Source organism: Bacillus cereus group sp. MYBK227-1 (genome assembly GCF_051916325.1).
GTDB lineage: Bacteria > Bacillota > Bacilli > Bacillales > Bacillaceae_G > Bacillus_A > Bacillus_A cereus.
This window is the reverse complement of record NZ_JBQAGK010000002.1, coordinates 692,059-807,401: the sequence shown is the minus strand read 5'-3', so window position 1 is coordinate 807,401 and position 115,343 is coordinate 692,059. Positions and strand designations below refer to the sequence as shown.

Sequence of the window (115,343 nt, the reverse complement as noted above, 5' to 3'; positions counted from 1 at the left end):
ATGGTTGCTCTTCAAATTTCAGCAGCATTTTATTTCCCTGCATTACAATCTGTAATTCCACTCATCGTACGTGAGCATGAGTTATTACAAATGAACGGTGTACATATGAATGTTGGTACAATTGCTCGTATTGCAGGTACTTCACTAGGTGGAATTCTTTTAGTTGTGATGAGTTTACAGTACATGTATGCCTTCTCAATGGTAGCATACGCCTTATTATTCCTCTCGACTTTCTTCCTACAATTCGAAGACAAGAAATCAACAACACCAAGTAAACAAGCTGCAAAAGATAATAGCTTTATGGAAGTATTTCGTATTTTAAAAGGAATTCCTATTGCTTTTACAGCACTTATATTAAGTATCATCCCTCTATTATTTATAGCTGGGTTTAATTTAATGGTTATTAACATTAGCGAAATGCAACATGATCCTACGATTAAAGGGTTCATATATACAATTGAAGGTGTCGCATTTATGATAGGTGCCTTCGTAATTAAACGTCTATCTGATCATTTCAAACCTGAAAAATTACTATATTTCTTCGCAGTTTGTACTGCTTTTGCACATCTGTCATTGTTCTTTAGCGATATAAAATGGATGGCTCTTACATCATTTGGGTTGTTTGGGTTTAGTGTTGGCTGCTTCTTCCCTATTATGTCGACGATTTTCCAAACGAAAGTGGAAAAAAGTTATCACGGTCGCCTCTTCTCATTCCGTAATATGTTTGAGAGGGTTATGTTCCAAATCGTCTTACTTGGCACAGGCTTCTTCTTAGATACAATTGGGTTACAATATATGGTTCTCATCTTCGGAGTCGTTTCATTATTGATTATTTCTATTTCCCTCTCTAAGCAGAAACATTATGAAAAACAGCATTCGCAATCTGCGAATTTATAAAATAAACAAAGAAGTATGGATCTAATATTGAATCCATACTTCTTTGTTTTATAATACGCCTATTTATTACGTTTATTGAAATTACCTAAAGGAGTATCCTCCTTTAATTTCGAATAGATTATAAAAAGTACTCTTTATAAAAGGAGTGGTAAAATGTCTGATAGCATCCAAGTATTTATTGTCCTGCTCTTTGCAATTGCGCTGTTTAGCATCCTAAACTTTTTAGCCATTTCCTTATCTGGACATAGTTTTAAAAAAAGAATCGTGGCAGGTTTCATATTTTTACTACTGACTCCCATTATCTTTTTGACTATGGCAACATTTGCTTCTATATTCGATAAAGCAGGATTTGGCGCAGGTACGTTAGCCTTTATGATCGCAAGCGTATATATATTAAATGGAATAGTGATTCTGCTTTCCTCTTTATTTATCCTCAAAAAAGACATAACATAGGCTATGGTACTAGCATGAATCTGACTTTACACTAGATTCATGCTTATTTAATTTCTCCTAAATTTTTATATGAAATTAAATAATTCTTTAAAAAAATTTAAACTTTATTTATTATAATATCCCTATCGTATTCGCACGTTTATTCAAATTTAAAAGAAAGGAGCACAAAATGAAAAAGGTTCTACTTACAATTCCTATACTAATCATCCTACTTAGTGGATGCAGCAATAACGATATATACGGTTCTTGGGAAGTCGTTGACAATAAAAATGGTGAATGCCCTGTATATTATAAATTTGAAACAGTTGTCAAAAAAGAAAATAAAGAGGAAATTGTGCAAAATTTAGTAGAAATGCAAACAACAAAGAATAAAGACGATTTATATAAAGGCTCATTTGTCAAAAATTCTAATGTATATCACATTGATTATGGTAATTCATTTACATCAGAGCAAACTTTAAAAGTTGCCGACGATACATTAAATGTATACTTTTTGACAGCTGAAAAATTATGCACGTATAAAAAGAAATGATTACATTTCAGAGGAAACGCAGAAAATATTTTCTGCGTTATTTCACTTTAGAAATCTTCCACAAATACTTAATAAAAACTATAAAATAACTTAAGTTATATAAAATGAATCCTATAATAGACATTTCAATTAACACGTCTACGCTATTTACATCGATACTTTTTCAAAATAGGCTAATCCTTCCTCTAAATTTATCAATCGTTTTAATTTTCATAAAAAAATGATAAAATATAAACATGTGTTTTCAGAATAATTAAAAATGCAGAATGAAAGCACTGTTTTAGGAGGGGTTTTGATGACTTACACGTTAGCAACTAGAATGAAAGCATTCCAATCTTCTATATTTAGTGAATTAGGAGCCTATAAAAAAGAAAAAATTGCAGCAGGTCATAACATGATTGATTTGAGCATCGGAAATCCTGATATGCCGCCCGCTGATTTTGTAAGAGAAACAATGGTACATACAGCGAGTGAGAAAGAGAGCTACGGGTATACATTATCAGGTATTCAAGAATTTCACGAAGCTGTAACTGAATATTACAACAATACTCATAACGTTTTATTAAATGCGGATAAAGAAGTTTTATTATTAATGGGTTCACAAGACGGGCTCGTTCATTTACCTATGGTTTATGCAAATCCAGGTGATATTATATTAGTTCCTGATCCAGGATATACAGCTTATGAAACAGGTATTCAAATGGCTGGTGCAACATCTTACTATATGCCTTTAAAGAAAGAGAATGGTTTCTTACCAGACTTAGAAGTCATCCCTGAAGAAATTGCCGATCAAGCGAAGATGATGATTTTAAACTTCCCAGGGAATCCCGTTCCAGCAATGGCTCATGAAGATTTCTTTAAAGAAGTAATCGCATTCGCGAAAAAGCATAATATTATCGTTGTCCATGATTTTGCTTATGCTGAATTTTATTTCGATGGTAATAAGCCAATTAGCTTCCTCTCTGTACCTGGTGCTAAAGAAGTTGGTGTAGAAATCAATTCTTTGTCAAAAAGTTATAGTTTAGCAGGTAGCCGTATTGGATATATGATTGGAAACGAAGAAATTGTTCGTGCACTTACTCAATTTAAATCTAATACCGATTACGGTGTATTTTTACCAATTCAAAAAGCGGCATCTGCAGCACTAAGAAATGGCGCTGCATTTTGTGAGAAAAACCGCAATATTTATCAAGAACGGAGAGATACTTTAGTCGATGGATTCCGAACATTTGGCTGGAATGTCGATAAGCCAGCTGGTAGTATGTTTGTCTGGGCAGAAATTCCACAAGGATGGACTTCTCTAGACTTCGCTTATGCATTAATGGATCGTGCGAATGTCGTTGTTACACCTGGTCATGCATTTGGACCTCACGGAGAAGGCTTCGTACGTATTGCACTCGTTCAAGATAAAGAAGTGTTGCAACAAGTTGTTGAAAACATTAGAAATAGCGGCATTTTCGTCCTTGAAAAAGTAAATGAATTAGTTAAAAATTAATTCCGGCTCCCCTGCTTAACTTTAGCAGGGGTATTATTAATTGGAGGTACTTTCATATGCATATTAAAGACACACTTCCCCATCGTTATCCATTTTTAATGATTGATAAAGTAACAAATGTAAAACAAGATGAATTCGTTACAGGATATAAACTCATTACAAATAACGAATGGTTTATAAATGATAGTCACAAACATATGCCTCATATGTTAATTGTAGAAGCACTTGCTCAGCTTAGTGCATTTGTACATACAAGTGATTCTGAAGGACTAGGATTCCTCTCCTCTTTAGATGGAGTTGAATTCCACGGAAAAGCATATCCCGGTGATAAACTTGATTTACATTATGAGCTAACGCGCAATCGCCGAGGTTTTGTTCTTGGTAAAGGTATTGCAACTGTAAACGACCAGCCTATTGTAACTATAGAAAAACTATTAATATATCAAGCAGATTAAAGTGTTCCTTATATCAGTTGGAAATATCTATTCTCAACCGATTAAGTAAATAGGAAAACATATTACGTAGTTAGGAGCAGGAAAATGGAACGTACTATCGGTATCGATGCTGGAGGCACATTAACGAAAATAGCTTATTTTAACAAAAAAAAGCTATTAACTTTTGAAAAATTTTATTCGCATGAACAACATAAAATAATAGATTGGATTAAAAACAACAATGGCATAAAACAAATATGTATTACGGGTGGTAAATCGAAACTATTACAGCAACTGCTTACAGGTTCATATAAAATAATAGAGCTAAGCGAATTTGAAGCTACTCTTGCAGGTGTCCAATTCATATTAAAAGAAGAACAACATACTATAAACAATTTTATTTTAACCAATATCGGTACAGGTACTTCTATCCATTATGTTTATAATGAACAATATATTCGCGCTGGTGGAACCGGAGTTGGCGGTGGGACTATTATGGGACTCTCAAAATTGTTAACAAATATAGATCATTTTGAAGATATAATACCTCTAACAAAAGTAGGATCTAGAAAAGAGCTAGATATTACGGTTGGAGATATTTATGGTGGTATTCTTTCCCCTATCGATAATAACTTAACTGCTAGTAACTTCGGAAAAGCAGCCATTACAGAATCAAATAATAGTAGCTCCGATATACTAGCTACTGTACAAGGACTTGTCGGTGAAGTCGTTACTGCATTAAGCCTTCAATTCGCTGAAACAAAAAACATTGAACATATTATTTATATTGGTTCGACTTTATGTAATAACGTACAACTTCAACATATTATTAGTAGCTACACCGAATATCAAAATAAAACACCAATCTTTTTGCAAGATGGTGGTAATAGCGGTGCAATTGGTGCATTACTTCATGCTACGAAATAAAAAGCTGACTTTTGTCAGCTTTTTAGAAATGGCACTTCAAATTCAATAATTGATTCCCCGTTCTCTCCAATTCGCTCCACGCTTATTCTATCAATCACACAATTTAACTTCCCATGAAAACTAGGAATCTCCTTCACTACTTCAGCAGCTAATTCGGCACTTTCTTTTCTTCCGACTGTTACATGCGGGATGTACGGAATGTCTTCTTTCAAAAATTGTAATAAAGGTCCTGTATATAGAATATTATGTAGTTCCTCTATTTGTTCTTTCCCCTTTTCAACTCGTAAAAACAAATATTCTCTTTCACTTGTAATTTGATTCGTAAATTCAATTTCTATATTCTGTATCGGTTTTGATACATTTATAATATGTAATTTCAGCTCATCATTTGAAATCGAACTTTCAAATGGGAATACAATTGTAATATGCGGTGAAATTAATCCAAATAAAGGATCATGTTTTTGCCTAATGTCCTCGATTTCGCTAATGAACATGTCGTTTAGAAAAAGTAAAATTGTACGCATTTTTATCCCCTCAACTTTTCCTCATTATAATATGTATCATATTCTATGACAGCCTGCCCTTCAACAACTTGTTTTGCTTACCTGTAAAAATAAAAAAACTTCTCAAATGAGAAGTTTTCATATAGCATGATTATTATTTTCCCGCCAAACTTTTCTAAACTTATACTTTGAACTGTTCCACCACCAGGTAAATGATTAATAATTGCAACCACATCTGAATTATTACCAACGTATGTCCCAGTATATTTCTTAAAATCATCTGACCTAACATCATATATATCTTTTATTCTTTCTCCGTTAGAACAAGCCGCAATGAATAAAAAAATTGTTAGCATAACGATCATGTTATGATGCATATATTTCATTTAGCATCCCCCATTTTTATCGATATTTCGTTAATTACAATATTTACTTTCAAATCCCTTTTTAAATATACGCATTTTAATCAAAATTAAAAATTTTCATTTTTTATGTTTACAATTATCCATTAATTGTATATACTTACTAACGTAAGAAAAAAATTCTAAAAGGAGGTCGAAGGAAATGATGAAATTACAATTACATGCATTAACTTTAGCGTTAACTGCACCTGTGTTTTCTGGACAATTAAATATGAATTCGACCACCCTAATGGAGAATTGAAAATCGTACTTTATTTCATTTAATTCATAAATTCGCCACAGGAGGTCGTATACTTTCCTGTGGCTTTTTCACGCCCAGCCATAGGAGAACTGTATCTTCCTGTGGTTTTTTTGCGCGATTTTTTAGTCTCTTACATTATTTTTCTAAGAAAGGAGCAACATTCAATGACTATTAGCGTATTGTTTTTAAGTATTACGATTCAAAGAAATACAATTTCTAAAGATGAAATTCTTCATAATGAGCAAATTGAAAAAGCTATGAATGATGTTAAGGAGCGCCAAGCACTTTACTGTGATCACCTGTAATTCCTTTTCGAAAGGAGGAATTCATTTATGACTTTTCATATTTTCTTTTTTACGACTGTACTTCAAAAACATACTTTATCTGAAACTGAAATCAATCGTAAACAACAGTTAAAACAACTGACTGATAAAATAACTGACATTAAAAGTTCATACTACACTCAAATGTATTAAAAATATATTTTAAAGGGGTAATATATTCATGAAATTTAAAGCATTCTTTTTAACAATCACCATTCAAAAACGTAAGCTTTCACAGAAAGAGATTTTACGTGAACAACACATTCAAAACATTATGGACGAAGTAAAAGAGCGCCAATCTTCTTATTACACTCGTCTTTTCTAAATCACTTATAAAGGGGTAATTATTTTATGAAATTTAAAGTATTCTTTTTAACCATTACCATTCAAAAAAATAAATTTTCCGAGTCTGAAATGCTTCATGAGCGACAAATTAATCAGGCTATGGATTCTGTAAAAGAAAGACAAAGTCATTACTGTAGTCACCTGTAATTTCTTATTACACTCGTTTTTTCTAAATCACTTATAAAGGGGCAATTATTTTATGAAATTTAAAGTATTCTTTTTAACCATTACCATTCAAAAAAATAAATTTTCTGAGTCTGAAATGCTTCATGAACGTCAAATTAATCAGGCTATGAATTCTGTAAAAGAAAGACAAAGTCATTACTGTAGTCATCTGTAATTCCAATTCGAAAGGAGGAATTCACATATGAAGTTTCACCTTTTCTTTTTAACGATTACGATTCAAAAAGAAACAATATCTCAAAATGAATTAAAACAAGAAAGACAATATAAACAAGTTATTAATGAAATTCGAGATCGTAGAAGCAAATACTACACTCACCTTTAATCGTTTAACTATATGGAATTGAAAGGAGTCGATTATGATGTTGATAGCACGCTGTAAGGAAATGATTTGGATAGTTCAGAGGGATTCCACATAGTTTTATAGAGCTTATACCACACAAGTTTATCACTGAATTTGATGTATAAAAAATATATAATAAAATCAAATCAACCCACTTTTAATTATTTATAAACAAAAGAGATACACCACTTAAAAAGCGGTGTATCTTCCTCAGTTTTTACTATTTTCGGTTACTTCTCTTCGTCTTAAACAATCTCACTAAGTTCGAAACAACTGTTTTTGTTACTGCATAAACTGGTACTGCTAAAATCATTCCGATAATTCCCGCAAAGTTACCTACCCCTAAAATTAAAATAATAATTGTTAGTGGATGAATATTTAATTTCGAGCTCATAATACGTGGTGAAATAATATTACTTTCAAACTGTTGTACAATTGTTACGATAATAATTACGTATAAGGCTTGCATCGGAGATACGAACAGTCCTACAATAACAGCTGGTGCTGCCCCGATAAATGGACCTAAGTTAGGAATGATGTTTGTAAATGCTGCGATAATTCCTAAAACGAAAGCGTACGGTAAATCAATAATTAAATAACCGATAAAAGTAAACGCACCTACAAATATACAAACGAGCGCTTGCCCTTGAATATATGCAGATAATGTTTCGTTCGTTTCCTTAATGATACGAAGCCCCTCTTCACGGTAAGATTCTGGTAATAAACTTACCGCTTTTCCTGGAAAGGCATGTCCATCTTTAAACATGTAAAATAAAATGAACGGTACAGTAAATACAACTAATGCAACGTTCGTGATAATACCAAATAAAGCCGTTGCACTCGACGTAATTGTATTTGGTATATCTTTTAAGTATTCAATCGCATTTTTTTCAATTGTTTCAATGGAAACGTAGTTTTGTGTAGATAACCATTCAAACAACCTATGATGTGATAATTCTTGTATGTATACTTTTCCCTCTTTTATGTAGCCTGGCATATTTTTTACTAAGTCCATTAGCTGTTGTGAAATCGTAGGAACAACTACTCCAACGCCAACCGCAGTTAATGTTATGATAAAAAGATATAACAGCAATATCGCTAAATTTCTAGGTACTTTTTTATTCTCCAAAAAGATTAATACAGGATTAAATATGAAGTATAAAAAAAGCGCGATTAAGATTGGGAAAAATAATGTTGATATGAAGATACCAATCGGTTGAAATAAAAATGATATTTTTGTGCAAATAAATATGATTCCTACAACCATTAGCACTTCTAATGTCCAAAAGTGCACTTTTGATTTCAAAAAAATGGCCTCCTTTAAACTAGCACTTCTCTTCATTGTACCAAAATAAGTATGAATTTCACATAATATTTTCCTTTACAATATTCCAAAATACCAATAAATACACTACAATGAGATTACATACAAATTTGCAGGTAAAGGTGATAAAAATGACACAATGCATCATTTGCAGAAAAGATACGAAAGAACTTAGTGAACAATATGTCATTCCAGAAATATTATGTGGATATTATTTCACAAACTCAATTTGTGATACTTGTCATGAACAAATGACAACAAATATTGATCGTCCTTTAATTAGGCATAAATTGAGTCAATTTAAGATTGAACAAATGAAAAGACAAATTGATTCCCCACTCTATACGAATGAGCACGGTGAGGAACTTGCGGCTGCTGAGACTGATGTTGTCGAAGTAAGCGACGAAATTCTTTATTCTAATGCATTAATTATGAAACTATGTAAAAAGCACGATATTTCCTTACATAATGAAATTTGGAAAGAGGAACGTGTAACGAAAGTAGCGAGTTCTATTCAACGTGAATTACTATTAGATAACCGTAAATATAAAATGAGTATATTAAAAATGGCTTATACATTCGCTGTACAAGCAGTTGATGGCTACTTTGAAGATCAAGATGCAATTGATATTTCTACCATTCTCTCAAATGCAGATTTCGTGGAACTAAAAGAAAAAAGCATTGTACGTGATTTAAGCAAAAGTTCTTTATGGAATACGCTAAATACAAGTAGTGAAAATCATTACTTTATTTTACTTAGCGATAAAGACGGTCTGTTTTGCTTCATTCGCTTGTTTGACATCTTTGATGTTGTCGTTCATTTATCAGAAAAAAGATTTGACCTTCCATCACCCATTGTCGGTGTAAATAATGTGAATACACAGAAATTTTATGTCCAAAGTTTAAAACAGTATATGGATGGGCTGTTCAAAGAAAAAGCACCTACTATATAATAGATACCAGAACATACGGTCTCCTTTCTTGATGAAAAGACACTGTGTTATAATGAGTATGAAAAGAACAATACAATCACATAAACCAATTATAAATTGTATATAAATAAAAAAGACTAGTGTGCGGCTACACACTAGTCCACGTAACTTAGCAGATTGGATTGTTCATTTATCCTATTTGTTTCTTACAAACAAAACAACCCACATTCTATAGGCATAGGTGGGTTGTTATTTTTTGAGCTTGTCTATTAAAACGACGACGAACGTTAACAATGCAACGAGAAACAGTCCACCCTGCAGTAGCAACGCTATTTCACTCACGTATTATCACCCCCCTCCTACTCGGAGAAGTGATAATTGAACAACCAACCGCACCTTAAGTTACCCTTTGATTTTACCATATTTTCTAATAATTTACGATGAAAACCCGCAAGCGAATAACTTGCGGATTTTTTATACCCTATTAACAGGCAGTAAACAAAATGAAGCAATAAATAAGTGAAACTTTATTTCTCACTATTTTTTTAATGCATATGCATATGCATCAGCAATCATTTCACCAACAATTTTATTTTCTTCTTTCTTCTTGTCTTTCAATAATGGGAATAACAATTCTGCCACTTCATACGCTTCTTCTAAATGCGGATATCCTGATAAAACAAACGTATCAATTCCTAACGATTCATATTCTTTTATCCTTTCTGCTACTGTATGCGGATCGCCTACAAGTGCAGTACCTGCCCCACCTCTTACAAGTCCGATTCCAGCCCATAAATTAGGGCTTATCTCTAACGACTCTCTCGTACCTTTATTTAAATGTGTCATCCGTTTTTGACCAACCGAATCATATCTTGCAAATGTCTTTTGAGCAAGCTCAATTGTTTCATTATCCACATATTGAATTAAACGTTCGGCCTCTTCCCATGCTTCTTCTTCTGTCTCTCTTACAATTACGTGTAATCTAATGCCAAATCGGACTGTACGCCCCTTCTCTTCTGCAAGTTTTCTTACTTCTTCTACTTTTTCTTTTACTTGCTCTGGCGGCTCTCCCCACGTTAAATATACATCACTATGTTCAGCTGCTACTTCTTTTCCAACAGCTGATGATCCTCCGAAATATATAGGAGGATATGGCGTTTGAACTGGTGGGAATACAACTTTACTATCTGTAACTTGAATATGTTTTCCTTCTAAAGAGATCGTTTCACCTTGCAATGTCGATTTCCAAACTTTTAAAAATTCATCCGCTGCTTCATACCTTTCATCATGATCAAGATATAATCCATCTCCTTGTAGTTCAACTGGATCTCCTCCAGCTACTACATTAATAAGCAGTCTCCCATCTGAAATTCTATCAAATGTAGATGCCATCCTCGCTGCAACTGTAGGGGACATTAGTCCTGGTCTTACTGCTACTAAAAATTTTAGTTTTTCTGTTTCAGCAGCAAGAGCTGAAGCTAACACCCAAGGGTCTTCACATCCTTGACCAGTTGGAAGTAAAACACCCGTATATCCTAAATAATCAGCTGCCGCAGCAACTTGCTTATAATAACCATATTCAGCTGCTCTTCCTCGTTTTGTCGTTCCTAAATATCGACCATCTCCATAAGCCGGAATAAACCATAATAATTCCATGCCTTTACACACCCCTTATTTATTTTGAATCGTATACTAACACATTCTATATAAATTACCCCTAATAATTTATATGTTAATTCCCAGTCTCACCTTTAAAATTATCTCGCCATCTTAAAAACTTCGCTTCTAGTAAACGTACTAGAGAGTCAGAAAACTTCCCAACAAATGCAAAGATAATTATGCCGACAAATACAATATCTGTATTTGAAAATTGCCTTGCATCCATAATCATATAACCAATACCTTCTGTAGATCCCATAAGTTCTGCTACTACTAAACTCACCCATGCAACACCTAACGATAACCTTGCTCCTAGTAAAAGGTTAGGCAATGCAGATGGTAAAATGAGTTTCGTAATTAGTTTTCTTTTGCTAAACTCTAACACTCTCGCAACATCAAATAACTTTGAATCCACACCTCTAATACCTAAAAATGCGTTTACGTATAAAGGAAAAAATGCACCATCTGCAATTAATAACACTTTCGATGTTTCACCAAAACCGAACCATAATACGAAAAGTGGCGCAACAGCTAGATGAGGTACAGTTCTTAACATTTGCACAGATGGATCTAAATATTGCTCACTTCTCGTTGAAAATCCAACAATCGTTCCTAAAATGATTCCTAAGCCCCCACCAATAAAGAAACCAGCCGCAGCCCTGAATACACTAATACTTAAATGGCCGAATAACTCTCCTGTTTTAATAAGCTCTTGGAAAGCTAAAAAAATATCTAATGGTGTTGGTAAAACTGTTTTAGAAACAAGACCGAATACGCCAGCTAGCTGCCAAATTATTAATATAATAACCGGTATAGTAATCGCCCTTACTAAAACTTTTACATTTAACTTTCGCACATTCTTAACTCTGTTTTTCTCAATCGTTATACTCGCTGGTTTCATAACAGCTTTCGTATTTTCCACTTTACAAAACCTCTTTTCACTTCGCTTTCAATGCTTTTTCTACGAAAGAATTATCTACAACTTTTTCCGCCTTAATTTCTTTCTTTATAGAACCGAGCTTATATTGAAAATCCGCTGTCTTTTGTTGTTCTGCTATTATTTCCTTCGTTACCGGAACTAAAATTGGTTTGTCGTGATTAAACACTTCTTTTACGATCTCCGCATCTATCTTTTTTACAGAAGTATATACTTTTATTGCTTCATCTAAGTTAGCATCTTGCCATACACATGCTTTCTCATAAACTTTGAGGAATTTCTCAACTAATTCTGGATGTTCTTTCGCAAATTTTGTTCTCGTAATTAAAAATTCTGGTGAAGAGACATTTAATGTTTCACCGTCTGCAATCACCTTCGCACCTTTATTTAACGTATGTAATGATATGAAAGGGTCCCAAATCGCCCATGCATCTACTGATCCTGATTCAAATGCAGGCTGCGCTTCATCTGGTTGTAATTGAATGACATTTACCTCTTTTGCATCAATCCCTTCTTTATCAAGTGCTCGATACAATAAATTAAAGGCACTACTTCCTTTTGCTACTGCAATTTTTTTACCTTTTAACTCTTTTACACTCGCAATCTTGCTATCTTTTTGAACGAGAATTCCAGTTCCTTTTCTCGCATAACTTGTATTGGCGATTTCGGTAAATCCAATACCTGCTGCTTGCGCTGAAATGACTGGAGAATTCCCTACTTCACCAAAGTCTAATCGGTTTGATGCGATTGCTTCAAAATAAGGAGGTCCACTTTGGAACTCTGTCCATTTCACTTTAACTCCTTCTTTTTTAAACTCCTCTTCAAACCACCCCTTTTTCTTTGCTAGTAATAGCGGGCTTAACCCTTGCTGTATACCAATTTGTATTGTTACATCTTCTTTCTTACTACTTGCTGTACTTTTTTCACATCCTAATAAACATACTGATATAGCTAAAGCAAAAGAAAGAATTTTAAATTTTTTATACATATAAAATCACCCTTTTCCTATATACTTGTTTGAATCAACCCTCCATATTCAAACTGCTGTAATACTTTCGTTCGAAGTTGTTGGAACGATTGAGAAGTTTTATTTCGCGGATAAGGCAAATTATTTTCAATCACTTTATGTATTTTCCCTGGTTTTGCACTCATAATGATGATTCGGTTTGAAAGATATATCGCTTCGTCTATATCATGTGTAACGAATATCATTGTTGTTTTCTTCTGCTCCCAAATATTTAGCAATACTTCTTGTAAATGACTTCGAGTAAAAGCATCCAGCGCTCCAAAAGGTTCATCAAGTAATAATACATTTGGATCTCTTAATAACGCTCTCGCTATCGCAACACGTTGTGACATCCCGCCTGAAATTTCTTTCGGATACGATTTTTCAAAGCCATCTAACCGAACGATTTCAACCCATTCTCTCACCTTATCTTTCACATACTTATCTTTTAACGACAAATCTGCCGCTATATTTTCTTCAACTGTTAACCATGGAAAAAGCCTATGTTCTTGAAAAATAAAACCTTGTTTCTTGCTCGTTTTTAAGATAGGCTCCCCGTCAATAACAACTTCACCTTCAAAATCATTATCTAGACCTGCAACAATTTTTAGTAATGTACTTTTTCCGCACCCACTCGGACCAATTACTGTAACAAAATCCCCTTCCTCTAATTGAAAATTAATATTCTCTAGCACTTGAACCGTACCAGTTTGTTTCAAAAAATATTTTGATACCCCATCAATTGAAACAGTCATTTCTTCCCCCCCTTAAAATGATTCATATAAATGAACAGATTCAGTATTTGTGCAATAAAAAAACCAAAGGCATTTTATCTGTTGATAAAATACCTTTGGTTTCTCCAATCAGCAATACGTTATGGAATTAAGTATATATTATACAAATATTTCCGATAAGTCAACTAGGTTTTATTAAAACATACATATGATTTGTTTGAACATTTTACTTTTGTTTATTTTAACGATATCGTTTACTTACTATTTTTTCTGATCTTTAATCCACTGTAACCAATAAGAAAACTCACACGCTAAATGCATTTGATGGGATTTAATTAGACTATTAGGACAAAGGGCTGGGAACTCAACAACTAGACTTACTTCTATCCCTGTATCAGTATCTTTAAATTGATGTCGAACTCCACCAATAGTAGTACCATCTTTCATACGTGCAACACCTGTTGATTGATATTGATAAGATTTATCTCTTGGTGTTTTCAATCCAGTTTCGTCACCAAAAACAATGAAAAATTGTACTGGAAACGGAGAATTACCAGTAGTTTCGATAACCTCTAATTCATTTTCCCCAAAGGGCCTTAGTACATAGTGATCAGGACAAGCAGATAAATTCACTTTGTTATTTTCACGTGATTGTTCAAGCATCAAACTATCAATTCCATGTATGGCTTCTTCTGCTGTAATCCCGTCTAAATAAATACTAGTTTTTGAAAATTTTCGTCTATCGCCAGATAAAAGAGTACAGATACGCATACCTATTGCACTTAATCTAAGTTTTGATTTCAACTTTTCGTACATTTCATTGTATGTATATCGCAACTTTATTTCCGTTAGCTGTTTTATCATGACGTCTGTATCATTTATTTCAGACTCTTTATGTCCTAATATATATAATACTTTTTTTATCCGTTCTCTTTTCCATTTTATAAGTTGCTCTTGTGAGATATTATTTCCATCGATAATAATCTTCATATACTCTCTCCTTCCTTTTGATTGTATCGTAGTGTAGTTAATACTAAATTAACCATTTCTTGTTTTGTATCTAGATTCAACTTTACTTCTGAATGAGCAATACTGCTAAGACCGTATAAAATAAACCCAGAAGCTAATAATGAGTTATCAGTATAAAAAATCCCTGTTTTCACTCCCTCTTCAATTACTTGTCTAATTAACGGTTGCATACGTGCGAATAATTTCTGTTCCAGTTGAAAATGTTGTTCCGTCTGAAACGAACTCACATTTTTATAGGGTGCTAACTTTTCAATAAATGTCCAAAATATATCTAGTGAATCTTTCATCTTTTGCATGACAGACCGTTCATTTGAAACAAGTATTTCTTCAATTAACTCCATATTTTTCACAATACAGTCATTTAAAAATTCATCAACAAAATTCTCTTTAGACTTGAAGTAATAATAAAATAAGCCCGTTGCTACACCTGCATGATTCACAACATCTTTTATGCCAAATCCTTTCATACCATTTTTCATATATAGTTCAAAACCAATATCCATTAACTCTTGGCGTCTTACATCTGGTTCTTTTGATATTCTTTTCATACGTCATCTCCTACAATGTTTTCACCACGACTGAATCTGATTCAATCATAAACGACTGAACTTGATTCAGTCAATATTATTTCATAAATTTAAAATCGATTTAATAACTAAGCGACGAAATTTCTACAAAAAAAGAGTAATCTCAAGAGATATGCTACTAACCTTAGATTGATCAAAAAAGTTAGATCATATAACTTGAGACTACTCATTTCCATTCAAAATATTTATGTAATTAAATTTTATTTCCTCCGCACCCTGGCTGTCTCCAAAACTATTGGTGGAAGCTCTTTTTGAATGATTTCTTTTAATTCATAAAGAGCTTTCTTCACATAACCACCTTCGAAATTTCCTAATGGTTCTGGTAATTCATCCTCATCCAATATGAAATATTCTCCATTTGGAAGTACCATAATATCGATGATTAAATCTTCAAAGGAAACCACTTCATCTTTTATTTGTGTGTTTTTTACGATATTAAAATAGGAACCTAAATACTTTCCTTTTATATCTCTCCATACGTATAAATTGTACGGACGATCTCTCCAGTAATATGCGATTGTATAACTCCCTTTTGGGATTGTTAACTTAGTATCATTTGCAGTCATTGTAAATGAATACTGCACCTCGTGAAATAAAACGATACTTTGTGATTGCTTTCAAGTAATAAGCAATTGTGATCTACTATTGTTGAGTTATACCGGATTTTTCTTTCTATAATTTCAATTTTCGATGTAAGTAACTTATTCATTATTTTGTTTCCCCTTATGCTAGTTCTATCCTCAATTATATCTATTTATGTAGTGATAAAGAAGTGTATAGTTTTTTATATAATGATTTATACAAGTACATAATAAAAACTCCTTCTTATTTAGAAAGAGTTTTTCACTATCCATGTTTCATATTTTTTCACTTCTAACGGAAACTCATTTGTTTTCATGCAACTAACAGTACTATTACTCATGTTTTAACTTTTCCTTAACCGCATCATAAAATTTTCGTTCTTCATCAACATTTAAGTAAACACGACTTACTGTTTTAGAAAAGCCGTATAACAACTGCGCTTTCACTGGCTCTTTTAATGTTATTTCAAAAGTAGCAGGTTCTTTTATGAACTCCATAACAGTTGCATCCAATACCTGCTTCCCTTCTTTTGCCGTTAGCAATTCACCCTTGTAGAACGCAATATTATCAATTTGTGTAAATGGCATAACAATTTTCTTTCCTAATCCGATTTGAATGATTACTTGTTCTTCTGTTACGACAAGTGGATTTTTGCGCATCGCTTGTATTTCAGCTATAAAATAAATCATCGCGTATACATTTAAAATAAGTAAAATCCATGCTATTACTGGATTCCACTGATGTAGTAAATAATGAAAACCAATGCTTTCAATTGCTGTTGCGTGAATAATCATGATATACACACCTATAGCACCAGTCTTTTTATGATATGAGTATACAGATTTACCTGTTGGTACTTTTTCACGCCACGATAAAAACGCATAATAGATTAACTTACACTCTGTTAGAATGACATCTATTAACTTACCTCTTTTCATAGTAGCGTCAAACGCTGCATCAATTGCATAAGAAAAGGAATAATTTTCTCTTCTATATTCTTTATATTTTTTTATTATTTTAGGAAGCACTCTAACAATTTTATAGAGAAGGAATAATTCTAGACCTACAAATGCAATTTCAGCCGCAACAATAATATAAGAGATGAATGAAAAAGCTTGTAAATAATCACTTGGAATAATAAATCTTGCAAAAATATAACCAGCTATTACAACAGGAACTATATATGTTAACGAGTATCTTTTTCGAATAATGAAGAAATATGTGATGATTGGAATGACAAACAAGCAATCTAATAATGACCCAAGCACAACTTCTTTCGGCGCAACTGGTACAATTGGAAGGGCATACAATAAATAGTTTGATAGCATAATTAAAGAGACGAGTCCAATCCAAATACCTTTTCGCCTTCGTGATAGTGTAACCTTCATACGTTCACTCCTTTATTTAAAAACCTCATTTAAATGGTCTTTATAAAATGAAATGGCACGTTCAAATTCTTTTACTTCCTCTACTTTCACGACAGTTTCAAGTAATAATTTCATCGCTGATTCGTGATCGTTTACGTTATATTTTGCTAATGATAAAAATACTTTCATCGGAGCGTTCTCTGGAAATTTTTTCACCCCAGCTTCTAATACTGTAATTGCCTTTTCATATTCCCCTATACAACGATATGTACTTCCTAAACCAATATAAGCACCGCAAAGCGATTCGCCATCAAGTCCATTTGCGATTGCCTGCTCATAATACGGAACTGCTTCTGTTTCTAGCCCCATTACATCATGTATCCACGCACACTGATACAGTACTTCTGCATCCTTTGTAAAGTTTGTTAATCCTATAAGCATCTCTTTAGACTGCGCATATTTCTTTTCATTTCTAAGTTTAATAGCTTGCTTTAATAAATGTTCCATAGAATCCACTCCTCACCAATTATTCTGTGTATAGCTCTTGATTGGTATACGCTTCACATTCGTGTAAAAGTAAAATTCCCACCAATTAAAGTTTCGCTTACTTATTACTATGCGGATTCATTCTCATCTAAAAACTTAATTTTAAAAAGCAGTGACACGATTACATAATACCTCTAAGCTTTTGACAATTTCTTTCGCTGTTTCATCTTTCCCATTACACAACTTCCCTTTACCATCCTGTCCAATTACATAATGCACAGCCCCGCGCGAATATAAAGAATGTGGTGAATTCGCAATCATTACATTCGCCCTTGCTTCTTTCATTCTATTTTTTGCTCTTTCAAACAGTTCTTCTTCATTTAAATCACTTTCAAGTTTAAAACCAACAAGTACTGTTTCTGGGTCCCATTCTTTTATTTGTTTTAATACCTTTGGAGCCTTTTGAAAGTGAATAATCGGTGCTATATCACTTGAAATTTTTCCGTTCATATTAAGAACATTACCATCTTGATCACAAATTTTCTCTACAATCCAATCTGATCCAGCCGCTGCCATAATGACTGCATCAACCTTTTCATGTGATATGATACTTTTCATTTTATCTTGTAAATCAACGATTCCTTCAAATGGATGTAATTCTAACCCTCTATGTACATCACTCGGTTTCTCCGCAAAATAACCGTGTAAATATATAACATGTGCCCCTTTAGCTAGAAGTTCTTCTGCGATTATCCTTCCGATTGTACCTTTGGCCATATTCGTATGCCCGCGTACTTGATCCCATTTTTCTAGACAACCACCGCTCGTAATTAATACCTTTTTCCCCTTCATTGTAACCATCCCTTACTAATTTTTCTTACGAAACCATTCTGTTCCAAAGTCAACTATATCACGCTGTTTCATTAGACGACACGTTGCATTCCCTATCTTCCCATTTTTTACAGTTCCTTTTCGCTCAAACTCCACACCAATTTCTACAAACTTCTCAGATTCGTAATCCATTTCAACAAACTCTTTCCACACTCTTTCACCGTTTTCTATAATAGGTGCTCCTACTTGTATTAACTCACATGCACCAGAACGCACCTCGGATAAATGAACAGACGTATTGGAATCATATCCAACACCAATTAATAATACGTACCCGTCTAAATCATATATTTTTCTTAATGGAGATTCTTCTCCAAAGCTCATTGATAACGAATGGTTCATTGTTATTTCTACTGCATGTTTTCCCCATGCAGCAAAACTTCCTAACGGATGATTACTACGTACTACATTCGGATATGTACGAAAACATTCAACTATTTCACCCATTCCCCTTGTTGGGGTTATACGTGAATCAAATGCTGGGACGTTATCTCGGATAATTTGCCACCAGTCTTCCGGTACAGGTGGTCTTGACCAATGTTTCGGATCGGACAAATCCGAAGATTGCGTTGGCATTATTATCGTTCCTTCTTCCGTAACAACTTTCATTAATGCTTCTACTACAGCAACGGCACCACCAGATATCCACCCGATAGAACTTAGTGATGAATGAACGATAATTGTCATTCCTTTTTCGACTCCTAATGCTTTTAAATCTTTTGTTATTGTTTCGATTGTATTTGGAAATTGTGTACTTGCTACTATTTCATTCATTTTCATATTGGTTCCCCCACTAGCCACGTAAATTTAAACTTTTATATAAATATATTATCATATTTTTCTTAATTTTTAACTTAATCATATTCATTACTACAAAAATATGTATATTATTATACTGAAGCCTCAAAACTCTATTAAAATCGTAGATAATGATGAGCGAGAGTTTTTTTGAAATGAAGAAAAATGTAAATCCTATTTTTTCAAACTATACTCCATATGCATATTTTATACTATTTTTCCATGTAACAATGAAGTCTTTCTATCCCTGGATATTTTTCTCCTAAACTTTTAACTTGAAAACCAATTCTTTTATAAAATTCTACCGCCCCATCGTCTGTCTCCGCTTCTATATAAGTCAATTGATATATCCTTACCACTTCTTTAATCATTTGCAGTGCAATTCCTTTTTGACGATAATCTGGAGCCACTGCTATATGACATATGCGTGCTTTAGTTTCTCCGATTATTTCAATACCTAGACAAGCTTTTTCTTCATATTTGTACAAAGTCCCTTTATTACTTTGATAAAATATTACTGCCTTCTTTAAGCTTATTTCATTTGGACCGACGGCATATTGTAGCACATTTAATATTGAATCTTTCTCAATTTGTTTAACACACTGTAAATTCATACTTTCATCCCTTTCTATGAAAAAAGACTAGCTCTTAATAAAAAGAGCTAATCTCATTACGCCGTTATTTTTTCTTCTTTTTTTACAACGACAGCCACATAACTATGAAGTATCATTCCAATAATAACGAGACTCATACCAATCCAAGATAATGATGATGGGATTGGTGCAGATAACCAGATCAACTCTCCTACTAGCGCAAATAAAACTTCACCAGACTGCGTCGCTTCCACTGTTGCTAATTTTTGCGGATCATCTTTCACAAGATCTGTTGCAAAGAAAAATAATACTGTCGCGATTAACCCAGAGCTAACTGCTACAATAAAACATTGAAAAACTTGGCTACTTGACGGTAATCCGCCTGTTGATACTTCGTAACCAGATAATAAAAACCAAAATGGTAAACTTGCTAATGTCATACCGAGTACTCGCTGAAATACATCTAATTCCCCTTTACAAACTTGCATCATTTTTCTATTTCCAAGAGGATACGCAAATGCTGCAATAAGTACAGGAACTACACATAAAACGGTTTCACGAATACCTAATGAAGAAGCATGTTCTACTTGCATGAGAACGACACCGAATAAAATAATGCCCGACATTACTAATTCCTTCATCGGAAGTTTTTTATGTAGTGGATCCACCGCAAAAAATGGTGTTAACAAAATCCCTGCAACGATTGTAATTTGCCATGTTGATGCAACGAGCCAACCTGGTCCGAACGCTCCAGCAAAACTAAGCGGTGCATAAAAGAGACCAAATCCAACGATACTCCACACTAACCATTCTTTCGGATTGTTTTTCATATATTGAAAGAGTTGCTTTAAGTTCCCTCTATACATAACAATAAGTAATAGCATTGGAACCATAAAATAATACCGTAATGATGCACTCCAAATCCAGCTTCCACCTTCTAAGTCCATTGCCCTGTTCAAAACAAAAGTAAAGGCAAAGAAAAATGATGCCAGTATTCCTATAACAATTGCTTTCATTGTAAAACCCCTTGTATTTAATTTTTTATCTCTATGACCTATATTTTAGTATACGCGATGAAAAATCTACATTCAAACTTACATTTCACTTTAGGATGATGAAGGAATTGTAGTAGATTTACATGGGAATAAAGTGCATTGGTATGAAATCGAAGCCATTACATATCAAAATTTTCAAGGGTCAAAATCTACTTTAATCTCGACCCACTATACTCACCATGAAAATATACGCATCCGCTATAAAAGATGGCTACCAACTATTGCACATTCAATTTACTGGTTTTCTATTGAGAAACCAAAAGATTATCATAAAAATTTAATGATAGCTTGGGAAGAAAAGCGAACGAATAAAAACAAACGCCTCCTTTAATTATTATTTAGGGGCGTTCGTTCATTAAAAAATTAAAGAATATGTAGTTTATATTCTCTGTATAATTTCCTCAATCGACTTATATGAGCTTGATGATACCGATTATGATCTGCTATATGCCATATTCCCCATCTTATTGTCGCAGTTTCGCCTTTTTCATACAAAACTTCCTCTCTTAAAAGAACAACACCATATGTTCATCATCACTATACACACCATTCATTTTTATAGCCCTTTTTTCAATTCCGTATGTTTTAAATCCCATTGATTCATATAATCGTTTGGCTGGTTCGTTCGTTGACACAACCCCTAAATTCAATTGCTCTAGCTTCATCTCTTTTGCCCTTTCAATTGCTTTACGTATTAAATCACGTGCAAGACCACTTCTTCGATTTTCAGTATCTACATACATTGCAACGATATGTCCTTTATGCTTATATGCGTCTTTTTCTTCTGTTAATAAAGTAACAACCCCAACTAAACGATTTTCATTATTAAAAGCACCAAATGTAAAACTACTGTTGGATGAAAGATTACTAGCAACTCGTTCAAGAGGGTTTTCTTGACGTACTGCTTCTTCATAAGTCGTTATAAATGCTTCTGGATTTACTTGTAGTGCTTGTAAACGCAACTCCCAATATTTTTTTGCATCCGCTTTTGTAAGTAATCGAATCATTTTATTTTCCCCTTTTTAATTTACATAATATTTTTATAGGTTATTAATTTTTGATTCATACTCTTCTTTTAATATACTGTAACGATAGCGATGAATGAACTTTCCCTGTCTCAATCGATCATTTCTCATTAACCCTTCGCATACAAATCCGGCACTTTCATAACTCTTTTTAGCTTTTGTATTATCTTCATCTACACGTAACCAAATTTTCTCCAATTCAAACTGAGAAAAACCTATTTGTAACATGCTGTTTAGAGCTGCCATTCCAAATCCTTTACCCCAATAGTCTTTATTTCCAATCGCAATTCCTAGTTCAGCATTTTTATTTGTTTTATCAAAATTTTTAAGGTCTACCCATCCAATATGTATACCTGTCTCAGTAACGATTGCCCTTTGTTCATAACCATTTTTTCGGCTTATACAAGCTTCAATCCAGTTTCTCGTATCTCCACGAGTGAACGGAGGATATTGATCTGGTAAAACTAAATGCTTTGTTACATCTCTATCTAATGACCATTGATAGCGATCTTCTACATCATCTAGTGTCAATTCTCTTAATTGAACATATGGTACATTCATTTTTTCTCCTCTCTTTATTTACCAATAGAAAATCCTTCGAACACTCTTCCACCATACTGTTCTAACGTCTTTTCTATAAAATGAATTAATTCATTTTTCCCTCCCGTTTTATAAAAATGATCAAAAGCGGCTACAAATTTGTTTGCATATTGCTCATCATATCTTTTTAGCACTCTAATAAACCATTTTGAACTCCCAAGCCACTTACCATTTACTCTTAATACATATTCATGTACTAAATCGGCTAATAAATTAGCGATAAACAATTCTTCTTCTCTTTTTGTTGCACCAATAAAGTCATCTAAAGTATCCGTAATAAAATATCGCTTCTGCTTAATCGTTTCTTCGGTCCATTTAGCTGGTCCTTTATGTAGTAAATCATTCGCTTCTTTTTTTAATTTCTCAACAATTTCCTGTTCCCCTTTTAAGGCAATCCCTTCTGAAACTAATTGTGGTAACGACGGCCTCCCTCGATCACAATCCATTTTGAAAAAGGTTTTATATGTTTCGAAATTATGAACAAACACCTCAACAGGCCATCCATTACTATAGAAAGATTCTCTATAGCAAGAAGTTAAACTTTGATCGACTATTACAATGTCAAGGTCAGATGTTTTCGTCGCTTCTCCTCGTGCAACGCTTCCGCCGAGTAAAGCTACATCACAATTCGGAAATTGTAATGTAATTATGTTTTGTGCTGCTTCAATTGGTTTCATAACCGATCCTCTTTTCTTATTTCACTTTCTTTTTTTCAGCTCTTTCTCTCGCTTTTTTTATATAGCTTTCTGCATCTGGTGTTTTACATGATGTTGCACCATGATCAACCTCTATTTTTCCAATTTCACTTGCAATTTCAATCGCTTGTCGCTCTAAGTCTTCATTACGAATTCCTATTGCGATTAAAGCACTATTCATCGCTTCTTTTTTTCTATTTTTTTCATTATGTATATTTTCTTTAATCTCTTCTAAGTACGGAGAGAAGAAATCATCATGTAACGTTTTATTTTTAATCGCTATATTTGCTAATAAAGACCAGCCAGCTCTTCCAATCCATTCATCATTAGACTTTGTCCACTCTTCCATTCTTTCTATTGCAATTGGCGAAGTACATATAGATGTCATAAGAACATCCATTAAACAGTAATAATCAACATCCTGAATCCAACTATTAAGCTGTTCTGTCGTTATTTTTTTCGGGTCTAAAATATAAGTTGCTAATGTCATTGCGTCCATATTTTTCGTTTCCCACAATTCAACTGCTAAATCGTGATCTTTTTTTATCTTCTTTTTTAACAATTTTAAATTTGCAAAACTAACTCCAAATAACGGCTCTTTCGCTCCGTGGTTTTTATACGTTTTTCGATTTTGTTCTGTTCCATATTCCTCTAGTTGCCGCATTACTTCCTCAAGTAACATATACCCACCTCTTTATCTTTTATGTTGACTGTATATATGTATGTACGATATATTCTACATTACTTTTTGGTTTTCCTATATTTATTTTTAAAATACGGTATGTGAAATTTTCAAACATTGCACAGCTATACCATCAAAAAACTGTACATGTTAAACATACAGTTTTCTGATGGTATCAATTTTGCGTAGAATAAGATATAAACTACGAAAGAACTTTTAATAAGATGTGTATTTCCAACATGTTTAGAAAACGCTTCAAAATGGTTTACTATCATACTTTTATACCTCCTTCATAAATTATGTTTACTACATTTGTTCTTAGCCAAAATACTTTCTACATTTTAATAACTCTCTCAATAAAAATTTCTTATATAAAAATCCCTACAAACACTGTAGGGATTTATGTCTAAATCATTTTGTTACACTCTATTTCATATAAAAATAGTTTTCTTATTCAGATGCATTCATAAGCACAATTCTCCAACCGTCTGGATCCTCTATTGTGGTTCCTTTCTCTATCCAATACGGGTTTTCAGGTTCTACCTCATGATAGCCCATATTACTTAATCGATTCACTATCTTTTCAATTTCATCTTTAATAGGCATATAAAAAACTAGTAAATTATCTTTTGTCGGTGCCGGACATGGACTTCCATTAACATGTGTAGTAAACTCCAAATGATACTCTTCATCTGGCAAGCCAAACATAACCCCATCATATCCTTCATGATTGTGAAATTCCCCTATACGTTTTAAACCTAATCCTGTTTCATAAAAACTTATCACTTCTTCAAATTTATCTGTTGGTCTTGCAATTCTAAATTGAACCCAATTCTTCATGCAAATCTCCTCCTTTTCATTTTCCAAAGCTTTATAGTAATTAGTATAGGTTACATATATTCCCTTTAACATCCCTCATTAGTGTGAACTTCCTAAGTTGAAAGACCTATTAGTTAATAAACAATAGGACTTTAGTATAAAATTCATATAAAATTAGTTATATAAATATAGAGATGAATTACAAGCTATTACGTATGAAATAGTTCTCCTTGCAGGGCCTTTATATACCGATCAGCAGATCTTTGTACAGCTTTATTCGCATCTTCCACCACACCATGAAATGCATTATATAGTCGACTAAATTGGATATCTTTTACCTTCTCTGCCATATCTCTAACTTTATTCGCTGGTAATGGAATGAGATTGGGATAACTATACATAAAACTTACCCATTTCCGATCCGAAACTACTTGTATAATATCACCTGATAACAAAATACCTTTCCCTTCATTACCGTCTTTCCAATGTATAACAGTTCCACCCTTAAAATGGCCTCCTAAGCGATGCAATGTAAGTTCTTCCGATAATATCAGATGCTCCCCAGACCAAAATTTAATTTGCTTACTCGGACGAACCACCCACTCTTTATCATCTTCATGAATATAAATAGGTACATTGAATGTTTCCGCCCATTTAACTTGTGTAGAGTAATAATGTGGATGAGAAAGTGCTATTGCTTGAATACCACCTAAATCATATATACGTTGTATCGTTTTATCATCTAAATAACTAATGCAATCCCACATAACATTTAGAGTTTTACTTTGTATTAAAAATGCTGTTTGTCCAATCGCAAATTTAGGTTTAGTAGTAATGCTATACAAACCGCTTTCTTCTTTTATTATTTCGTTTTTGTATAAATTGCTATTTTGCATCGTTTCTAATGTTGTCCATGACTGCCCAATTGGATTAACATATTGTCTTTCCTCATTACAAATTTTACAGCGAGAAGGTGCTTCTTCATTTTCGGGATACTGTACTCCACATGTAGTGCAAATATAATTATCCATATTCCCACTCCTTTTTTCATGTAATTGTTTCTTTACCAATATTTTAATAAAAAACAAAAATATTCGAATCAATAATTGGAACGAAAATGAAATGATACGAAAGTATGATTTGGTGATTGAAAGTTTAAATAATAAAGTTTAAATTCATCCTATTTTTCAAAACTGCAATTGATATAAAATCTTGCATACTTTTGAGTAAACTTTTTTACACTTGTAAAAAAGTTTTTTTGCATTTCCCTACCTATAATTGCTAATATAGTAGAGTAGAACTTTTATAGAGAGAAGGAAAATTATGCACAATGGAATTCGAATGACAACTTTAGTAAAAAGGGCTATGTTAGTTTGTGCGGGGGTATTATTCACATACGAAGTGGCTTTTGGATCAGTACATACTGCTCTAGCTAGTACAGAGGATGAAGCAAAATCTGTTCAACTTGTAAGTGAGATTCAAACATCTCTTGCTCCGAAAGAAGCTCCAAAACATTATAACGGGCAAGTTAGAAAAGTCGCTTATTTAACATTTGATGACGGTCCTGGAAAATACACAGCTGAGCTTTTAGATATGTTAAAGAAAGAAAATGCAAAAGCAACATTCTTCCTAATTGGTTCAAACGTAAAAGCTTTCCCTGATCTTGTAAAACGCGAAGATGCTGAAGGTCACTACGTTGGGATGCACAGTATGACTCATAACTACAAGAAACTTTACACTGAAGGTCATTACGTAGATGAAATGAAGGAAGACCAAGGCTTAATCGCTGGTGTTTTAGGTAAATCACCAGTATTAACTCGTCCATCTTACGGCTCTATGCCAGGATTAAACGAAGCTCTTCGCAACAAAGTTGTAGAAAATGGCTTAAAAGTTTGGGATTGGACAATTGATTCTTTAGACTGGAAATATAACAAAATGCAAGTTGATGCTGCATCTGCTAAAATTGTAGAAAACGTGTTACATGGTGCTACAAATCCAACAGAAGTTATCCTTATGCATGATATTCATCCACAATCAGTAAAAGCAGTTCCTGGAATTATTAAAGGACTGAAAGAAAAAGGATATGAATTAGAAGCATATAATGAGAACGAACACTTCCCATTAAACTTCTGGCATGATAATCGTATGTAATGAAAAGACCTGATTTCCTTTAGCTGGGAATCAAGTCTTTTTATCATTTTGGGAATTACTCCTCGTATATTCGACTCAAACTCCCCCTTCTCTAATATCAATAAAAATTCAAAATCACATGTTATACTATAATTTAGTTTAAATAAGTAGGTGCCATATGATCGTATATACAGTACAAACTGAAGAAGCATGGAAACAATTTAAGAAACTTGGTTATTTAGAAGGTAATAAAGAATTCATCGATCCAGACGATGTATATTCATATGACTGGATGGTGCGCGTCGCTAAAACAAGATTTCCTCATTACGAAGGTAACTATCCTATTTGGGTCTGGGAAGCAAATAATTACCCAAATCGAAATCATAAAGCTTGGGGTAGAACAAATTCAAAAATGGTAATTTTAACACTAGATGTACCGAAAGAATGGGTACTATGGAGCTATTTTGACTATTGGTGCTGTGCTATGACTGATGGATCAACATATTTACATACAAAAAATAAGTGTACTTTAGATGAATGGTATACATATATGGATAAAGAATACGGGATAATATTTGATTTCGACTATTTATTATCTCATCCTGATTGGTGTCTAGGTAAAGAGGATTCGTTAGAAAAACAAGGTGTTATCGGCAAAATACCCCTTTCCTTCGTGAAAAAAGTAAGACGTTTTCGTGCTAAGACAGATAAGTCTATTAGTAAAATCCGAAGTGATAACTGGGATAATAGAAAAGAAAACCGCATTAAAAAGATGAATCGAAAATTAAGAAAGCGAAACGATAAACAAAAAAGAATACAAAAGCGACTTATACGAAATTAAAACATATATCAAAATACAGTAAGAAATTATGGATTGAATATACAAATTCAATCCTATTTTTTATATTATCAACACTTTAGCACATATTACTCTTAAGGAGTGATGTGTATATGGATTTTCTTTCAGCCGAATATTTGTCCGCCCTACTTGCCATCATTGTAATTGATTTAGTGTTAGCCGGTGATAATGCCATTGTAATTGGATTAGCAGCAAGAAGATTACCGAAAGATCAGCAAAAGAAAGTTATTATATGGGGAACTATCGGGGCAATCGCGATTAGAGCCCTCGCTACCTTAGTTGTTGTTTGGTTGTTAAAAATACCAGGGCTACTTCTAATTGGTGGTGTACTCCTTATATGGATTGCTTATAAATTAATTGCTGAAGGCAAAGATCATGATATTAAGGCCGAAGAAGGATTTTGGTCTGCTATTAAAACCATTATTATCGCTGATGCGTTAATGGGCATCGATAATGTACTCGCTGTTGCAGGAGCTGCCCATGGTAACTTTTCTTTAGTAATCATCGGATTATTAGTGTCTATTCCAGTAGTCGTATGGGGCAGTACATTGATTTTAAAATGGGTAGATCGTTTTCCTGTCATCATTACGATTGGAGCAGCCGTTTTAGCTTATACTGCTGCGAAAATGATTGTAGATGAGAAATGGTTCGCTGGATTTTTCGAAAGTAACCCTTTCGTTAAATGGGCATTTATCATTATTATCATCATCGGTGTAGTTTTCTTCGGAAAGGCTAAACAAAAAGCAACAGCTGGTTCTGTCTCATAATGATGGTATATTTACAAATAAAAGGCGCTATTCATATGAATAGCGCCTTTTATTATTTATTTAGCTTCCCCTTCCGGAGTCGTTTTTACCTTCGTTTTGTTTTTATCGCGGTTGTTATAGTTATACTTCGAACGATCTACTGGAGTGAATCCTTCCGGTGTGTAGAATCGTAATAAGTCACCATTTACGACTTGGTCAGAGTATTTTAGTGAGTTTTGAACCATTTGTTCATTTTTCTTTATTTCATCTGTAAATTCTACAGGTTTTCCAGTAGTTGTATCATAGTATTTGCCGTTTAGTGCAGTAACTGTTGGGCTTACGTAGTTACCGTTACGGAACGCAACGACTTGTTTATGATCTGGTGATAATAAATCAGAACCGAATTGAACATAATTCTTTGTATCTGTACCTAGTAAGTGTAATAGCGTTGGAAGAACGTCAATTTCACCACCGTATTGATGTTGTACGCCACCTTTCACTCCTGGTACACGAACGATTAATGGTACACGTTGTAACTGTGCATTTTCAAATGAGTTCATTTCTTTACCCATTACTTTTGACATTGCTGCGTTATGATTATCTGAAATACCGTAATGGTCTCCGTACATAACAATAATTGAGTTATCATATAAACCAGATTGTTTCAAGTAATCGATGAAGCCTTTTACAGATTCATCTAAATAGCGTGCTGTTTGGAAGTACGTATCTACTGATGAATCACCTGTTGTTGCTGGTTCAATCGTTGCTTCTGCCTTATCGATTGGATAAGGGAAATGGTTCGATAACGTAATAAACTTCGTATAGAACGGTTGTTTCAACGTTTGTAATAACGGAATAGATTCATTAAAGAACGGTTTATCTTTTAACCCGTAGTTTACTACGTCTTTTTCATTCATATCGTAGTATGACGCATCAAAGAATTTATTAAAACCAAATGATTTATAAATATCGTCACGGTTCCAGAATGTTTTGTAGTTACCGTGGAATACTGCTGATGTGTATCCTTGTTGTCCTAAAATAGCTGGTGCTGATTGATACGTATTATGAGATTTCGTTGTAAAGACAGAACCTTGCGGTAAACCAAACATTGAATTCTCTAACATAAACTCCGCATCAGATGTTTTCCCTTGTCCTGTTTGATGGAAGAAGTTATCAAAATAAAGTGTATTCGCATCTTTTGTAAATGAGTTTAAGAACGGTGTAACTTCTTGACCATTTAATTTGTAATCAATTAAGAAGTTTTGGAATGACTCTAAATGAATGTAAATTACGTTCATTCCCTTTCCTTTACCGAAATACTCAGGATTTGGACTTGCATAAGTTGATGTTAAATAATTTCGTACTTCTGTCATATTATCGCCATCAGCTAATGCTCGTTCTGTCGATGCTTTCGCACTTTGAATTCCATCATAAATTGTGTAGTTGTATGCACCTAAATATTTCACAATATAATTACGGTCAAACGTTCTTGTTAATAATTCAGGACGGTCAGACTCTGCAAGACCTAAGTTAACACTGAATAATAAAATACCTGCTACAAATACTAGAGATAATTTATGCTTCGCAACACGAATTGGTTTTGGATTTGCAAATTTTGTTGCGACTAACACAATTAATATAATCGTGTCTAAGAAGTATAATGGATCATAAAGATGTAGCAACGCAAGAATACTACCACCTAAATCTCCAAAGTTATTCGTTTGTGTTAATGTCGGGAACGTAATAAAGTCACTGAAAAAGCGATAGTATACTACGTTTGCGTATAAAAGAATCGACAATAACAAATTAATGATAATTAACCAAATATAAGATCGTTTCCCTTTTGCAAATAATGCAAGTCCTAAAAATAGAACTGCTGAACTAAGCGGGTTAAAAAACAGCAAGAATTTTTGAATTGTGTTTGAAATTCCTAAATTGAATTCCGTTACATAAGCTGCATATGTTTTGAGCCACAATAAAATAACGGCAAACAGAAAGAATCCAAAATGATTGCTTAACACACTTTTGCTCTTTAATAAGAACTGTTTCATTTCTCCACCTCTTTTGATCATCCAAGGCTTATTTTTTTATAAGTCTGTCTCTCTATTCAAATTTTCTTCTTCAAATAGATTATCTTTATTTAACTATATGAAGAATATTAGTAATTATAATTTGAAGCTAGTATTTATTCAACTATTTCTTTCTAGACATTTTGACCTTGGTTTCTATTTAACAAAATAAATTTGTAACATTTCCTGTTTTCTCCCAAGATTCATCCACTAATTATGACACCCCATACTATATACCTTTATAAACTCATTCGCAAACTATTCTATCTCCAAATTTGGTACATATTTCACATGACAAAATAATACGATTTGATTATATTACTCCACTTACATTTCCCTTCTTCAACTAACTCTTTAAATCTTAAAGTCATTACATCCCTTCATACATGAAAAAATTCTCCTGTTCATTAATATTATATTTGAATAATTATTCATTTGACCGACCAGCGATGTTACGTTTTCTCGACAAAAAAACTCGCTCTAAAAAGAGCGAGTTTTTTCATTATATATTATTGACCTTTGTACATTGCATCTACTTGTTTTTGAAGTTCCTCATTTTCTAAGAACTCATCATAAGTAGCCTCTTTATCGATTACACCGTTTGGTGTTACTTCGATAATGCGGTTTGCAATTGTTTGCACGAACTGATGGTCATGAGATGTGAATAAGATTGTACCTTTGAATGCAATTAAACCGTTATTTAATGCTGTGATTGACTCAAGGTCTAAGTGGTTCGTTGGATCGTCAAGTGTGATTACGTTCGCACCACTTAACATCATTTTAGATAACATACAACGAACTTTTTCGCCTCCAGATAATACAGAAACGTTCTTCTTAACTTCTTCACCTGAGAATAACATACGGCCTAAGAAACCACGTAAGAAACTTTCAGACTCATCTTGTGGAGAGAATTGACGTAACCATTCAACTAAGTTGTAATCACTGTTCTCAAAGTACTTAGAGTTATCTCTTGGGAAGTAAGATTGAGAGGTTGTAACACCCCATTTGAATGAACCGCTATCCGGCTCCATTTCACCCATAAGAATTTTAAATAATGTTGTCATCGCAATATCGTTACGGCCGATAAATGCAACTTTATCACCTTTATTTAAAGTGAAGTACACATTATCTAACACTTTTTCACCATCAATTGTTTTAGAAAGACCTTCAACAGTTAATAAGTCATTTCCTACTTCACGCTCAGGTGTGAAGCCAACGAATGGGTAACGACGTGATGACGGTCTAATATCATCTAATGTAATTTTGTCTAATAATTTTTTACGAGAAGTTGCTTGTTTCGCTTTAGAAGCGTTTGAACTAAAGCGTGCAATGAAGTTTTGTAACTCTTTTACTTTCTCTTCTTTTTTCTTATTAGCATCTTGTGTTAATTTTAAAGCTAATTGGCTTGACTCATACCAGAAGTCATAGTTACCAACATAAAGTTGAATTTTACCGAAATCAAGGTCAGCCATGTGCGTACATACTTTATTTAAGAAGTGACGGTCATGGGATACTACGATAACTGTGTTTTCAAAGTTCATTAAGAAGTTTTCTAACCATTGAATCGCTTTTAAGTCCAAGTGGTTGGTAGGCTCATCTAATAATAGAATGTCAGGTTGACCGAATAAAGCTTGAGCAAGTAATACTTTTACTTTCTCTGCCCCAGTTAATTCTGACAATTTCTTATCATGAAGGTCTTCACCAATACCTAAACCTTTAAGAAGAATTGCAGCTTCTGACTCAGCTTCCCAACCGTTAAGCTCAGCGAACTCACCTTCAAGTTCAGCAGCGCGCATTCCATCTTCATCACTAAAGTCTTCTTTCATGTAAATAGCATTTTTCTCTTGCATTACTTTGTAAAGTTGCGTGTGACCCATAATTACTGTTTCTAATACTGGGAACTCTTCATATTCGAAGTGGTTCTGTTTTAATACTGCTAGACGCTCACCTGGCGTAATATGTATGTCACCTGTTGATGGTTCAATTTCTCCAGATAAAATCTTTAGGAATGTAGATTTACCAGCACCGTTTGCTCCGATTAAACCGTAGCAGTTACCTGGCGTGAATTTTATGTTAACATCTTCAAATAATTTGCGATCCGCGAAACGCAAACTAACGTTACTTACTGTAATCATTTGTGTCCTCCTACTAATACCGCTTATTTCAGCGTTTTCTCACCGATTGTCTTAAAAAATCGCATATTACGACTCAATTATTGTAGACTATAGCTATTATATAGTAGAAGCTGGATGAATAGCAACGGTTGATTGCTATTCCTTTCTTTCCAAACTCGAATAAAACCTTTGTTTTTAATTAGATTAAAGTTACATACACGTTTTAAAGAGGATTCATTTTGAAAAAACATTTATAATTGGAGCATTATGTTTATCAATTGAAATAACACAATAATTTGTATGCATTTCGCATTATAAATAGCAAACTAAAACGCTCAGAAAATATTCTGAGCGTTTTCATTTCCTTCTCCAACTAAAGCACCAGGTAGTGTAAAAAGCTATTTCACCATTTGTATTGTTAACTTATCTTTTAACATTGACCTATATGAGTCAATTTCATATTTTGTATTATTGATTTTTTCTTTTTTCATTTTTAACATATCGAATATTTCTAACTCTAAATTCCTTCTAGCTTCAAGAACTTTTATCGCTCCTTCTACCCCTGAATGGTTATGTTCTTTCCCATAGCCTTGGTTCGTGTAATAGTCGACAATTCCTGTGGACCATTCTGGATTTCTTTCTTTTAATGCCTTCCTAAATGAAAATTCAAGATCATCTTGTTCTACATAAAATAACATTAGATTTAAATTCTCTATGATTTTTGCAACTTTCATTACATAATTTATTATTTTTTCTTTTTGTTCACCGTATTTAATCATCCCAATTGTTAATGGATTTTGTATGAAACAACATTCAAAAATATAAACCTTATTATCTTCTAGAGCAATTTCAGCAAAGTCATTCCATTTGTCAGCAATTAATTCAACATTTTTATCGAATGGCAATTCATATATATCGTTTTTAAAAATATCATTACATAATTCGTCCGAAAACTGGTCACCAAACTCATTTTTTATCTTTCTGTATGGTAATAAATAATTGCTTCCTTTTTTTAAAACTCTTTTAAGAAGCACTTCTTTAAAATCTCCACTGTTAGATACTAATCTATCGAATTCAAATTTATTAAAACAAGATACACCATCATAGTCGGCGGGGTGATTCAAATTCCCCTCTAAAAATAGTTCAACTTCAATTTTATTTTGGCTTAGAATTTCATTTATTAGCTTTGCAGTGGTCGATTTTCCAAATCCAGGTAAACCTTCTACTATTATTAGTTTTGTATTCATATTTATAAATCCCTTCCTTCAAAGTATTTAACCAAGATTTAAAAAATTACTTACTCCACTGCAATCACTCCTTCAAAATACGATATTCAACATTTCCTTTGAAAAATCCTTCTTAAAGTAACCTGACCGTTAGTTTAAGAACATTTTTTCACAATCTCTATCATTATTTTAACATAAATTTCCATTTACCTTTAAAAAAAGATAGTCCACCATTATTTGAGTGAACTATCTAAAGTAAATTATATTTTTTAAATCAAATACTTTGTCAGTAATCCCCAATCGTTGCGCTGGTGTTTTTACTGTTTTCTTTTTCTCTTCCTTTGCAATTTAACTATATAAAAGTACTTAAACAATGCAATAACAATTAAAAAAGGGATGCTAAATCATATGTGATTTACATCCCTAATTTGTGTGTTATTTTATATGTTCTCTCCCATAACTGAAACAGTTACTTTTAAAAGGGGATTCTTTTATTTTCTTTCACTTAATTTCTTTGCATAATTCTTCATTTTACTCGTTAACCCTATTAACGCCGGTAATAATATCGGCATCACAATTAAAGCTAATAGAAGAAGTGCAACGCCAACTACGGATGCTACTTGTATAAGCGTTAATACACCTGAAGGGATTAATGCAGCAAATGTACCACCTAAAATAAGTGCCGCTGATAATACGACTCCTCCGATATGACGAGAAGCAGTTACAATTTTCGTCGCTGGGTCCCCTTCTAACTCATTGTATCTCATCATTACAAAAATACTATAATCCACTCCTAAAGCGACAATCATTATGAAACTAAAGAATGGAACATTCCAGCTTAATGAATCTACATGTAAAATATGCGTACTAATTTGTTCACTTATCCCTAATGATGCAAAGTAAGCTAATAGTAACGATCCAATAATAAAGATGGTGTTTAATAATGAACGTGTAATCACAATTAATACAATCGCGATTCCAATTAACATAATTGTAGCTGTACGTAAGAAATCTTGCCCAGTTACTTCTTTTAAATCAACGTTTCTAGCTGTCGTTCCTCCGATTGCTGTTTTCGCATGATTTAATTCCGACCCCTTCAAAGTACCATCTATTGTATTATTGATTTCTTGAATAATTGGCATCGCTTCTTTTGAATACGGATTTACGTCTAAAATGATTGTCATTTTAGCAGTCTTTCTATCATGTGACATGTACGTATTCAAAGCTTTTTGGAAATCTTCTCCCTCCAAAACTTCTTTTGGAATATAGAATTTCTCAGAGCTTTTTGATTCGTTCAGTTCTCCTAAATATTTCTGAGCATCCCCTAGGCCATTACTTACCTTTTCAAGGCCTTCTGTACTTTTAGTTAGTCCGGATTGTAATTGACCCATCTGTTCTTGCAAGTCTTTCAGTCCGGTTAATAGCTGACCTTGCCCATCGTTTATTTTCGTTAATCCGGTTTGTAACTCAGATGACTTGTTCGCAATTTGTTTTGAACCTGAAGCACCTTCATTTAATCCATTTTTAAGATCAGCTGCTCCTTTTTGTAACTTAGTAACTCCATTGTTCATTTCTTTTAAGCCATTATCCACTTTCAATAACGATTGATTCGCTTCTTTAAATGATCCCATCGCCGCATTATGCTGCGCTTTCAATTTATTTAATTCATTTGAAAGCCCACCTAATTGCTTTTGAGCCTCTTTAGCAATTCCTAACGTCTGCAAAATGTTAGGATCATTTGCTAATTCTGGTTTCGTTTGAATGAAATTGGTCATTAACATTTCAATTTGTTCATAACCTTTCTTCGCACCGTCAATCGCTTGAGAAATACTTCCGAAGTATTGATCGTAAGAACTTAAACCTTTTTCTAACTGTGTATAGCCAGCATGAAGTTGTGAAGTTGCTTGAGATAATACACTTATATTTTCATTTACTGAAGTTAACCCACTCTCAATTTGCCGCGCACCTTGTGCTCCGTCATTTATGCCATTGGATAGTTGATTTAAAGCTGTTCCTAATGCTGATACACCACTTTTCGCTTCATTTGTTCCATCAATTAACTTTTGAACGTTCGCAAGACTATTTGAGTCCTTATTACCCATCTTATCTTTCGCAGTAGTTAATCCATCATTAATTTCCTTTATACCACCATTGGCATCTCCTAAACCTGTATTTAGTTCACCCGCTTGTTTATTTATATATAGTTCTTTAATCCTATCACCAGTTGGACGTGTCGGTGAATATACTTCTGAAACACCTTTTACTTTCAAAATCTTATCAGTTAGTTCATCTAAAGTTTGAAGCGAACTCGCCTCATCTAACTTGTTATTCGATTGAATGACTAACGTACTTGGTGAAGAAAAACCAGGTGGAAAATGTTCTTCTATTACGTTAATCCCCATTTTCGACTCATATTTATTGTCTACTTCAAATAAATCGTTGTAATTAAGTGTATTAGAATACTTTGATATGAAAGGAATTGATATCACGAATACAATAATTAAAGCTACAAATGGTCTCACTACTGAGTTATTCGCAAAGAATCCCCATAGACGACTGTCTTCATGACCTTTAAATGTTTTAACGGGATAAAACATCCCTTTTCCTAAAAGCACCATAAAAAACGGATTTAACGTAGTTAATACTAGTAATAAAACTGCGACACCAATTGCTACCGCTGAAGTAGATTGATATAGTTTAAAACTCGCTAAAGCAAGAGATGCAAAACCAATTAGTACTGCTATCCCGCTATATAAAACGGTTTTCCCTGCCGATTTAAATGTTTCTTTCGTAGCCAAAAATGCGTTTTCTTGTTTACTTAATTCTTCTTTAAATCTCGTAAATAATAAAATGTTATAGTCTGTTCCAACCCCAAACAGGACAACAACGACAAATACTTGTGTAAAGTTAGAAAATGGAAAATTAAATTGATCTACTAAATGAGCAATAATCCCCATTGAAACTAAATATGATACCCCAACAGTAAGAAGAGAAACAATTGGAACAATAGGTGAACGGAATACAATGATTAATATTACAAGAATGAAAATGATTGAAATAACTTCAGTCTTTTTCACTCCCTCTTGAGAAGATGTAAGGAAATCTCCTGCTATTAAATCACTTCCTGTTAAGTACGTTGTTACCCCTTTCGTTTTCACTTTATTATGAAGGTTATTTGTAACTTTCGATATTTCACCATGCTTTTTATCTATCGATATTTGCGTTAAAATAGTCGTATTATCTTTAGAAACTAATTGTTTCTCTAATTCTTTATTATCTAAATGTGAAACAACTTCTTTAATTCCTAATTGTTCTTTTTCATTTTGCAAAGCGTTGATTGTTTTTATTATTTCCTCTTTTTGCTCAGTCGTTAAAGCTGTTTTACTGTCACTATTAAAAACAACTATAATGTCATACTTTTCTGTCCCGTCTTTATCCATTTCTTTTATCATTTTGTCAGCAATACTACTTTGTTCTGTATTAGGAATCGTAATGTGCCCTTTTTCTTTCACTAATTTATCCATATTAGGCATCGTTACGATCATTGTAATGGTAATAACTATCCATAATAGAAAAGATAAACTTCTCCAATTTTTCAGCTTGCTCATTTGCATCATCTCCCGCGATTAAAATTTACGTTAGTTACGGAATGAATATTCATTCCTATTATTCTATTACATTATTTTGTAAACTCTATTAAACTAGTCTTTCCGGAATGAATATTCATTCCTTTAGTTGCACAAATACCCTCTCCTACTCTCATTTTTTAATTCTATTTAGGAATGAATATTCATTCCTGTCCTTATAAAGCTATAGAATCAAATGATTCTAATAGCGTTCCAAGAGCTTTCTTCCAATTCTTTTACTAACTCTTTCGAGTATTCTAATTGCCCTGTTGCAATTACTTTCGTTAATTTTTCTAACGGTTGATATACAATAATAATTAAAGCAACTGGAGGCAATGGACGAAGTAAACCTTTTGCGATTCCATCTTCAATAATATTCATAAAGAAGCCTATAAAATCGTCAAATATTTTCTTACTCTGCTCATCAAGAAAATAACTATCACAGTGAGAATTTGTAAATAAAAAAGCATCCACATTGTTTCTCGCAAATTCAAATAAACGTTTATACGTATGACTAAACTGTTCACGAATATTTGCTTCAACAGGAAAATCCGTTTTTATCATTTCAGAAAGCTGTAACATACTTTTTGAAAATAATGAGTTAACAAGCGCCTCTTTATTTTCAAAATAGCGATAAATAGTACCCGCACCGACATTTGCTTTTTCAGCGATCATTGGAATTGTCGTACCATCGTAACCACGCTCTGCAAAAAGTTGCATCGCAGCATCAAAAATATCCTCTTGTTTGTTTTTAGCCATTTTTTCCACCTCTATTTTCAGGAATGAAAATTCATTCCGTTTTTAATTATAAATTACAGGGAATAAAAGTCAAGTGCGTGACAACGTATAGTTGCGATTCTATTCTCTTGTATGTGAATAAAATTATATCAGCGATTTTCAGGATATATCAACTTACCGACAAAAATTAATACAATGAGATGGAGCTATCCCAAAATTTTGTTCGAAACAACTCCATCTTATATGCAAATTAAAAGAAATCATAAATAAACGGCTTGCGCACTGGTACTACATTCTCAAATGCCCGTATTTCCTCTTCGCTTCCGCTAATTAATTCTAATTCATTTAGTTCTAATGGGCGTTTGTATCCAAGCAGTATTGTAGATAGTGCATTTATATCTAGCTTGATCCCTTTATCCATTGGTTCTTCTATAATTGCTATTTCATAATTTGCAAGTCTCACCGATACATTATTCCACGGTGCAAATGAATCTGTAATATGTAAAATGACTTCTTGTTGTACATTGTTCCAGTTTAACTCATACTGTTTTAAGAACTGCTCTACATCTACAATTCTTCCCATAAAATATGGTTTTATTTCTGTTTTCACACGTGGTTCTTGCAATGTATATAACAACTGTTCGTTTTCACTTACTGTCATTTCAAGCTCTTTAATCATAGAATCATGCTGGCAAATAAAATTCCATAGACCATTTCGTACTTCATTATGCAGTGGTACAAATTCTTCTACTGTCATTTTATAGTTTTCTATTTTGTATAACATGTAACCTGCTGCCTTTTTATTTTCATCATAGTAAATCGCTAATGTTAAATCATCATAAACCGCTTGTAACCACCAGTTCTTCTCTCGAACTAACATACATGAAAAACGTTCTGCAAATGCTTCATAGAGCTTCTCGACTTCTTTTGGATGATTTTCTTTATTAAAACGTTTCACAGTACCATTTACTTGTTTTTTCATCACTAAATCGCTCTTACTTATATGACATTTGAGTAGATTCGCACAAAGTTCCCAGCCGTATTTACGGTAAAATGAAACAGCAAATGGGTGTAACATAGAGACTGTATAGCCATCTTTTTTCATTCTTTGAAGTGAATGTTGAAGTAGCTCTTTTACATACCCACTTCTTCTGTACTCTGGATACGTCGCTACTCCTGCAACGCCACCCATTTTAAATTTTTCTTTACCTATGTAAATATGAAACGGGATGAGGTGTAGTTTTGCAGCTAAGTCTTTCCCTTCCATAATGCCGTATATTTCATGACTTTCCTTCATTTTTGTAAGTTGCTGCTGTAATCGTTCCTCATCTACTTTATATTGAAAAGCGTATTCTGATAAACGTAATGCTTCTCTGAATTTATCTTCTTTTAATTGTATGACATTCATATAATTCTCCTCCATTCCCTTTTTGAATTGTATCATAATTCTCACTATTATAGTTCGGTAAGTGAAATTACAAGGACGTTTTAACAAAAAAGCAGATACATCACGTATCTGCTTTCCACCCTTTTTATTTAGCTAACTTTTGAAGTTCGTCAAAGAATGTAGGATATGATACACCTACTGCTTCTGCATCTTCAATAATTGTTTTTCCTTCTGCTAGGCAGCCAGCAATTGCAAGCATCATTCCGATACGGTGATCACCATAACTATTTACTGTATTGCCTTTTAGAGCTGATTTTCCGTAAATGATCATACCGTCATCAGTTGCTTCTATTCGAGCTCCTAGTTTCGTTAACTCAGCAACTACTGTATCAATACGGTTTGTTTCTTTTACTTTTAATTCGTGTGCATCTTTAATTACTGTAATTCCTTCTGCTTGCGTTGCCGCTAATGCGATTACAGGAATCTCATCGATTAATCTAGGGATAATATCTCCGCCAATTTCAATTCCTTTTAATGAAGATGTTTCGATTGTAATATTTGCAGCTGGTTCTGATGCCCCTTCGTTAATTAGGTCTACAGTGAACGTAGCACCCATTTTTTCTAAAACATCAATAATACCTGTACGGGTTGGATTCATTCCTACATTTTGTAATACTAGTTTACTATTTGGGATGATTGCACCTGCTACTAAGAAAAATGCTGCTGATGATACGTCACCGGGCACTTGAATATCTGTTGCTGTTAATTTTTGTCCACCTGACAGCTTCACTGTTTTCCCTTCGCGAGTTACTTTAACACCAAATGCTTCGAGCATTCTTTCCGTATGGTCGCGTGAAATATGTGGTTCTGTAACAGCTGTTACACCTTCTGCACGAAGACCTGCAAGTAAAATAGCTGACTTTACTTGTGCACTTGCAACAGGAGAAATATATTCAATTGCTTTTAAATCTCCGCCACGTATTGTTAACGGTGTAAATGTTCCTTCTTCTCGGCCGTCTATGTTTGCGCCCATTTGTTTTAATGGGTTTGTTACACGCTTCATCGGTCTTTTTGCGATAGATTCATCACCTTGTACGCAAGAGAAAAATGGTGTGTTAGCTAATATACCTGACATTAATCGGATTGTTGTACCAGAATTACCAACATCTAATACAGCTTTTGGTTCTTGTAAACCTTCTAATCCTTTACCAACTACAGTAACCTCATCACCGTTTTGCGTAATTTCTACTCCCATTTCTTTAAAACATGAAATCGTACTTAAACAGTCTGCACCGGGCAAGAAACCTTTAATTGTTGTTTTCCCTTCTGCAATAGAACCGAACATAACAGCACGGTGTGAAATGGATTTATCACCTGGGATTGTAATATTGCCATTCAATCCGTTATTAACAGGTTGTATTGTTCTTTCTTTCACGTTTTTCACCTTCTCATTTAAATTGTTTCATAAGTTTGGTATTCTTCTTCTCCAAGCGCTAGTTTTGCTTTCATACGATCTTCTTCCCTTTGGAAGCTAATACGTAATACCCCAAGCAGTCCTTCACGCGCTTCTAATATTTGCAAGTTCGTAATACTAATTTCCTCGCGCGCCAAAATACTCGTAATATGAGCCAATGCCCCCACCTTATCTAATACATCGACGTATAAGTCGTGATAGGCAGGAATTGCCCCTCTCTTTCTTACTGGTAAAGAATCACGGTATTCTTTCGCATCTGCAAAATAGTTTTGAATCTCGCATGCATCTCCGGTAGAAACTGTTTTATATAAATCTTCCATTTCAGAGATCCACTCTTTTAATAATACCATTAAATGCTCACGATTTTGCTTTACAATATCACTCCACATTTTCGGACTACTAGATGCGATACGTGTAATGTCTTTAAACCCTCCAGCAGCTAGCTGATGAATGAGCGGATTATCTCCTGCATGTTTCTCTACTTGCTTCACTAAACCTGCAGCGATAAGGTGCGGGAAATGACTAACGATCCCTGTTACATAATCATGTTCTTCTGTATTTAAAACAAGGAAATGTGACCCTGTTCCTTTTAACCAATCTTTTAACTCTTCCACTTGTTCATTTGGCACATGATGCATCGGTGTTAAAATGTAAAATGCATTTTCAAATAAATGCGCTTTTGCACTTTCAACTCCCGTTTTATGAGAACCTGCCATTGGATGTCCACCAATGAAAGATACTTCCTTTGAAAATAAAGTTTCTGCTTCATTCATAATCGTGCCTTTTGTACTACCAACATCAGTCACTATAACATCTTCTCGTAAACGGAATGACGCAAGTTTGTGTAATAGCTTCTTCGTTTCTTCAACTGGAGAAGCAAAAACAATTAAATGTGCCTCTTCACATGCATGCTGTAAATCAACTGCTATTTCATCTACTACGTGTAATTCTTTTGCACGCTCTACTTGTTCTTGAAATATATCATAACCTGTTATCGTTACATCGTGCTCTTTCTTAATTGCTAATGCGAGAGAGCCTCCGATTAAACCAGTTCCAATTAATACTACCTTTTTACGCATTTTCCTCATCTCGAGACTTTCTTTTTTTATTTTCAAAGTGTTGTTGTAACACTGAAATCACCCCTTCATTTTGCTCCCTTGTTCCGACTGTAATACGGATACCATTCGGGAACGGACGAATAATAAATCCTGCATGTGCACAAGCTTCATAAATCTCTCCAGCATTCTCAACTGGCAAGAAGATGAAATTTGTTTGCGATGGATAAAATGGAATATCATTTTCCCTACAAAAGCTCTCGTATTGTTGTAATCCTTCTGTATTCACACGAACTATTTCTTCAATAAACTCGTCATCACCAAAAGCAATCGTCGCTGCTTTTTGCGCTAATGAAGATACGTTAAATGGCAAACGAACGACATTTAATTTTTCGATTAACTCTTCCTGTCCAACCGCATATCCAACGCGGAAAGAAGCTAATCCGTACGCTTTAGAAAATGTTCTAAGTACAAGAATATTTTTATGTTTTTCTAAAAGCGGTAATGTCTCTGGGAAATCTTTTGCTGTTACGTATTCATAGTACGCTTCATCAATGACAATTAACGTATTTTCACTAATACCTTCAATGAATTGAGTCAATTTTCGGTCATTCACATATGTGCCTGTTGGATTGTTCGGGTTACAAATCCATACAATTTTTGTATCGTTATCTACTACTGAAGAAATTTCTTCTAAGTCGTATACACCGTTATTTAACGCAATTTCCTTCACTTCGCAACCTTCTATAATGGCATGATGACGATACTGTGGGAATGTTGCACCTGCTGTTACAATGTTATCTCCCGCTCGTAATACGGCGCGGCTTATTATTTGAATGATTTCATCTAAACCACTACCACAAAGTACTTGTTCCATTTTCACATGTAACTTATCTGCGATTGTTTGACGGAGCGTTGTAGCACCTCCGTCAGGATATAAAGCATGTTCCAACCACGATTTTTGCAACTCATCTAAAACACGTGACGAACAGCCGAATGGATTTTCATTCGATGCTAATTTCACAAACGAATGATCTCCGTACACTTCTTTCATTTGTTCTGGTGATTTACCTGGTTTATATGGTTGTAATGATGATAGTTGATCTTTTACTTGCACGTTAAACCCACCTTTTTATTAAAATTCTTTTGCGTAGTTATTGTGTTGCATAATGTTTTGTTTTAATAATTCCATACGATCTTTTCCGAATTGTTCGACTAGTGCATCTGCAAGTTCCCATGCCACAACAGATTCAGCTACTACACCCGCCGCTGGTACTGCGCAACTATCAGATCTTTCAATACTCGCTTGGAATGCTTCTTTCGTATCAATATCAACGCTTGCTAACGGTTTGTATAAAGTAGGAATTGGCTTCATCACGCCTCTTACGATAATTGGCATACCTGTTGTCATACCGCCTTCTAAACCGCCGGCATTATTCGTTCTTCTCGTGTATCCTTTTTCTTCATCCCACAGAATTTCATCATGCACTTTGCTTCCTGGTTGTCGTGCCGCTTCAAAACCTACGCCGATTTCAGCACCTTTAAATGCATTTATACTCATAATTGCACCAGCAAGTTTTGCATCTAATTTACGATCGTAATGGACGTAACTACCGACGCCAATCGGCATACCTTCTGCAATGACTTCCACAATACCACCGATTGAATCTCCACTACTTTTTGCGTTGTCAATCGCATTCATCATTTCTTGCTCTACTTCTTTATCTAAACATCGAACTGGTGAGTTTTCAGTAATTGTTTGAATTTCTTCAATTGATAAGTTTGAAATATGTTTTGCTTTTACTCCACCAATTTCAAGAACATGTCCTGCAATTTCCACGCCTAATTCGCTTAAAATTTGTTTTGCAACTGCACCAGCAGCTACACGAACTGTCGTTTCTCTTGCAGATGACCGCTCTAATACGTTTCTTATATCACGATGACCATATTTAATTGCTCCATTTAAATCTGCATGTCCGGGACGTGGTTTTGTAATTGTACGTTTCATGTCTTTACTTTCTTTTTCCGAAATTGGCTCTGCACCCATTACTTTCGTCCAATGTTTGAAATCATCATTTTTTACAATTAACGTAATCGGTGATCCAAGTGTCATCCCGTGACGAACACCACTTACAATTTCAACTGTATCTGTTTCAATTTGCATACGTCTTCCGCGTCCATGACCTTTTTGTCTTCTTAATAATTCTTTATTAATATTTTCCGCCGTAAGTGTCAAACCTGCTGGTACACCTTCTAAAATAACTGTTAACTGCGGTCCATGTGATTCTCCAGCTGTAATGTATCTCATTTCTCTTGCCCCTTTACTATTTTTTTGTACAAAAAAGTCCCTACTGAGCGCTCAGTAGGGACGATGTTTATCGCGGTACCACCCTAGTTGTAGACTTCTTTCGTCTACCTCTCTTCTTCTTTAACGATCGTTTGACCGTCTTCCCCTCCAAAAGTTGTCGGGAAAGATGCTCCAAGGCTGTAATTCATGCTTACCTTTGTACTGATTCACACCGACCATCAGCTCTCTTTAACAGTGAGATAAGCACTACTGTTTCCTCTTCAACGCATATATGATATGGAATTAAGATAATTTATTTTTGAAACCTTTTAACTCATCCATGAATCTATGGAATTCTGGAATGTCCATTTGTTGTGCAGAATCTGATAATGCAACTGCTGGATCTGGATGAACTTCAGCCATTACTGCATCTGCGCCAATTGCAAGTGCCGCTTTCGCTGTTGGTAATAATAAATCTCTGCGTCCAGTTGAATGTGTTACATCAACGATAACTGGTAAATGTGTTTCTTTCTTTAAAATTGGTACTGCAGAAATGTCTAATGTGTTACGTGTTGCTCTTTCGTATGTGCGGATACCGCGCTCACAAAGAATAATTTGATCGTTACCTTGCGCAATAATGTATTCCGCTGCGTTAATGAACTCATCAATTGTTGCTGCTAATCCACGTTTTAATAATACTGGTTTGTTAACTTTACCTACAGCTCGTAATAAATCGAAGTTTTGCATGTTACGTGCGCCAACTTGAATTACATCAACGTAGTCTAATGCCATTTCAACATCGTTCGGATTTAAAATTTCACTAATAATTGCTAAGTCAAACTCGTCTGCTACTTGACGTAAAATTTGAAGTCCTTCTACTCCTAAACCTTGGAAATCATATGGAGAAGTTCTCGGTTTGAATGCACCACCGCGCATTAATTTTAAGCCTTGGTCTTTCATCGCTTGCCCTACTTGACGAACTTGTTCTAAACTTTCTACTGCACAAGGTCCCATGATGAACGTTTGTGTTCCGTTTCCAATCAATTCACCTTTTACATCAACGATTGTATTTTCTTGTTTCTTTTTACGTGATACTAGTAACGCTTTACGGTTATCATCTTCTTGTAACTCTAAGCTTGCTTTGAAAATCGTTTTGAAAATATGTTGAACTGTTGATGTTTCGAATGGTCCTTCGTTATGCTCTGCGATCATATCAAGTACTTCACGCTCACGTACTGGATCAAAGCGTTTCGTGCCTTGTACTTGCTTTTGCTCTCCAATTTTTTGAACAATTTCACCACGTTTGTTTAAAAGGTGTAATAGTTGTAAATTAATTTCATCTACCTGTTTACGTAATTGATCTAATTCATGATTTGCCATTTGGAAATCCTCCTCTAATGTTTTAAAAGTATAGTAAGAGAATAAAAATTCTCTATTTTCTGAACTGACTAATTATACAAATTTATAGTGGAATCGATACCTCTTCTTATTTTAAACTAATAATTCGTACACAGACATAAACTACTAGTTAAAAATCCACTTTTTTGTACAAAAAAGCCCTACTGATCCAATCAGTAGGGACGATATTTATCGCGGTACCACCCTAGTTGTAGACTTCTTTCGTCTACCTCTCTTCATTGTTAACGATCATCTGACCGTCTTTCCCTTCATAAAGACAATACTATCTTTACTACGAAAAAGATGCTCTAGGACTGTAATTCGCTCTTGTTTATGTACTGGTTCGCACCAACCACCAGCTCTCTGTTACAGGGAAACAACAACTACTGCTTTTCCTTTCAATGCATGACTATTTAATTTTCAAGTTGGACCACTAAAATACAAAAAGTCCCTACTGAATAAATCAGTAGGGACGATATTTATCGCGGTACCACCCTAGTTGTAGACTAACTTTCCGTCTACCTCTCTTCACTGTTAACGATCAATTGACCGCTTTTTCCTCATAAAGAAAAACTATCTTTATTACGAAAAAGATGCTCCAAGACTGTAATTCATGATTATCCCTGTACTGGTTCACACCAACCACCAGCTCTCTGTTACAGTAAGACTAACCACTACTGTGATCTCTTCATTGCACTTTGTTTATTCAAATGTTTTTGAAATTGAATAAGTATGATTCGTATTATAGAACGCTTTTCAAAACACTGTCAACAACTTTTTATATATTTTTTAAAATTCCACTTTCGTCCTATAATTCTTTTTGTAAATCACCCATTACAATTCCTATGCGAATTATTTCATTTTCTAGTAAATGTAAAACATATTCCTCTACTTTATACTGAACTAATAATTCTTTTATTTGTATGATTTCTTTTTCGAATAACACGGCTTCGTGACATGTTTGTAGTAAAATAAAAAACACATTTGCAAACATTTCTTTATGCGCTTTCATACTTTCTTTTTTATGAAGCATTTCAATCAATAACCGCTTCATTTCCTCACCTGTACATTTACCATGTACACTTGAAAATGTACGAGACATAATACATAATCCTTTTTCTAATATTTCATCCATGTATAAAATAATACGTAAAAGCATTACATATTCTCTCGCAGTTATCTCACCCATTTTTGGTCGTTCTCGCAAAAATACACTGAGCCAAGCTGTCCAAAATTTTTGTTGTTCTTTTACGCTTAATGTTTTGACGTAATAGCATAAAAACTGCATAAACTTAATTTTATTTTCTTCATTTTCTAGTATGAGTAACGGGTATAACCAATCTGTTTTTTGCTCCCAATATAGTACACATTTAATAAATACAAAGCTAAGCCACTTCAAGAAAGCTTCTCTCGTATGCGGATGTAATACTTCCAAATGTTCTACCGCATACTTAATAAATCGCTTCATTTCTGTAAATAAAGGTAAATTTATTTGCGTGTAACATAAGCCGGCCCATGCATATTCCGTAATCTCATTTTGTTTTTTTAAATCTAAGTATGGTAACAAATATTTTCGGCACCATTGTTTTTCAATATGATATAGAAATGTAATATCTGCTATTAAACGAGCAAACATAAAGTTTGTTCGTTCCGAATTAACTCTTACTTGTTCTTCAAATAAAAATAAATATTCATATACATTACGATCGTATAAATGATCATATGATAACAACTTTAATAATACAGCTGTCATTTTTCCAACTGGATGCTGAATTGATTCATTGTAAAAATCTTGTTTCCCAAGCTTAAAGTCTGTATCACTCTTCATAACTTGAGGAAACACTGAAAAAGCAAATCGTTTTACAACACGTATACTATTCTCTTCTAACTCTTCTAGTCGATTACTAATTTCATATAGAAAACTACTAATTAACCAATGAAAAGCAGTATTTCTAACAAATTTCTGCAATAGCGGAATAATTTTTTGGATTTGATCATTTGTCAATCCTCGATTATTTCGCCATTCTCTAATACAAACAAACCATACTTCATTACTTATTTCTTGCACTCCTACTAATTGGTATGCAAATGAAATACTCCACTCTGTGTTTAATTTACATGCTTTTGATAACATCTCTAAAAAATGGCGTTGTTCCAAAACACGATCTTGCGAAAATTGCTGAACTTGCTTCATAATTTCAACATCTTTCAGTTGCAATAATCCGTCAGCAGTTACATTACAAGTAATACTTTGCTCTGTATCCTCTTTCTTTTGTACACTGTATCGTTCGGAATGAAAATGAGGATGCTTTTGCTTCATTAACTCATACCCATTTGCCGTAGATGGACTATTTGAATCACACTTGAATAATAAGTCTAATACGAGACATGCATCAAATACCCTCTCTTCTGTAAGATGCTTTATTACAGTTCGAGTGACTTCTTCTTTTGTTTTTTCTAAACAATGTGCATAATGCCTTTTTAAAAGTTGAAAAACTTCGTGTTTATAAGTGAAATCTAAAAGAAGTCCTTCATGTAACAACCATTTCATTTTGTCATCTACACGAACAAAAATATTTTTATTCATCGCATCAATTGCAATTTGCTTTTGAAGTACACTATTTGCTTCTATCATTTCTGTAATATAATAATCCGCTTTTTTCTCATTGTTTTCGCATAAATAAGTTAGACACTCTTTTACAATTCGTATTAAAAATACAAGATCATTTTGATGAAACTCTTTCTCTATATTTTCCTTATTTCTTTTTTTCAGTGCCGTTTGTCTTAACGACAACATTCTCAATTTTTCTAATCCAATCATCATAATTGGAACAGCATAATAAGCGATATAAGGCCTCATCTTTTCGTTCCAAATTTGCTCCACATGAGAGAATGTAGATACTGGTAAGCGACTCGATTCCTCGAGTTCTATTGATTCTTGCGTATCATTTCCCCATTTTCTTACACGTTTTAACTTCAGTTTTCCGTCTAAAATAAAAGTTAGTATCAATAAGGCAATTTCCTTATGCTCAGGAAAAGAACATTTTTGCAGTAACTTAGAAATCTTTTCTATAGAGCTACTATCTTTTTCAGCTGTTTCTAATAAAAGGAGTGTCCACCTTGCAAACAACAACGGGTCCATCTTACTCTTCGTTTCGGTTAAGTAGTTACAAATTGTTCTCCATAATAACGGTGATATTTTAGAATAGTTTTTATAAATTAATTGAAATAATTCTTTCTGATGACTAAAAAGAAATTGTTCGACTAACCATTCTGCAAGTAATTCATCTACTTCATTATAGTTTGGCGTAAGCATAAACAAATTTTGTAATTTACCTTCTACTTCTAACCATTCGACCCATTCATAATCATGAGCAAATTCCACAAAGTAACGAACTGTTTCAATTTTTTTAATTGATTGCTTTATGTATGATAATTGTTCCTGTTCTACTGACGGGGGAACCGTTACAATATCCCGAATACGCATTCTTTTCGTAATATAATTATCACCCATTAATTCCGCCCAGCGTTTTACCGCTTTTACGAGAGATTGATGATTATTTACTTTATTCGGATACACAATTGGTCTTATCCCTAAATGTTCCCAGTGGTACGTATTTTCTCCTTGTGCGACAAAAGCAAATCGTCTTGTACTTGGTGGTAAACCAGTTGCTAAATATTTCATTACTGGGTCATTATGACTATATCCAACGAATAAAACGGTGTAATTTGAGAATAGATCAACTAAAAATCTTCTTGCCCACCCTTCTGTTAAGTAAGCCCTTCCAAAATCACCGTCTGTTAAAATTAAAGCCTCTTTCTCCTGTTCTACATTACCATGTATGTAAGCAAGACCTTTAAAAGCTCTCCCAGTCGGTAAAGCTGGAGCGTAATAAACATTGATATCTCTATTTATTTCTTTAATTGCAGTTGTAAAATGTTGATCAAAATTTGTTGTTACAATGCGGATATCTGTATCTAAAGGAAATAACCTTGGAATTGCATAATGCAATGGATTCGGTTTTGATTTCTCTATATGAACGAGATCTCTTGCGACTTGATGTACATCTTTTGTTTTCGCAATTTTACCAAGATAATAATCATGTGGCTCTGTTATTTCACGTTTTTCGACATATAACGTTTTTGCAATTTCATCAACTAAATCATCAAAATTCGGTAAGTTTGATTTCCCTTTCATAGAAACTCCCGCTCCAACAAATAACACTAACTTTCCTTGCTCAAGGTGATCAATTAACTCATCTGGAATTTCTACTTCTGAAGTAATCCACATTTTGGATTCCCCCTTACCTAAAAATGTCATACACTCAAATTTTACTATAACATTTTTTCATTGTTTTTATAATATTTAGACTAAATTCCGAACATGAAAAAGTTTTATGTAAATAAATCCGTTACAATGTATGAACTCCAGAATTTATTGAAAAACTATGTATAAATCGGAGGTGTAAATTTTGAATGATTTCACAGTAGTGCTTATCAAGTTTATATCGTGCATTATCGCATTTAGTATTGGGCTTGCTTTATTTTTCCCTGCAACGTTTGTTCAAATTATTTCATTCAGTCTCTTTGTTACAATCGTATCCTACATGTTCGTTGATAAAATTATTTTAAATCGAATTGGCAATACTGGTGCCATTATGTCGGATTTCTTATTAACATATTTAAGCGTATGGATTTTCGGTAATATTTTATTAGACAACTATATGCAAATTGCATGGGGCAGTATCCTTTCTGCCATCGTCTTCACTTTATCTGAAGTAATCGTTCATCGCTTCTCTAACTCTCATACAAGGCACAACAATGATAACATTCGTATTAATCGCCGCTTTGCATATGGTACAGAGTTTGCTGAAGAACAAAATATATTGGATAAAGATAAGAAAAAGTAACGTTTTAATGCAGGAGCGTCCTTTTTAATTATGTGGTGCTCCTTTTTTGTATTTTTTCATTATGATACGTGAAATTATATAAGTGATTATTTCAAAATACCGACTTACTAACAATATTTGACGCTATTTTTTCTAATAAAAAACTGCCTCTTATTTAGAGGCAGCCACTTTTAAGTCTTTTACTGCAACAACATCCGCAAACGCTCCCAATACTGCGTTATGATGTTTCACAATATCTTCAGCACGTAACACTTCTGTATTAAATGTACTATGCGCATCACTCACTAACGTTACTTTATACCCTTCACTACATGCTCTGCGCGTTGTCGTATCTACACAATACTCTGTTTGCATTCCCGAAAGAATAACGTGTTCAATTCCTTTCTCTTGTAACACTTCGCTTAAGTTTGTATTATGGAATGAATCTGGAGTCGTCTTTTCAACTATATTATCTCCTTCTTGCGGAGCGATGGCCGCATGGATTCGCCATCCATCCGTACCTTTTTCTAACGGATGGTCTTTAGGACCGTTATGTTGGATATAAATAACTGGAATATCATTTGAACGACATTCCCTAATAAGCTCTTGCAATGTTTGTAAAAACTTTCCCCCATTATGTACTGGCATTCCAGCTGTATACATACCCGCTTGCACATCAATTACGATTAATGCTTTTTTCATTTCACACATCCCCCTTTATTTGTATAAGCCATTATTATTGTTTATATTCCATCATCCAACAATCTTCTAATTTCCCCTCATGCAACTCATGTTCCTTTAAAATCTTTACTTTTTTTAATCCACTTTTTTCATAACACTTTATTGCTCGTTCATTATTTACTTTCGGATCCATTGCAATTGCTTCTGCTCCCATTTCACCCATAATATATGTAATTGCTGCCTGAACGAGTTTTGTTCCAATTCCCTTTCCCCAATAGGCTGGTTCACCGATAAATTGGTCCATACCCCATACATTTTGCGATTCTTTATAGCCATATAACGCTTTCCACTCTGAATCCACTGGGTACATTTGTATGTAACCAATCGGAATGATATCAAATTCTATTAAACATCTTTTTTCATTACTGTTTGGACTATGTATAAAATGATCAAGCACCTTTTCTACAGATTGCGGATTATCTCGTCCTTCGTAATACCGCAGGACTGCTGGGTCCGTTAACCATTTAGAAATGATAGATGCATCATCTTCCATTACGTATCTAATCAATAAACCTTCTTTTTGAAAAAGCATATTATACCTCTATTATTTCTTTATATTTTTTCTTGCTGTTACATCTTTCATTGCACCTACTAATGCATATGGTAGTAATGTAATCGCAAAAAATGCTGTAAATACGTTAAGTTGCGGGATTGTATAGAGTGTGAACCATTCAGTGAAAAATTGAGAATTTAATATTCTATTAAAAAACTCTCCGCCTGGCCTAAAGTTTGGCGCCCACGCAGTGATTTCACACAAAATAAAGTGAAACTTTAATCAGTGGGGGTTTTGTTCATCCCCCACTGATTATTAGTTGAACCAATCGGGCTTTTACGGGCAGTAAGACCCCCACCTAACTTCTTCGCTTTCGCTGAATTTTGAGGTGGGGGTCTTACTGCCCTTTAATGCGGGGTAAACAGTAACTGAACAATAAAAAATGCCCCTAGATAACGAAACCAAGTCCGTTTCCATATAGGTTGTGCATTTTTTAATATATCTCCCATCTTACCCCCTCCTTAAATATCCATCATATTAATTATACACTTTCCTCACTTTATTTGTTAAAATTTTCTATATAATTAATGCTGTTGGGGGGAAATACATTATGTCTAATCCTATACTTACATCCACTTTAATCATTCTTAGAGGAAACTCCGCAAGTGGTAAAACAACGATTGCAAAACAACTACAAGAACATTTCGGACAAGGAACACTTTTAGTATCACAGGATGTTGTACGTAGAGATATGCTTAGAGTACACGACACAATGGGTAATTTATCACATGATTTACTATTTGAAATTACGAAGTACGGAAAAGGAAAATGTGAATTTGTTATTTTAGAAGGTATATTGAACAGTCATAGGTATGGTGAGATGTTAAAAGAATTAATTCGTTATTTTGATGAAAATGCATTTGCATATTACTTTGATTTATCATTAGAGGAAACTATTAGACGACATAACACAAGGGACAAACGATATGAATTTGGTGAAGATTCCCTCCAAAAATGGTATAATCCGCACGATACAATTGAGGTTGCCAGAGAAACTATTTTTACAGATAACTTTACGCAAAAAGATATATTTGATGCGATTCTTAATGATGTTGCGATACAAAAACAAGACTAATATAATATGTTAGTCTTGTTATGTACTTTGTGTTTCCGTTTTTATAATTGAACAATCTTTACATAAATAATAGTATATATTCATTTCCCCAAACTGGAAATCAACTACTGAAATAAGTTCACGTTCCTCGATATCTTGTGTAATTGTAGCAACATACTTCATCTCTTTAGAACAAGTTGGACACGCCAAATGCTCTGGAAGATCCGCATATAATGGTGCCCCTAATAATCTACATACATATTCAGAACCGAACAAATCAAAAGCTTCCCAGTAACTATCTTCATCTGTAGGTATATCTTCATTTTTCATATTTATAAGCTTTACCGTTGTTTTTGGTAATGAAACTGGTAACTTATCTTCCTCTTCCATTATCCATTCTTCTGTATTTTGCTGCTTTATGATTTGAACTGTTTTACCTCCATCACTTAACTGAAAATATTGCGGTTCCCACACCATCGCACAGTTCAAGCATGAAACGAATGGTAAAATATTTAGTTCATTACTTTTAAGTTCAGCAAGTCTCCCATCTTTTAAATCAAAACAGAGAATTTGATGCATCTTCTCACCGCATAACTTACATACTGGCAAATTACAATCTTGACCGCCAAAGTAATGATTATATGAACCTCTTCCTTCAATTACTCTATACCCTTTCCGCTCATTACAATGTGCGCCATATAATTCTATTGTCATATTCTATCCTCGCCTTTTATAAGAATGATTCACAAAATGATAATAATTAAGACTAAAAAACATCGTCTTCCTGAATAGTTTCCATAATAAATTCTTTTAAACTCGGAGATATTTCTTCCATTTCGTCATCCGCGTGATACCAAATATATATTTTATCATCCATTTTTCCATTATTTATTTTAAAGCACAATTTATCCCCTGAACCATCGTCACCAATTATGATAAGATTTTCTGGTATAGACTCATCTCTCATGTCAATATTTTGTCTAACAATATCATCCCAAGTTTTCGTTACATTTCTATTATCTTTAATCGGATATAGTATCCATTCCCCTATTTCAGCATTATTAACTAATTTAATAAGATCCCTATATTGATTTGGGAAAGCAGCACCTAGCTTTTCTTCCGTTTCTTTTATTTGCAACTCCAATACACCTTGTTTCTTTGTTTCAATATATTCTCTTACTTCTTTCATGAAATACACCTATCCTTTGAACTTAATTACACTATTATGAGTGAAAGTGTTTAGTAAACGATTTGATCCGATTTATATATTTCATTATACGTTAACCCTTCGTTTTCAACATACTATTCTTCTCTACTTCTCAATAACCTTCTGTTCTACTTCCTTACCTCATTCTTAATAGTTTTTCTAAACATGAGACAATTTTTATGTTTTATTACAGGTTTATTAATAAGTCATTTAAAAATCCTATTATCCTTCTACTAAAAAAATAAAAGCCAGCCTCAATAAAGAGAACTGACTTCTATTTGGATAATTATTGTTATTATAAAATTTTCACTTTAACAGTTTGTCTTCCCCAATTCATAGCTTTACTTTTTGAACCCATTAAAACATCAATACGATTACCTTTAATTGCACTTCCAGTATCACCAGCGATCGCTTCTCCATAGCCTTCTACCCATACTTTAGATCCTAATGGGATTACTTTCGGGTCAACTGCGATAATTCTCATATTCGGATTTTCCGTTAAATCATGCCCCATCGCAGTTAAAACGCGTCCACCATATGTACCATTTTCACTTGGATCAGCAGTATACGCTGTCGCTACTACCGTTAATTCACGTTTAGCAGACTGTATGTTGTTTTTAGATGCTTCTTTCGCTCTCTCTTCTTCTTTAGCCTTTGCTATTTCTCTTGCTTTTTCTTCTTCTTTAGCCTTTGCTATTTCTCTTACTCTCTCTTCTTCTTTAGCCTTTGCTATTTCTCTTGCTTTCTCTTCTTCTTTAGCTTTTGCTATTTCTCTTGCTTTCTCTTCTTCTTTAACTTTTGCTATTTCTCTTGCTTTCTCTTCTTCTTTAGCTTTTGCTATTTCTTGCGCTTTTTCTTCTTCTTTAGCCTTTGCTATTTCTTGCACTTTCTCTTCTTCTTTAACTTTTACTTCTTCTTTGATTTTTGCCTCTTCTTTAGGCTTTACTATTTCTTGCGCTTTTTCTTCTTCTTTAACTTTTACTTCTTCTTTGACTTTTGCCTCTTCTTTAGGTTTTACTATTTCTTGCGCTTTCGGTTCTTCTTTAACTTTTACTACTTTTGCCTCTTCTTTAGGCTTTACTATTTCTTGTGCTTTCGTTGTTTCTTTCGCTTTTGCTACTTTCTGCGTCTTTACTTCTTTCTTTTCTTTAACTGATTTTTGTACTTTCGCTACTTGCTTCGTTTTCTCTTCGGTTTTCTTTTCAGTTGGTGCTGTACTTGATAGGAAAGAAACGTTTGCATAAGCAGTTTTTCCTTTATACTCAAATTGCAGCCATCCGTCTTTTACTTGATGCGTTGATTCAATTACATCATCTTTTTTTAGTCTGCCAAGAATTTCTGAATCTGTGTTTGCTTCAGTACGTACATTTAACAAATTCGCCGTTACATGATATACATCTTTTGTAAACTCCGAACTTACAAACACTTCTTTACCATTCAACTCAATTTTTGACCAGCCATCTTCGGTATTTATGACTTTTAACTCTTGCCCATTCTTTACTTTTTCGACCACTTTTGATTCTGTAGTCGGTTTTTCACGTACGTTAAGTACATCTGCTGTTACGATTGTTTCTGCGGTAGCAGTTGTGGTAAACGCTCCCAATCCAAAAACAGTTGCTGTTGCTGCGCCAATTACTTTTTTCATATTAGCCTCCATTAAATTTTTTTGAATTTTATCAAATGCCTCCGTAAAATTGTATAATTTTACATAATATCAAAACATTTGCAACAGTATATTAATATTGTTTAATATACTGTTATTAAAAATCCTTACTCCAATACTATCAAATTCTCATTTCTAATTCTATATATTATAAATCTCCTTATCTTTTATAAAAGCTCCATGCCCTTCTTCACACTAAATAGTTGTGGCAATTCCCGCCAAAAATAAACTTACGATTGCTAAAATTTGAGTAGCGACAATAGCCCCTCTTAAATGAAACTTATAATCTTTATATCCTTTCATACCTTCCGTACTAGGAATCACAACAAACCTTGGAGTAATCCAGCAAAAAATTAGCCAATCAATTATAAGTAAATCTACTAAATTGAAAATCATTAAAATACCAAAAGTGTGTAAATAGGCATCCATATACATTAACTTTTCATGCTTATGTAGTATATATGTAGAAACGAAAGGAGTACCGAAAAGAATAGTATTATATACAATATTAAAATAAATGGTTTGCTTTTTTTCATGAATCGATTTTGGAAAAACTACTTTTTGAATATCTTTCGGATAATCAGTTAACGAAAGTCGAGGATTATAATATAAGGACCCTAAAATCATTACGGATAGTACAATAGACATGATGACACCAACGTACATCATTTGCTCAAATTGATTCATATGCTTCATTCACCCTTTTCTGTAATTACTATGATGGTCATTCACTTAATTACATATTGTATGTACGTACATAATCAAAAATTAACAACTAGCTTTAATAGCGAAGCAAAATTGTTGCAATGCAAATGCAAATTTAATACAGTGGAAGCCTAATTGATACAGATAGGATTGGTGAAACCTATGAAAATTGAACATATTGCAATTTGGGTAAATGACTTAGAATGTATGCGTGATTTTTATATGAAATACTTTAATGGTAAAGCAAACTCTTTATATCATAATAAAACGAAACAATTTGAATCTTATTTTATTACGTTCGAATCTGGAGCAAGACTTGAACTTATGCGTAAAAAAGGGATTGAAAATAAGCCTAATTTAAACATAACCGGCTATACTCATATGGCTTTTTCTGTCGGTAGTGAAGAACGTGTGAATGAACTAACAAAGGTGATAAAAGATGCTGGTTATCCTTTATTAAATGGACCACGTTTTACTGGAGATGGCTATTATGAAAGTGTAATAGGCGATCCAGAAGGCAATCAAATAGAAATTACGATTTAACTTACCCTTTTCCACCACCTCCGTATTTTTCCACAGATTAGGCGGTGCTGTTGTTGAGGTGCCAAATGAGGCAACTGCTTACTTTTACCGAAAAGCACTATCAAACATGCCAATATTCGCTACTTGGGAACAGCCAGAAGGTGCTGGTGGAAGTATTCGATGGGTTGAAGACTTCCGCTTAGCAATGCTTCCATTTACAAAAGGTGTCTATGTTAATACTCCTGACCTATCCATTAAAAATTGGCCAGATGCATACTTCAGTTGCAACTTTGACCGATTAATGGAAGTAAAAGCGGAATACTTTGCGAAAAATGTCTTTAACTTTCCGCAAAGTATTCCGCTTTTTTAAACTATATATTCCACCTAATATATCAAAATATAAAACATCCATTTTTTTATGGGTGTTTTATAAAAAGAGTTTACATAATATAATTATTAGTTGCTTCTTTTACTAAATATCTATTCAGCAATCGAAAGTAACACTTTCTCAAGGTCTTTTTTAGATAACATACTTTCGTTTATATAGCCATTCTTTTAATTGTAATTCATCCAAAGCTCCGTTCCCCTCTCATAATCCTTCACACTATATTCGCTCGTTTTTCACAAAAGGTTCATTTTACATGAAAATTTATTTATTACAATAAAAATATAAGGTATATTTTTATGAAAAGGAGGAATTCAATAATGAATACAGAGGATAAAATTCACGCTGAAAAAGTGTTAAAAAATCTATTCATCGGATCACAAGTTGATGGATTACAATTTGGTATTTCTCCAGGCGCTATAAAGATTCATTTCACAAACTTTCACGACTCAGTTGATTATGACGGACAATTATATATCAATATCGAATCCAAATGGTGTTTATTTAATAAACCTCAAAAAAGCTACCCATTAAATGAAGATGAATTTGAAGTTTATTCTGAGAAAGAAGAATATGAAAGAATATGTAAGATAAGAAGACAAAAAGTTACCGATATACAACTTGGCTTAGAAAGCCCTCATTTAATTATTACATTAGAGAGTGGACAAATTATTTTTTTTAATGGTTTTCATGATTATTATGAATGTTGGCAAGCTGGTGTCCTATGTGAGCAATGGCTTGTAGTCGCTGCACCTGGGAATGAAATCGCCACTTGGGCTCCCGATGAGTTTACCGATAAGTAAACTGTCTTCACGAAGAAGAAACGAAGATATTTTATGAAGTACTATACTAATGAACTACATAATCATTTCTATTACACGTAAACAAAATGACGATTTTACTTTAATAGAACTCACTTTATTAAAGTTGAAAGGATGATAATGATGGCATGTGTCCATGATTTTGGAATAATTGACGATTTTACTTCTCAAAAAAATTACGAAGATTATACACCAGAGAAATATCATTGTATATCTGTTGATGATGATATTATCAGTAGTTTAAATCAAAATTTATCAATTATGAAAACCTACTTCCATACAGTCAAAAATCAGAAATACGGTTTAGCTTATTGTGGTATTACAATTATCCCGCCTGAATCATTAGCAATTTTCTATGAAACAGTTACATCCTCAAAGTTCTTCAGAAAATCTGATGAGCTGAATGAGTTAGCTTCAAAAATTGTACAAGCTGCAGCAGAACAGAAGTACATGATCCATTATGGGGTTTAAATGTAATTCAAAAAATGCTTAGGATTTCTCCGAAGCATTTTTTGTATGTTACTAATACATTTATTCCTTAACCATTTAGTCAATGCTTGAGCCTATGGCCCCATCTTTTACAAGTGAGGGCGCCCCTATTAATCTAAATAAGCAGCTCATTTCCAATCTTCCAGCTAAACCATCTCCCGTGCCCTTCTGTTTCTCCAACCGTTTCACGATATTCGTTTCCGTTAATATAATAATCAATATGAAGGTCACGATCCCACATGTTGTTATACAGGTGGAATACATCACGTTTTGCTCCAATTTCTTGTATTTGTTTTTCTAACTTATGTTTTACTTGTTCTGGTATTTGATTTGCAACATGTGTATGGAAAATACAAATACTAGCTTCTTCACTTATTTGTTCAATAATAGATGATAATAGCTCTACACCGTCTCCTTCTATTAATTGGACAGATTCATTTTTCACTAAAGATGCAGCTTGATCAAACATCTCAAGCCTTTCTTTATGTTCTGGCCAAATTAAAGCACGTAACCATAAATAATCTTCCTCATTATGTAAATCATTCACATGTAAGTCCAGTCCGATTCTTTCTACGACAGATGGGCTTTCTTTTAGAAAATGCGGCACATTTTCCCCTCTTATTTCAGAAGTTACATGCACATTTGAATTTATATTCCCGTACATTTCATCCGTTCCGTACGAATAACGATATTGGTCCCAGAACAATTGCAACCCAGAACTTGTCCCAATTTCAATTAACGCTAACGGCTTCTTCACTTTCTTAAATATGTAGCAGAAACTTGGGTATAAGTATGCGCACCGTCTTACTTCATTCGTTTGAACAAGTTTTGTTTGTAACAAAGTAATGATTTCTTCTCGGTACTCTTTACAGAAATCTTTAAAATGATTAAAAGCTTTATCTAAATTTGTATCAGCATCTTCAACTAAACTACTATAATACGTTTTTAAATGATGTTCTTTCCCTGCTAACAATAAATAATGTACTGCACCTAATAGTAAGTTTGGGACTGGTTGACCTACCTGAGCATAGGACGATAGTGTAAGTACTTCCTCATCTTCAGCAATTTTCATTGATAAATATTCATATAAATCACTTGACCCTTTACATTCCTTTATTGAAAAGTTTCGAAATAAGTTTGAAATTTGTTCTTTTGTACACATTAGAGTCCCTCCTTTTTATTTTTCAGAATAATCTTACCATTACAGAAAGAATAATTCCATAAAAAGGTACTCGATTTAGTCCCTTAAGGATACGTAAGCTTTTTCGAGATAATTTCAAACTGTAATTTTTTTCTATTTATCACCTTAAAAGAGCTTGTTAAATAAGATTTTTAGCGAATAAAACGTTAAATAGTTTAAAATTATCAGATAACACTAGATATTTTAGTCTATTAATTATTATAATAGAGTATGAGATGGTTATATAATTGAGACAAAAAAGGTATACACCTAGGTGGGGCCTAGGCGGTGTTTCTCTTTTACGGCTTAGACATAGAAAACACCTACACTTTTTTGCCAATATAGGGGATGGAGAGATTATCATGAGCAACATGCAGCAAAAAACAGACGTTATCTTAATTGGTGCAGGAATTATGAGTGCAACGTTAGGCTCATTACTAAAAGAATTAGCACCAGAATGGGAAATTAAAGTTTTTGAAAAACTCGCAAGTGCCGGGGAAGAAAGCTCTAACGAATGGAATAATGCAGGTACAGGGCATTCTGCGCTATGCGAACTGAACTATACTTCCGAAAAAGCTGACGGATCTATAGATATTAGTAAGGCTGTAAAAGTGAATGAGCAATTCCAGCTTTCAAGACAATTTTGGGCATATCTTGTAAAGAGCAAATTAATTCGTAATCCACAAGATTTTATTATGCCACTACCTCATATGAGTTTAGTACAAGGGGAAAAAAATGTTGAGTTTCTAAAAAACCGTTTTGAAGCGCTTTCAAAAAATCCACTGTTTCAAGGAATGGAATTTTCCGATGCTCCTGAAACATTAAAAAAATGGCTTCCACTCATTATGGAAGGCCGCACATCTAATGAACCGATGGCGGCAACGAAGATTGACTCTGGAACAGATGTTAACTTCGGTGCATTAACACGTATGTTGTTTGATTACTTAAAAACAAAAAATGTCGAGCTAAACTACAAGCATAGTGTCGAAAATATTAAGCGCACGAAAAATGGTTTGTGGGAAGTAAAAGTACACGATATGAATAGTGGTAAAATTGAGCATCATACTGCTAAATTCGTCTTTATTGGCGGCGGTGGCGGTAGCCTACCTCTACTTCAAAAGACTGGTATCCCTGAATCAAAACATATCGGTGGATTCCCGGTAAGTGGACTATTTATGGTATGTAAAAACCAAAAAGTTGTAGAGCAACATCATGCGAAAGTGTACGGTAAAGCTAAGGTTGGTGCTCCGCCAATGTCTGTACCTCATCTAGATACGAGATATATAGACAATAAAAAAGCTTTACTGTTTGGACCATTCGCAGGCTTCTCACCTAAATTCTTAAAAACAGGTTCAAATCTTGACTTAATCGGTTCTGTAAAACCGAATAACGTCTTAACGATGTTAGCCGCTGGTGTAAAAGAAATGGGACTTACAAAATACTTAATTCAGCAAGTTATGTTATCACATGAAAAACGTATGGAAGAATTACGCGAATTCATTCCGAACGCGAAAAGTGAAGATTGGGATATTGTAGTTGCTGGGCAACGTGTACAAGTAATTAAAGATACTGATGCTGGTGGTAAAGGGACACTTCAATTTGGTACAGAAGTAGTAAGTGCAGCTGACGGCTCAATCGCCGCATTACTAGGCGCATCACCAGGTGCTTCTACTGCTGTTCACGTCATGCTTGAAGTATTAGAAAAATGTTTCCCAAGCCGCATGGTAGAATGGGAAGAAAAAATAAAAGAAATGATTCCTTCATATGGCATTTCACTAACTGAAAATCCAAGATTGTTCCAAGATCTTCACACTTCTACTGGTCGTACACTTGGATTAAACGAAAAAGAAACTGTTCATAATTAATGAAGAAATAAAAAAACGTCCGATATATTCGGACGTTTTTTTGTCTACTAAAAATTATACTTATCAATATTATCTTTCGTAAATACAACTCGTTCTGGTAATACGATAATTCCATTCCCTTCTGCCTCATAATCATATCCTTGAATGGAGTTTGGCTCTACCTTCACTTTTCCAATTCCTTTTACTTCGAAGCTATCCCCTACTTTTAACTTCTTCCCTTTTACAACAATTTCATTTGCTACATACGTTGCGAGAGCACCTTGTTGTTTTACATCCCATAAACCAAATTGTGCTACTGTTCCTCGTTTTACGTAATCACGCATAACGTTTGGTGTAGAGAAGCCAGTTACGACAACCTTTTTATCCATTTTTAAATTTTCAGCTGCTTGTGCCATTGCCGGAAGTGCCGTTGCATCTGGACAAATGACTGCATTAATATCAGGATACGTTTTTAAAATATTCTCTCCTACTGACAAAGACTTTTGCGCATTATTTTCACCGTACTGCGTCGTTACAATTTCCCAGTTCGGATATTTCTTTTTAATAATTTCTTTCGCTTTCGTTACCCATTGGTTTTGATCCGTTACTGTCGGGCTAGAATAAAAGAAGGCTACTTTTCCTTTATCTCCAATTTGCTTTGAAGTCATTTCTATTAATAAATTAGCAAGTTGGTCTGGTGTTCCTTGGCTGATATAAAAGGAACGGTCTTTCGGATTCACATCAGAATCCCATGTTAACACCGTCATCCCTTTTTTCTTAGCACGTTGCAGTGATTGCGATAACCCATCCACTGACGTAGATGAAACCATAATCGCATCATAGTTTTGATTAATGAAATTGTTTATATATTTAACTTGCCCTGAAACACTCGCTTCAGACGGTCCATCATACTTCACTTGCACGCCTAACTTATCTCCCATCTCTTTTGCCCCTTCACCACCCGATGTGAAGAAACCAACTCCTGTTAATTTCGGAATAAATGCAAATTTCACATCATCAACCTTTTTCTTATCTGCCGTTTGGCTAGAACACGCAATTAAACCGATTAAACAAATACATACAATCAATACAATCCCCAGTTTTCTCTTCATGACATTTCCCCCTTATGCAAATTCTTTCTTTTCTCCGCTAAGAATTGATGTAATTTGAAATGTCTCATAATAATTGAAAGAATAAGGATAATACCTATTACTACATTGGATTGTTCATTTGTTAAACCCGTCATTTGCAAGCCATACTGCATGAGCCCAATGAAAATACTCGCCAGTACAGTACCAATAATGCTTCCTTTTCCGCCTGTAATAAGTGTACCGCCTAAGACGACTGCTGTAATGATTGGTAAAATTGTTTCACTTCCCATATCAGCACGTGCGGAACCGAAGTAGGCAGTTAAGAAAGCGCCTCCTAATCCACCTCCTAACCCTGAAAGTATGTAAGCAATAATGACTACTTTTTTCGTTTTAATCCCGGTGTATTTTGCTGTATTTTCGTTCGCACCTGTTAATTTTACATGGCGCCCGTATATAGTTCGGTGAAATAATACAGTACATAAAACTGTTAATACGATCAGTAGCCATAATAAATTCGGTATTCCTATAAAACTACCGTTTGCCAGTTGTACAAATGTGTCAGGTAAACCGCTTATTCCTTCGTACCCAGAAGCACCTGCCCCTCCTGAAATGACGAGGGCAATTCCCCCGTATAAAAACATCGTTCCGAGTGTAACGACGAGTGGTTCTACATCCGTCATTTTTATAATGAGTCCGTTTAAAGCGCCTGCTAAACAACTAATTATTAGGGCGATTATAACAGCAAACAAAATAGGTATTCCGTTCATCCAAAGTACACCGATTAAGATTGAAGTGAGCCCCATTATTGAGCCGATCGATACATCAATTCCTCCTGTTACTATAACAAAAGTCATTGGTATCGCCGCAATTGCGATAAATAGGAAATCATTTGTACTAAAAAGGAGATTACTAATATTTAAGAAATCACTATTTATTAAACTAAAAAGGATGAATTCTACAAGAAGTAATACAATTAGAACCCCTTCCCATCTATATACATACTTCATAGATTCATCCTCCTTTCTGCCTTCCACTTTTTCATAACACTATCTAATATGATGATAAGTAATAATAAAAAACCTGAAATAGCATTATTCCAAAATGCTGGTATTTTTAAAAAGACGAGTGAGCTACTTATTGTTTCTAAAAATAACGCTCCTAATGCAGCTCCAAATAAAGATCCTGTTCCTCCTTTTAAATGAATTCCTCCTAGTACAGCGGCTGCGATTACTTGTAATTCTAATCCTGTACCTGTTTGATTTGGCACGAAACCGATATTCATAACAAATATGCAACCAGCGAGCGCAGCGCTTATGCCTGAAATCATAAACGCATATATCTTCACTTTATTTACAGGTATACCAATAAGCCTCGCGCCATCTTCATTATCACCTACCGCATAAAAGTATCTTCCCAATGGCACTTTTCTTAAAAAGAAGTATAGTAGTAGTAAAATAATAAGAACGAACCATACAGTTATAGGTAAACCAAGAATGATGATAGATGACAGCTGCTTAAAATCGTTTGGAATATCTTCAATCCACTTCCCGCCTGTGAAAATTAACATTGTACCTCTAATAATTCCTAACATGCCTAATGTCATAATAATGGCTGGTACCCGAAACTTCGCAACTCCAATACCATTTACGAAACCAATAATGGCCCCAAGTATAATAGCTACAAATATCGACAAGAATGCACTATACCCATTCGTTAACATCATTCCGCAAACTGCTGCACTTAACCCCATGCTTGAACCAACTGATACATCTATATTTTTCGTAAATAAGACGAACGATTGACCGATTGCTAGCACGACTAAAATAACGCTTGATTTCATCAGTAAAGATAACGAGTTAAATTGAATAAAACTAGGGTTTATCATTCCTACAATAGCTATATAAATTAGTAGTAACAGTATGATAGACGTTTCATGCATTTTTAACATATGTTTCATTCCGCTACACCTCCGTATGCAAGGCGTGTAACTTCATTCACACTCAGTTGTTCTTTTTCCATATGAGAAACAAATCGCCCATTTCTCATTACATATACACGGTTTACTAATTGGACTATTTCTTCAACATCTGAAGAGATTAATAAAATTGCGAGTCCTTCCCTTTTCATTTTTTTTATCGTCTCATACACTTCAAGCCTTGCTTTCGCATCAATTCCGCGAGTCGGCTCATCAAGAATAATAATTTTAGGATTACATGCAAGATACTTCGCAATCACGACCTTCTGCTGATTACCTCCTGATAAAGATGCCAGTTCTTTATTCATATTCTGTACAACAATTCGGAACTGTTCTATAAACGAATTAACTAAAGCGCTTTCTTTTTCTTGATTTATAAAAAAGCGATTATTTTGATATAAACTTGCTGCTGCAATATTTTCTTTAACAGAAGCAATTGAGAAAATTCCATTCCTCGCCCTATCCTCTGGCACATAAACTAGTCCTTCGTCTAGCCTTTTATGCAAAGAACACGTATCAATTGATTTTCCACCCAATAAGATAGACCCTGATTTTATAGTTTTTAATCCAAATATCGCTTCTGCTAATTCCGTTCTGCCAGATCCTATAATGCCAGCAACACCTACAACCTCACCCGCATGTACAGTGAATGATATATTTTCGAATGCGTGACCATTTATATCAACCACTTCTAATATTTTTTTCGTCTTTACTGTCTCTTGAACTACTTCTATTTTCTCTTTCTGTTTATATCCTTTTGGCAATAGTCCCTCCATCAGCATGTCATATGTATAGTCACATACATCACCTTGGCTTACAACCATTCCATCACGTAGTATTGCTACTTTGTTGGCAATTTCAAAGATTTCTGGAAAACGATGCGTAATATAAATCATCCCAATTCCTTTTTCTTGTAAACTTTTCATCAACACAAAAAGACTCTTAATTTCGTGTGTTGTTAATGTCGATGTTGGCTCATCTAGAATAAGAATCTCAGCTTCTCTTATTAATCCTCTAACGATTTCTACTAACTGTTGTTGCGCAATCGATAATGTTCCTCCTAGTTTATTAAGGTCAATATCCCATCCTAAGCTGCTAATCAATTGCTGAATCTGTACTTTTAGTTTCTTTTTCTTTTCTTTTAACCCGATACATATATTTTCTTCAATAGTCATATGCGGAAAAATGAGTGGTTCTTGCGGTATTAAATAAATACCTTTTCGGTGTGCTTCTGATGGATTTGAAAACTGTTGCTTCCTTCCTTTTACATACATCTCTCCATCATCATACGAATATAACCCCGTTAATATTTTCATTAATGTTGATTTCCCGGCGCCATTTCCCCCCACTAAAGCGTATATATCTCCGCGCTCTACTTGTAAGTTCACTTCTTTTAATACAAGTTGATTTAAAAACGCCTTACTCATTTTCTTTACTTGTAATAAAGGTACGTTCTCCACATGATGTCACCTGCCTTTATCCAGAACATTTTTTGAGAAAATGATTATTTGTTCTACTTGTTTTGTAGCATTGTATATTCCTTTTTTTATATCTAGAACACTTTTTTCTACGTACAATTAATCGTTTCAACTGGAATAAACAAAATATATGGTACATATGTTTAAGCTGTGGTCAATTGTTGAAAGGGATGAAGAGTATGACTCAGCTGAACTTTGAAGAAAATTTATTAACTAAAGTAGCTTGGTACTATTATAAAGACCAATTAACACAACAGGAGATCGCGTCACTTCTTCATATTTCAAGAAATAAAGTCGTCCGGTTATTAGATAAAGCGCGGAGTGAAGGTATCGTTACATTTCACGTAAAAGGGACTGGTTTGCACTGTTTAAGTATTGAGCGTGACCTAATGAAAAAATTTCACTTAAAAGATGCTTTTATTATCCCTACCCCAGTAAACCATTATCACGCTTCTCTCGGAAAAGCTGCTGCACAATATTTAGAAACTCATCTCCAGCAAGGCGATTTACTCGGTATTGGCTGGGGAGAAACAATTAGCAAAATGCTAGAAAACATTCATTTTGAAAGTTCTATCAACCTTTCAATCGTAACGCTCACAGGCGGGGTAAATCACTATCTCCCGAGAAAACAAAACTATTTACACTACATGCAAGGCGAACTTCACATTATCCCTACGCCGTTTCTAGCGTCTACAACCGAAATGGCACAAAGTATTCTATCAGAACCGAGTGTAAAAGATATGCTTCAAGTCGCTTCACTTGCTCATACGGCTGTTGTCGGTATTGGGGGATTATCTCAAGACGCTACGATTGTAAAAGAAGAAAAATTAACACTACGTGAGATGACATATATTCGTAGTCAAAACGGTGCTGGCGATATTTTAGGACAGTTTTATAATACAAATGGCGATTTATTAGAACTCTCGCATCACAATCGTCTAATTGGCACGCCCCTCTCTATTTTACGCAATATGAAGCATGTCGTCGGTGTTGCTGGAGGTACTGAAAAGATAGATGCAATTTATGGTGCCTTAAAAGGAAAGTTTATTCATTCATTAATTACCGATGAGGAAACTGCCCTCTCCTTATTACGAAAGGATGGTGATTGTTAATGTCCCATTTATTAGCTTTCGATGCTGGTACAGGGAGCATTCGAGCAGTTCTTTTTGATTTACATGGTAATCAAATTGCAGTAAGTCAAAAAGAATGGATTCACAAATCTGACCTTCGTTATCCAGGCTCTATGAACTTTGATGTAGTAGAAAATTGGAAGCTAGTACAAGAATGTACGAAAGAGGTGCTTCAAAAAAGCAACACTCCTGCCTCTTCTATTCTTGCTATTAGCGCTACAAGTATGCGAGAAGGATTTGTTTTATATGATCAAGATGGGCAAGAAATATGGGCGTGTGCAAATGTTGATGGGCGCGCATCCGTCGAAGTTAGTGAATTAAAAGAAATTCGGTCACATCTTGAAAAAGATTTATATACAAAGTCTGGTCAAACTTTTTCATTAGGTGCTTTACCACGCCTACTCTGGATAAAAAAACATGAACCCGATGTCTATAATAATATTTACTCTTTTACAATGTTAAACGATTGGATTTTATATAAACTAAGCGGCGTACTACAAATTGATCCCTCAAACGGATGTACGTCAGGTATTTTTGACTTACAAAATAGAGTGTGGGATAACGATGTCGCTAAGGAGTGCGGTCTATCTTTGCCATTTTCACCAACAGTAAATGAAGCTGGTACAGTAATTGGCAACGTTACAAAAGAGTGTGCAGCATTAACTGGATTACGTGAAGGGATTCCTGTCGTCGCCGGGGGTGGAGATGCTCAAATGGCATCGCTCGGAACAGGAATCGTGAAACCAAATCAAACGTTAATATGCGGGGGTAGCTTTTGGCAACAAGAAGTGAATGTTACTGAGCCAATAACAGATCCACATGCTGCGATTCGAGTAAATTGTCACGTCGTTCCGAACCTATGGCAATATGAAACAATCGCCTTTTTCCCAGGTCTCGTTATGCGCTGGTTTCGAGACGCTTTTTGCCAAGAAGAAAAGAAACTTGCTGATAAACTTGGTGTAGATGCTTATGAATTACTAGAAGAACAAGCGAAAGACGTACCTGTCGGTTCACATGGCATTATCCCTACTTTTTCAAACGTTATGAACTACATTTCTTGGCGTCATGCCGCACCTTCATTCTTAAATTTAAGTTTAGACGCTGACAAATGCGGAAAAAAAGAACTGTTTCGTGCTATTGAAGAAAATGCAGCCTTCATTACACTTGGAAACTTAAAATTAATAAAAAATCTAACTGGCACATTCCCTTCTGAAGTTATTTTTGCTGGCGGTGCCGCTAAAGGAAAACTATGGCCACAAATTCTATCAGACGTACTCGGTATTCCTGTAAAAGTACCTGTTGTGAAAGAAGCAGCTGCTTTAGGAACTGCGATTGCTGCTGGAGTTGGTGCTGGCATATATTCATCTATGGAAGAAACTGCCGAAGAGTTTGTACAGTGGGAGCAAACATTCGAACCAGTTACTGAAAATCACGAACTATATAAAGAGTTCTATGAAACATGGAAAACTGTATATGACAGTCAGCTCGCTTTAGCTGATAAAGGGCTCACCTCACATATGTGGATTGCGCCTGGTGCACTGTAACACATTACATAAAGGAGTGAACTGTATGTTAAAAGCGAATGAAAATGACTTCTCCTATCGCTTCGGTGATAACGGGCCGAAATATTTAATACAAGGTCCAAATATTGATCTTGGCCTTGTTGTCATTCAACCGGGCCAGGAGTTTCAAAACCATTATCATACGACGTGCGAAGAGGTCTTTTATGCATTAGAAGGTGAAATAGATTTCTATGTGAATAATGAAAGAGTTCCAATTAAACAAGGTGATGTCCTGCAAGTTCGTCCTCATGAATCTCACTATCTGATTAACCATTCTGACAAACCTTTTAAAGCTGTTTTTATTAAGTCACCACATTTACCAAATAAAGATACTGTACAAACGGAAAATCCAACATTAACGAAGGAGTGATTTGGAATGACTTGGGGATTTAAAAATCGATTAAATACAATTTTACCTGATGGTAGAGCGGTTATGTTAGCAATAGATCACGGTTATTTCTTAGGACCAATTCACGGACTAGAACAACCACTTGAAACAGTAAAAAACTTACTTCCTTATACAGACTCCCTCTTTTTAACGCGCGGTGTACTTAGCTCCTGTATTCCTGAAAACTGCAGCACACCGATGGTTATGCGTGTATCTGGCGGCGCTACTGTCGTCGGTAAAGATTTAGCGAATGAAACAATTGTTACACCTGTAAAAGAAGCAGTGAAGCAAAACGCAATTGGCGTTGGCGTTTCTGTTTTTGTCGGATCAGACTATGAAACACAAACTGTTTCGAATCTCGCAAATGTAGTCTCTGAAGCTCACGATTACGGCCTACCTGTACTCGGCATTACCGCAGTCGCAAAAGAATTACAAAAACGTGAAGCTCGCTTTCTAGCACTTGCTTCCCGCGTATGTGTTGAAATGGGTGCTGATATTATTAAAACGTATTACTGCGAAGGATTCGAAAAAATAACGAGCACATGCCCTGCCCCAGTCGTCATCGCAGGTGGCCCAAAACTAGATTCAATTGAAGACGCATTAAACATTACGTACAATGCGCTGCAAGAAGGCGCAATTGGAGTAGACATGGGCCGAAACATATGGCAATCCGAGCACCCAGCTGCGATGATCCAAGCAATACATGGCATTGTGAAAAATGGATTGAATGTGAAAGAGGCACTTGAACTTTATGATGATGTGAAGAATTAATGTGAAAAGACAGACTATTTATTAGTCTGTCTTTTTTACTTTACAGTGAAACTTTCATAATCCGTCTTCTAATATGATACATACTTAAATTTTATACACCTTCAAATGATTACTCTTGATGATTACTATTAAGCTTTGAAACTTTCTTACCTTCTCTATAATCAAGACAAGACACTTCAATTAATAAGCCATTAAATACTGTAAAATAAAAACCATAACTACTACCTCGCATCAAATAAGGTTCCTTGTCTATTTCAATGCCGCCTGCTACTAAACGATTATATGTTTGATCAACTTCATTTGAAGTATCCACTAAAAAACCAATATGAAAAGCTTCTGGATACATCACTTCCTTATTCCCTTTAAATGCTTTTGGATCACTTAGTACAAGTATAAAACCACTCTCATCACTCATCACTACAAGTGCTTTCCCTTTTTGCTCCAAAAATTGAAAATCAAAAAATGTTTCAAAGAAATGTCTCGCTTCTGATAAATCATCAACACATAAATTCAAATGATTTAACTTCATTCACTCATCTCCTTTTAAGCAGAGGGTATGTAGACTCATTTTCATAACACTTAAATATGAAAGGTAAGATATTCAAGCGTTCCGTCTAAGACTATGCTTTATAAGTCTAATACTTTTCTCCATAGCCTAGAACGTTTTTTTAAATGAATGAATGATTTCCTATCATTCCCATCCCCCCAGTCATAAAAAAGAGGATACATGATTGCTTCTACAACATGTATCCTCTACTTATATATTACGACTGTTGATAAGCCGATTTCGATGATTTCACATAATAAACTGCATGATCCACATTAATAATATGATCTGGCTTTGGTTTACCACGGCCCGCTCTATGTCCAGCTAAGTGTTCTTCACTTGTTTCCCAGTTTTTCCATGCTTCTTCAGATTCCCAGCGAATCATTACGACAACTTCTTCGTCGCCGCGTCTTACTTTTTTCACGAGAACACTTAAATCGATGAAGCCTTCAAATTTTTCAATAATACCTTCTCCAGTGAAACGTTCTACAACTATATTTGATGTACCTTCTTTTACTGTAAATGTTTTCGTTTCGATAAACATATATCCCACTCCCTCTTTGTTATACGAATACTAGTATTCTTCTATTATAATTGATTATGATAATTATTTTCAATTGTAAAGTTTTAATTTTTTGAATTATGCTGATTTCTTTTCTATCGCCTCATCTAAAAATTTGAAATATGGAAGTAACATCCCTATTAAAGATGTAACACATATAATTGCACCGATGATTACATATAGCGCTCTTACTCCCCACATTTCACTCAATATCCCCCCTACTAACACACCTAATGGCATAGCGGATCGTATAAAAAATAAACGCACTGAAAATACTTGTCCTATCATATTATTTGGGACGGTTTGTTGGCATATTGTCGTGTTATGAACATTGAAAAATGCAATACAAATCCCTGCTATTACTTCAATTATTATTGCAATGATAATACTATGATTGAATCCTAATGAAATGTATGTGAGTCCCCCTATAAACAATCCTCCAAGCATAAGTATACGCCGGCTTTTATATGTTACTTTTCCGACTAATACTGAGCCAATTACGTAGCCAAGTGGAAAACCTGCCATGAAATAACCGTACTCTGCATATCCCGCTGACAGCTCGTCTTTTATATAAGGAAGATTTGTGACCATCGTTACCCCTACTCCAAACTGCACGAAAGTAAGAAATATACCGAGCCAAACGATGATTGGTTTTGTGAAAAAATATGTAAAACCGTGAAAAAACTGTTCTAGCCACGTTTTCCGAATAGGTTGCGACGTTCTATTTTCTTTTATATAAAATAAGAAAGTGCCACTAACAAATAAACATATGCATACGAAAGATAATGTAAGTTCTGTTCCAATCAAATGAATGACTACTCCGCCTAATACTGGCGCAAGAAACATCATAAGGCGAGTCATTCCATCAATGTACGCATTTGCATCTTGAAGTTGTTCTTTCCCTACAATGCTCGGTGTAATTGCTTGACTTGCAGGTGTATAAAGTGGTGTAATAAGTCCCACTACAATTTGAACAACATAAATGTGCCAAACTTCTATACTACCCGAAACTAGCATCACCAAAGGTAATAAAAATACGGACGCTCGTATCCATTGTGAAAATATCATAATCCACTTCCGGCTCCATTTATCAATAAATGGGCCACTTATTAATTGCAATATGAGTGATGGGATGAAATATAATAACCACATACTACTTAAAGCCATTTCTGATCCTGTTAACTCATATACTAGAATTGAATTACATAACGTTCCGAAAGCCCCTCCTAATTCAGAGATTGCACTACCAATCCACATAAAAAAGAACGAACGATTTTTCAATACACTCTTCATTATAGCTCACCAACTTTTCTCTTAAATTCCTCCCTTTATGTACATTCTTGTTTCATATTATCTACTCAAAAACGCTTCTAATTCTTTCGCTAACGACTGCACTGCTTTCTTCCTTAATACATACTTTCCATCATGTATATCAACTAACTTCGCTGCACGTAACAATTTCAAATGATGGTGTACTGTCGATTTACCGAGTTGCAATCTTTCCGTTATTTCCTGTAATGTACGTTCTTTTTCAAACAACATTTTTACAATTCGCAATCTCGCTTCATCTCCAAGAGCCTTATGTTTTTGAACTAAAAAATAATTCGGTTCATACGGATCTTCAGGATGAATGCTTTCATTCGCAACTGGATAATGAAATACTTTCGTATCATCAATATCTGCTTCAATATTCCAGGGTCTGTACGTCATTTGCGGAATAAGAATTACGTGATGAACACTTGGCTCTGGCATATAGTTCACGCCACCAGTCGCCCACTCGACAAACTCTTCCGGCTTCATCTTTTTATTCATTTCATTTTTTGCTTCATAATCTCGTTTTAATATAGAAAGTATTTCTTCTTCCTCACTCTTAATTACACTCCCATACCAACCTGTCATTACAGCGATTAAATGAGATTTCAGCACTTGTACATCTATATCACATATAAAGCGAATGTACGTAGAGAAAAACTGATGATCATGTGTTAATTCCTTTAGTTCATGTATTGCAGTTCCATCTCTACTTGCGGCTAAACGTCTTTTTTTCTCATATTTCTCCCCTAAAAACGGTAAACATATATACTTCAAATCTTCTTCTGAAAGTGAATCGATTTTAACATGAAACTGTGATACATCCTGTATGTCTTCTTCATACAACAACTGAAGCAATGCTTTCCACGTATTATTTTCTTCGACAAATTGTAAGTGCTCTCTCATTTCTTCTGTTAATGATTTCTTAATTTCTTCCCATTCATTTTGACTCTTTTCAAGTGTATCAATTAACCTCTTATGAGTAATTGCTGCAATGCCAAGCGCACATTCGAAAAGTATCGAATATTTCACTTGAACGTTATACGTTTCCCTCTTTCTACTCGTTATGTGATAGACCTCCATTTTTATCCCCTCCTTGTTTGCTATATATCAAATTCTATTTTTATCGAATTTAACCTTCTATATTTTTAGAATTATTTTGCGACTTCAAAAAAACTCTAATCCATGAGCAAATAGAGAAAAGTTTATACTCTTTTTCATTCTGACTCAATTAAAGCCTTGATTATTAAGTATCATATTAAAAAGAAGTTTTTTAATGGCTCTGTTATAAGTTGTCTTTCACCCTCTTGTGCAACTATAGAAAAGGTTTATTGAAGAGAAAAGAGAATTGGTTTTATTAAGAAAAATGAACAGGAGGCTATACGAATGGGAAGAAAAGAAATGTTGCAAAATGGAGTCCAACAAGTTTTTTACGAAGAAGAATGGTACCCACCAATATCAGAAGCGTTAAAGAATCTTACGGTTGAACAAGCATGTTGGCAACCAGAAGGTGCTGCCAGTAATACGATTTGGGAAAATGTGAACCATTTATTAATCTTTAAAGAACGCCTACTTTCCCGCTTACATGAAGACGACACATTTGTTGCTCCACAAAATAATGATGAGACGTTTATCCAAGGTGGACCTAATGATGATGCCGCTTGGCAGCAAACCGTAAAGCGAACGCTTCAAGTACATGATGCCTTACAATCTTCATTAACCGCCCTTCAAGAAGCAGAACTAGATCAACTAAGTCCTTCTCTACCAGTTTGGCAACAATATATGAATATCCTTTTGCATGATGCTTATCATACAGGACAAATTATACAGCTTCGGAAACTTCAAGGTTCATGGCCAACTCACCGTTCTTATTTATAAAGTGAAATTTTAATCAGCTCTTACCAATCGGGATTTTGCGGGCAGCCCATCCCCACCTCACTTCTTTGCTTTCCTTGAATTTTGAGGTAAAAATCTTACTGTCCGTTAATCCGGAATAAACGATGTTTAAAATCGCATACGTTTAATATCCAACAAAACAATTGAAAACAGCTAATTGTTCGATAATTACTGCGATTTCTCAAAATAAAGCAAATTAAAATACATTGATTCCTAACATAACTTACATGCTTCATAACTTCTAATCATAATCCAAATTTGGAAGAATAGATGCTTTTTTATATACAAATAATAACTCTCAAGGAGTTGTTGACATGTATTTCATATTGAATATGTTAGGGATTTTCGTTGTCATATTAATCATTTTCTTATGTTCGCCTAATAAAAAACATATAAAATGGAGACCAATTGTAATTCTCATCCTATTGGAGCTTTTTATTACGTGGTTTATGTTAGGCACAAAGCTCGGCAGTATTATCATTAATAAAATTGCGTCATTTTTCAGTTGGCTACTAGCATGTGCGAATGAAGGTATTCGATTTGCATTTCCTTCAGCTATGGAAAGTCAGCACATTGATTTCTTCTTTAGTGCGTTACTTCCTATCATTTTTGTTATTACTTTTTTCGATATTCTTTCTTATTTCGGAATCTTAACTTGGATTATTGATAAAGTAGGTGCAGTTATTTCAAAGATTTCTCGTTTACCAAAGTTAGAAAGTTTCTTTTCGATTCAAATGATGTTTTTAGGAAACACCGAAGCACTTGCGGTTGTTCGTGATCAATTATCTGTTTTAAAAGAAAATCGATTATTAACTTTTGGAATTATGAGTATGAGTAGCGTTAGCGGATCCATTCTTGGTGCTTATTTATCAATGGTTCCAGCAACATATATTTTCAGCGCAATCCCATTAAACTGTATTAACGCATTAATTTTAGCCAATGTATTAAATCCTGTGGAAGTTTCGAAAGAAGAAGACGTTGTTTACACACCTTCAAAACATGAAAAAAAGGATTTCTTTTCTACTATTTCAAACAGTATGTTAGTTGGGATGAATATGGTTATCGTTATTTTAGCTATGGTAATTGGTTATGTAGCTTTAACAGCATGTTTAAATGGGATTTTAGGATTTTTTGTAACGGGGTTAACAATTCAAAAAATCTTCTCCATTATCTTTAGTCCTTTTGCATTTTTACTCGGTTTATCAGGCAGTGATGCTATGTATGTAGCTGAATTAATGGGGATCAAAATAACGACGAATGAATTTGTTGCAATGATGGATTTAAAATCAAACTTAAAGTCGCTACAACCGCATACGGTTGCGGTTGCAACGACATTTCTAGCTTCTTTTGCTAACTTTAGTACAGTAGGTATGATTTACGGAACTTACAATTCATTATTTGGCGGAGAAAAATCATCAGTCATCGGTAAAAATGTTTGGAAGCTTCTTGTTAGCGGGATGGCTGTTTCTTTATTAAGTGCTATGCTCGTTGGGCTATTTGTATGGTAATTAATTTTAATAATAAAAGACACCCAAGCCAATTGAGTGTCTTTTATTATTATTTTCGAATTTGTCCATTTCCACGAATCACATATTTTGTAGAAGTTAATGCTGGAAGCCCCATTGGTCCTCTTACGTGTAACTTTTGTGTACTGATACCAATTTCCGCTCCGAATCCAAATTCGGATCCATCTGTAAAACGAGTCGATGCATTATGATAAAGTGCCGCGGCATCTACAGAAGTAAAAAACTTGCTGACGTTTTCCTCGTTTTCAGTAATAATTGCTTCAGAATGCATAGATCCATACGTATTTATATGATGAATCGCTTCTTCAACAGTGGAAACCACTTTCACTGCTAGTGTGAGAGATAAAAACTCAGTTTCCCAGTCTTCTTCTGTCGCAAGTAAGATAGAAGAATCAATCGCCACTGCTTTATTATCACCACGTAGCTCCACTCCTCTTTCATTCAAGGAAGAAAACAACTCGCTACCATATTGCTCTGCCCAATTCTCATGAAGTACAATCGTCTCAATTGCATTACATACAGATGGACGCTGTGTTTTTGCATTTATAATAATATTAAACGCCATTTGTTTATCTGCTGTTTCATCAATGAATATATGACAATTTCCCGCACCTGTTTCAAGTACTGGAACAGACGCTTCTCTCACTACTGTATCAATTAATTGTTTACCGCCTCTTGGTATAAGAACATCCAAGTACTCGTTCAATGTAAACAACTGTTTTGCACTATCTCTCGTTGTATCTTCTATGAGCTGTACACTTTCTGAAGGCAAGCTAGTTTGTTTAAGCGCCCGGTGAATAACGCTAACGATGGCTTTGTTAGAATGGATAGCAGAAGAACTACCACGTAGTATTACTGCGTTTCCTGTTTTTAAACAAATTGTAGCAGCATCAACAGTTACATTCGGTCTTGCCTCATAAATCATCCCGACAACACCAAGTGGTACGCGCATCTCCTGAATAGATAGTCCATTTGGCCTTTCCCATGCACTTACACATTCTCCTACAGGATCACGTAATTCAATTAGCTGCTTAATCCCCTCTGTCATATCAATAATACGATTTTCAGTTAGCAGAAGACGATCAAGGAGTGAATCAGAAAATCCTTTTGCCTTACCTTCTTCAATATCCCTCTTGTTTTCTTCTAAAATATAAGCTGTTTCTAATATTAACTGATCAGCTATTGCGGAAAGTGCTTCGTTTTTTTGCTCTGTAGATTTAAGCACAAGCTCTCTAGCAACCTCTTTTGCTTTTATCCCCTTTGCCAACACTTCATTCATTTTTATTTCCTCCTTTTTAAAGTGAAACCCAATGATCCCTATGGATGACTTCATAACTATGTCTCTCGCCTCTTACTTGAATATCTTGGCTTTGCATACCTTTTACATCTATTAGTTCCTCTGCACTATATGTGCATTGTCCTTTTCCTATTACGCGCCCTTGTTGCGTTACAACCTCTACAACTTCACCCACTTGGAAAAATCCTGATACATTCGTAACACCAGCTGGAAGTAAACTCTTACCATGCTGAATGATGGCAGTAGCTGCCCCAGCATCTACTTCAATTTGTCCGCTAACAAGCGAATGTAAGGCAATCCATTGCTTGTTCATCTTCATTTCTTTTTGAGGAGCATTACCAACATACGTTCCATCACCCTTACCCTTCAAAACATCTACAAACTTTTCCTGTCCACGTCCTGTTCCGATAAATACACTCACACCAAGAGAGAGCGCTGTCTTTGCAGCGTCGATTTTTGATTTCATACCGCCAGTCCCAAGTTTTGAGCCAGCATCTCCTGCAAGAGAAGAAATTTCTTCCGTAACTTCAGGAAGAAAATAATATTTTTTTGCATCCGGATTTTTCTGAGGATTTTTGTCATATAACCCGTTCACATCCGTAAAGATCATAAGCATATCCGCCGAAACAAGCCCGCTTACTAAAGCTGACAGCATATCATTATCACCGAACGTCAGCTCCTCTAAAGAGATGGAATCATTTTCATTAATAATTGGAAGAGCGGAGCGGTTTAATAATTCTCCTAACGTAGCGTAAGCATTACTATATTGTTCTTTTCTAGAAAAATCACTCCTCGTCAGCAAAAGTTGCGCAGTAACGATGCCATATTTACGGAATTCCTCCGTGTACGCCTGCATTAACAAACTTTGTCCGACAGCTGCTGCAGCCTGTTTCCCTTTAATCGTTACAGGTCTGCTAGGATATCCTAGCGCTGAAAAACCTGCAGCGACGGCTCCAGATGTAATTAACACAACCTCGTGCCCCTCTTCTTTCAACCGAGCCAATGCGGCAACGTGATCTGAAAGCTGTTCTGTAGAGATGCCTCCGTGACTATCTGCCAAGGAACTACTCCCAATCTTTACAACAACTCGTTGTTTTTTCACTTTTTTATCCCCCAAGTCTAAAATCAAAGTTTTTTATAAATTACACTTCATTCACTTTGTAACTATATCTATTCTCATCAATGCTGCAATGAGGTATTTAAGAGCAAAATAAAAATGACCGCTTCGCCCTTAATAAAATAAAAAGGACGAAACGGTCATTGTTCCGCGGTACCACCTTAATTGATATACATAGATATCCACTTGGTGCCTATAACGCAGGCGAACGCCTAAACTTTCATTTAAGACTCAGGGATAGGTTCGATATATTCTATACGAGGAATCTTTCAGCCGGTGAATTCCACTCTCTTTCGCAAGAAGACATATGTACTAATTCCCTTCAACGATTTTCAATCTAATTTTTTTATATTATGCGATATAGTTCGATTCGGTGTCAAGAGGTATTTTTAAAAATAAATAGAGCCGCAAGTTATTTGTATGAAATTATCGCCCTACTGAATGAAAATACAAAATGATATAAGTTTAACTCATATTCATAAACATAAAACCTTACATTATAGTGTATATATTTACATAATGTCGAATATAATTAATTTTTATCTTTTAGTGTTGCAAAAAGGAATATATTCTCTTAGAATGTTTCTTTATATTGCACAGGGATGTTATTCTTATTCTAAGAAAATAATATCAAACCGATATAATTGATTATAAAAGGAGCAAGATTGAGTTATTATGGATAAACAAATTGGATTCATCGGTTGCGGAAATATGGGAATGGCTATGATTGGCGGAATGATAAACAAAAATATAGTGTCTTCAAATCAAATTATTTGTTCAGATTTAAACACTGCTAATTTAAAAAATGCTAGTGAAAAATATGGGCTAACTACAACTACCGACAACAATGAAGTAGCTAAAAATGCTGATATTTTAATTTTATCAATCAAACCAGACCTATACGCGTCAATAATTAATGAAATAAAAGAAATAATCAAAAACGATGCTATCATCGTTACGATCGCTGCTGGGAAAAGTATTGAAAGTACTGAAAATGCCTTTAATAAAAAAGTAAAGGTTGTAAGGGTAATGCCTAATACTCCTGCTCTTGTTGGAGAAGGAATGTCTGCATTATGCCCGAATGAAATGGTGACAGAAAAAGATTTAGAAGATGTACTAAACATTTTCAATAGTTTTGGTCAAACAGAGATCGTAAGTGAAAAATTAATGGATGTTGTCACATCCGTAAGTGGTTCTTCACCAGCTTATGTATATATGATTATAGAAGCGATGGCAGATGCTGCTGTACTAGATGGTATGCCAAGAAATCAAGCATATAAATTCGCTGCTCAAGCTGTGTTAGGCTCTGCAAAAATGGTACTAGAAACAGGAATACATCCAGGTGAATTGAAAGATATGGTTTGTTCTCCTGGCGGTACGACAATAGAAGCTGTAGCAACATTGGAGGAAAAAGGACTGAGAACAGCGATTATTTCAGCTATGCAGCGTTGTACGCAAAAGTCTGTTGAACTATCTGGTCAAACTAAAAAGTAAAACTGTAAAAGAGATCGCGTTAGCTATGAATTCATATGAATTTAATTAGAAATTCACTACATGATAAACGGCCAAACTCATATATAATTGAGTTTGGCCGTTTCAGTTTTAATTATATTAAAATAATTTCATTCAAATCTTCTTTACAGGTTCTGTTTTATCCCTTACCTATTCCCTACTATGATTGTGTAATTTTATTAGAAACTAATAATTTTTCAATGCACTTCGGTAACATATCTAATAGCGTTTCAAATGCGTAGTTTACATCTAGACGTTCTGTCCATTGATGTGCATCTTTTCCTACCGGCCCCATATTTAATACTGGAACATCAAACTCTTCTAATTCCTGAAGCGGAATTGAATAACCTTTATCCCATAATGGCATATTGTCTACAAGCGAACTCATTGAATCCAGTGGATACTGCAAGCCTACATAACTTAAATCTGAAATCCCCCCAAAATAATTTTGGTTTTCAAATGTAATTTTATGATTGTAGTGTGCATACTTTTCCATTTCTACAACTACCTCTTTTATTAAAGGATTGTTGCGTGAACTCACAGCTGGATAGTACGGCGGAGCGAAGAAAAGTACAATCATCGGTGCCTTTTCTTTACATAAAATCGCTAATTTATCTACTAAATCAATGGTTACCGCACGATCATCTTTATCTCCTCTATTTTTTATAATATTAGATTGAATATGATTTATTTTTTCTCGTCCATGTTGCTCAATTGCATATGTGATAAGCTCTTCATAAGTTAATACATTTACTTTGAGATTAGGTGGTATAAATGGATTATATTTAGAAAAACGATATGCATGTTTTTCATACGACTCTTCTATTTTCTCTGCTACTTTCGCTACTTTTTGACGTAACAATGAAACTACATCTGTCATTGATTTTTCTAATAAAAACAAATTAAATAATGTAACTGCACGATGCGGAATTTGTACAGAATAATCCTCTTTTAAGTCCCTTTGAAGTAAGTTAGTTGGCGGAGGACTCGCTTCCCCTTCTACAATATCACAAAGGTCTGTGTTTAACTCTAATTCTGCTGTTATTAATGAAGCCATATAACTCCCATTTAACCCTGCAAAAGGTTCACCTACATGTGTCTCTTTTCCGTAGCAAAGAAAACCAGGTAACACTTTACCAATAGAGCCAGTGTAAATATACTTATTTTGGTCACCAGGATGTCTTGAAAACATAGGCTCTGAGTTTAGTACCGTTTTATACTCTAAATCATGTTCTCTTGCTAACTCTAGTAATCTTGGAACAGCAGCTCTCATCCCTACAGAGTTTACTTCTTCATCTGGTACAGCCAATAAAAGAACATTCCCATCAAATCTTTCTTCGCAAGCTTGCTCAATCATTGCCATTTGTAATGCGAGGCCGCATTTCATATCCATTGTTCCTCTACCAAACAGCCATTCTCCATGTTCTATATCTTCACGTACATGGTCTGGAAGTTCATCTTTATGAGAATAAAACATAGATGTTAACTTTTTAGGATTAAATGCATCTTCTTTCCACATTCCGTAATCTTGTACATCTACAACATCAAAGTGACTTACTAGAATTACAGTATTTTTTGTACTATCGCTTTTCTTTACTAGTGCTGTAACAAAATATCGTCCGTCCCCTGTCGGATTTTTTTGCAAATGGTGCGGGTTTTGTTTGAAATACTGTAAGTCAGATAATTGTTCCACAACAAAGTCTGGCAATATTACTTCAGCTTCTGAACCGGTAATACTAGGAATTTCAACAAGACTGCTTAATAATTGAACCAATTGTTCTTTTGATTGCCACTTTGACATATAAATCCCCCTATTTTCCGCATTATGAAAACTAATTCCAGTATATGAATAAAAAATGACGACAGCTATCAAAATTATAGTTCTGATGTACTGCCGATTTTTATTGATATTTCATGAGCCGCTTGTTTTACCTTGCTAATAAGAAAAGATAGTCGATCATCATTAATACGATGACTAATTAACCCAACACTTAATGCTCCTACTACTTTATGATTAAATCCGATAATAGGTGCAGCTACTGAAGCTGTCCCTTCTGTTTTTTCACCATAACTGACAGCATATCCTTCATTTTTTATTTGCTTTATTTGATTAAGAAGAATTTGCTTTTGTTCTGGTAATGAAGGCAGTAAATACTCTACAATATGTTCCATTTCATTCGTTTTCATATTGGCAAGCATCGTTTTATTTGCAGCACCAATTGAAAGTGGAATTTGTTCTCCTAGATTATCGATAACTCGAATTTTTAAAGGACTATCAATTCTTTCAATGATAATAGAATGTGTTCCGTTTGGAATATTCAAATAGACACTTTCTTCCACTTCAGAAGCCAAACGTTTCATCACTTCTCTCGCAACAGATCTATAGTCTACCTTCTCCAATTGACGCAACCCTATTTCCATCCACATTGGTCCAATTTTGTACTGTTTTGTCTCTGTAATTTGTGTAACTAACCCATGCTCCATTAGAGAGTTAAGTAATCTATGTACTGTACTAACCGGGAGATGTGTTCCATCAGCTATATCAGAAATAGCCCAATACTCTTTTTCATTTGTAGAATTCAATAATTTAATAATACTTATCGCTCGATCAATGGACTGTACCATAACTCGCCTCAACTTTACTCGTAATATGTTAGTACGCTTAATTAACTATCAATTTAGCAAACATTCGAAATGAAATCAATCTATTTATTTAATTTTCTAACAATAAAAACATATCACTAACAACGAATTGAAAACGCAAACAAAAAAATATTGACTTTTCTTTTTAATTATCTGAAAATTATAACAAGATTTCACATCACGGAATACATTCCATAATACGGAAAAACATCAAACGTTATTCTATCAACTACGAAAGTGAGGAAAACAATGGCGCAAGTAAGCAATACAAACAATGAATTAAAACGTACGATGAAAAGTAGACACTTATTCATGATTGCACTCGGTGGTGTGATTGGAACCGGGTTATTTAACGGATCTGGCTTTATTATAAGTCAGGCTGGACCTGGTGGATCCGTACTTGCCTTTATTGCTGGTGGATTATTAATGTATTTCGTTATGCTATGTCTTGGTGAACTTGCTGTAGCCATGCCTGTTTCAGGTTCTTTTCAGGAATATGCTACTAAATTCATCAATCCTGCAACTGGCTTTACAATCGGATGGTTGTATTGGTTAAGCTGGGCGAATACGACCGGTCTTGAATTTACAACTGCCGGTATTACAATGCAGCGCTGGTTTCCTGATATTCCTGTTTGGGTTTGGTGTTTAATATTTGGCGTTACCATCTTCACTATTAACGCATTATCTGCTCGTAGTTATGCAGAAACAGAATTTTGGTTTTCAAGTATAAAAGTATCTGCCATTATAGCTTTTATAATTCTTGGTGGCGCCGCTATGTTCGGTTTTATTGATTTAAAAGGCGATGAACCAGCTCCACTTCTTTCAAATTTCGTAAATCATGGTGGTTTATTTCCGAATGGACTTGCAGCTATTCTATTAACAATGGTTACAGTCAATTATTCCTTCCAAGGTACAGAGCTTGTCGGAATCGCAGCAGGTGAAAGTGAAGATCCAGCAAAAACTTTACCTCGTTCTATTAGAAATATTATATGGCGCACAATGTTTTTCTTCGTCTTAGCAATCTTTGTTCTTGTTGCTTTAATTCCTTGGGAAGAAGCTGGATTAACAAAGAGTCCATTCGTTGCTGTTTTTGATAATATCGGTATTCCATATGCAGCTGATATTATGAACTTTGTTATTCTTACTGCTGTTCTTTCTGTCGCAAACTCAGGACTATACGCTGCTACTCGAATGCTTTGGTCTTTATCAAAAAACGAAATGGCTCCAGCATTTTTAAAGAAATTATCATCACGTGGGATTCCTCTCAACGCTTTAATCATGACAATAGCTATTTCTGCTTTTTCTCTTTTGACAAGTGTAGTAGCTGCTGAAACTGTTTACTTGTGGCTCATTTCAATTTCCGGAGTCATTACCATTATTGTTTGGATGTCAATTTGTGTTTCTCAATTCTTTTTCCGCAAACATTATTTAGCAGACGGCGGAAAATTAGAAGACTTAAAATTTAAAACGCCACTTTATCCACTCGTACCAATTCTTGGTTTTGGATTGTATGGCATTATATTAATCAGTCTTATTTTTATCCCAGAACAACGACTTGGAATCTATTGCACTGTCCCATTTATCATCTTTTGCTACACTTACTATCACTTTAAAGTTAAGAAAAGAAATTCTACTAACACTCATAGTGAAACTAAAATTAGCGAGACTTCGTAATATTTGACTATACATAAAAGACTACACATGGCGTTTCACTTCATGTGTGGTCTTTTTTCATCATTTTAATATGATTTCATCTGAATTTAATGAATATATCCCCTTTCCTACAAAAGTAGTAGAGTGTTCATTTAAACACTTACTACCTCATTGGGATTTATCACATTCCAATTTCAATATAATAGTAAATAGGTATATCGGATATAGATGTACATTACTAGGCTTATACATATTTCAACTTTAGAATTATATTCACTATTGAATTGGTAGTTACCAATAAAGAAAGAAAGGAATGATCATAATAATACAGAACATATACGAAACTCATTTACATGTAAGAAATTTAGAGAAGGCAATAAATTTCTATCAAAACAAGCTAGGATTAACGTTAGCAAGAAAACTCTCCAAAAGAAGAGTGGCTTTCTTTTGGGTCGGAGAAAATAAACAACAAATGCTTGGACTATGGGAAGTACATAACATTGAAGACTTTGAGCCGAGACATTTTGCTTTTGGTGTAAATTTAGAGTTTTTAATGACTTCTAAAGCGTGGCTAGAGGAACGTGGAATAGCAGTGATAGGAAGTCAAGGAAAAGGAAATCAAGAGCCAATTGTCCAAAGGTGGATGCCTGCTGCAAGTGTATACTTTCTAGATTGTGATGGAAACAAATTAGAATTCATTTCTATGTTACATGAGAATCCAGATGAATTAGAATATGCGTCCTATTTAAGTGTATGGAATGCGGAACACCAAGAAAAATGAATGGAATTTTCGTTCAAGTCTTTTCTTATTTTTGGATATAATGTTGTACGATCCCCCCTTTTACTATGAATTTGTTAACATAATGCATTTACTGTCATCTTATATTTGTACTTACGTACGAGCAATTCCTAATCTGCTTCAATTACAATTTGAATTATGTAAATTTTCCTCTTATCTGGTCTGGCATCTACTCTTTAAACACAAACTCCCCTTAAATCGAAAATGATTAAGGGGAGTTTTATATACGATGCAATTATAGTTCAGATTTCACTCGAACAGAAACATTATTTTTAATTATATTTTTGACATCTTTAAAGCTAACAAAATTGTTACTTTTCTCATCCCAAAGACGGAAACGTAGTGATTGTAAGCTTGTAGCAAGCGTAATCGTTGGTACATTTTTTAACGGAAGCGTATTATTGTGTGCCTCTTCTAGTTTATAGTTAGGTACCCTTGGGCTTAAATGGTGAACATGATGGAATCCAATATTACCAGTTAAGAATTGCAAAATTTTAGGAAGCTTATAAAAAGAACTTCCTTCCACTGCCGCTTTCACATATTCCCAATCTTTATCCTCTTCAAAATAAGAATCTTCAAATGTGTGCTGTACGTAAAACAGCCAAATCCCTACTGAACCTGCTATTAAGAATATAGTACCATGTACTAACAGAAACGATTGCCACCCAATTGCCCAGCAAAGTATAGCTACTACAGCAACAATTATAATATTCGTCAAATAAGTATTCATACGTTCTTTCTGCCTTGCACCTTTTCGGTTAAATCTATTTTTAAGCAAGAAAACATAAATCGGACCTAATCCAAACATAACGAATGGATTGCGATATAAGCGATATGCTAAACGAAGTCTAAATGGTGCAGCTACATATTCATCAACTGTAAGCGTCCAAATATCCCCTGTACCCCTCTTATCCAAATTACCACTCGTAGCGTGGTGAATAGAATGTTCATGCCCCCACTGATCAAATGGGAATAATGTTAAAACACCCATACACGTTCCAACTATTCTATTTGCACGTCGACTTTTAAAGAACGAATAATGGGTGCAATCATGAAAAATAATGAAAATTCTTGTCATAAATCCAGCGGCTAACAGTGCTGGAACTAATGTTAACCAATAAGAAACTGACAAACTTTTATAAGCAAGGTACCATAAAATAATAAATGGCACGATTGTGTTGATCAGTTGCCAAACACTTTTTTTAATCGTTGATTTTTCAAAAGGAGCAACTTGTTTTTTTAAATTTTTAGTATTTTCTAAGGTCATTGTTCTAATTCCTTTCCTTTTTGTTGCTAATTCATATTATAGCACACTATTAGTATCAGGTGTTAAAAGTAGCTATAATAAATATTATATACTATGAAAATCTCTTTTTTCTTACTCATTACTTACAAATTACTTACGCCCAAAATAGCTTCTATAATTGGACAGGCGGAGTATTTTATTTATAAAAGAAACTTCGAATTTTTCCAATAAGTACATAAAAAAACAGCAAGTTTTTTCACAAGAAGAAAAAAGCTGCGATAAGTCAGTTTCACCGACTTATCGCAGCTCCTCTTCGTTTTACCTTATTTTATCGATGAAGCCACACTGCACCTGCAGACTTGTCTTCAGCTTGGCCTACCACTTCAAACTTCAGTCCTAGTTTCGGTAACTTACGTCCTGCATCAGGAATAATGCTGTTGATGTATTGCTTAGAATCATCAAATTTTGCCACTCCTGGTAATCCTTTATAATCGAAGATACCGCGAGTTGGTGAATTTACTTTCCATGCTGGTGTTTGATCAAATGAGAATGCCGCATCGGCAATTTGGTAACGCGTACTGCTCTTCACAGTAGGTTGTCCGTTTAATGTCCCTACAATTGCCTCTGGATGAGAATCTACTACTCCTAAGAACCCTTCACCTGGATGAACGCCTACCCAGTTATCTGTAAAGCTTTGATCCGCATACCATACAACCATTCCTGTATTAAATACTGGGCCACGTGCATGTTGTAACGCAGTGTCAGAACCAGCGTAATTTCTCCACTCTACATAGTAATTATGTTTTTTCTGTTCAAATCCGTTAGACACAGTAAAGCCTTTTAACGTCATTGCTGGCTGACCTTCTGCATCATCAGAGAAAACAACTTTTCCATCTACAGTTAATGCTGCATTATCTAACGCAAACCCTTTATAAGCTACTGCAATATCTGTTAAGTACTCAAATTGCAGTTTTACTTTTTTTCCTTTGAATTGGCTTAAATCGTATGATTTATCAACCCACTTACCATCAGTTGTATCCGCGCCGCCTTTTACATCTTTTTCGCCCATTCTATCAATGCGTGTCTTCGTTCCATCTTCTGCAATCGCATATACGTCAAGGAAATCATACTTCGCTTCAAGTTCGTAAAATGCCTTATAATCGAACTTAGCATCCTTTGCATTTGTTAAGTCAAATACTGGTGTCTCAAGTGTTGTATGAATGTCATTTCCTTTTGTACTGTAATAGAACTTCTTACCAAACGCTGATTCGATATTTTTTATATCTTTGTCCGGCAAGTTAACACGAACGATTCCAGGTCGTTTAGATTTTGTAGTACTTTGATCTACATATGTCGCAACACCGATTCCTTTGCTAAGTTTGTCATAATCTACTTCAAGGATATTCGCCCAGTTCCCCTTCATATTCTTTTGGAAAAATTCTTTATTTTGTGGTGAGAAACTCGTTGGCTCTGTTCCTGCAATTTTTCCAGCCCAGCTACCACCACTCATAATAGACCATGACTCAACAGGTTCACCTTGTCCTGAGTACTTTGTATCATATTCATCTGGTAAGCCTAAATCATGGCCATACTCATGTGCAAACACACCAACTGCCCCGTCTTCAGGCTCGATTGTATAATCATATGCAGCCATCTTTCCGCCCCAGTTCGAAACAGAAGATTTCGTGCCATCAATTGCATATGGTTTTGAACCTAGTTTTGAACGATGTGACCAAATCGCATCATCTTTCAATTTACCGCCGCCAGCTTCTTGACCAACGCCAGCATGTACAACCATTAAATGATCAATAATGCCATCTGGCTCATTTTTATTTCCATCACCATCTTGATCGTATTGATCAAATTGGTCATAGTCTGCTAAATTGATTCCTTTTGCTACCGCTGCTTTTAATGCTTCTTTCACAAAATCTTTTGGTCCTAAAGGCCCCTTGTTATCATGCCCAGTACCCGCATCAGCACCATAATCTGATGCTTTTCCTGGAACAGTAAGCCATTCTGTTACAGTCCCATCAACTGTGTAGCTACCACCAGATTGTTCTTCATAATATTGCTTAAATGTGTTAATCTTCGATCCATCAAATAAAGTAAATGGTTCATCACCAAATAACATTTTTTGATAATGTTCACGATTAAAGTCTTTAGAATACATGTATCCTGGCTCTTGATCAATATTGTTATGCTTAAAATCGCTAAATTCTACAAGTAAAACAAGTACTTTATCTTTTCGAACAGCTCCATTGTATTCTTCTTGCTTCGCTGATGTAGTAGGTACTTTTCCATTTAATTTCCCAGGGTTCAATGCTGCACCTTGTCCAGCTACTGGGCCTACTTCAGGCTGCTGCGCCTGTTCATTTTCCTTCATTTTTGCATCTTTTACTTTTTTCATAAAATCAGAAGCTTCTTGCGTAAGACTATCTCCTGTTAAAATTTCTTTCCCAGGGTTTTCCCCTTTCTTTTTCTCAACATATTTTTCGACAGCCTTTGACGTCTCAGCTTGCGATGCAGATTGATCAATTACCCCCCGTTGTTTTAGCGCTTCAGCCAAGCGCTCCTCCGGTATTAAGTGCTCATCTATTGGTAGAGATGATGTTGGTGTCTCAGCATGCGCTGCGTGACCTCCAAAAGCAAACGTACTACTTAGTACTGCTGCTGTTGTTAATACCGCTAATGGTTTTAATTTCTTTTTCTTTTTCAATGTATTTCCTCCCCAGTGTCTGCAAATTATCGTTTTTTGCCGATAACAACATAATATTCGTTATAATACGAATATTCAATCTTTTTCAACAAATAAAATGTTGAGAAATATTTTTTATGAAGGGTGAAATACATACGATAGAAAAACAAACTCACCTATAAATAACAGTGAACTTTTTTAGTGAAAATAAGAATTAAATATTCTCTATACTATTTAATCTATGGGTTACCATATTACTCACTATTCTCATTATTACAAGCTAATAGTGGTTCGTACATCATTATAGCGTGATTCTCTGTTACATATTGATCTTCTATTAACTGTTTCTGTAGATTATATACTTTACGTTGAATCACATTATGTCGTATATAACCGCCCCAGTATGCAGGTTGAATTGAGTGTTCTTTCTCATACACTTCATATTGATAAAGTTGCGGATAGACTGTTCTCCATTCACCAACTAAATGTTCATCTGTCATATAAAGGTGAAGTTGATACGGTTGGTCCGTTTCATTTTTAATTTGTAAATCCAAATAGTTATAGGAACAAGTCGCCCCACTCCCAAACGGTTGAGTTCGCCTAGAATCAGGAAAGACATCAAAGCTATGACGATATCGTTCGGTTACTGTCAGTGGTGTATGTAAAGTCATCCAATATATTAAATTCGAAAGCTGACAAAGACCTCCTCCAATACCTGTTTGAAAAGATCCGTAGTGTAATACCATACCTTCTACATACCCTTTTTTCTTCGTTGGCTTACCTATTAAACGCCAGTAAGAAAATGTTTCTCCCGGTCTAATGACGATATCATTTAGTTTTTTAACAGCAATTTTCAAATTAACAACCTTATTCTGTTGATACCACATATCTACATCTTTGAGCTTACGAAGTAATATCGTTTGGTGCTGAATTGCTGTACAAGGTAGCTTTTCTTGTTGGAACCTTTTTGCATATGTTTTTCCGTCTGCTAACCACTGAATGTGCCTCTTTGTAGAGTAATACCACTTACCTAGCATAATGCGATACTTAGACCGCTGTTTAGGACGTAAGTGCACTATATTCATTTTATTCCCTCTCTCTTTCTTCAACTAAATTCTAATATATTTCTAATTCAATAAATTACAGTTTTCTTAACTGCATAATAATTTCCGCAAAAAAATAATAAATTTACTCTAGTGGAGATTTTATTTTGATGATTGCTTTATAATTATATAAAACTGAGCTTCAATACAATAAATTGAAATAAACACATTATAAATATAACGGATAACCTTAAATAAAAAATAATGAACATTAAAGAAATTCTAAAGTATTAATATATTTTTCGTAAATATTAATTGATAACCCATTAGACTTTACTATATGTATAACTTCTTATTCTACAAAACGAAATTTTTTAATGTAAGAAAAAACTATACTTTCCCTTTAACATTGATACCAGTCTCATATGGAAAACTTTACAAAACAATTCGAACACTTGCATTTAGAATAAACACAAAAAATTGCCACCAGTTAGCTTAACTGGTTGGCAATTTTTTAACGAGAATGCTTTACAAATAGTTGAATTGCTTCTTCTGGTACATAGCACTTTCCATTACTCTCTACAATAATACTTCTTAATTCATACCCTTTACCATTGATACGAATTATATTTTTGTTACCAAATAATTGTGCTTCTACTTTATTATGTTTTACTACGAGTAACGGGTTTGCTCCTTCGGTTTTGTTGGCTGTTACAGTTGCACCGATCTTCTTAAAGGCTTGTTCACTCTCTAAAAATATTTTATTCGTTACTTCTTCTAAGTTAAAGCCCATCGCTTTCGCCATCGTCTTCGCAATGTCTGTATTTTGGATTAAGCCTTCTGGTTTTTGAGGTCCATAAGAATGTAAGAATACATCCTCACCTGTATGTCCTCCTGTCGTAAAGCCGATATTTGCACGATTAGCCAATAATGTAGTAAGAATTCGTCCTACATCCATTTTCTTTTTTGCCGCTTTTAATTTTTCTTTTTCATCATGAGTTAGATTATCCAAACCGTATAGTTTAGCTACATCTTCTACATTTGATAAATCAGATTTCAGTTTATTTATAGTTCCTTCAAGTGTCATTTTCGCCTTTTTCAATGGATCAATGTATGCAGAAACCGGTGTAGTATTGTATCCTTTTGTCGTATTCCTATTCCCTATAGAGATGCCGCTGTTACCATGATCAGTTAAAGCGATGAGCATCGTATCCCCATCTTTCTTCGCAAATTGTAACGCCTTTGCTACCGCTTCATCAAATGCCAATATATCACTAATCATCCCAATTGGATCATTAGCATGGGCTGCCCAATCAGGCTTACTACCTTCTATGAATAAAAAGAAACCATCTTTATCTTTTGATAATGTTTGAATTGCTTTTTCTGTCATTTGAGAAAGTGTTGGTTGTTCTGGGTTTGTTGCTATACGATCCGTATCAAACGCAAGAGCATGATGTGAGAAAGAGCCCCAAATTTTATTAGATTTGGAGTTCAATAACGCATCTTTCGTTTCAACAAAATCGTATCCTTTGTTTTGAATCACCTTTACTAAATTTTCACCATCTTTTCGGATTCCATTACTTTTCATAGGTAACAGCGCCGCTTTTCCCCCGCCTAATACGACATCTATATTTTGATATACTTGCTGCTTCGCAATTACGTCAAATTGCTTGCGATTGACATGGTGAGCCGAGAATCCCGCCGGAGTAGCATGCTGAATTTCAGATGTAGCAACAATTCCAGTTGCACGGCCAGTACGTTTTGCACCTTCCAATACGTTTGCGACCGGCCGTAACTTGTCCTCTTCTTTTATTGGCTTTAAGCTAGGCGAACTTATAATAGAAGGTAGTACGCCTACATATCCTGAATTCGATTTATTTCCAGTTGCTAATGCTGTTGCTGCTGGCGCTGAGTCTGTAATAGCTGATTCCGCCGAAAACGTACGAACTCCTCCTGTTACAATTTGATCTAACGTAAGCGGTGCCCCTTTATACCAGCGAGCCAATGTTGTCGCCGTTGAACTCGTTCCGTCCATAACCATCATAATTATATTTTTAGGCTGATGTTCTACTTTTTTCACCTTAGCTTTGGCCGCATGATAATTCATCATACTTTCCATACTTAATACGCTTACTATTATAGCTGCCACTAATAGCAACTTTTTCATCTTCACACCATAATTCAACATGATTGTTCCTCCATAAACTTTGCATTCATTTAAATACACACTATTTCCTTTTCCATACCAAAACCTACATATGTTTTATTAGTTCCCAATTCTCATAAAGCTAACAATAGTTACTTTCCCTTTCTTTCCTTTATTAAATATCGGTATGTATCATCTATCTTATAAAAAAGATTTAACATCCTTTTCATTAATTACTTGTTTAACAATAAATCCTCGATCAAAAGAAATAAAAATTTATTGTTAAACAATAAATTTCATGTTAAATTAATAAGATAATAAATAAATGAGGTGCTTTTTATGAAACAAGGATCCACACTCTTTTTAAAGACCGTTGTGATTCTGATCGGAATCCCCGTTCTTGCTATATGCATTTTTTTAGTCCCTAAAATAGGAGCTTTCGCCGCAGAATTATATCCAGATATTTCATATATTAAATATCTTGTATTTATCAATTTATACGCAACAGCAATACCTTATTACTTCGCACTGTACCAAACATTTAAGCTTTTAAACTATATTGATAAAAACAACGCATTCTCAGAGTTATCTGTTCAAGCTTTAAAAAATATTAAGTACAGCGCATTGGCAATTAGTGTATTATATGTATTAGGTATGCCACTTTTCTATCTCGTGGCAGAGAGAGATGATGCCCCTGGCATTATTATTATCGGAATGATTATGATTTTTGCTTCAATGGTAATCGCGGTCTTTGCTGCCGTTCTCCAAAGACTATTAAAAGATGCTATAGATATAAAATCAGAAAATGATTTAACGGTCTGAGGTGAATAATATGGCAATTATTATTAATATTGATGTAATGTTAGCAAAAAGAAAAATGAGTGTAACAGAACTTTCGGAGAAGGTTGGAATTACAATGGCTAACCTTTCTATCTTGAAAAATGGAAAAGCAAAAGCAGTCCGTTTTTCAACTTTAGAAGCAATATGTAAAGCATTAGAATGCCAACCGGGGGATATTTTAGAATATCAACCTGAAGATACCGAGTAAAAAGAGTCCTTCATACGAGAAGGACTCTTTTTATTACACATTACGGTGCAAAACTAATTTGACCAGTAAACAATAGGATAATCGCTATGATCCAAAATATAAAAAATGATGAGGACAGTATTAATGAAAGGATAGCAATCCCCTTCTTCTCTGTTTTTTTTCGTCATTGTGATTATTGAAAGCATGATCCCTACACCTGTCAGGGCAATTGTAATATAATCTCCAACTATATTACCTGCATTCGCTATCCTTGTTGGCGTTATAAAAACGAATAGAAAACACAAAATGCCGATGAGTAAAGATATATAGCTTATTATACTGTACTTCTTTTTAGGAACTATTTCTGTTTTCATACTAATCCCACCCCTTCTATATAGCTATGAGTTTATATTAGCATGAATAACCATAATTTAGTTATGATAAAAAGCAGATAAAACGGACGCTATCACCTTATCTGTCTATTTCTATCTAACAACTAACCTGACTATTTCTTTACTAAAGATATACAATCATTCTTTAATCCACGGCAATTGGTATATAATAGCTCTAAAAAATAAAGACTGTACCTTTAAAATGAAAGATACAGTCTTTATTAATAACTTTTTTTATAAAGAAAACTCTCTATCACTCACTACCTTAAAAAACTCCGAGTAATGTGATAAAGAATAATCCGCTACATCACAATTACCTTGAAACATACATGTTGAAATACCTAATTCTTTTGCAGGTAATAAATCTAATTCTCTATCTCCAATAGCTAAATCAATATTGTATTTTTTATGCAGATGATTATAAGCTAAAGAGTTTGGCTTTCGAGGAAAGCCATCGTCAATTGTAACCATATCTACGAAGTATTTTTCCCAGCCGTAATATTTTAAAATGCCCATAACCCCTTCCCTATGTTTATGGGTCATAATCACATTTTTATTTGCAAATTTCAAAACCTCTTCGACACCTGCAAAAGGTTTCATATCTTTTGGCGTGAATTTCTCCTTCAAAACTTTAATCTTTTCTTCCTGCTCGCATGAAATATTATAATACTGAATTGCATGAGAGTATGATATTTTTAAGTTTTTGTATATTTCTTGTTTTTCTACTGAGTCACCTAATATTTCAGAAAGCATCATTGTATATGCAGGATACGTATCAAATAACGTCCCATCAAAATCCCATAAAATATTCATTCTATTCACCTTCTATTTTCAAATCATTCAATGACTAAATCCGCCCTATCCCTCGGCAATTCCGTTTCTAAGTAATAATCCTCTGCTTTCCAATACCTATTTTCAAATTTTGAAAGGTTTTTCTGTGTCTCCTCACTCTCACGTAGAAACCTTGTCTCTCTTGGACAGTCCAAATAGACCATATAATGAAAGAAATCTCTCCATTCTTTTCGCTGCAGAAAAACTCCTTCAATAACAATTACGCCTACAATAGGAATCTGTACTTTTTCCATTTCACATATATCTGTTTCTTCATGAAAGAAAGGTAATTTCAATTTTGTTTCATGTTGTAGCTTTTGAAAAAATTTCTGCCTTAGCCATTCAATGTCCCATTGTAAATAATAATACTCGTACCATTCTTCATATCCAGTATGATATCGTTTATTACGCTCCACTATGTGATCATCAATATGGAAAATATGAAACGGAATGCCTTCTTGTTTCATATTTTCTTTTAAATTGGCTACGAATGTTGTTTTTCCAGATCGACTTAAACCATCTATCCCTAAAATAAAGCGGTTTTCTTTATGCTTCTTCATAACATTTATAAGCTCATTTGTACTCATTACTTCTTCCACTCTTCTTTTAATAACGAGTATAGAATGGTATCATGAGCGACACCATTTTGAATCATATGTTTTCGAAGTAATCCTTCTTCTTGAAATCCTGCTTTTATTAACAATTTTTGAGAAGCTTTATTTTCTACATATACAACCGCTGCGATTCTTATTAGTTGCAGCATTTCAAATCCATAAGCTAAAATCGCTTGTAATGCTTCCGATGCATATCCTTGTCCCCAATATGTATCATCTAATTCATAACCAATTTCAGCTCGTTTATGATGATTATTAATTAAATGAAATCCGCACGTTCCGATTAATTGGCCCGTCCCTTTTTTCTCGATTCCCCAGCGAAATACACTGCCCTCTTCATAACGATTTTTAAACGTTTGAATCGTGGTTTTCGCTTGCTCAATATTTTCGAAAGAATCCATTCCGAAATAACGTATAACTGATTCTTTCGAAAAATATTGGAACATCGTTTCTGCATCTAATAGTGTAAGTTCTCTTAAGAATAAACGTTCTGTTTCTAGTTTTGGAAATCCCATCTCTCTTTCTCCCTCTATTCTAATGAACTGCAAATTTCAATATAATTTCCATCTGGATCAGCAATGTAGGCAATTGTTTGCCCCCACGGTTTTACAATCGGTTCAACTAAAATCTTGATTCCTTGTTCTCTAAATTGCTCAATCGTTTCTTGTACATTCTCAACAACGAATCCTAATTCGAAATGAGAAAACTTTAATTCACCTTCTGTAAGCGGTAGTCCTGTTAATTCTTTCACATCTTGCCGCGTATTCATCGCTAAAATGGTAGTTCCAGTATTAAATTCAATATATGTACCGTGCTCTGCTTTTATAGGTAACTGTAAAATATCTTTATAGAATTTTAAACATTCCTCAAACTTTTCTACATATAAAATGATGTACTTCATTTTCAAATCCATTTTACATCCCCCCTTGTATCTATCCCTAAAATTTCGACAAAAGTCTCACAAAAACCTTGTTCCTTGTAGTAATGAGCAAAAAAAATGAGGCCGATTTCTCGGCCCCCCAGCTTATTGGCATAAAACAGGAGATTTGGTTTGGACATAACCAGTTCGTACTTTTATTATATTTTATTTTTTCTGAATTTTAAATACATTAAACACCTATTTATATTGAGAAAGTTTTTTGCTTGCATAAAATTAAAGATTTTAAGAAATGATACAAATGGAGGTGTATACATATGGAACCAATGCTATGTCCAAGTTGTAAAACGAACCGTACCCGCTTTAATATTCTTGAGCAACAAGTAAAACCAGTCAAGTTAAATCCACAAACTGGTCAAGTAGAAGAAGAATACACAAATGAAACGATGAATGCTTTTCATATGGCTTATCAAGGACCTACATACCGTGTCCAATGTGCTGTATGCGGACTTGTTGAAAACCCTGAACAATTTATTAAACCTGCGCAAAATCAGTCTTTCTAATAAAAACATGATTATCCCTTGTAGAAATAGATTTTTCTATAAGGGATTTTTTCGTTTAATACGTTAATTAAAAATGTATTTCTTCCTTATTATATGTTAAACTTCGCACTCTTTTGGAAATGTTTACATAAGCGAGGTAAAACAAATAATAAAAAAATAACGCTTCCATCAATATTTCTACTATTAACTTGTCATATAGTCATCTTTTACTTTTGGATCTTCGATTGGGAGAAAATCTCGACTTCCTACGGTTTAGCTATATGGATACTTTCTACTATTTGTGGTCTTTTACTTTATTTCCTTTATAAAAAACAAAAATCTAATAAAGTGATATTCATTGCTAGTTCGTTATTATTAATTACTTCTTCATTTATGATTTTTTTAGGTATTGTTACTGGTATCATCTTTGTAACTGTTAGTTCTATGCCTTAAATATACAATATTTTATTATATAAAAAATCCCCAACAAAACAAGGATATATAGAAATTAAAGAAGATGATTTCCATTCAATATACAACCATCTTCTTTAATAAACCCAATCTTTGTTACAATATTTCATTTTTTAACTTTTTAATCTTCCAATATACATTAATAAATATATATAAATACATACAACCTATAAATCCTATCATGCCTTTAAATATATAAGGAATTCTAGATTCTGATGGTCCAAGAAAACATAAGTAAAGCGCTGGCATTATTGTTACAAACATAATTACAAAAAACTGTAACAACTCAGTAAGTTTTTGTATCCTCGTTTCCTTCTCTGAATATATATCAGGTAACTCATTTTCCTCTTCTACTTCTTTACAAAAGTAATTCCACTTCGCAAAACTCGTTACATGTTTCCAGCCACACATTTCATATATTTGGATATATTCTTTTTTGTTTTTCTGTCGAATCTTTATACTCTAATCTAAAGTCTGCTTTATATACTACATCTTTCGGCTCAGTTTTCTTAAACGTATACATTACGTTATACTTTTGTAACGCCCAGCCTTGTTGATGCATTTTACGTAAATACGCTTCTTCTTTTTCTAAGCTCCATACTGCGAAAGGTTTGAATATCTTCTTTGTCTCCATCTCTCATTCACTCCCCTAATATACTATTTCCATTCCTTACAGATCTCTGCAATCTGTTATACTCGAGCTCTAACACTTCTCTCCCAAACGGCGTTAACTCATAGCACTTCTTTCTGTCTGTAGAGGCAACTTCAACAATTAACTTCTCTTTTAGTAATTTCGTCGTATTTCCATATAAAGTACCAGGGCCGAGCTTTACTTCCCCATTTGTCATCTCTTCTACCATTTGCATAATTCCGTAGCCATGCAACGGCTTCACGAGTGACAATAATATGTAATATGTCGCCTCAGTTAACGGAATATATTTTTGCGCCTTCGCATTCATTATAACTACCTCCGATACATCGATATATGATATATCGACTCACGATACATCGTATATCGATATTGTATAATTATATTCCAAAATATGCAAGAGTAATTTAATAATTAAATATCCATTTCTTTGAATTAAAAAATCATACCAATTTTCTGAATAATTTGTTAAAATATAGAAATATTAGCTCTTTTATAATGAAAGGAATGGTACATATGATAAATAAATTGAAAGAAAACATCGGATCTGTGTTTGTTGGTAAAGAAAATGTTATTGATCTACTGCTCGTTTCACTTCTTGCTGATGGACATGTACTACTCGAAGACGTGCCTGGTACTGGGAAAACGTTACTGGCGAAAACCATTTCAAAAAGTATTGGTGGTAGTTTTTCTCGCGTTCAATTTACCCCTGATGTACTTCCAAGTGATGTAACAGGTATTGAATACTTCAACCCAAAAACAAGCGAATTCGAATTAAGAATTGGACCAGTTATGACAAACATTTTGCTAGCAGATGAAATTAACCGTGCAATGCCGAGAACGCAGTCGAGTTTGTTAGAAGCGATGGAAGAACGACAAGTGACGCTGGAGAAGCAGTCAACTCCTCTTCCGAAACCGTTCTTTGTTATTGCGACGCAAAACCCAATTGAATCACAAGGGACTTTCCCTCTTCCAGATGCACAGCTTGATCGCTTTTTAATGACGATTTCAATCGGTCATCCAACTCCTAAAGATGAGTTACAAATGATGCGACGTTTTCGGAACGATTTACCATTAGAAAGTGTCACATCTGTCATCTCATTAGAAGATATTTTAGAAGCTCAAAAACGAGTAAAAGAAATATTTGTTTCGGAACCGTTAGAACATTACATTATTAAACTTGCTCATGCTACAAGAAATCATGATTATATCGCTAACGGTGTAAGCCCACGTGCCACATTAGCTTTAGTACGTGCTGTTCAAGCTTTAGCCTTTTTACGCGGGAGAGAATATTGCACACCAGAAGATATACAATTGTTAGTTCCTTCTGTTTGGAATCACCGTATCGTCTTATCAATGGAAGGTGCCCTGCGTACGACAAAGAATGATATTATGCAAAGTATTTTAAAAGAAGTTGACGTACCTGTGGAGATTGAACAAGCATGAATGGACAGCGTGTTGTAACTGTGCCTTTATTTTTTCAACTCCATATTATTCAACTAACCGTTCCAATCGCATTACTTTTCACATTCTTTTTCCCGCAACGAATGCTTATGTTTCTCTTTTTCTTCTATTATTTATTTGCGATTTTTATTTATAAATATGTCGCTTTCATAGAGAAGAAGTTTCAAATCATAAATGAGAAACAAACTACACGGATTTTTCCTGAGGAATCTGGACAGTTTTTTATTCATTTAAAAAATGGAGCCAGCATACCAATCGTTAATGGCGTTTGTTACTTTCATTTAAATTCGTCCCTTATACCGCATAAAGAGCAAGGCATTGAACAAATATCAAAAACGTTATTCTCTTTCCCATTTTCACAACCTGCACATTCGGCACAAAAATGGGGGTTAACATTAACCGCCACGAAGCGTGGTGTGTTTCAAATTGAACAATTTGAATGTGTATTAAAAGATCCATTTCATCTATTAACTGTACATTTACCTGTTTTTGATAAATTAAGGACTGAAATTATTGTGTATCCTTCTCCTAAAGAAGTAGCAGGTTTGCAAGAACTTCAGCAACTTTTGAATGGATCTTATCGAACGAATTTTTCTTTTTACAATGATGAAACATCTATTATCGGTGTAAAGCGATATGAGCGTGAGTCTTTCCGCTCTATTCATTGGAAGGCATCTGCTAAAATGCAACAATTACAGGCGAAGCAATATGAACCTGTAAAAAATTATAGTTGGACGATTTGTCTTTCTTTAGCTGCCGATCGTGGATTTGGTTGGAAAGATAATGTAGAAGAACTTATTTCATATGCAACATACATTTTCCAGTATGCAACGAAGCACCACATTCCGTTTGAATTGTTTATTAGTGTATTAGCAGAAGGCGGTGCATTACATGTACCGTTAAATGAAGGACAAACACAATATGCAAAAGCTTTAGAAGAATTAGCCCGTATTTCAGATGATAGTACGTTACTTCCGAAACAAGGATTCCTTCATTATGTAAAGAGAAAAAGAGAACGATCGTCTACAATGATATACATTGGTTTACAAAGAAATGAACTCCCTCTTCTCTCGCAGCCAACGTTTCTCATTACTAGTGAAGGGGTGGTGGAACCAGTTGAAAACTTGGCTATATCACATTCATGATTTCATTCTGCTCCTTCTGCTTTCATTATTAACAGAAAGAGATGAACTAATTAGTATTGCAATATTTTTAACAACAGGCTATATTGGAGTATTTCTTATTCATAAATTTATGCAGAAAAAAACAACAGGATTTGTAATACTTTTAGTTCTTCAAATCGTTCTTTTCTCTTTATTTTTACCTTTTTCTCTATTTGGCACAATCATATTACCACTATTTTTCTTTATCGTACATGTGGTCGGACCTGGATATCCAGTTCAAAAATCTTTAGGTGGTATTGTATGGTTTGTCGTTTCAGCTATATTTTATGCACCCTTTCCACCGTTGTGGAAACTATTAATGTTAGCCTTGCATCTTATGATTACATTTTGGTTAACCGGGGCAAATCGCAAACAACAACTATTACGTTTTTCTTCTATCATTACGATTGGCTTAATGAGTATATTAATTGTTCAAGTATTTCCTTTCATTCGACTTATTTTTGGTTTTATAACGGAAGTAGTCGCATTAGGCGTCGGCTATGCTTTAATGCCATTAATTAAAGCAGCGGAATTAAAAGATACTGAAGATGTTTGGGCAAATAAAGGACATCTCTTAAAACCAAAAATTGAAGACGGAAAAAAAATTCCTGATTTTGATCCAATACTCATAAATAGCACTACAATAATAGTCTGTACAGCTATCGCTATTTACGTCGTTTGGAAAATAGTAAAAAAACGAAAACATTTAAGTTTACCAAATATGCCCGCCTTCGAATCTACTATCATTACTGATAAAGAAGGAATGAGCCAAAATCGTTTTAAACGAAATAAACCGCCACATAACGAAATTCGGAAGGAAATTTTTAAGCTAGAGAGTAAGTTAACCCCTCCTTTAAATAGAAAACGGGGAGAAACTGTTGAGGCTTGGCTAGAAAGAATAAACGATGAAGAAGATGTAAATATTCAAAGTGATATTATTATAGATACTTATAATACGGTGCGTTATTCAAATAGTGCAAACACTGTACTTCTACATGAATTTAAGGAAGAGATTCATAAGCTTTATGCATATCAAAAAAGTTTGAAGAAACGAAAGAAATAACGTAACAAAAAGACTCCTATATTCATAGGAGTCTTTTTGTACTTCTACGTTGCTTTTTAAATGGAAGCATTCTTCCCTGCTTCAATTTCTAATGACTCTTCATGCCACCAAAGTGTTTCTTCAGGGTCTTCTTTAGCGATTTGGTGTGCTTCTTTTTTCGTTTCTACTGTAGGATATGAACCTTTTAGCGCACGCCCTGAAGTTGTAACGAATAGTACACTAAATACAACTAATCCAATAATACTTACACCTGCTAAATAAAATGCCGGTGCGAGCGGGTTACCAGTTGCATGAACTAAGTATGAACATACAAGCGGTGTTGTTCCACCGAATATCGATACAGAAATATTAAATGAGATCGAAAGTGCTCGATAACGTACATCAGTGAAAAAGAGTGATGGTAATAATGAAGGTAATGTTCCTTCATATACACTTAAGAAGAAACCTAGTACGAAAATACCTGCAAATATAGCTGCAATATGTCCGTTACCTATTAGTAAAAATGCTGGAATTGCAAATACAGTTAAACCAAGTAAACCAATTTGCACAACGCGTTTATTACCAATTTTATCACTTAATTTACCGAAATATAGTGCTAGTGGAATCATAAGTGCCATCGTAATAGAAATAATTAATAAGCCTGTTGTTTCTTCGACTTTAAGTACTTGAGTTAGATAAGAAGGAATATACGAAAGAATCATATAATTTGTAATATTAAAGAAGGCGACAATTACTGTGCTTAATAAGAAGTCTTTTTTGTGATATTTAATAATATCCATGAATGAAAATTGTTCATTGTCTTCAGATTCCTCTTGTGCTTTTTCCATCTCTTCAAAGATTGGAGATTCATCTAGATGACGGCGTAAGTATAAACCGACCAAACCAATTGGTGCAGCTATTAAGAACGGAATACGCCATCCCCAGCTGAGCATTTGCTCATCTGTTAACAATAACGTCAAAATGGTAACAATTACCGATGCAGCAATGTAACCTGAGAGTGTTCCAATTTCAAGACCACTACCGAGTATACCACGCTTTTTATCTGGAGAAGATTCTGCGATATAAACCATTGCTCCTGAATATTCGCCGCCTGTAGAGAAGCCTTGAATCATTCGGGCAACTAAAAGTAGTATTGGTGCCCATACACCAATTTGTTCATAGGTTGGTAGTAATGCGATGAATAATGTAGAAAGTGCCATTAAAATAATAGTAGTACTTAACACGATTTTTCGGCCGTACTTATCTCCTATTCTACCAAAGAATACACCTCCGATTGGTCGAACGAGAAAGGCTGCTGCAAATGTACCGAATGTAAGTACAAGTTGCAATCCACTATTATCAACACCAGAGAAGAATAATTGACTTAAAATTACCGCTAAATACGCGTATAATCCGAAGTCAAACCACTCCATTGCGTTCCCTATACCAGTAGCAATTACTGCTTTCCTGGCTTGTTTAGGATTAACAATATTAACGTCTTGAGGTTCAAAATTTAAATCATTATTTTGTTGCATATAATAAAACAGCTCCTTATTTAATTTAACTTCTTTAAGCACACCTTCTCTTATTGAATAAAATTAATTCGAAGCACTTAAGGAAAAGCAACGTCTCCTTATCTGTTATTATTATTTCACATAATTAATTATTTGTCCAATTAAATGCTCTTTTTATATAAAATTAAACCCTGTTTAACTTGTTATAGAATGATGTTCAGCTTATATAACACATACCTTTACACTACAAATGAAACTTTCATTTATTTATATTTATAACGTTTCTATAATTGCTTCCTTTAACCTAGAAATTAGTAACTTTTACTAAAGATTTGCATATATTTAAAAAGTGAACTCATTAGCTCGAATTTTGTCTTATTACATTCAACTATAGTATTATTATAGATTTAAAGGAGGCTATTTTATGTTGGAAATAATACTTTTACTTGCTACTGTTTCTTTTCTCTTCATTATTTCTGGATTTTTCATTACCTTAAAACAATATAAAGAAATAAAAAATATAAAGACTATATTAACTACAAAAAAAGAAAATGAGAAAACTACATCCAAAAACTCAATCCCTATGCAATTAGACCTTAGCGTTCTCAATAATTTACTCGCGTCTGGAATAAATAAAGGTTCCAATTCAAGTAATGAAAATTCTAAGTCTGATAAAACTAAATAGTGGTTACGTATATAATAAAATATATATCTCCTATTTTATCTAACCTTATTAATAACTACCTCTGATTAAAAAGGAGACTACTTATGTGTAAAAATCCGATTTCTATTATTATTCGTATACAGCATAACATAAAAGTTTTACCTGAAATTTTGAAAGCCTGTGAACAACTACAGCCTTTAGAAATTATCCTTACTATTAACGGATGTATCGATGATTCCATTGATATTACACAATCTTACAATTGTAAAATTATCACACTAGAAGTACCGACAGAATCAAATAATTGTTATGTAATTGGTGCAAAAAAAGCAAAGGGTAAGTACCTCTTATTTTTAGATGCAAATTACATTATCCAATCTTCCTTACTTACACAATTTCTTCAACCATTACTAGACGAATCAGCTGACATAGTATTAAACAATTTAGATGACTTTTTTTATCAAAAGCAAAAGCCAACTATAGAAATGATTTGGCAGCAAGTTACGAATCATTTTTTTCATCGTCCAGATTTACATGTTAACTCACTATTATTTCCTCCCTATGCAATAACAAAAGAGATTCTTGATGCAATTACTCCAGAAAGTTTATTAAATCCGATATTAGCACAAATGAAAATTATTAAAAATAAATTTCGCATTAGCAATCATTTCAAAATTTCTATACCGCAAATTCCCTCCTTCCCCTCAAAACAACTCATTCGTTATCACCTAGAAGCAATTGAAAATTGGGTAAATATATTACAAGATTCAAGAGGAAACTATACTGATAATAATCGAAGGCGGGATATTATTTTAGAACTTCAAAACGGCGAACAAAGAGCTATATCCAAAATAATTACAGGTAAAGAGTTTTATTCAAATACTTATGGAAATAAACAATTATCCATCATTATCCCTGTTCAAAATGAAGAAAAAACGATAGAATCTATCATTTTTGAGGTGCAGAAATTAAAACCTTTAGAAATCATCATTATTGTTAATGGATCAACAGATAAAACAGAGGAATTGGCGAAGAATTGCGGTGCAACAGTTATTACTTACAAAGAAGCACTCGGCATTGATACCGGACGTGCCGTTGGTGCATATTTTGCAAAAGGTGATATATTATTATTTATTGATGGTGATTTCTTAATTCCTAGTTCTGATTTATTACCATTTATACCATCTGTTCAAAATGGAACCGATTTAGCTTTAAATAAATTAGAGCACTACTACATGTATCGTGTTCCTTATACTATCGTAACTGCATGTAAGCATGTTGTTAATTTAGCATGTAATCGAAAAGATTTAGGTATGGGCTCCACAACTGCTGTCCCTCATGCTTTTAGTCGAAAATGCATTGATACAATTGGGTTTGATTCTCTTCTTTCACCAACCTTAAGTCAAGTTAAAACAATTTTAGCAGGATTGCATGTACAAAATGTTCATTCTATCGACGTTGACAAGATAAATCGAGTTCGACCAGAAAAACACTTCTCGCAGGAAGGCTACCTTTCATTAGCAACGCAACAAATCATTGGTGATCATATAGAAGCAATTTCTTACCTCATCGAACAAAAAAGAAACACTGCATGCTTTTAATTGTATATTCTTACCACCAAATAATATATGAATTCATTTTAAATATATAGCAAAATAAAAAAGATGGTTGTAACCATCTTTTTTATTTTTACATTAGATCAAAAGAAAAGTAGCAGGCAGGCTTTTCATTTCTGTATCTTTCTTAAGAAGTTTGAAAATAGAGGCTTGTTAATGAAGAGTCAACACTTAAATCATCTTTTAGTGCAATTGAGAAACATGCAACTAATGGTAAAGTAATAACAATGGATCCACTAGGACTAATTACAATAGTAGGACTTGTCCCACATGTGCCTCCACAATCGACTACTGCATCAATTCCACTACCAGGGGTAATTGTAATTTTAAGACACACATCTAAACAAACATTATTCGTAGTACATGCCATAACTCTCCCTCCTTTCTTTTAACAATATATGCAGTTAATTAAATTCGGACACGACTCTCTTACTAAGTCTTATAAATTAGATGTTATTTTATTATTAACTGCATAGAAAATTAACGTTTTATTAAACTATCTAAATCAACTAAAAAACTCAAATCATCCTTTACTGAAATAGAAACACATGCAATAAACGGTATTACATTAAAATTAGATAAACATTCATCATTGCACCTTACGAATATTTCTGCCCCACCATTTGGATTGACTTTAGTTTCTAAAGAAATATGAAAACAACTTTTATTGATGCAAGACAAGATATTCCCTCCTTTCTTATATCTAATATCAATTTATCCAAAAATAAAAATACCGTTACAACTTTATTTACTCTTTACCTTCCATACTTAAAATAAAAAAGATAAAAGCTTCTTCATATATATAAAGAAGCCTTTACCTTTTAGTTACTTGTTCATTTACTATCAGTCAGTGAAACATGCTCTTCACTTGTACCTGAGCTAAAAATAATAAAAATTTTTGATTTTAGTTTCATTGCAATACTAAATATCGTCAAGTTGCATAAATGAAATGTTTAAGTTACTCATTCAATAGACAAATTTACCTTTTAAAATAAATCTTTAAAATCCTTATTCTTCAATAAATATGAAAGTCCTTCTAAATGATCCCCAGTAATTCTCAATACAGCTGGTGGATGTCCTATCGTCGCAAAATGCTCTTGTGGCCGAATACGATTTGGTTTCATTACATCTACAAAATGGACACATTCGACTTTATACCCTTCTAATATTGCCTTTACTTGTGCAACACACGCTGTGTGAAGAGTGTCCCAGCCAATTCCCTCTAAACATTTTCTACTAATAGCATGGGGAACAGCAATTGTAGATCCTACCCCTAAATCTTTACGGTTACAAGCAATATTCAACATATATTTATATAAACTTACAATATATAGAGGAAATCTAAGATTTAAATTTAAATCATTTAAAACCATATCAACACCATCCGCAACAGCTTGTGTTAACGGATGAAGATCTTTTGCTGGAATAGCAAAATCAGCATCAATAAAGAGAAGTATATCTCCTGTCGCTTCTTGTGCACCAATTGCCCGTCCTACATCATGCCCTAATCTTTCTTCATAAACAATTACTGTTGCCCCTGATTGCTTAGCAATTGCTTCTGTTTGATCTGTTGACCCATTAATGACAACAATTATTTCTTTCGGTTCAATTTTTCTTGCCTCAAGAATAACTTCTTTAATCGTTGATTCTTCATTTTGTGCTGGTATAATAATTGATAACTGTTTTCCATTATAAATAGAGGAATTCATTCCCCATCCTTTATGGAAACGTGAATAATTCTTTTGTTTTTTTAACTGCTCTATAATTTCTCTTTTTCTTCCTCCATCTGTATAATTACCTCTATCATCTTTTCGTTGTAACCAACTCTCCAAAGCTTTTATATTTTCTTTAATCTCATATACTTCTAATTTAGTTAATCCATTTTTATAGAAAGAGGTTTTGTTTGCAGGCATATTATTCAAGGAGGTGTTAGTGATGGCTGACGAGGATTGTAGTCGCCACCCTTTCTCAATAAGAGTTACTTGGGACAGAATAGGGTTCTGCAAGATATCATATCCAATGTCTTCAATTGCTTTTTTAGTAATAGCATATGGCATAGATAACATCGAATCATATTTTAAATCCATACGCCCCAATACATCGTTTACTATTTTTCTATACACCATAGCAATGCTTGGCCATTCTACTCTCATCTTTTCAAAACAAACCGAGTCTATATTATTTAAAATTACATCCTGTTCCTTTTTTAGTAGCGGTTCTATAAATCGTTCTAATTCTACCGAAAAAATAACATCTTCTCCATTTAAAAATAAGACTACATCACCATTGGCGACTTTTGCCCCATGAACTGGTGCTTTCCATTTACTTTTCTCCTCAATCACAACAACGTTACTTTCAACAAATGTTGGTATAGATTGTATCGCACTCATTCTATCATCAGCTACAATAATAATTTCTAGTGGTTTTATATGCTGCACTTTATTTAAAATTTGATTCAATTTTGATTTTTCTTCTCCTAAAACTATAACAACTGATAGGTCCACTTCTTTTTGTTCTTCTTTTACAGTCTGATTAGGTTTTACTTTTTTTATATATTCAATTGTTTCACTCTTCCCTACAGCTGCATGCCCTGCTTTTTTATCAAAATATAAGTCAATTATAATTTGATTTACTTCCGTGTCTTTATCAAGTTGCTCTAATTCGGAAATAAATGGTAGCAAATGATTTTGCACATCAAATTCACACGCGAAATTTTGCAAAAAATAAATATTCGGTACATATTTAATGTGATTAAAAAATTTCACAACATTAATTCTTTCACCAAATTTCTCTTCAACTTCTTCTCTTGATAAATTTGGATAAGACAAATCGAAAACTAGATTTATTGGTACAGGTATCCATTTTAATAAATTTGTTTGAGGATTATTAATGAAAGCTGTGGAGCCCTTAACGAATCCAGCTAAAATTAAAGACATAAATCCTCCCCCAGAACTGCCATAAAACAACACATTTTTCGAATCAACTTTTAACTTTACAAATACTATTTCTAAAATATTTGCTATATCTTGTAAATAAAATCTATTTAACTCTCCCTGTCCCCAACCTAAAGATAATTTTCCAAGATATAACGTAGGGTCATTATAATATATAACAGTATCTTCAAATTCATCCATCCAAGAATGTCGATGAAAAATAGGTGGACCAATTGGCTGTTCTTGAAACCCACCTGCTCCGGATCCAAAAACAATAGTGTTAGAAGCATCGGGCTTAATACGAATTAAAAATTCATACGTTACTTTATCCCAATCAACCTTGAGTATAAATGGTTCTGTAATTTGAAAATCCATTTGCCATAATTGTTCATATGAAATGTTAATTATTTTATACTGGTCTAACAGTTTAATCACCCTTTCCATCCATTTCAAGTTGTTCTATCAAGTAAGAGAGAGCTTCAACGTGATCACCAATGATTCTTAATACTGCCGGAGGATGCCCATTGTGACTTACATTCTCCATTAAACGAATTCTATTCGGTTTTACAACATCAACGTAATGTACACATTCTACTCTATACCCTTGTAATATTGCTTTTACTTGTGCAAGACTAGGGCATAGTAAGCTTTCCCAGCCTATTGCATCTAAACATGATCTACTCATAGCATGTGGAATTGCTACTAATGAGCCATTGCTTAATTCTGGACGATTATATGCTAAATTAAGCATATATTTTACGACGTCTACAACATAAAACGGAGGGTGTAACATCGGATTCAAATCATTTAATGCTATGTCTACACCAGCTGAAACTGCTTTTGTAAAATGATGCAAATTACTTCCTGAAACACTAAAATCACCATCAATAAATAAAAGAATATCTCCTGTAGCTTCAAGCGCTCCAATAGCACGTCCAACATTATGACCAAGTCGTTCGTTATATTCAATAATAGTAACACCAAGTCTTTTAGCAATATTAGCCGTTTGATCTGTCGAACCATTTACAACGACGATGATTTCTAGTGGTTCTATTTTTCTCGCCTCAAGTATTACTTGTTCTATAGTCTCTTCTTCATTTTGTACTGGTATAATGACAGAAAGTTGCTTCCCATCATAAATTGAAGAATGCATTCCCCACCCTTGATGATAGGAAGGGTATCGCTTACATTCACCTAGTTTTTGAACAATATCTCTTCTTTTTCCTGCATCAGTAAACCCTACTCTTCTTCCTTTTTTCTCTATCCATTTAGCTATACCGCGTAAATATCTTTCTACTTTCTCTTTTTCATTTTTGGATAACTCTTTTTTTATTAAATATCCTCCTTCCTCTATAGTCTCATCTATAGATAACGTATTGATTGCATATTGATCGTTAATCCGCCACCCTTGATTCACAATCTTCATATGAGATAGAACGATATCTTCCATATAATTAAAGCCGATATTTTCCACTACTTCCTTCGTAAGCGCATATGGTAACGAAAGTATTGAATTGCTTTTTAAATCTGGTCGACTTAAAATTTCATTTAACATTTTTCTCCATACAATATCCATATTTGGACATTTACCTATTTCTATCAATTTATCTATTTTATTTAAAACTACATCGGCTTGATTTGTAACAATTGGCTCAATAAATCTCTGCATTTCATTTGTGGATAATAAAAAATTACTATCTACAAATAACAATACATCTCCTTTTGCTGCCTTTACAGAAGCTTCATACCCATCATAATACGTACTATATTTATCCATCAAAACAATATGGCATTTATGTTTCTTTGCTATTTCATACAAATTACTTCTATCGTTAGGAACTAAAATTATAATTTCAAGAGGATTTAGCTTCCATATAGATTGAATTGACTCTTCTAATATTTGCTCTCTTTCACTGTACAAAATAATAACCGTTAACGATTTCATTACACGCCCCCTTTACACATCATGTGACATAAAATATTAAGTATTACCATTTCCTATGAATTTGCTACTTTATTAACATATTCAAAAGTGAATTATACTGTGTGAAAACAAACGTCTATTTTTAAAAATATAATTCTGCACTTACCTCCTTTCTCTTATCATTGTTTGTTACAACTCTCACCATAAAAAACAAAAAAAGTCCTAATTTCTTTAGGACTTTTTTAAATAAATTTATCAATATTATTAATTTTATATACTACCTTTTTCCATGTTATACCGCGATCTTTTGTAGTAAATATTTCTTTTTTATTACACGCCCAACCTTTACGCCGATTAAAAAAATGCAAACAAAATACATTTTTTAACAATGGATTACTTGATACTTTAATCCATTTTGCTCCTTTTTTTATTATTTGATACACACTTCCATTTTCACTATTTATAACCCAGCCATAATAGGAACTAAAAAACGAAACAGCCACTTTACTAGTATTTATTGTTTTATTTGAAATATGCCACGAATTCCCCTTATCAAATGAGTAATTCATTAAAAATACATCATCATTCTTTTTAGTTGGTATTACTAATAAGTTATTTTTATAGATTGCTTTATAAGCCATAGCAGTCCCATTATTAATTCCTTCAAGACTTGGAATATCTTTTATAGGATGCCAACTTTCCCCACCATTTATTGTTTTAAATACCGTTGATGTTTCATAATGTTTTTGTAATGAAATAAACCCAATTAGATCGTTTATAAATGTTATCCCTGAAATACTATCACTAATACTTATATTTTTTATTACTTTCCAAACTTTCCCTTTCGTTTTCAAATAGTATAAATTATGTTCAAATTTATTTGATGCAAGCTTTCTAGATAATACAATCCATATACTATCCATATTCGTAGCATGCAATTGCACTTGAACATCAGTCGATTTCTCCCAATCTTCTTCAACCGGTAAAATAAACTCACTCCACCTTTCTCCTCTATTAACTGTATAAAATATAGCTGGCAATAAATCGGCGTTCTTTTTTGTTAAACCATATGCCCAAGAGCTTCGAGCGTTTATTGGATACCCAAATAATACAATTGAATTAAGAGGATTGACAACATCCCATTCTACTCCTCTATTTTGAGTATATAAGATAGCCTGCTTTTTATTTGTATATTGAATACTAGCCCAACCATATTTATCCGTTCTCATTTGTAAAGAAGTAAATTGAATATCATTATTTTCCAATATATCACCTCATTCTTATTATTTATATATTCGTATGCTATTATTTTCAAAACGTTCTATCATTAGTTATTTAAACCACCCGCTTTATCTACTATCTTTATACTTACTTTCCCTTTTCTTCACCACTCAAATATAACGAAATTCCTTCTATTTTTCCGTTATCATATACAAACGACTGTATTTTACAAAATTCAACTATAAAAAATGCACCCCAATTGTAAACTATCCCCAACAATTAGAGTGCACTTTATATAAAATATAGCTTTAATTTTTAAGCACTTACTACAGCAGCAACTTTATCTAAACAAATAATAAACTGATTCATAAATGCGTCAATTTCCTCTTTCGTAATAATATACGGCGGAAGTAATCGAATAATATTCCCTTGTGTTACATCGACTAACATTCCTTTATTCATTAGCTCAACCTGTAATTTCTTCACATTTTCATTCGTATCATTCAGACTAATTCCAAACATCATGCCAGCATGACGCACTTCCTGTATATAATAAGAATTTTCTTTCTGAATGTCTTGCAGTTTGTCATTCAAATATAGTGACGTTTCATAAGCTTCTTGCATTAACCCATCATCAAGTAATGTATTTAATACCGTTAAACCTAAAGCTGTTCCCATTGATGAATGAGCAAACGTTGTCCCGTGATCTCCTGGTGAAAATACATCACATAACTTTTCACCTACAATAATTCCTCCTAGCGGTATCCCGCCTCCTGCTCCTTTACCAATTTGAATAATGTCCGGTGTGATATTAAAATTTTGATAAGCAAATAGTTTTCCCGTTCGACCCATACCACTTTGAACTTCATCAACGACAAGAAGTATATTATATTTTTCACATAAATTTTGAACACCATGCAAATATTTACTTGATAAAGGATAAATTCCCCCACTTCCTAAAACAGGCTCTAGCATAATCGCAATTGGTTTTTCTTTAATAATGGTCTCCTCTAATTGGTCTATATTCTCACGCTCTACTTCGTATACAGGAATAGATGTTTTAGGGAAATTTTGATATACCTTTTCTTGTCTCGTAAAATGTAGTGCCCCTAACGTCCTCCCGTGAAAACTATCTTTTAACACAACTACTCCGTCACGCTCCTCATTCGCAATAGATCTATATTTATCAATTAATTTTAATGTCGTTTCTGTTGCTTCCGTACCAGAGTTTGTAAAAAAGACTTTTCCGCTTTTTAAAGTACACTCTACTAATTTCTTTGCATACTCAATTGCAACTGGGTTTAAGAAATGAAACGGTAAATGCAACGATTTCACAACTTGCTCCATTGTCGTTTGTACAATTTTAGGATGATTGTATCCTAGTACATTTACTCCTACGCCAGAAAATAAATCTAAATACTCTTTACCATCTACATCATATAGTTTACATCCTTCTCCTCTTTCCATTGCAACCTCTGTCCGACAATATGTAGACATCATATATTCTTTATCTAATTGAAACCAATCCGACATGTTAAATTCCTCCTAGTTATTTTTCCTTTTTTAACGTTTATTCTCTATATAATCGTTTATAAATTAAGTTTTAAGATTGAAATTTTAATAGTGGTTTTCTTCCACATTTTTTATTAAAACGTGTGCTTTCTCTTCCCGATATTCATTTTTCCATAATTTCTTCTATTTCAACAGGTCCACTACATATGTGTTTTTTTCATCTAGCGGTATGTTACTGCTTTGAACTTTGTATGTCATACATAATCGAGACTATAAAATCATATTTAGTAACAATCGACGAAAAAATTTGGAGGCTATATCGATGAATGAAAAATATGATAAACATAGGAAAAAATTATTAGAAGAAGACTTTAATAAACATCGAGAACTTACTGAACCAGCTAAATTTCACTCTCAAACAGTTGGTTCACGTGGACCCGTACTAGAGCAAGATAGTGTACTGCATGAGTCATTACAACAATTTATTCATGAAAAAATTTTAGAAAGACCTGTTCATGTAAAAGGATTTGGTGCGTTCGGTTATTTTCAAACGATATATTCGATGTCTGAACATACTAAATTAAGTTTTTTACAAAATTCTAATGAGAAAGTTCCTGTTATGGTTCGATTTTCGTTAGCTGTTAGTACGAAAGGAACACCAGATACTGCTAGAAATGTACGCGGTTTTTCCACAAAATTTTATTCAAAAGAAGGAATTTTTGACCTTCTATGTAATCACATTCCTGTTTTTTCTGTTCGTGATCCAATGCGTTTCCCTGAAACGATTCAAGCATTATTGCCTTCACCTAAAAATAACTTAATAGACCCTAATAGATTTTGGAGTTTTGTCGCTAAAGCACCTGAATCTATTCATTTTGTTGTCCGTTTATACTCTAATAATGGTACGGCCAAAAGTCTTCGCCACATTCCAGGACATAGTGTTAATACATATGTATGGAGAAATGCGGAAGGTAATCGAAAGTATGTAAAGTATCATTGGTACCCATTTGAAGGTGTACAGTACATTACTAGTAAAGAAGCAATTAAATTAGCTGCTGAAAATCCTGATTATAGCGGGAAAGATTTATATGATGCTATTGAAAATGGTAAACCAGTGGAGTATGGTTTATACGTCCAGCTCATGGATCCGAAAGATGAAGCGCACCTTTCTTATGATCCTTTAGATGACACAAAAGTATGGGATGAACAGACGTATCCTCTCATACCAGTCGGGAAAATGGTATTAAATAAAAATCCTGAAAATTTTATGGAACAAGTAGAAAAGGTCGCATTCTCTCCTTCTAATTTACTGGATGGTGCAGAACTATCAGATGATAAAATGCTGCAAGGGCGCGCTAACATTTACAGTGATTCACAAAGAAGAAGAATTGGTCCAGAATTTCGCAAATTAACGATTAACCAGCAGCAAGATTGGACACCTGCTAATCAAATTACAACCGGTGAAGGAAGGTACGTTGAAGGTAAACTTGAAAGAACTTCTATAATGAAACAGGATGACTTTACGCAGGCTGGTGAATTTTATACGAAGTTACAGCCAATAGAAAAAGAACATCTCGCTGAAAACTTAGCTAGTGATTTGAAAGTTATATCCGATGATATTAGGGAGATCGTTTTGGGGTATTTCAATCAAGTATCAACTGATTTGAAAACAAGCATTGAGACAAAAATGAAAGAGCATTAAGAAGATTAAAACATGCTTTACGAATGAGAATTCAAATCTATATTAATTATTTTCTTGTCAAAATCCAATGAGGTTATTTAATTTGAAAATATAAAGCCAACATATCCCTGTTCTATAATTAGAACAGGGATATGTTGGCTTAGTTTAATGTTTAACATTACATACTTTATTTCGCTAAAAAATGCGATAAGTAGCCTTTCAAAACAAACTATAGTAAACTATTTTACTTGTACCGTATAATTCCCTGTTCCACCACCATACTTATATACACTTAAGTAATATTTCCCTGGCTTTGCATTATAATTTCCAAGCAATTTGTTTCCATCACGTTTTGTTGCATAAGCTACATAATTATTTAAATCTGATTCAGAATATAATACCCAGTTCAGTCCAAGATTTTGTTCGTTCGTAACAGAAATTTGTAAATCTTTTTGATCCTTTACATCAATAACAAATTTATCCCCCTGATCTTGATCGCTCAAGGTTCCTCTTAACAAAATATTCAAAGATAGTGGGTTTGCTGTTTCAAATGAATTATTTGGTTCTTTTTCTACAGCCGTACCTTCTTCCGTATTCACTCCGCTAAACACAACATCATATTCAAATTGCCCAGCATTATTTACACGGTAATTTACAAAATAAGCAGTCAATGTTTTATATCCAGTCCACTCTTTTCCTGAAAGACGTTTCAACATATCATTTGTTGCTTCATTCATCACTTTCCAGTCCTCAACTT

The 115,343-nt window shown here is 34.1% G+C and carries 112 protein-coding genes, 7 pseudogenes and 4 other annotated features (2 of these 123 only partly in view); of the genes and pseudogenes, 43 read left to right on the top strand and 76 right to left on the bottom strand.

What is annotated here, in order from left to right; genetic code table 11:
- The 6 genes from ACTFRM_RS11175 to coaW all read left to right on the top strand — a co-directional run.
- A protein-coding gene (locus ACTFRM_RS11175; protein ID WP_088322052.1) for an MFS transporter crosses the window boundary here: on the top strand, positions 1–897 show its 3' portion. It extends 306 nt beyond the left edge of the window; 897 of the gene's 1,203 nt are visible here — the last part of the coding sequence; its start codon lies off the left edge, out of view; it ends in the stop codon at positions 895–897.
- A 153-nt stretch (positions 898–1,050) separates the two neighbouring features.
- Positions 1,051–1,350, top strand: a complete 300-nt coding sequence (locus ACTFRM_RS11170) for a hypothetical protein (RefSeq protein WP_440043301.1) — start codon at positions 1,051–1,053, stop codon at positions 1,348–1,350.
- Between the two features lie 169 nt (positions 1,351–1,519).
- Positions 1,520–1,882 (top strand): hypothetical protein, encoded by a 363-nt coding sequence (locus ACTFRM_RS11165; protein ID WP_088322053.1) that lies wholly within the window; start codon positions 1,520–1,522, stop codon positions 1,880–1,882.
- Between the two features lie 295 nt (positions 1,883–2,177).
- Positions 2,178–3,377 carry an LL-diaminopimelate aminotransferase gene (locus ACTFRM_RS11160; protein WP_173600637.1) on the top strand — a complete coding sequence of 400 codons (1,200 nt, stop codon included), beginning with the start codon at positions 2,178–2,180 and terminating at the stop codon, positions 3,375–3,377.
- A gap of 56 nt (positions 3,378–3,433) precedes the next feature.
- Entirely contained in the window at positions 3,434–3,832 is a 399-nt protein-coding gene (locus ACTFRM_RS11155; RefSeq protein WP_000547649.1) for a 3-hydroxyacyl-ACP dehydratase FabZ family protein, read from the top strand.
- Between the two features lie 84 nt (positions 3,833–3,916).
- Positions 3,917–4,738: a type II pantothenate kinase gene (coaW, locus tag ACTFRM_RS11150; RefSeq protein WP_000442501.1), complete on the top strand. Its 822-nt coding sequence runs from the start codon at positions 3,917–3,919 to the stop codon at positions 4,736–4,738.
- Between the two features lie 14 nt (positions 4,739–4,752).
- On the opposite strand, the gene ACTFRM_RS11145 is transcribed toward coaW, so the two are convergent.
- Both ACTFRM_RS11145 and ACTFRM_RS11140 read right to left on the bottom strand, forming a co-directional pair.
- Positions 4,753–5,262: a 2'-5' RNA ligase family protein gene (locus tag ACTFRM_RS11145; RefSeq protein ID WP_088322056.1), complete on the bottom strand. Its 510-nt coding sequence runs from the start codon at positions 5,260–5,262 to the stop codon at positions 4,753–4,755.
- Between the two features lie 134 nt (positions 5,263–5,396).
- Positions 5,397–5,627: pseudogene (locus ACTFRM_RS11140) on the bottom strand (DUF4825 domain-containing protein); the annotation flags it as partial.
- A 441-nt stretch (positions 5,628–6,068) separates the two neighbouring features.
- On the opposite strand from ACTFRM_RS11140, the gene ACTFRM_RS11135 reads away from it, so the two are divergent.
- From ACTFRM_RS11135 to ACTFRM_RS11110, 6 genes are read left to right on the top strand one after another with little or no spacing between them, the layout of a single operon-like run.
- Positions 6,069–6,209 carry a YrzI family small protein gene (locus ACTFRM_RS11135; protein ID WP_000156193.1) on the top strand — a complete coding sequence of 47 codons (141 nt, stop codon included), beginning with the start codon at positions 6,069–6,071 and terminating at the stop codon, positions 6,207–6,209.
- 27 nt (positions 6,210–6,236) lie between these two features.
- On the top strand, positions 6,237–6,380 hold the full coding sequence (locus tag ACTFRM_RS11130) for a YrzI family small protein (protein WP_000142712.1): 144 nt from the start codon (positions 6,237–6,239) through the stop codon (positions 6,378–6,380).
- Between the two features lie 28 nt (positions 6,381–6,408).
- Positions 6,409–6,552, top strand: coding sequence for a YrzI family small protein (locus tag ACTFRM_RS11125; protein ID WP_000668963.1), 144 nt, complete (start codon positions 6,409–6,411; stop codon positions 6,550–6,552).
- A 26-nt stretch (positions 6,553–6,578) separates the two neighbouring features.
- Positions 6,579–6,719 carry a YrzI family small protein gene (locus ACTFRM_RS11120; RefSeq protein WP_000669805.1) on the top strand — a complete coding sequence of 47 codons (141 nt, stop codon included), beginning with the start codon at positions 6,579–6,581 and terminating at the stop codon, positions 6,717–6,719.
- 52 nt (positions 6,720–6,771) lie between these two features.
- Positions 6,772–6,912, top strand: a complete 141-nt coding sequence (locus ACTFRM_RS11115) for a YrzI family small protein (protein WP_000669806.1) — start codon at positions 6,772–6,774, stop codon at positions 6,910–6,912.
- Between the two features lie 27 nt (positions 6,913–6,939).
- Positions 6,940–7,080, top strand: coding sequence for a YrzI family small protein (locus ACTFRM_RS11110; protein ID WP_000668498.1), 141 nt, complete (start codon positions 6,940–6,942; stop codon positions 7,078–7,080).
- A 238-nt stretch (positions 7,081–7,318) separates the two neighbouring features.
- Here the strand turns inward: ACTFRM_RS11110 and ACTFRM_RS11105 are convergent, their stop codons facing one another.
- Positions 7,319–8,404 (bottom strand): AI-2E family transporter, encoded by a 1,086-nt coding sequence (locus ACTFRM_RS11105; RefSeq protein ID WP_000837892.1) that lies wholly within the window; start codon positions 8,402–8,404, stop codon positions 7,319–7,321.
- A 149-nt stretch (positions 8,405–8,553) separates the two neighbouring features.
- Here ACTFRM_RS11105 and ACTFRM_RS11100 point away from each other — a divergent pair, with 149 nt between their 5' ends.
- Positions 8,554–9,375 carry an HNH endonuclease gene (locus ACTFRM_RS11100; protein ID WP_000189709.1) on the top strand — a complete coding sequence of 274 codons (822 nt, stop codon included), beginning with the start codon at positions 8,554–8,556 and terminating at the stop codon, positions 9,373–9,375.
- A gap of 228 nt (positions 9,376–9,603) precedes the next feature.
- Here ACTFRM_RS11100 and ACTFRM_RS11095 read toward each other — a convergent pair whose 3' ends face one another.
- From ACTFRM_RS11095 to ACTFRM_RS11030, 14 genes and pseudogenes are all read right to left on the bottom strand, one after another.
- Complete coding sequence (locus tag ACTFRM_RS11095; protein WP_001289320.1) at positions 9,604–9,696, bottom strand: putative holin-like toxin; 93 nt, start codon at positions 9,694–9,696, stop codon at positions 9,604–9,606.
- Between the two features lie 195 nt (positions 9,697–9,891).
- Positions 9,892–11,010 carry an FMNH2-dependent alkanesulfonate monooxygenase gene (ssuD, locus tag ACTFRM_RS11090; RefSeq protein WP_440043300.1) on the bottom strand — a complete coding sequence of 373 codons (1,119 nt, stop codon included), beginning with the start codon at positions 11,008–11,010 and terminating at the stop codon, positions 9,892–9,894.
- A gap of 76 nt (positions 11,011–11,086) precedes the next feature.
- On the bottom strand, positions 11,087–11,935 hold the full coding sequence (locus ACTFRM_RS11085) for an ABC transporter permease (protein ID WP_000432128.1): 849 nt from the start codon (positions 11,933–11,935) through the stop codon (positions 11,087–11,089).
- 16 nt (positions 11,936–11,951) lie between these two features.
- Positions 11,952–12,938, bottom strand: coding sequence for an aliphatic sulfonate ABC transporter substrate-binding protein (locus tag ACTFRM_RS11080; RefSeq protein WP_088322059.1), 987 nt, complete (start codon positions 12,936–12,938; stop codon positions 11,952–11,954).
- A gap of 17 nt (positions 12,939–12,955) precedes the next feature.
- Positions 12,956–13,711 (bottom strand): ABC transporter ATP-binding protein, encoded by a 756-nt coding sequence (locus ACTFRM_RS11075; RefSeq protein ID WP_000218576.1) that lies wholly within the window; start codon positions 13,709–13,711, stop codon positions 12,956–12,958.
- 240 nt (positions 13,712–13,951) lie between these two features.
- Complete coding sequence (locus tag ACTFRM_RS11070; protein ID WP_000691333.1) at positions 13,952–14,680, bottom strand: hypothetical protein; 729 nt, start codon at positions 14,678–14,680, stop codon at positions 13,952–13,954.
- The gene (locus ACTFRM_RS11065; protein ID WP_440043299.1) at positions 14,677–15,267 is read right to left on the bottom strand and encodes a TetR/AcrR family transcriptional regulator; all 591 of its coding nucleotides are present in this window, start codon (positions 15,265–15,267) and stop codon (positions 14,677–14,679) included. Before ACTFRM_RS11065 ends, ACTFRM_RS11070 begins: the two co-directional genes overlap by 4 nt.
- Before the next feature lie 239 nt (positions 15,268–15,506).
- Positions 15,507–16,015 (bottom strand): annotated as a pseudogene (locus ACTFRM_RS11060) (DUF402 domain-containing protein).
- Positions 16,016–16,220: 205 nt separating this feature from the next.
- Positions 16,221–17,276 (bottom strand): hypothetical protein, encoded by a 1,056-nt coding sequence (locus ACTFRM_RS11055; RefSeq protein WP_290101081.1) that lies wholly within the window; start codon positions 17,274–17,276, stop codon positions 16,221–16,223.
- Between the two features lie 12 nt (positions 17,277–17,288).
- Positions 17,289–17,762: a tetratricopeptide repeat protein gene (locus tag ACTFRM_RS11050; protein ID WP_000400636.1), complete on the bottom strand. Its 474-nt coding sequence runs from the start codon at positions 17,760–17,762 to the stop codon at positions 17,289–17,291.
- 141 nt (positions 17,763–17,903) lie between these two features.
- Positions 17,904–18,593 carry a phosphopantothenoylcysteine decarboxylase domain-containing protein gene (locus ACTFRM_RS11045; protein ID WP_000676726.1) on the bottom strand — a complete coding sequence of 230 codons (690 nt, stop codon included), beginning with the start codon at positions 18,591–18,593 and terminating at the stop codon, positions 17,904–17,906.
- A gap of 15 nt (positions 18,594–18,608) precedes the next feature.
- Entirely contained in the window at positions 18,609–19,412 is an 804-nt protein-coding gene (locus tag ACTFRM_RS11040) for an aminoglycoside N(3)-acetyltransferase (RefSeq protein WP_000783346.1), read from the bottom strand.
- 230 nt (positions 19,413–19,642) lie between these two features.
- On the bottom strand, positions 19,643–20,044 hold the full coding sequence (locus tag ACTFRM_RS11035) for a GNAT family N-acetyltransferase (RefSeq protein ID WP_001053116.1): 402 nt from the start codon (positions 20,042–20,044) through the stop codon (positions 19,643–19,645).
- Positions 20,045–20,100: 56 nt separating this feature from the next.
- Positions 20,101–21,039 carry a DMT family transporter gene (locus ACTFRM_RS11030; protein ID WP_000644594.1) on the bottom strand — a complete coding sequence of 313 codons (939 nt, stop codon included), beginning with the start codon at positions 21,037–21,039 and terminating at the stop codon, positions 20,101–20,103.
- 133 nt (positions 21,040–21,172) lie between these two features.
- Between ACTFRM_RS11030 and ACTFRM_RS11025 the strand changes: the two genes are divergently transcribed.
- On the top strand, positions 21,173–21,409 hold the full coding sequence (locus ACTFRM_RS11025) for a hypothetical protein (RefSeq protein ID WP_002178308.1): 237 nt from the start codon (positions 21,173–21,175) through the stop codon (positions 21,407–21,409).
- 32 nt (positions 21,410–21,441) lie between these two features.
- Here the strand turns inward: ACTFRM_RS11025 and ACTFRM_RS11020 are convergent.
- From ACTFRM_RS11020 to ACTFRM_RS10990, 7 genes and pseudogenes are all read right to left on the bottom strand, one after another.
- Positions 21,442–21,588: pseudogene (locus ACTFRM_RS11020) on the bottom strand (DinB family protein); the annotation flags it as partial.
- On the bottom strand, positions 21,585–22,085 hold the full coding sequence (locus tag ACTFRM_RS11015; RefSeq protein ID WP_000620314.1) for a GNAT family N-acetyltransferase: 501 nt from the start codon (positions 22,083–22,085) through the stop codon (positions 21,585–21,587). The gene ACTFRM_RS11015 and the pseudogene ACTFRM_RS11020, both read right to left, overlap by 4 nt.
- Positions 22,086–22,118: 33 nt before the next feature.
- Positions 22,119–22,664 (bottom strand): GNAT family N-acetyltransferase, encoded by a 546-nt coding sequence (locus tag ACTFRM_RS11010; protein ID WP_001102490.1) that lies wholly within the window; start codon positions 22,662–22,664, stop codon positions 22,119–22,121.
- A gap of 14 nt (positions 22,665–22,678) precedes the next feature.
- Positions 22,679–23,380, bottom strand: coding sequence for a nucleotidyltransferase domain-containing protein (locus tag ACTFRM_RS11005; protein ID WP_000802424.1), 702 nt, complete (start codon positions 23,378–23,380; stop codon positions 22,679–22,681).
- Positions 23,381–23,396: 16 nt separating this feature from the next.
- Complete coding sequence (locus ACTFRM_RS11000; protein ID WP_000923471.1) at positions 23,397–24,080, bottom strand: DNA alkylation repair protein; 684 nt, start codon at positions 24,078–24,080, stop codon at positions 23,397–23,399.
- A 450-nt stretch (positions 24,081–24,530) separates the two neighbouring features.
- Positions 24,531–24,920 (bottom strand): VOC family protein, encoded by a 390-nt coding sequence (locus ACTFRM_RS10995; protein WP_000800667.1) that lies wholly within the window; start codon positions 24,918–24,920, stop codon positions 24,531–24,533.
- 188 nt (positions 24,921–25,108) lie between these two features.
- Positions 25,109–25,930, bottom strand: coding sequence for an MBL fold metallo-hydrolase (locus ACTFRM_RS10990; RefSeq protein WP_000371021.1), 822 nt, complete (start codon positions 25,928–25,930; stop codon positions 25,109–25,111).
- A 292-nt stretch (positions 25,931–26,222) separates the two neighbouring features.
- On the opposite strand from ACTFRM_RS10990, the gene ACTFRM_RS10985 reads away from it, so the two are divergent.
- The 3 genes from ACTFRM_RS10985 to ACTFRM_RS10975 all read left to right on the top strand — a co-directional run bounded on the left by ACTFRM_RS10985 (position 26,223) and on the right by ACTFRM_RS10975 (position 28,655).
- A complete protein-coding gene (locus tag ACTFRM_RS10985; RefSeq protein WP_000551452.1) occupies positions 26,223–27,050 on the top strand; it encodes a peptidoglycan-N-acetylglucosamine deacetylase in 828 nt (275 codons plus the stop codon).
- A 157-nt stretch (positions 27,051–27,207) separates the two neighbouring features.
- Positions 27,208–27,870 (top strand): DUF3841 domain-containing protein, encoded by a 663-nt coding sequence (locus tag ACTFRM_RS10980; RefSeq protein WP_088322066.1) that lies wholly within the window; start codon positions 27,208–27,210, stop codon positions 27,868–27,870.
- Between the two features lie 110 nt (positions 27,871–27,980).
- Positions 27,981–28,655: a TerC family protein gene (locus ACTFRM_RS10975; protein ID WP_000346930.1), complete on the top strand. Its 675-nt coding sequence runs from the start codon at positions 27,981–27,983 to the stop codon at positions 28,653–28,655.
- A 56-nt stretch (positions 28,656–28,711) separates the two neighbouring features.
- Here the strand turns inward: ACTFRM_RS10975 and ACTFRM_RS10970 are convergent, their stop codons facing one another.
- The 12 genes from ACTFRM_RS10970 to ACTFRM_RS10915 all read right to left on the bottom strand — a co-directional run bounded on the left by ACTFRM_RS10970 (position 28,712) and on the right by ACTFRM_RS10915 (position 50,299).
- A complete protein-coding gene (locus tag ACTFRM_RS10970) occupies positions 28,712–30,685 on the bottom strand; it encodes an LTA synthase family protein (RefSeq protein ID WP_000808770.1) in 1,974 nt (657 codons plus the stop codon).
- A 527-nt stretch (positions 30,686–31,212) separates the two neighbouring features.
- Positions 31,213–32,838 (bottom strand): ABC-F family ATP-binding cassette domain-containing protein, encoded by a 1,626-nt coding sequence (locus ACTFRM_RS10965; RefSeq protein ID WP_000633864.1) that lies wholly within the window; start codon positions 32,836–32,838, stop codon positions 31,213–31,215.
- 377 nt (positions 32,839–33,215) lie between these two features.
- On the bottom strand, positions 33,216–34,064 hold the full coding sequence (locus ACTFRM_RS10960; RefSeq protein WP_440043298.1) for a hypothetical protein: 849 nt from the start codon (positions 34,062–34,064) through the stop codon (positions 33,216–33,218).
- Between the two features lie 470 nt (positions 34,065–34,534).
- Positions 34,535–37,651 (bottom strand): MMPL family transporter, encoded by a 3,117-nt coding sequence (locus ACTFRM_RS10955; protein ID WP_142292953.1) that lies wholly within the window; start codon positions 37,649–37,651, stop codon positions 34,535–34,537.
- A gap of 210 nt (positions 37,652–37,861) precedes the next feature.
- Complete coding sequence (locus tag ACTFRM_RS10950; RefSeq protein WP_075677192.1) at positions 37,862–38,428, bottom strand: TetR/AcrR family transcriptional regulator; 567 nt, start codon at positions 38,426–38,428, stop codon at positions 37,862–37,864.
- A gap of 229 nt (positions 38,429–38,657) precedes the next feature.
- The gene (locus ACTFRM_RS10945; protein ID WP_139310357.1) at positions 38,658–39,815 is read right to left on the bottom strand and encodes a GNAT family N-acetyltransferase; all 1,158 of its coding nucleotides are present in this window, start codon (positions 39,813–39,815) and stop codon (positions 38,658–38,660) included.
- Positions 39,816–39,939: 124 nt separating this feature from the next.
- Complete coding sequence (aroA, locus tag ACTFRM_RS10940; RefSeq protein ID WP_000664630.1) at positions 39,940–41,229, bottom strand: 3-phosphoshikimate 1-carboxyvinyltransferase; 1,290 nt, start codon at positions 41,227–41,229, stop codon at positions 39,940–39,942.
- Positions 41,230–41,246: 17 nt separating this feature from the next.
- On the bottom strand, positions 41,247–42,347 hold the full coding sequence (tyrA, locus tag ACTFRM_RS10935; RefSeq protein WP_001228139.1) for a prephenate dehydrogenase: 1,101 nt from the start codon (positions 42,345–42,347) through the stop codon (positions 41,247–41,249).
- Positions 42,340–43,440 (bottom strand): histidinol-phosphate transaminase, encoded by a 1,101-nt coding sequence (gene hisC / locus ACTFRM_RS10930; RefSeq protein WP_001197280.1) that lies wholly within the window; start codon positions 43,438–43,440, stop codon positions 42,340–42,342. Before hisC ends, tyrA begins: the two co-directional genes overlap by 8 nt.
- An 18-nt stretch (positions 43,441–43,458) precedes the next feature.
- Positions 43,459–44,631, bottom strand: a complete 1,173-nt coding sequence (aroC, locus tag ACTFRM_RS10925) for a chorismate synthase (protein ID WP_088322075.1) — start codon at positions 44,629–44,631, stop codon at positions 43,459–43,461.
- Positions 44,632–44,684: 53 nt separating this feature from the next.
- Positions 44,685–44,904 (bottom strand) — a binding site (T-box leader).
- Between the two features lie 9 nt (positions 44,905–44,913).
- The gene (locus ACTFRM_RS10920) at positions 44,914–45,990 is read right to left on the bottom strand and encodes a bifunctional 3-deoxy-7-phosphoheptulonate synthase/chorismate mutase (protein ID WP_001273575.1); all 1,077 of its coding nucleotides are present in this window, start codon (positions 45,988–45,990) and stop codon (positions 44,914–44,916) included.
- Positions 45,991–46,183: 193 nt separating this feature from the next.
- Positions 46,184–46,419 (bottom strand) — a binding site (T-box leader).
- A gap of 54 nt (positions 46,420–46,473) precedes the next feature.
- Positions 46,474–46,709: a binding site (T-box leader), on the bottom strand.
- A 107-nt stretch (positions 46,710–46,816) separates the two neighbouring features.
- Positions 46,817–50,299, bottom strand: coding sequence for a DUF4020 domain-containing protein (locus ACTFRM_RS10915; RefSeq protein WP_000265221.1), 3,483 nt, complete (start codon positions 50,297–50,299; stop codon positions 46,817–46,819).
- 181 nt (positions 50,300–50,480) lie between these two features.
- On the opposite strand from ACTFRM_RS10915, the gene ACTFRM_RS10910 reads away from it, so the two are divergent.
- Positions 50,481–50,918 (top strand): YndM family protein, encoded by a 438-nt coding sequence (locus ACTFRM_RS10910; RefSeq protein WP_000997702.1) that lies wholly within the window; start codon positions 50,481–50,483, stop codon positions 50,916–50,918.
- Positions 50,919–51,068: 150 nt separating this feature from the next.
- Here ACTFRM_RS10910 and ACTFRM_RS10905 read toward each other — a convergent pair whose 3' ends face one another.
- The 4 genes and pseudogenes from ACTFRM_RS10905 to ACTFRM_RS10890 form a co-directional block, all read right to left on the bottom strand.
- Positions 51,069–51,599 (bottom strand): cysteine hydrolase family protein, encoded by a 531-nt coding sequence (locus ACTFRM_RS10905; protein ID WP_000709539.1) that lies wholly within the window; start codon positions 51,597–51,599, stop codon positions 51,069–51,071.
- 34 nt (positions 51,600–51,633) lie between these two features.
- On the bottom strand, positions 51,634–52,170 hold the full coding sequence (locus ACTFRM_RS10900) for a GNAT family N-acetyltransferase (RefSeq protein ID WP_000898769.1): 537 nt from the start codon (positions 52,168–52,170) through the stop codon (positions 51,634–51,636).
- A gap of 12 nt (positions 52,171–52,182) precedes the next feature.
- Positions 52,183–52,401: pseudogene (locus ACTFRM_RS10895) on the bottom strand (YfzA family protein); the annotation flags it as partial.
- Between the two features lie 155 nt (positions 52,402–52,556).
- Positions 52,557–52,640 (bottom strand): annotated as a pseudogene (locus ACTFRM_RS10890) (YfzA family protein); the annotation flags it as partial.
- Between the two features lie 101 nt (positions 52,641–52,741).
- On the opposite strand from ACTFRM_RS10890, the gene ACTFRM_RS10885 reads away from it, so the two are divergent.
- Positions 52,742–53,266 carry a kinase gene (locus tag ACTFRM_RS10885; RefSeq protein ID WP_000070148.1) on the top strand — a complete coding sequence of 175 codons (525 nt, stop codon included), beginning with the start codon at positions 52,742–52,744 and terminating at the stop codon, positions 53,264–53,266.
- An 18-nt stretch (positions 53,267–53,284) separates the two neighbouring features.
- Here ACTFRM_RS10885 and ACTFRM_RS10880 read toward each other — a convergent pair whose 3' ends face one another.
- The 4 genes from ACTFRM_RS10880 to ACTFRM_RS10865 form a co-directional block, all read right to left on the bottom strand.
- Positions 53,285–53,959: a hypothetical protein gene (locus tag ACTFRM_RS10880; protein WP_000151352.1), complete on the bottom strand. Its 675-nt coding sequence runs from the start codon at positions 53,957–53,959 to the stop codon at positions 53,285–53,287.
- A 52-nt stretch (positions 53,960–54,011) separates the two neighbouring features.
- On the bottom strand, positions 54,012–54,434 hold the full coding sequence (locus tag ACTFRM_RS10875; protein WP_000665935.1) for an SMI1/KNR4 family protein: 423 nt from the start codon (positions 54,432–54,434) through the stop codon (positions 54,012–54,014).
- Positions 54,435–54,747: 313 nt separating this feature from the next.
- Entirely contained in the window at positions 54,748–56,097 is a 1,350-nt protein-coding gene (entB, locus tag ACTFRM_RS10870; protein WP_440043297.1) for a cell wall-binding protein EntB, read from the bottom strand.
- A gap of 213 nt (positions 56,098–56,310) precedes the next feature.
- Positions 56,311–56,802 carry a hypothetical protein gene (locus tag ACTFRM_RS10865; protein ID WP_001071244.1) on the bottom strand — a complete coding sequence of 164 codons (492 nt, stop codon included), beginning with the start codon at positions 56,800–56,802 and terminating at the stop codon, positions 56,311–56,313.
- 180 nt (positions 56,803–56,982) lie between these two features.
- On the opposite strand from ACTFRM_RS10865, the gene ACTFRM_RS10860 reads away from it, so the two are divergent.
- From ACTFRM_RS10860 to ACTFRM_RS10845, 4 genes are all read left to right on the top strand, one after another.
- Entirely contained in the window at positions 56,983–57,363 is a 381-nt protein-coding gene (locus ACTFRM_RS10860) for a VOC family protein (protein ID WP_000687535.1), read from the top strand.
- 58 nt (positions 57,364–57,421) lie between these two features.
- Positions 57,422–57,712 (top strand): BBE domain-containing protein, encoded by a 291-nt coding sequence (locus ACTFRM_RS10855; protein ID WP_002041349.1) that lies wholly within the window; start codon positions 57,422–57,424, stop codon positions 57,710–57,712.
- A 335-nt stretch (positions 57,713–58,047) separates the two neighbouring features.
- Positions 58,048–58,530 carry a hypothetical protein gene (locus tag ACTFRM_RS10850; RefSeq protein ID WP_440043296.1) on the top strand — a complete coding sequence of 161 codons (483 nt, stop codon included), beginning with the start codon at positions 58,048–58,050 and terminating at the stop codon, positions 58,528–58,530.
- A gap of 138 nt (positions 58,531–58,668) precedes the next feature.
- Positions 58,669–59,019 carry a hypothetical protein gene (locus ACTFRM_RS10845; protein WP_001999997.1) on the top strand — a complete coding sequence of 117 codons (351 nt, stop codon included), beginning with the start codon at positions 58,669–58,671 and terminating at the stop codon, positions 59,017–59,019.
- A 133-nt stretch (positions 59,020–59,152) separates the two neighbouring features.
- Here ACTFRM_RS10845 and ACTFRM_RS10840 read toward each other — a convergent pair whose 3' ends face one another.
- Positions 59,153–60,199: a DUF2332 domain-containing protein gene (locus ACTFRM_RS10840; protein ID WP_440043295.1), complete on the bottom strand. Its 1,047-nt coding sequence runs from the start codon at positions 60,197–60,199 to the stop codon at positions 59,153–59,155.
- 380 nt (positions 60,200–60,579) lie between these two features.
- On the opposite strand from ACTFRM_RS10840, the gene ACTFRM_RS10835 reads away from it, so the two are divergent.
- Complete coding sequence (locus ACTFRM_RS10835; RefSeq protein WP_000069138.1) at positions 60,580–62,082, top strand: malate:quinone oxidoreductase; 1,503 nt, start codon at positions 60,580–60,582, stop codon at positions 62,080–62,082.
- A gap of 47 nt (positions 62,083–62,129) precedes the next feature.
- Here the strand turns inward: ACTFRM_RS10835 and lsrB are convergent, their stop codons facing one another.
- The 4 genes from lsrB to ACTFRM_RS10815 are packed head-to-tail and all read right to left on the bottom strand — an operon-like array spanning position 62,130 to position 66,587.
- On the bottom strand, positions 62,130–63,173 hold the full coding sequence (lsrB, locus tag ACTFRM_RS10830; RefSeq protein WP_000823660.1) for an autoinducer 2 ABC transporter substrate-binding protein LsrB: 1,044 nt from the start codon (positions 63,171–63,173) through the stop codon (positions 62,130–62,132).
- Positions 63,170–64,159, bottom strand: coding sequence for an ABC transporter permease (locus tag ACTFRM_RS10825; protein ID WP_016124745.1), 990 nt, complete (start codon positions 64,157–64,159; stop codon positions 63,170–63,172). Before ACTFRM_RS10825 ends, lsrB begins: the two co-directional genes overlap by 4 nt.
- Complete coding sequence (locus ACTFRM_RS10820; RefSeq protein ID WP_000682144.1) at positions 64,156–65,109, bottom strand: ABC transporter permease subunit; 954 nt, start codon at positions 65,107–65,109, stop codon at positions 64,156–64,158. The genes ACTFRM_RS10825 and ACTFRM_RS10820 overlap by 4 nt, the downstream gene beginning before the upstream one ends.
- Entirely contained in the window at positions 65,106–66,587 is a 1,482-nt protein-coding gene (locus ACTFRM_RS10815) for a sugar ABC transporter ATP-binding protein (RefSeq protein WP_440043294.1), read from the bottom strand. Before ACTFRM_RS10815 ends, ACTFRM_RS10820 begins: the two co-directional genes overlap by 4 nt.
- A gap of 197 nt (positions 66,588–66,784) precedes the next feature.
- Here ACTFRM_RS10815 and ACTFRM_RS10810 point away from each other — a divergent pair, with 197 nt between their 5' ends.
- The 4 genes from ACTFRM_RS10810 to lsrF are packed head-to-tail and all read left to right on the top strand — an operon-like array spanning position 66,785 to position 70,456.
- Positions 66,785–67,717 carry a sugar-binding transcriptional regulator gene (locus tag ACTFRM_RS10810; protein ID WP_088322487.1) on the top strand — a complete coding sequence of 311 codons (933 nt, stop codon included), beginning with the start codon at positions 66,785–66,787 and terminating at the stop codon, positions 67,715–67,717.
- Positions 67,717–69,279 (top strand): autoinducer-2 kinase, encoded by a 1,563-nt coding sequence (gene lsrK / locus ACTFRM_RS10805; RefSeq protein WP_000018815.1) that lies wholly within the window; start codon positions 67,717–67,719, stop codon positions 69,277–69,279. The genes ACTFRM_RS10810 and lsrK overlap by 1 nt, the downstream gene beginning before the upstream one ends.
- Before the next feature lie 25 nt (positions 69,280–69,304).
- Positions 69,305–69,667 (top strand): cupin domain-containing protein, encoded by a 363-nt coding sequence (locus ACTFRM_RS10800; RefSeq protein WP_000909986.1) that lies wholly within the window; start codon positions 69,305–69,307, stop codon positions 69,665–69,667.
- A gap of 6 nt (positions 69,668–69,673) precedes the next feature.
- The gene (gene lsrF / locus ACTFRM_RS10795) at positions 69,674–70,456 is read left to right on the top strand and encodes a 3-hydroxy-5-phosphonooxypentane-2,4-dione thiolase (RefSeq protein WP_000219772.1); all 783 of its coding nucleotides are present in this window, start codon (positions 69,674–69,676) and stop codon (positions 70,454–70,456) included.
- A gap of 109 nt (positions 70,457–70,565) precedes the next feature.
- Here the strand turns inward: lsrF and ACTFRM_RS10790 are convergent, their stop codons facing one another.
- From ACTFRM_RS10790 to ACTFRM_RS10775, 4 genes are all read right to left on the bottom strand, one after another.
- Positions 70,566–70,985 carry a VOC family protein gene (locus ACTFRM_RS10790; RefSeq protein ID WP_016122718.1) on the bottom strand — a complete coding sequence of 140 codons (420 nt, stop codon included), beginning with the start codon at positions 70,983–70,985 and terminating at the stop codon, positions 70,566–70,568.
- Between the two features lie 235 nt (positions 70,986–71,220).
- Positions 71,221–71,547 carry a heme-degrading monooxygenase HmoA gene (gene hmoA, locus ACTFRM_RS10785; RefSeq protein ID WP_000469498.1) on the bottom strand — a complete coding sequence of 109 codons (327 nt, stop codon included), beginning with the start codon at positions 71,545–71,547 and terminating at the stop codon, positions 71,221–71,223.
- Between the two features lie 96 nt (positions 71,548–71,643).
- The gene (locus ACTFRM_RS10780; protein ID WP_065224541.1) at positions 71,644–72,858 is read right to left on the bottom strand and encodes an MFS transporter; all 1,215 of its coding nucleotides are present in this window, start codon (positions 72,856–72,858) and stop codon (positions 71,644–71,646) included.
- 57 nt (positions 72,859–72,915) lie between these two features.
- Positions 72,916–73,959 (bottom strand): ArsR/SmtB family transcription factor, encoded by a 1,044-nt coding sequence (locus ACTFRM_RS10775; protein WP_440043293.1) that lies wholly within the window; start codon positions 73,957–73,959, stop codon positions 72,916–72,918.
- Positions 73,960–74,262: 303 nt separating this feature from the next.
- Here ACTFRM_RS10775 and ACTFRM_RS10770 point away from each other — a divergent pair, with 303 nt between their 5' ends.
- Together ACTFRM_RS10770 and ACTFRM_RS10765 are read left to right on the top strand one after the other, a co-directional pair.
- Positions 74,263–74,754, top strand: a complete 492-nt coding sequence (locus ACTFRM_RS10770) for a DinB family protein (RefSeq protein ID WP_000532733.1) — start codon at positions 74,263–74,265, stop codon at positions 74,752–74,754.
- Positions 74,755–75,086: 332 nt separating this feature from the next.
- On the top strand, positions 75,087–76,280 hold the full coding sequence (locus tag ACTFRM_RS10765) for a NupC/NupG family nucleoside CNT transporter (RefSeq protein WP_000273596.1): 1,194 nt from the start codon (positions 75,087–75,089) through the stop codon (positions 76,278–76,280).
- Positions 76,281–76,329: 49 nt separating this feature from the next.
- Here ACTFRM_RS10765 and ACTFRM_RS10760 read toward each other — a convergent pair whose 3' ends face one another.
- A complete protein-coding gene (locus ACTFRM_RS10760; protein ID WP_025687458.1) occupies positions 76,330–77,577 on the bottom strand; it encodes a glutamate-5-semialdehyde dehydrogenase in 1,248 nt (415 codons plus the stop codon).
- 16 nt (positions 77,578–77,593) lie between these two features.
- Positions 77,594–78,697, bottom strand: coding sequence for a glutamate 5-kinase (gene proB / locus ACTFRM_RS10755; RefSeq protein ID WP_000744808.1), 1,104 nt, complete (start codon positions 78,695–78,697; stop codon positions 77,594–77,596).
- 139 nt (positions 78,698–78,836) lie between these two features.
- Positions 78,837–79,047, bottom strand: a binding site (T-box leader).
- 340 nt (positions 79,048–79,387) lie between these two features.
- Between proB and proC the strand changes: the two genes are divergently transcribed.
- Positions 79,388–80,206 (top strand): pyrroline-5-carboxylate reductase, encoded by an 819-nt coding sequence (proC, locus tag ACTFRM_RS10750; protein ID WP_000360723.1) that lies wholly within the window; start codon positions 79,388–79,390, stop codon positions 80,204–80,206.
- 178 nt (positions 80,207–80,384) lie between these two features.
- On the opposite strand, the gene ACTFRM_RS10745 is transcribed toward proC, so the two are convergent.
- Together ACTFRM_RS10745 and ACTFRM_RS10740 are read right to left on the bottom strand one after the other, a co-directional pair.
- The gene (locus ACTFRM_RS10745) at positions 80,385–82,025 is read right to left on the bottom strand and encodes a M20/M25/M40 family metallo-hydrolase (protein WP_088322490.1); all 1,641 of its coding nucleotides are present in this window, start codon (positions 82,023–82,025) and stop codon (positions 80,385–80,387) included.
- 74 nt (positions 82,026–82,099) lie between these two features.
- Positions 82,100–82,849 (bottom strand): IclR family transcriptional regulator, encoded by a 750-nt coding sequence (locus ACTFRM_RS10740; RefSeq protein WP_000250758.1) that lies wholly within the window; start codon positions 82,847–82,849, stop codon positions 82,100–82,102.
- Between the two features lie 267 nt (positions 82,850–83,116).
- On the opposite strand from ACTFRM_RS10740, the gene ACTFRM_RS10735 reads away from it, so the two are divergent.
- Positions 83,117–84,541 (top strand): amino acid permease, encoded by a 1,425-nt coding sequence (locus ACTFRM_RS10735; protein ID WP_000079991.1) that lies wholly within the window; start codon positions 83,117–83,119, stop codon positions 84,539–84,541.
- 301 nt (positions 84,542–84,842) lie between these two features.
- Entirely contained in the window at positions 84,843–85,301 is a 459-nt protein-coding gene (locus tag ACTFRM_RS10730; protein WP_025687456.1) for a VOC family protein, read from the top strand.
- Positions 85,302–85,554: 253 nt separating this feature from the next.
- On the opposite strand, the gene ACTFRM_RS10725 is transcribed toward ACTFRM_RS10730, so the two are convergent.
- From ACTFRM_RS10725 to ACTFRM_RS10710, 4 genes are all read right to left on the bottom strand, one after another.
- On the bottom strand, positions 85,555–86,586 hold the full coding sequence (locus ACTFRM_RS10725; RefSeq protein ID WP_000171504.1) for a fatty acid desaturase: 1,032 nt from the start codon (positions 86,584–86,586) through the stop codon (positions 85,555–85,557).
- Positions 86,587–86,893: 307 nt separating this feature from the next.
- A complete protein-coding gene (locus tag ACTFRM_RS10720) occupies positions 86,894–89,281 on the bottom strand; it encodes an immune inhibitor A domain-containing protein (RefSeq protein WP_000727440.1) in 2,388 nt (795 codons plus the stop codon).
- Positions 89,282–89,514: 233 nt separating this feature from the next.
- Positions 89,515–90,345, bottom strand: coding sequence for a VanW family protein (locus ACTFRM_RS10715; RefSeq protein ID WP_016124755.1), 831 nt, complete (start codon positions 90,343–90,345; stop codon positions 89,515–89,517).
- Between the two features lie 472 nt (positions 90,346–90,817).
- Complete coding sequence (locus ACTFRM_RS10710) at positions 90,818–92,491, bottom strand: alkaline phosphatase (protein WP_033695879.1); 1,674 nt, start codon at positions 92,489–92,491, stop codon at positions 90,818–90,820.
- A 297-nt stretch (positions 92,492–92,788) separates the two neighbouring features.
- Here ACTFRM_RS10710 and ACTFRM_RS10705 point away from each other — a divergent pair, with 297 nt between their 5' ends.
- Positions 92,789–93,271 carry a DUF2975 domain-containing protein gene (locus ACTFRM_RS10705; protein WP_440043291.1) on the top strand — a complete coding sequence of 161 codons (483 nt, stop codon included), beginning with the start codon at positions 92,789–92,791 and terminating at the stop codon, positions 93,269–93,271.
- 10 nt (positions 93,272–93,281) lie between these two features.
- Entirely contained in the window at positions 93,282–93,497 is a 216-nt protein-coding gene (locus ACTFRM_RS10700) for a helix-turn-helix domain-containing protein (protein WP_000974619.1), read from the top strand.
- A gap of 40 nt (positions 93,498–93,537) precedes the next feature.
- On the opposite strand, the pseudogene ACTFRM_RS10695 reads toward ACTFRM_RS10700, so the two are convergent.
- The 5 genes and pseudogenes from ACTFRM_RS10695 to ACTFRM_RS10675 form a co-directional block, all read right to left on the bottom strand.
- Positions 93,538–93,850 (bottom strand): annotated as a pseudogene (locus ACTFRM_RS10695) (hypothetical protein).
- A 252-nt stretch (positions 93,851–94,102) separates the two neighbouring features.
- Positions 94,103–94,681 (bottom strand): HAD-IA family hydrolase, encoded by a 579-nt coding sequence (locus ACTFRM_RS10690; protein ID WP_001024236.1) that lies wholly within the window; start codon positions 94,679–94,681, stop codon positions 94,103–94,105.
- A gap of 23 nt (positions 94,682–94,704) precedes the next feature.
- Positions 94,705–95,286 carry a kinase gene (locus tag ACTFRM_RS10685; protein ID WP_000106107.1) on the bottom strand — a complete coding sequence of 194 codons (582 nt, stop codon included), beginning with the start codon at positions 95,284–95,286 and terminating at the stop codon, positions 94,705–94,707.
- Positions 95,286–95,828 (bottom strand): GNAT family N-acetyltransferase, encoded by a 543-nt coding sequence (locus tag ACTFRM_RS10680; RefSeq protein WP_033695878.1) that lies wholly within the window; start codon positions 95,826–95,828, stop codon positions 95,286–95,288. The genes ACTFRM_RS10685 and ACTFRM_RS10680 overlap by 1 nt, the downstream gene beginning before the upstream one ends.
- A gap of 14 nt (positions 95,829–95,842) precedes the next feature.
- Positions 95,843–96,226, bottom strand: coding sequence for a VOC family protein (locus tag ACTFRM_RS10675; protein ID WP_006924562.1), 384 nt, complete (start codon positions 96,224–96,226; stop codon positions 95,843–95,845).
- Between the two features lie 281 nt (positions 96,227–96,507).
- Between ACTFRM_RS10675 and ACTFRM_RS10670 the strand changes: the two genes are divergently transcribed.
- Complete coding sequence (locus ACTFRM_RS10670; RefSeq protein WP_000433609.1) at positions 96,508–96,753, top strand: hypothetical protein; 246 nt, start codon at positions 96,508–96,510, stop codon at positions 96,751–96,753.
- Between the two features lie 93 nt (positions 96,754–96,846).
- Positions 96,847–97,185 (top strand): hypothetical protein, encoded by a 339-nt coding sequence (locus tag ACTFRM_RS10665; RefSeq protein ID WP_088322607.1) that lies wholly within the window; start codon positions 96,847–96,849, stop codon positions 97,183–97,185.
- Positions 97,186–97,299: 114 nt separating this feature from the next.
- On the opposite strand, the pseudogene ACTFRM_RS10660 reads toward ACTFRM_RS10665, so the two are convergent.
- Together ACTFRM_RS10660 and ACTFRM_RS10655 are read right to left on the bottom strand one after the other, a co-directional pair.
- Positions 97,300–97,837, bottom strand: a pseudogene (locus ACTFRM_RS10660) (DUF2812 domain-containing protein).
- A 7-nt stretch (positions 97,838–97,844) separates the two neighbouring features.
- Positions 97,845–98,162 carry a PadR family transcriptional regulator gene (locus ACTFRM_RS10655; protein ID WP_000991882.1) on the bottom strand — a complete coding sequence of 106 codons (318 nt, stop codon included), beginning with the start codon at positions 98,160–98,162 and terminating at the stop codon, positions 97,845–97,847.
- Positions 98,163–98,368: 206 nt separating this feature from the next.
- Here ACTFRM_RS10655 and ACTFRM_RS10650 point away from each other — a divergent pair, with 206 nt between their 5' ends.
- From ACTFRM_RS10650 to ACTFRM_RS10640, 3 genes are read left to right on the top strand one after another with little or no spacing between them, the layout of a single operon-like run.
- Positions 98,369–99,298, top strand: a complete 930-nt coding sequence (locus tag ACTFRM_RS10650) for an AAA family ATPase (protein WP_000608784.1) — start codon at positions 98,369–98,371, stop codon at positions 99,296–99,298.
- The gene (locus ACTFRM_RS10645) at positions 99,295–100,461 is read left to right on the top strand and encodes a DUF58 domain-containing protein (protein ID WP_033695876.1); all 1,167 of its coding nucleotides are present in this window, start codon (positions 99,295–99,297) and stop codon (positions 100,459–100,461) included. The genes ACTFRM_RS10650 and ACTFRM_RS10645 overlap by 4 nt, the downstream gene beginning before the upstream one ends.
- Positions 100,433–101,542, top strand: coding sequence for a DUF4018 domain-containing protein (locus ACTFRM_RS10640; protein ID WP_000860490.1), 1,110 nt, complete (start codon positions 100,433–100,435; stop codon positions 101,540–101,542). Before ACTFRM_RS10645 ends, ACTFRM_RS10640 begins: the two co-directional genes overlap by 29 nt.
- A gap of 56 nt (positions 101,543–101,598) precedes the next feature.
- Here the strand turns inward: ACTFRM_RS10640 and ACTFRM_RS10635 are convergent, their stop codons facing one another.
- On the bottom strand, positions 101,599–103,056 hold the full coding sequence (locus tag ACTFRM_RS10635) for an MFS transporter (protein ID WP_001186926.1): 1,458 nt from the start codon (positions 103,054–103,056) through the stop codon (positions 101,599–101,601).
- A gap of 403 nt (positions 103,057–103,459) precedes the next feature.
- Between ACTFRM_RS10635 and ACTFRM_RS10630 the strand changes: the two genes are divergently transcribed.
- Together ACTFRM_RS10630 and ACTFRM_RS10625 are read left to right on the top strand one after the other, a co-directional pair.
- Positions 103,460–103,720, top strand: a complete 261-nt coding sequence (locus ACTFRM_RS10630; RefSeq protein WP_000889743.1) for a hypothetical protein — start codon at positions 103,460–103,462, stop codon at positions 103,718–103,720.
- A gap of 83 nt (positions 103,721–103,803) precedes the next feature.
- Positions 103,804–105,300: a glycosyltransferase gene (locus ACTFRM_RS10625; protein ID WP_440043290.1), complete on the top strand. Its 1,497-nt coding sequence runs from the start codon at positions 103,804–103,806 to the stop codon at positions 105,298–105,300.
- A gap of 142 nt (positions 105,301–105,442) precedes the next feature.
- On the opposite strand, the gene ACTFRM_RS10620 is transcribed toward ACTFRM_RS10625, so the two are convergent.
- The 6 genes from ACTFRM_RS10620 to ACTFRM_RS10595 all read right to left on the bottom strand — a co-directional run bounded on the left by ACTFRM_RS10620 (position 105,443) and on the right by ACTFRM_RS10595 (position 112,926).
- A complete protein-coding gene (locus ACTFRM_RS10620; RefSeq protein WP_000752474.1) occupies positions 105,443–105,685 on the bottom strand; it encodes a hypothetical protein in 243 nt (80 codons plus the stop codon).
- Positions 105,686–105,795: 110 nt separating this feature from the next.
- The gene (locus ACTFRM_RS10615) at positions 105,796–105,996 is read right to left on the bottom strand and encodes a hypothetical protein (RefSeq protein ID WP_001277646.1); all 201 of its coding nucleotides are present in this window, start codon (positions 105,994–105,996) and stop codon (positions 105,796–105,798) included.
- A 305-nt stretch (positions 105,997–106,301) separates the two neighbouring features.
- Complete coding sequence (locus tag ACTFRM_RS10610) at positions 106,302–108,623, bottom strand: glycosyltransferase (RefSeq protein ID WP_002041379.1); 2,322 nt, start codon at positions 108,621–108,623, stop codon at positions 106,302–106,304.
- 52 nt (positions 108,624–108,675) lie between these two features.
- Positions 108,676–110,193, bottom strand: a complete 1,518-nt coding sequence (locus tag ACTFRM_RS10605; protein ID WP_440043289.1) for a glycosyltransferase — start codon at positions 110,191–110,193, stop codon at positions 108,676–108,678.
- A 221-nt stretch (positions 110,194–110,414) separates the two neighbouring features.
- The gene (locus ACTFRM_RS10600; protein ID WP_440043288.1) at positions 110,415–111,437 is read right to left on the bottom strand and encodes a hypothetical protein; all 1,023 of its coding nucleotides are present in this window, start codon (positions 111,435–111,437) and stop codon (positions 110,415–110,417) included.
- A 271-nt stretch (positions 111,438–111,708) separates the two neighbouring features.
- Positions 111,709–112,926 carry an aspartate aminotransferase family protein gene (locus tag ACTFRM_RS10595; protein WP_033695871.1) on the bottom strand — a complete coding sequence of 406 codons (1,218 nt, stop codon included), beginning with the start codon at positions 112,924–112,926 and terminating at the stop codon, positions 111,709–111,711.
- Positions 112,927–113,227: 301 nt separating this feature from the next.
- Between ACTFRM_RS10595 and ACTFRM_RS10590 the strand changes: the two genes are divergently transcribed.
- Positions 113,228–114,607, top strand: a complete 1,380-nt coding sequence (locus ACTFRM_RS10590) for a catalase (RefSeq protein ID WP_088322617.1) — start codon at positions 113,228–113,230, stop codon at positions 114,605–114,607.
- Positions 114,608–114,825: 218 nt separating this feature from the next.
- Here the strand turns inward: ACTFRM_RS10590 and colA are convergent, their stop codons facing one another.
- A protein-coding gene (gene colA / locus ACTFRM_RS10585; protein ID WP_069358092.1) for a collagenase ColA crosses the window boundary here: on the bottom strand, positions 114,826–115,343 show its final stretch. The gene runs 2,119 nt beyond the window's last position; only the last 518 of its 2,637 coding nucleotides appear in the window; its start codon lies beyond the right edge, outside the window; its stop codon occupies positions 114,826–114,828.

Bases quoted from the DNA above. Each gene is read 5' to 3' on its own strand.
- ACTFRM_RS10835 (WP_000069138.1), top strand. From the start codon at position 60,580: ATGAGCAACATGCAGCAAAAAACAGACGTTATCTTAATTGGTGCAGGA.
- ACTFRM_RS10955 (WP_142292953.1), bottom strand. From the start codon at position 37,651: ATGAGCAAGCTGAAAAATTGGAGAAGTTTATCTTTTCTATTATGGATA.
- ACTFRM_RS10820 (WP_000682144.1), bottom strand. From the start codon at position 65,109: ATGAAACATATGTTAAAAATGCATGAAACGTCTATCATACTGTTACTA.
- proC (WP_000360723.1), top strand. From the start codon at position 79,388: ATGGATAAACAAATTGGATTCATCGGTTGCGGAAATATGGGAATGGCT.
- hmoA (WP_000469498.1), bottom strand. From the start codon at position 71,547: ATGTTTATCGAAACGAAAACATTTACAGTAAAAGAAGGTACATCAAAT.
- ACTFRM_RS11055 (WP_290101081.1), bottom strand. From the start codon at position 17,276: ATGAAGGTTACACTATCACGAAGGCGAAAAGGTATTTGGATTGGACTC.
- ACTFRM_RS10915 (WP_000265221.1), bottom strand. From the start codon at position 50,299: ATGTGGATTACTTCAGAAGTAGAAATTCCAGATGAGTTAATTGATCAC.
- ACTFRM_RS10620 (WP_000752474.1), bottom strand. From the start codon at position 105,685: ATGGCATGTACTACGAATAATGTTTGTTTAGATGTGTGTCTTAAAATT.
- ACTFRM_RS11125 (WP_000668963.1), top strand. From the start codon at position 6,409: ATGAAATTTAAAGCATTCTTTTTAACAATCACCATTCAAAAACGTAAG.
- ACTFRM_RS10685 (WP_000106107.1), bottom strand. From the start codon at position 95,286: ATGAGTACAAATGAGCTTATAAATGTTATGAAGAAGCATAAAGAAAAC.
- ACTFRM_RS10860 (WP_000687535.1), top strand. From the start codon at position 56,983: ATGAAAATTGAACATATTGCAATTTGGGTAAATGACTTAGAATGTATG.
- ACTFRM_RS11155 (WP_000547649.1), top strand. From the start codon at position 3,434: ATGCATATTAAAGACACACTTCCCCATCGTTATCCATTTTTAATGATT.
- ACTFRM_RS10630 (WP_000889743.1), top strand. From the start codon at position 103,460: ATGTTGGAAATAATACTTTTACTTGCTACTGTTTCTTTTCTCTTCATT.
- ACTFRM_RS10655 (WP_000991882.1), bottom strand. From the start codon at position 98,162: ATGAATGCGAAGGCGCAAAAATATATTCCGTTAACTGAGGCGACATAT.
- ACTFRM_RS10700 (WP_000974619.1), top strand. From the start codon at position 93,282: ATGGCAATTATTATTAATATTGATGTAATGTTAGCAAAAAGAAAAATG.
- ACTFRM_RS11010 (WP_001102490.1), bottom strand. From the start codon at position 22,664: ATGAATGTACCATATGTTCAATTAAGAGAATTGACACTAGATGATGTA.
- ACTFRM_RS10665 (WP_088322607.1), top strand. From the start codon at position 96,847: ATGTTAAACTTCGCACTCTTTTGGAAATGTTTACATAAGCGAGGTAAA.
- ACTFRM_RS11100 (WP_000189709.1), top strand. From the start codon at position 8,554: ATGACACAATGCATCATTTGCAGAAAAGATACGAAAGAACTTAGTGAA.
- ACTFRM_RS11075 (WP_000218576.1), bottom strand. From the start codon at position 13,711: ATGACTGTTTCAATTGATGGGGTATCAAAATATTTTTTGAAACAAACT.
- ACTFRM_RS10645 (WP_033695876.1), top strand. From the start codon at position 99,295: ATGAATGGACAGCGTGTTGTAACTGTGCCTTTATTTTTTCAACTCCAT.
- ACTFRM_RS10970 (WP_000808770.1), bottom strand. From the start codon at position 30,685: ATGAAACAGTTCTTATTAAAGAGCAAAAGTGTGTTAAGCAATCATTTT.
- ACTFRM_RS11070 (WP_000691333.1), bottom strand. From the start codon at position 14,680: ATGAAGATTATTATCGATGGAAATAATATCTCACAAGAGCAACTTATA.
- ACTFRM_RS10885 (WP_000070148.1), top strand. From the start codon at position 52,742: ATGTCTAATCCTATACTTACATCCACTTTAATCATTCTTAGAGGAAAC.
- ACTFRM_RS10775 (WP_440043293.1), bottom strand. From the start codon at position 73,959: ATGGAGGTCTATCACATAACGAGTAGAAAGAGGGAAACGTATAACGTT.
- ACTFRM_RS11115 (WP_000669806.1), top strand. From the start codon at position 6,772: ATGAAATTTAAAGTATTCTTTTTAACCATTACCATTCAAAAAAATAAA.
- ACTFRM_RS10975 (WP_000346930.1), top strand. From the start codon at position 27,981: ATGGATTTTCTTTCAGCCGAATATTTGTCCGCCCTACTTGCCATCATT.
- aroC (WP_088322075.1), bottom strand. From the start codon at position 44,631: ATGAGATACATTACAGCTGGAGAATCACATGGACCGCAGTTAACAGTT.
- ACTFRM_RS10875 (WP_000665935.1), bottom strand. From the start codon at position 54,434: ATGAAAGAAGTAAGAGAATATATTGAAACAAAGAAACAAGGTGTATTG.
- ACTFRM_RS10800 (WP_000909986.1), top strand. From the start codon at position 69,305: ATGTTAAAAGCGAATGAAAATGACTTCTCCTATCGCTTCGGTGATAAC.
- ACTFRM_RS11120 (WP_000669805.1), top strand. From the start codon at position 6,579: ATGAAATTTAAAGTATTCTTTTTAACCATTACCATTCAAAAAAATAAA.
- ACTFRM_RS11080 (WP_088322059.1), bottom strand. From the start codon at position 12,938: ATGTATAAAAAATTTAAAATTCTTTCTTTTGCTTTAGCTATATCAGTA.
- ACTFRM_RS10635 (WP_001186926.1), bottom strand. From the start codon at position 103,056: ATGCAACAAAATAATGATTTAAATTTTGAACCTCAAGACGTTAATATT.
- ACTFRM_RS10650 (WP_000608784.1), top strand. From the start codon at position 98,369: ATGATAAATAAATTGAAAGAAAACATCGGATCTGTGTTTGTTGGTAAA.
- ACTFRM_RS11110 (WP_000668498.1), top strand. From the start codon at position 6,940: ATGAAGTTTCACCTTTTCTTTTTAACGATTACGATTCAAAAAGAAACA.
- ACTFRM_RS10595 (WP_033695871.1), bottom strand. From the start codon at position 112,926: ATGTCGGATTGGTTTCAATTAGATAAAGAATATATGATGTCTACATAT.
- lsrB (WP_000823660.1), bottom strand. From the start codon at position 63,173: ATGAAGAGAAAACTGGGGATTGTATTGATTGTATGTATTTGTTTAATC.
- ACTFRM_RS10625 (WP_440043290.1), top strand. From the start codon at position 103,804: ATGTGTAAAAATCCGATTTCTATTATTATTCGTATACAGCATAACATA.
- ACTFRM_RS10745 (WP_088322490.1), bottom strand. From the start codon at position 82,025: ATGTCAAAGTGGCAATCAAAAGAACAATTGGTTCAATTATTAAGCAGT.
- ACTFRM_RS10760 (WP_025687458.1), bottom strand. From the start codon at position 77,577: ATGAATGAAGTGTTGGCAAAGGGGATAAAAGCAAAAGAGGTTGCTAGA.
- ACTFRM_RS10610 (WP_002041379.1), bottom strand. From the start codon at position 108,623: ATGGATTTTCAAATTACAGAACCATTTATACTCAAGGTTGATTGGGAT.
- lsrF (WP_000219772.1), top strand. From the start codon at position 69,674: ATGACTTGGGGATTTAAAAATCGATTAAATACAATTTTACCTGATGGT.
- ACTFRM_RS10680 (WP_033695878.1), bottom strand. From the start codon at position 95,828: ATGGGATTTCCAAAACTAGAAACAGAACGTTTATTCTTAAGAGAACTT.
- ACTFRM_RS11040 (WP_000783346.1), bottom strand. From the start codon at position 19,412: ATGAAAATGAATGAAATAGTAGCAAGTACACAATTTCCAAATACAATC.
- ACTFRM_RS10905 (WP_000709539.1), bottom strand. From the start codon at position 51,599: ATGAAAAAAGCATTAATCGTAATTGATGTGCAAGCGGGTATGTATACA.
- ACTFRM_RS10850 (WP_440043296.1), top strand. From the start codon at position 58,048: ATGAATACAGAGGATAAAATTCACGCTGAAAAAGTGTTAAAAAATCTA.
- ssuD (WP_440043300.1), bottom strand. From the start codon at position 11,010: ATGGAATTATTATGGTTTATTCCGGCTTATGGAGATGGTCGATATTTA.
- ACTFRM_RS11050 (WP_000400636.1), bottom strand. From the start codon at position 17,762: ATGGAACATTTATTAAAGCAAGCTATTAAACTTAGAAATGAAAAGAAA.
- ACTFRM_RS10950 (WP_075677192.1), bottom strand. From the start codon at position 38,428: ATGGCTAAAAACAAACAAGAGGATATTTTTGATGCTGCGATGCAACTT.
- ACTFRM_RS10825 (WP_016124745.1), bottom strand. From the start codon at position 64,159: ATGAAGTATGTATATAGATGGGAAGGGGTTCTAATTGTATTACTTCTT.
- ACTFRM_RS11145 (WP_088322056.1), bottom strand. From the start codon at position 5,262: ATGCGTACAATTTTACTTTTTCTAAACGACATGTTCATTAGCGAAATC.
- ACTFRM_RS11005 (WP_000802424.1), bottom strand. From the start codon at position 23,380: ATGAAACCAATTGAAGCAGCACAAAACATAATTACATTACAATTTCCG.
- ACTFRM_RS10995 (WP_000800667.1), bottom strand. From the start codon at position 24,920: ATGAAGAATTGGGTTCAATTTAGAATTGCAAGACCAACAGATAAATTT.
- ACTFRM_RS11160 (WP_173600637.1), top strand. From the start codon at position 2,178: ATGACTTACACGTTAGCAACTAGAATGAAAGCATTCCAATCTTCTATA.
- ACTFRM_RS11045 (WP_000676726.1), bottom strand. From the start codon at position 18,593: ATGAAGGGGAAAAAGGTATTAATTACGAGCGGTGGTTGTCTAGAAAAA.
- lsrK (WP_000018815.1), top strand. From the start codon at position 67,717: ATGTCCCATTTATTAGCTTTCGATGCTGGTACAGGGAGCATTCGAGCA.
- ACTFRM_RS10790 (WP_016122718.1), bottom strand. From the start codon at position 70,985: ATGAAGTTAAATCATTTGAATTTATGTGTTGATGATTTATCAGAAGCG.
- ACTFRM_RS10765 (WP_000273596.1), top strand. From the start codon at position 75,087: ATGTATTTCATATTGAATATGTTAGGGATTTTCGTTGTCATATTAATC.
- ACTFRM_RS10670 (WP_000433609.1), top strand. From the start codon at position 96,508: ATGGAACCAATGCTATGTCCAAGTTGTAAAACGAACCGTACCCGCTTT.
- ACTFRM_RS10780 (WP_065224541.1), bottom strand. From the start codon at position 72,858: ATGAAGAGTGTATTGAAAAATCGTTCGTTCTTTTTTATGTGGATTGGT.
- ACTFRM_RS10740 (WP_000250758.1), bottom strand. From the start codon at position 82,849: ATGGTACAGTCCATTGATCGAGCGATAAGTATTATTAAATTATTGAAT.
- ACTFRM_RS10590 (WP_088322617.1), top strand. From the start codon at position 113,228: ATGAATGAAAAATATGATAAACATAGGAAAAAATTATTAGAAGAAGAC.
- ACTFRM_RS10770 (WP_000532733.1), top strand. From the start codon at position 74,263: ATGGGAAGAAAAGAAATGTTGCAAAATGGAGTCCAACAAGTTTTTTAC.
- ACTFRM_RS10865 (WP_001071244.1), bottom strand. From the start codon at position 56,802: ATGAATCAATTTGAGCAAATGATGTACGTTGGTGTCATCATGTCTATT.
- ACTFRM_RS10735 (WP_000079991.1), top strand. From the start codon at position 83,117: ATGGCGCAAGTAAGCAATACAAACAATGAATTAAAACGTACGATGAAA.
- ACTFRM_RS10810 (WP_088322487.1), top strand. From the start codon at position 66,785: ATGACTCAGCTGAACTTTGAAGAAAATTTATTAACTAAAGTAGCTTGG.
- ACTFRM_RS11015 (WP_000620314.1), bottom strand. From the start codon at position 22,085: ATGATTCGATTACTTACAAAAGCGGATGCAAAAAAATATTGGGAGTTG.
- ACTFRM_RS10990 (WP_000371021.1), bottom strand. From the start codon at position 25,930: ATGGATAATTATATTTGCACTACATGTGGAGTACAGTATCCCGAAAAT.
- ACTFRM_RS10605 (WP_440043289.1), bottom strand. From the start codon at position 110,193: ATGAAATCGTTAACGGTTATTATTTTGTACAGTGAAAGAGAGCAAATA.
- ACTFRM_RS10705 (WP_440043291.1), top strand. From the start codon at position 92,789: ATGAAACAAGGATCCACACTCTTTTTAAAGACCGTTGTGATTCTGATC.
- ACTFRM_RS10985 (WP_000551452.1), top strand. From the start codon at position 26,223: ATGCACAATGGAATTCGAATGACAACTTTAGTAAAAAGGGCTATGTTA.
- ACTFRM_RS10845 (WP_001999997.1), top strand. From the start codon at position 58,669: ATGATGGCATGTGTCCATGATTTTGGAATAATTGACGATTTTACTTCT.
- ACTFRM_RS10690 (WP_001024236.1), bottom strand. From the start codon at position 94,681: ATGAATATTTTATGGGATTTTGATGGGACGTTATTTGATACGTATCCT.
- coaW (WP_000442501.1), top strand. From the start codon at position 3,917: ATGGAACGTACTATCGGTATCGATGCTGGAGGCACATTAACGAAAATA.
- ACTFRM_RS11170 (WP_440043301.1), top strand. From the start codon at position 1,051: ATGTCTGATAGCATCCAAGTATTTATTGTCCTGCTCTTTGCAATTGCG.
- ACTFRM_RS10840 (WP_440043295.1), bottom strand. From the start codon at position 60,199: ATGTGTACAAAAGAACAAATTTCAAACTTATTTCGAAACTTTTCAATA.
- ACTFRM_RS10920 (WP_001273575.1), bottom strand. From the start codon at position 45,990: ATGGCAAATCATGAATTAGATCAATTACGTAAACAGGTAGATGAAATT.
- ACTFRM_RS10900 (WP_000898769.1), bottom strand. From the start codon at position 52,170: ATGCTTTTTCAAAAAGAAGGTTTATTGATTAGATACGTAATGGAAGAT.
- ACTFRM_RS10980 (WP_088322066.1), top strand. From the start codon at position 27,208: ATGATCGTATATACAGTACAAACTGAAGAAGCATGGAAACAATTTAAG.
- ACTFRM_RS10710 (WP_033695879.1), bottom strand. From the start codon at position 92,491: ATGTTGAATTATGGTGTGAAGATGAAAAAGTTGCTATTAGTGGCAGCT.
- ACTFRM_RS10960 (WP_440043298.1), bottom strand. From the start codon at position 34,064: ATGAATACAAAACTAATAATAGTAGAAGGTTTACCTGGATTTGGAAAA.
- ACTFRM_RS10715 (WP_016124755.1), bottom strand. From the start codon at position 90,345: ATGAATATAGTGCACTTACGTCCTAAACAGCGGTCTAAGTATCGCATT.
- ACTFRM_RS10945 (WP_139310357.1), bottom strand. From the start codon at position 39,815: ATGAATGTCATACAATTAAAAGAAGATAAATTCAGAGAAGCATTACGT.
- ACTFRM_RS11165 (WP_088322053.1), top strand. From the start codon at position 1,520: ATGAAAAAGGTTCTACTTACAATTCCTATACTAATCATCCTACTTAGT.
- ACTFRM_RS11035 (WP_001053116.1), bottom strand. From the start codon at position 20,044: ATGAATTTACAGTGTGTTAAACAAATTGAGAAAGATTCAATATTAAAT.
- ACTFRM_RS11065 (WP_440043299.1), bottom strand. From the start codon at position 15,267: ATGAAAAGAATATCAAAAGAACCAGATGTAAGACGCCAAGAGTTAATG.
- entB (WP_440043297.1), bottom strand. From the start codon at position 56,097: ATGAAAAAAGTAATTGGCGCAGCAACAGCAACTGTTTTTGGATTGGGA.
- ACTFRM_RS11030 (WP_000644594.1), bottom strand. From the start codon at position 21,039: ATGAAAGCAATTGTTATAGGAATACTGGCATCATTTTTCTTTGCCTTT.
- ACTFRM_RS10725 (WP_000171504.1), bottom strand. From the start codon at position 86,586: ATGACCTTAGAAAATACTAAAAATTTAAAAAAACAAGTTGCTCCTTTT.
- ACTFRM_RS10965 (WP_000633864.1), bottom strand. From the start codon at position 32,838: ATGATTACAGTAAGTAACGTTAGTTTGCGTTTCGCGGATCGCAAATTA.
- ACTFRM_RS11135 (WP_000156193.1), top strand. From the start codon at position 6,069: ATGACTATTAGCGTATTGTTTTTAAGTATTACGATTCAAAGAAATACA.
- ACTFRM_RS10880 (WP_000151352.1), bottom strand. From the start codon at position 53,959: ATGACAATAGAATTATATGGCGCACATTGTAATGAGCGGAAAGGGTAT.
- ACTFRM_RS11000 (WP_000923471.1), bottom strand. From the start codon at position 24,080: ATGTTACTTGAGGAAGTAATGCGGCAACTAGAGGAATATGGAACAGAA.
- tyrA (WP_001228139.1), bottom strand. From the start codon at position 42,347: ATGCGTAAAAAGGTAGTATTAATTGGAACTGGTTTAATCGGAGGCTCT.
- ACTFRM_RS10675 (WP_006924562.1), bottom strand. From the start codon at position 96,226: ATGGATTTGAAAATGAAGTACATCATTTTATATGTAGAAAAGTTTGAG.
- ACTFRM_RS11130 (WP_000142712.1), top strand. From the start codon at position 6,237: ATGACTTTTCATATTTTCTTTTTTACGACTGTACTTCAAAAACATACT.